This is a genomic window from Pseudomonas sp. RC10-4-2, assembly GCF_050433085.1.
Lineage (GTDB): Bacteria > Pseudomonadota > Gammaproteobacteria > Pseudomonadales > Pseudomonadaceae > Pseudomonas > Pseudomonas aeruginosa.
Genome location: NZ_JBNPXX010000002.1, coordinates 1,396,554 through 1,509,467, shown reverse-complemented (window position 1 = coordinate 1,509,467; position 112,914 = coordinate 1,396,554). Strand labels below are relative to the sequence as shown.

Here is a 112,914-nt window from a genome sequence, read left to right as displayed (position 1 = left end):
GAACTTTCCAGCGGTACCAGCATTATGCTGCCGACCGCTTCGCCGATACCGACGCTGTATCCTTGCGCCGCAATCACGGTCTTGAGTTGACTGGCCATGTCGGCAGCACTGACGAAGGCCGGATCGATACGCAGGCTGTGACGTCCACGCATGAAAGGTTGATCGAGAAGGCGGACGGCTTCGGTGGCCTGGTTGACGATGGAAGACATGCCCTTGAGCATCAAGCCACTCCGCGCACCATCGGCCATCACGCTCAGGCCGGATTTTTCGTAGGCGCTGTTCAACCAGGGAATCACATCCTTGGGGTCGACGCTGTGCAACGCCACGAATTGAAATACCGGCCGATAGGCAATCGGCACGCTAGGCCGTGCTTCGCCACTGATGAGAATGGGCGGCTCGTCCGGGCTGAGCCCTACCTGCTTGACCTGGAAGCGATAGATATCGCCTTGGTGGAGTATCTCCACGCCGTAGTTGACGAGCACCTGGCGCGCGACTTCGTAAACCATCTGTGCAGTCTGCGGCTGTTCCAAACGAACGGTCACGCGATCAGTCTTTTCCTTCAGAGCGCTTTCGATCTCAAACGGCAAACCGAGGATGTTGCCGAATACCTCGTTGATGAATGCGGCAAGCTGTACGTCCTCCACGTTCAGACTGATGTCAGCCTTCTTGTCGTCGAGGATCACCTTGTCCATTCGATCGACTACACCGCCTACGATCGACCGAGGCGATGTGGGCGTGCCACTGAACTCCGTCTTCGGAACAGCCAACGATGCCGGAGCTTTCTTTCCGTCGTCGCTCACCAGGGCTACGCCCTCGGTTGCCTTGGCTTTTTCCGACTTCGCGAGCAATGGTTCGGGAAACTGCAATGGGGAAGTACTGCAACCTGCCAATAGGGCCAGACAGACGACAACGGACAACGGGTGGCGCAAGAAGGCAAAGCTCGGCCTATGGCAAGGGTGCATACAGTTTCCTTTCAAAACCCTGGGTGTTCCCGTCCTGCGAGAACGAGAAGCGGATTCCTTGTTCAGTGATGCTCTCCAGACGCTCGCCGCCAGGCAGAGTGGCGCCCGCCGCAAAACGCCGCAGAGGCCCCTCGGCGCTTTTGGCAACAAGGGCGAAGATGCCGCCCTCATCGCGGACAATGCCGCGTAGCAGCCAATCGACCTTGATTAGCGCCACTCCATCCACGCCCACCGAAACCCGCTTCGATTCAGCTTCGCGCTCCTCGTCCACGGTTCTCCCCCACCACGACATTCCAGCCAACTTGCCGGCAACCGTCGTATCAACCGCAACGGACGGAACTTCCGCCAGAACCCACTTCCGGTCTTCAGGAGTGGGCAAGGCGGAAAGATCGGCACTCGGAGCAAAGACAAGTCCGGCAAAGATGGAAGCGACGAGAAGCAGAAGATTCCAGCGAGCAAAGGCATGAGGCGTCATTGGGTTTGCAAATGGCAGGGTGGAAAGCGATGAGTTGAAGATGCGGGAAGTGTGGCATTTATAGAAAATTGAAAATCCTGAGTTAGAAGTAAGAAAACTCCCAACTTACAAGTCGTAAAACCCAACCATTTCGAGGACTCCATCGCCAGGCATGCAAGGTCCCAACCATTACGGCAGGCGGCCCGGGATGGATAGGCAAGCGGTGCGGTCGGGACAGAGGCGAAAAAAAGCCCGGCGCAAGCGTCGGGCCAAGCCAATCGGACAAGCGTCCCGAGGGATAGAACACAGGAGCGGGTATCTCGGAACGAGCCGATTCTGCATGTCTGGACAAATCCCCCGCTGCCGGGCGAGGCTGATGACCGAGTAGGAATCTTCCTCGCCTGGAGCCAGCCCTTTCCTTTCGCCATTTCTCCACCTCGCCGCGCGACGCCGGGATGACGCGACGCGGTCCAAGGGGCATGATCCACCCATTCGCCACCGGCTTTGCTTCCCGACCCAAGGAGTCCGCGATGTCGTCCGCCCAACTGCTAACCGCGCAACAACTGGCCGCCCGCCTCAGCGAACCCGACCTGCTGGTCCTCGACTGCCGTTTCGCCCTCGAAGACCCGGCCTACGGCGCCCGCGTCTATCAGGAAAACCACATTCCCGGCGCGCATTTCGCCGACCTCGAACGGGATCTTTCCGCTCCCGTGCGCAAGGGCGTGACCGGTCGCCATCCGCTGCCGGATCCCGCCGAGCTAGCGCTCAAGCTACAAGCCTGGGGCCTGCGCCAGGATAGCCAGGTGGTGCTCTACGACGACGGCCCCGGCGCATTCGCCGCCCGCGCCTGGTGGCTGTTGCATTGGCTGGGCAAGCGCGATGGGGTCTACCTCCTCGATGGCGGCCTGGCGGCCTGGAAGGCTGCGGGGCTGGCACTGACCAATGGCGAAAGCAGCCTTCGACCCGGCGATTTCCAGGGCCAGCCCGATGCCTCGCTGCTGATCGACGCCGCCACCCTCCAGGTCCAACTGGGCCAACCCGGACTGGCGCTGCTCGATGCTCGCGCGCAGCCGCGCTTCCGTGGCGAAGTCGAGCCCATAGATCCGGTCGCCGGGCACATTCCCGGTGCCCAGTGCGCCGCCTTCACCGACAACCTTGGCAGCGACGGCCGCTTCCTTCCGCCGGAACAATTGCACCAGCGGTTCTCCGCCCTGTTGCGCGGTCGCCCGGTGGACGAGCTGGTCGCCTACTGCGGCTCCGGCGTCACCGCCTGCCACAACCTGTTCGCCCTGAGCCTCGCCGGCTTCCCGCTTCCGCGCCTCTACGCCGGCTCGTGGAGCGAGTGGATCACCGACCCGCGCCGCCCGGTCGCCACCGGCGACTGACGCCATACGCTCGGACGCGGCTTACGCCGCGTCGGGCAGCTTCCTGAAGTAGTCGAGCAACTCCTTCTGCAACGCCTCGTTGCGGAACAGCCCGAAATGCCCGACTGCCCCCTCGGCCCGTCCCTTGCGACGCAACTCCAGGTGCGCCGCGGCATAGACCTGGTGAAGCTTTTCCGCCGCAGCCCACGGCACGTAGTCGTCGTCCTCGAACAGGAAGCTGGCGACGGGGATGTCCAGCGCCTCGTAACCCTGCCGCTGCAATCCGAAGCGCGGTGCCAGGAGGTAGTCCGGCTGCCGCACCCAGCGCGCCCAGTCGCGCATGAAATGACTCGGCATATCCAGGCTGCCGAGGCCGAAGAAACGACTGGGAAAGCGTCGGAGCAGTCCGGTCAGTAGCGGCACCGCCACGCAGAACAGGCCGAACATCTGCCAGCGTTGCCTGCCTCGCCAGCGCCTCCAGTACGGAAACGAACCGGCGACGAACGCGGCGCCGCTCAATCCGCTGGCCTGACCAGCCAGACCGAGCAACTGCGCGCCGATGCTGTGGCCGACGAAATAGCGCGGTAGCTCCGGCGCGCGCGCTCGGCACCAGGCCAGCGCCGCATCGATGTCCTCGCGTCCCCAGTCGGCCAGGCGATAGCTAGCCACGGCAGGGTCGTCGCCTTCGCTGCCGCGGTAGCTGAACAACAGCACCTCATAGCCGGAAGCCGCGGCCAGGACGGCGAAGCGCTGGTAGAAGGCGCGCCTGACGCCGAGCGCGCAGGCCACCACGATGCTCCCCTGCGCATCGCCGACGGCCGGGAAGTGGTCGCCGGCCAGGCGCACACCGTCACGGCAGGCGATCTCCACTGCGGTACTCATTCGCTCTCTCCTTTGCCGTGCGGGTTCGAGCAGCCGGGACGGACGCAATGCTCGACGGATCGCCAGGCGTGCTAGCATGAACATACCGACGGTATGTAAGAAGGCAGCAGTATGAATGTCAAGAGCAGGCAGCAGGAAAATGCCGAGGCGACCCGCGAGGCGCTGCTGGAAAGCGCCCTCTCCGCCTTCATCGAACATGGCTATGGCGGCGTCTCCATCGACGCCATCGCCCGCGAGGCGCGCGTGACCAAGGGCGCGTTCTACCACCACTTCGGCAGCAAGCAGGAACTGCTCGCCGAATGCTACGAACGCCAGGTACGGACGATCGCCGAGGACCTGGACAGGGTGCCGGCGCATGTCGACAAGTGGGCGGAGGCCGCCGCACTGGCCGAGGCCTTCATCGACAGCGTGATGGCGCGCGGCAAGCGGCAACTGTCGCTGCAGGAGGTGATCACGGTCGTCGGCTGGGAGCGATGGAAACGCATCGACTCGCGCCACACGCTGCGCTACGTCGGGCGCCTGGTGGACGAACTGGCGGCCAGTGGCGAACTCAAGGACTACCGCCGGGAAACCCTGGTCGGCCAGCTCTACGGCTTCCTTACCCAGGCCGCGATGAGTCTTCGCGATGCACGCAACAAGCGGCAAGCGGCCAATGAAGTGAAAGCCATCATCCGCGACTTCCTCTACAGCCTGCGCAGGGGCTGAGAATGCCGCCCAGCACAAGCGAAGCAAGGACGCGCCGGTTTAATTTCCAGCAGGCATATCAGTCGTTCTCTAAAGCTGGAAACAATTTAAAAACAGTCCTTTACAGCCGATTTGTTTCACTACACTTCAAATCAAGCGGCTAAGTCCGCTATCGGCGGGGCCATCGGAATAGAAGCTGCCAAACTGCCCGGCCCCGCCGATCCACCTTGCGCGAGGCCGTCATGGGTATTTCCGCCAACGATCTTTGCCAGCACGTGATACGCCCGACCCTGGACTACCTGTCCTGCCACAGCCCCGCCGCCGAAGCGCTGCTGCTGGGCGCGGCGGCCTGCCAGTCGGCGCTGGGGAGCGCCCTCGACGACCGCCGTGGCCACGGCCTGTACCGGATCGCCAGCGAACGCCACCAGCAGCTCTGGGACCAGTACCTGGCGCTGGACCCGGAGCGCGCCAGCCGGGTCCGCGGCCTGGCCAGCCAGCATGCCTTCCTCGCCGCGCCGCACCTGGAACTGACGGTGAACCTGCGCTACAGCACGGCCATCGCCTGGTCGCTGGTGGAAGCCGCGCGACTGCCACTGCCCGACCAGCACGACCACCTCGCCCAGGCTCGCGTGTGGCGCCAGGTATTCCAGCCGCACGGTCGCCTGCACGAGTTCATCGACGCCTGGCAACGCTGCATCGGCAGCCTCAGCCAGGTCGCCTGACGGCGAATGGAAAAATCCCGCGTCCGAAACAGACCAACCGGTCAGAAAATTTTTTACATACAGACACGAACGGTTGCGCTACCTTCGCTTCACTGGCACCGGAGCCAACCGCTCTGTTCCGCACCCTGCGGAACTTCGGAACACTGGCGCCGGTCTGGGAATCTTGGTAGTTTGCGCGCCGTTATACACAGGAGTTGCTCCAACAATGAAAACAATATGGTTTAAAACCTCTCTCGCACTGACCATTAGCGCTGTCTCCACCTACACCCTCGCCAACGGCATCGCCATCAACGAACAGAGCGCCAGCGGCGCCGGCACCGCCTACGCCGGCCGCGCCTCGTCCGCGCTCGATGCCAGCACCATCTACGGCAACCCGGCCGGCCTGTCCAAGCTGAAACGCACCGAAGTCAGCGGCGGTCTGGCCATCGTCAAGGCCAAGGACGACATCAGCCAGGCCCACAGCACCGCCCAGGGCAGCAACAAGGGCGACTCGGTACCGCTGGCCGCCGTACCGTTCGGCTACTTCTCCACGCCGATCAACGAAGATTTCACTTTCGGCCTGGGCATCTACGTGCCCTACGGCATCATCAACGATTACGAAAACGGCTTCATGGGCAGCTCCCACGGCTCCTATAGCAAGGTGCAGGTGATCACCGTGCAGCCGACCATCGCCTGGAAGATCAACGACAAGGTTTCCGTCGGCTTCGGTCCGACCTTCAACCGCATCGACGGCCAGTTGAAGAACACCCTGGCCACCAATGGCCTGCTCGGCAGCAACGGCGATACCAAGATCAACATCAAGGGCGACGACACCGCCATCGGCTACAACGTCGGCGTGATGGTCGACCTGACCGACGACACCACCTGGGGCCTGACCTACCACTCCAAGGTCAAGTACCACCTGGGCGGCAACACCGAAGTGAAGAACGCTCCGGGTGCCCTGGGCCTGAACGGCAAGTACGATGCCAAGCTGGACATCACCCTGCCGGAATCGGTGGATACCTCCATCACCCACAAGTTCGACGACAAGTGGACGGGCTACCTGGGCGCCGTCTGGACCCGCTGGAGCCGCCTGGAGAAGATCGAGGTGCGCAACAGCGGCGTACCGGCGCTCGGCCAGGCCCTGGGCTTCAACACCATCGGCGAAGACCTGAACTGGCGCGACACCTGGTCCTTCTCGGTAGGTACCTCCTACCAGGCCACCCCGGAGTGGGTGCTGCGCACCGGCTTTGCCTACGAGCCGTCGCCGACCTCCAACGAGGACCGCAACGTGCGCATCCCGGTGGGCGACCGCAAGGTCTTCACCGTCGGTGCCGGCTGGTCGCCGAACCAGGACCTGACCGTCGACGTGGCCTACGCCTACCTGTGGGAAACCACCGCCGGCGTCAACCAGGAAGGCAGCGCCCTGCAGCCGGCCTACAGCGCCAAGTACGACAACAGCGCGCATGGCCTGACCGCCCAGGTCACCTATCGTTTCTGATCGCACGCGCCAACGAAGAAGCCGGGCAATGCCCGGCTTTTTCATGCCTGGCCGACCCTCAGGGCTGGCTGGCGATGGCCTTCTCGATGGCGGCCTGGAGCTGCGGATCGTCCGGGGTAGTCTTGCTGGAGAACTGCGCGACCACCCTGCCCTGGCGATCCACCACGTACTTGTAGAAATTCCAGCGCGGCGCCTGGCCGCTCTGCTCGGCCAACTGGCGGAACAGCGGGATCGCCTCGTCGCCGCGCACGTGCTGCGGCTGGGTCATGGCGAAGGTCACGCCGTAGTTGCCATAGCAGATCTTCGCGGTCTCGGCGGTATCCGCGGCTTCCTGCTTGAAGTCGTCGGAAGGTACCCCGAGCACTTCCAGGCCCTGCCCCTTGTAACGCTGGTAGAGCGCCTCGAGCCCCTTGAACTGCGGGGTGAAGCCACAGTGGCTGGCAGTGTTGACCACCACCAGCGGCTTGCCGGCGTAACGCTGGCAAAGATCGATGCTTTCCTTGGAACGCAGCTTGGTCAACTGGCCCTGCAACAGTTCCGGGCAATCGGCGGCCCAGCCGCTCAGCGGCAGCCCGGCGAGCGCCAGGACGGACAACAGCACGCGAGGTTTCATGGAATGGCTCCTTGGCGACGAATGTCCCAGCTTACCCTTCCCCGCGCCTATCGCCACCTATCAGCATGCGCCCATGCCCAGTTCCAGCAGCGCCAGTCCGCCACGCTGCCAGCCCCACCAGGCGAGTCCCAGCAGCGCCCCGGCGGCGAGCAGCCAGGCCAGCTTCACGCCGCGCCTCCGGCCACCTGCAGGCGCGCCACCGGACGCTCGCGCACCGGCCAGTTGAGCAGCGCCGCGAGCAGGCTTAGCAGGATCGACAACTGCCAGACCAGGTCGTAGCTGCCGGTGCGGTCGTAGACCACCCCGCCCAGCCAGCCGCCGAGGAAGGCGCCCAACTGGTGGAAGAGGAACACAATGCCGCCGAGCATCGACAGGTTGCGCACGCCGAACAGGGTCGCCACGGTGCCGTTGGTCAGGGGCACCGTGGACAGCCACAGCAGCCCCATGGCCACGCCGAAGGCGTAGGCGCTGTAGACGCTCAGAGGCAGCCAGAGGAACAGTACGATCACTACCCCGCGCACCAGGTACAGCGCGGTCAGCAGGCGCGGCTTCGACCAGCGCCCGCCGAGCCAGCCGGCGATGTAGGTGCCGAACACGTTGAACAGCCCGACCAGCGCCAGCACCGTGGTGCCGACCTGCGCCGGCAGGTGCTGGTCGACCAGGTAGGCCGGCAGGTGTACGCCGATGAACACCACCTGGAAGCCGCAGACGAAGAAGCCCAGCGCCAGCAGCCAGAACCCGGAATGCGCGCAGGCCTCGCGCAGCGCTTCGCCGAGGCTCTGTTCATGGCCCTGCGGCGGCAACGGGCGATCCTTCATCAGCCCGGCCAGCGGCACGATCAGCGCCACCAGCAGGCCCAGGGCGAGCAGGGCCGAGGACCAGCCCAGCCAGCCGATCAGGCCGAGGGTACCGGGCAGCATGGCGAACTGGCCGAAGGAGCCGGCCGCGCTGGAGATACCCATCGCCATGCTGCGCTGCTCCGCCGGCACTGCGCGGCCGACGGCGCCGAGGATCACCGAGAACGAGGTGCCGGAAAGGCCCAGGCCGATCAGCAGGCCGGCGCTCAGCGACAGCCCGGTGGCCGACTGCGAGAGTCCCATCAGGACCAGACCGAGGGCGTACAGCAGGCCCCCCACCAGCACCGCCCGCGCCGCGCCGTAGCGGTCGGCGAGCGCCCCGGTGAACGGCTGGGCCAGGCCCCAGACCAGGTTCTGCAAGGCGATGGCGAAGGCGAAGACTTCGCGGCCCCAGCCGAAGTCGGCGCTCATCGGCGCGAGGAACAGGCCGAAGCCATGTCGCACGCCGAGGGACAGGGCGAGGATCAGGGCTCCGGACAGCAGGATCCAGAAGGCGGCACGCGGCATGGGTCGCTCCATCTACGGGTATATACCCGCTTTATCGTGAACGAAGCGCCTCGGCGAGAGGCTTCGTCGGTTGTCAGTCCAGTCGCTCCAGTTCCACCAGCAACGCCGCCAAGGCGCCGCTGCGCTCCTCGCCAAGGCGCCCGGCGAGACGCCGCTGCGCATCTTCCCAGGCCGGCGTTCCGCGCTCCAGGGCATCCAGCCCGGCAGGCGTCAGCTCGACCAGGCGGTTGCGCTGGTCCTCGCCACCGGTCAGGCGCAGCAGGCCGTCGCCTTCCAGCACCCGCAGGTTGCGACCGAGGGTGCTGCGGTCGAGTCCCATGGCTTCGGCGAGTTCGGAAATGCTCGGCCGGTCCAGGCGCCGCAGGTGCCGCAGCAGGGAAAACTGCGCCACCTTGAGGCCGGTATCGGCCAGCGCCTCGTCGTAGAAGCGGGAAACGCTGCGGGCGGCGCGACGCAGTTTGGTACAGAGGCATTGGGTCGGTAGCATGGATGCGTGTATATACCCGTACTTCTCGACGGTCAAGCGGATTGTCCGAACTGCCAACGCCGTCTGTTGCCCCTGCCAAGGCCGGACGCCGGGCGCTGGCCTATAACTCGCGCTGTCAGCGGCGACCGGGAGCACCCGGCGCCCTCCATCCATCGCCGAGGTAGCCATGCCCGTTTACAAAGCCCCGCTGCGCGACACGCGCTTCCTGCTCAACGAAGTCTTCGATTTCCCCGAGCATTACCGCAACCTGGTCAACGGAGCCGAAGCCACGCCGGACATGGTCGATGCGATCCTCGGCGAATGCGCGAAGCTCTGCGAGGAAGTGATCGCCCCGCTCTACCACAGCGGCGACGAGGAAGGCTGCCACCTGGAGAACGGCGAAGTACGGACGCCGAAGGGCTACAAGGAAGCCTACGAGGCCTATGTCGCCGGCGGCTGGCAGGGCCTCTCGCACCCGGTGGAGTACGGTGGCCAGGGCCTGCCGATGAGCCTCGGCGCGCTCAAGCAGGAGATGATGGGCACCGCCAACTGGCCGTTCTCCATGTATCCCGGCCTCTCCCTCGGCGCGATGAACACCCTGATGCAGCACGGCACCGAGGAACAGAAGCAGACCTACCTGGTTCCGCTCACCGAGGGCCGCTGGGGCGGCACCATGTGCCTCACCGAGCCGCAGTGCGGCACCGATCTCGGCCAGGTGAAGACCCGCGCCGAGGCCAACCCCGACGGTAGCTACGCCATCAGCGGGACGAAGATCTTCATCTCTTCCGGCGAACACGACCTGACCGAGAACATCGTCCACATCGTCCTCGCCCGCCTGCCGGACGCACCGAAGGGCACCCGCGGCATTTCCCTGTTCATCGTGCCCAAGTTCCTTCCCGGCGAAGGCGGCGCGCTCGGCCCGCGCAACGGCGTGAGTTGCGGCGCGCTGGAGAAGAAGATGGGGATCAAGGCCTCGGCCACCTGCGTGATGAACTTCGACGGCGCCACCGGCTTCCTCATCGGACCGCCGAACAAGGGCCTGGAATGCATGTTCACCTTCATGAACAGCGCCCGCATCGGCACCGCCATCCAGGGCGTGGCCACCGCCGAGCTGGCCTACCAGGGCGCCCTCGCCTACGCCCGCGAACGCCGCTCCATGCGCGCGCTCTCCGGGACCAAGGAACCCGACCAGGTCGCCGACAGCCTGATGCACCACGGTGACGTGCGGCGCATGCTGCTGACCCAGAAAGCTATCGCCGAAGGCGGCCGGGCGCTGGTCTACCTGGCCACCCAGTACGCCGACCGGATGATCCAGGGCATCCTCAGCAACGACGACGCCGAATACGAACGCTGGGACGACAAGCTCGGCTTCCTCACGCCGATCCTCAAGGGCTGCCTGACCGAACTCGGCCTGGAAAGCGCCAACCTCGGCATGCAGGTGTTCGGCGGCCACGGCTATATCCGCGAACACGGCATGGAGCAGATCGTCCGCGACGCGCGGATCGCCACCCTCTACGAAGGCACCACCGGCATCCAGGCCCTCGACCTGCTCGGCCGCAAGGTCCTGCTGATGACCCAGGGCAAGGCCGTGCGCGACTTCACCAAGAGTGTGGCCCGGTTCGCCGTCGACCTGCTGAAGAACGAACCGCGCATGCGCGGCCGCGCCCTGGTGCTGCTCAAGCTCTGCGCCCAATGGAACCTGCTGACCCTGCGCATTGCCCTCACCGCGCGCAAGCAACGCGATCTGGTGAGCACCGCCAGCCACGACTACCTGATGTTCTCCGGCTACGCCACGCTGGCCTATTCCTGGGCCCTCCAGGAAGCCGCTGCGCGCCGGCGACTGCGCCAGGGCGGCAGCGAGTCGGCGGACTTCTACAAGGCCAAGATCGCCACCAGCGAATTCTACTTCGCCCGCCTGCTTCCGCGCGCCAAGGGCCACGCGGCGGCAATGGCGAAGCCGACGGGTTCGATCATGGACCTGAAGAGCGAGCACTTCGCCTTCGACTGAGGCGACCACCCGCAGCGCGCGCCAGCGGAGCCTCAGCCTCCGCTGGCGCCAGCCGGGTTCAGCAACAACGCACGAACGTCGTCGAGCATCGAGTCCCACTCCTCCTGGCCAATGTCCATCAGGCGGAAGTAGCGCAACATGAAAGCGCCCTCCACCGCCAGGAACGCCAGGCGCGCACGGCGCCCCTCAGGTGCGGACAGGTCCAGGCCTTCCAACCGGCTGCGATACCACTGGTTGCTGCCCTCCAGATGCTCGGGCGTCTGGATCAGCGCCGCCATCAGCGCCGCCGCCTTGCTGCTGGACAGCTCGTCCGAACGCTGGGTCGCCTCGGCATGTGCGCGAACCCGCGTCAGTGGCGTCGGCTGCTTCCCTGCCACCGCTTCGAACAGGCTGTCGTAGGCCTTGCCCCAGCGCTCGAAGATCGCGTCGATCAGCGCATCCTTGGTACCGAAGCAGTACTGCACGCCGCCCTTGGTAATGCCCATTTCCTTCGCCACCGCATCGATGGTCAGGCCGGCCGCGCCTTCGCGGGCGATCACCGCCTCGGCGGCATCGAGCAACTGGTCACGGTCGATCGTTCGTCGGCGTCCCATGGCTACCTCTTGAGTTTAAATCCATACGTATGTATTTATATTTTCACGCGCCCGCCCGTGGCGCGCAATTCCCGTTATCCACGGCGAGCGATGAACCGTTCGCCACAGAGGTTATCCCATGTTCCGGCAGAACCGCTGGCTGGTCCTGGCCATCGTCTCCAGCGCCCTGTTCCTCATCATCATCGACATGACCGTGCTCTACACGGCCCTGCCGCGCCTGACCCACGACCTCGGCGCGACGGCCGCGGAGAAACTCTGGATCGTCAACGCCTATCCGCTGGTGGTCGCCGGCCTGCTGCCCGGCGCCGGCTTGCTCAGCGACCGCCTTGGCCACAAGCGGCTGTTCCTCGCCGGCCTGCCGCTGTTCGGCCTGGCCTCGCTGTGCGCCGCCTTCGCCCCCAGCGCCGCGGCGCTGATCGCCGCCCGCGCCGGGTTGGCGGTGGGCGCGGCACTGATGATGCCGGCGACCCTGTCGATCGTCCGCCATGTCTTCCAGGACGAACGCGAACGCGCCCTGGCCATCGGCATCTGGGCCTCCGTCGCCTCTGCCGGCGCGGCGCTGGGGCCGGTGGTCGGCGGCGTGCTGCTGGAGTTCTTCTGGTGGGGCTCGGTGTTCCTCATCAACGTCCCGGTGGTGGTCGTCGCTTTGTTGCTGGCGCTGCCGGCCATCCCGGCCTGCGGCGGCCAGTCGCGGCGCCCATGGGACGCCCTCGGCTCGCTGCAGGTGATGTTCGGCCTGGTCGGGGTGGTGTATGCGATCAAGGAACTCAGCACACGCGCCCCGGACTTCGGGCTGGCCGTCCTGGCCGCGCTCGGCGGCATGCTCTGCCTGTACCTGTTCGTCCGCCGCCAGCGCCGCGCCCGCGAACCGATGATCGACTTCGCACTGTTCCGCAACCGGCGCTTCGCCCGCGGCGTCGCGGTGGCCCTGGTGGCGACCATGGCGTTGGTCGGCATGGAACTGGTGTTCAGCCAGCACCTGCAACTGGTGCAGGGCCTGACGCCGCTGAAGGCCGGCCTGTTCGTCCTGCCGATCCCGCTGGCCTCGCTGGTGGTCGGGCCGCTGGCCGGCTGGCTGGTGCCGCGCTGGGGCGAGAACCGGGTGATGTGCGCCTCCCTGTTGCTCGGCAGCGCCGGATTGCTCGGCCTGGCCCTGTCCTACCAGTCCGCCACCGGAGCGCAACTGGCCAGCCTGGTGCTGCTCGGCGTCGGCTTCGGCGGCGCGATGACCGCCGCCTCCACCGCGGTGATGCTCAACGTGGACGAACAGAGTTCCGGAATGGCGGCCGCCATCGAAGACGTGTCCTACGAATTGGGCGGGGTGATCGGCGTGACCCTGCTCGGCAGCCTGATGAGTTTCGTCTACGGGATGTCGCTGAGGCTGCCCTCGGCCGAGCTGCCGGCGCGGGTCCGCGACAGCCTCGACGACGCCCTGTTGGTCGCCGAGGGCCTGGCGCCGGAGGTCGCGTCGCGGCTCGTCGAGCTTGCCCGGCAGGCTTTCGACCAGGCCTTCGTCGCCGTGCTACTGGCCGCCGCCGCGCTGCTCTTCCTCAGCGCCATGGCGGTCCTGCGCCAGCCGCGTCCGGCTACAGAGCCAGCGCCACCAGCACCGCACACTCGGTAAGTTCGACCAGCGCGCCGGCGGTGTCCCCGGTGGTGCCGCCGAGGCGCGCGAGGAAACGGCTGCGCAGCCAGGCGAAGAGCATCAGCGTCACCAGCAACGCCAGCAGGCCGGCCAGGCCGAAGGCCAGGGCCAGGCCGAAACTCACCCCCAGCACCCACGGCAGGCTGCGCGCCGGCAGGTGCTCGGCGATGGCCTGGCCGAGGCCGCCGGGGCGCGCGTAGGGCGTGGTCAGGAACAGCAGCGGCAGGCTGCTGCGCGCCAGCCACGGGGCCAGCGGCAACAACCCGGCCTCGCCCTGGCCGAGCAGCGCCGCCAGGGCGGAGAACTTCAACAACAGGACCAGTACCAGGACAACCACCGCCACCGGGCCACTGCGCGGGTCCTTCATGATCGCCAGGGTCCGCTCGCGGTCGCCCAGCCCGCCGACCCAGGCGTCCGCCATGTCGGCCAGGCCGTCCAGGTGCAGCGCGCCGCTCAGCGCCACCCACAGGCTCAGCAGCAAGGCTGCCTGCAACAGCGGCGGCGTACCGTCGAGCGACCGCGCCGCGGCGTACAGCACGACGCCGATCAGCACCCCGACCAGTGGATAGCAGAGCACCGCGCGGCCGAACTGTTCCGGCGTCGGCATCGCCGACAGGCGCACCGGCAGGCGGGTGAGGAACTGCAAGGCGACCAGCAGTGAGCACAAGGCTTCGCGCATGGCTATTCCCCTTCCCGGCACTCGTGCCAGCGATCGTCGCCCTCTCCGGCGCGCAGGCCGAACAGTGCGCCATGACCGACGTCCACCTGCAGCAAGTGCTCGCGCGGCAGGCCACGGGCGCGAGCGAGCAACAGACGGATGACGCCGCCATGGGTCACCAGCAGCACACGACGGCCGGCATGACGCTGGCGCAGGCGTCGCTGGGCGACCAGCACCCGCGCCTCGAACTCGGACAGCGGCTCGCCGCCCGGCGGGGTAAAGGCGTAGGGATCGGCCCAGAAGCGGCCGAGCGCCTCGCTGTGGCCGTCCATCAGGGCGGCCGCCGAGCGCCCCTCCCAAGCGCCGAAATGCAGTTCGCGCAGATCGTTTTCCAGTTCCAGCTCGATCTCCTGGCGCTGCGCCAGTTCCTCGGCGAAGGCGCGGCAACGTTGCAATGGCGAGCTGACCAGCAGGTCCCAGCGTCCGCCTTCCACCGCCGTGCGCATCTGCGCCCAGCCACGCGCGGTCAAGGCGTCGTCGAGGCTGCCGCGGAAACCGCCGCCGGACTCGGTTTCGCCATGCCGCAGGAGGTCCAGGCGCAGGCTCATGCCGGGCGGTCCGAGACCGCCGCTTCGGCGAAGGTCGCCATCCCCGCGTGCAGCGCGCAGGCCTGGCGCAGCAGCGGCACCGCCAGCGCCGCGCCGCTACCCTCGCCCAGGCGCAGGCCGAGGTCGAGCAGCGGTTGCGCCGCCAGGGCTTCGAGCACATGGCGATGGCCCGGCTCGGCACCGCTGTGGGCGAACAGCAGCCAGTCGCGGCAGGCCGGGTTCAGGCGCACCGCGCAGAGCGCCGCGACGCTGCAGATGTAGCCGTCGACCAGGGCGACCATGCCTTTCTGCGCGCAGGCCAGGTAGGCGCCGGCCAGCGCGGCGATCTCCAGGCCACCGAGACGGCGGAGGGTTTCGAAGGGGTCGGCGCGATGGGCGCCGTGCAGGGCCAGGGCACGCTCGATCACCGCGGCCTTGTGCGCCACGCCGCTGGCGTCCAGCCCGGTTCCCGGCCCGACCAGCGCGCTCGCCGGCGCATCCAGCAGCGCGCAGGCCATGGCCGCCGCCGCGGTGGTATTGCCGATGCCCATCTCGCCGCCGATGAACAGCTGGCTGCCGGCCTGCTCGGCGCGGCGCACGCTTTCGCGCCCGGCCTCGAGCGCCAGCAGGCACTGTTCGGCGCCCATCGCCGGGGCCTCGACGAAGTTCGCGGTGCCCGCCGCCAGGCGCAGGTGACGCACGCCGGGCAAGGCTTCCAGGGGGAACGCGGTGCCCAGGTCGACCACCTCCAGGCCGGCGCCGAGTTCGCGCGCCAGCACGCTGATCGCCGCGCCGCCGCGGACGAAGTTGCGCAGCATCTCGCCGGTGACCGCCTGCGGATAGGCCGAGATGCCCTCGGCGACTACCCCGTGGTCGCCGGCGAAGACCGTCACCCAGAGCCTCTCCAGGCTCGGTCGTTCGCGCCCCTGCAACGCCGCCAGGTCGATCGCCACCTGCTCCAGGCGGCCCAGCGAGCCGCGCGGCTTGGTCAACCGGTCCTGGCGTTCGGCCGCGCGCCGGCGCATCTGCGGGTCCGCCTCGCGGCAGGTGTCGCGCCACCATTGCAGACTCATAGCGGTTCTCCTTTCAACGGCATGGGCAGGCCGGCGACGGTGAAGGTCACCCGTTCGCAGCGTTCGGCGATGGCCTGGTGCAGCCAGCCGGCCTCGTCGACGTAGCGCCGGCTGAGTTCGCCCAGCGGCACCACGCCGAGCCCGGTTTCGTTGCTGACCAAGATGATCCGTCCCGGCAGCTCGCCGAGACATTCCAGCAGCGCCTCGCGCTCGCCGTCGAGACGCTGGGGATCGTCGCAGAGCAGCAGGTTGGTCAGCCACAGGGTCAGGCAGTCGACCAGCAGGCAGCGTCCGGCCTCGGCCTCGCTGCGCAGCGTCGCCGCCAGCGCCAGAGGCTCCTCCAGGGTTCGCCAGTGGGCCGGGCGGCGCGCGCGGTGCTCGGCGATGCGCCGGCCCATTTCGCCGTCGCCGGCCTGGGCGGTGGCGATGTAGCTCACCGCCAGCCCGCTCTCGGCGGCCAGGCGCTCGGCCAGGCGGCTCTTGCCGGAACGGGCGCCGCCAAGGATCAGGTCACGCATGGGGTTCTCCGCAGAGGGCGAGCAATCGCCCGGTATCCAGGTGGCGCTCGACCAGGTCGGCGAGCCGCTCGATGTCGCGTTCGCGCAAGGCCTGGTAGTCCACCGCCTGGACCTCGCGCAGGCCGGCCCAGCGCAGCAGCGCCGAACAGGCCGCGGTGGATTCGAACAGGCCGTGCAGGTAGGTGCCCATGACGTTCCCGTCGACGCTGCGGGCACCATCCGCGCGGCCATCGTCGAGCACCACCGCCGGCCGCGCCAGGGCCTCGCCACGGGTGACCCCGGCATGGATCTCGTAGCCCGACAGCGGCGCATCCTCCAGGCTCAGGCGGCCCTGTACGTTGCGCAATTGCTTGTCCGCCTCCAGGGTCGTTTCCAACGCCAGCAGGCCGAGGCCAGCGCTGCTGCCGGCCGCGCCTTCCAGGCCGAGCGGATCGTGCAGGCGCTCGCCGAGCATCTGCAGGCCGCCGCAGATCCCCAGCAGGCGACCGCCGTAGCGCAGGTGACGGAGGATCGCCTCGTCCCAGCCACGCTCGCGCAGCGCCGCGAGGTCGGCGCGCACGCTCTTCGAGCCGGGCAGGACGATCAGGTCCGCCGACGGCAGCGCCTGGCCGGGGCCGACGAAGCTCAACTCGACCTGGGGGTGCAGGCGCAGCGGATCGAAATCGGTGTGGTTGCTGATCCTCGGCAGCACCGGCACCACCACCTTCAGGCGCGGCCCGACCTTGGCCGCCTGGCGCGTGTCGATGGCGTCCTCCGCCTCCAGGTGCAGGTCGCTGACATAGGGCAGCACGCCGAGCACCGGCTTGCCGGTGCGCGCCTCCAGCCAGTCGAGGCCGGGTTGCAGCAGGGCGATGTCGCCGCGGAAGCGATTGATGACGAAGCCCTTGACCCGCTCCCGCTCCGAGTCGGAGAGCAGTTCCAGGGTACCGACCAGGTGGGCGAAGACCCCGCCGCGGTCGATATCGGCGACCAGGATCACCGGGCAATCCACCGCTTCGGCGAAGCCCATGTTGGCGATGTCGTTGGCGCGCAGGTTGATCTCCGCCGGCGAGCCGGCGCCCTCCACCATCACCACCCGGTAGGCGGCGGCGAGCCGCCCATGGGAAGCCAGCACCGCTTCCATCGCCACGCGCTTGTAGTCGTGGTAGGCGGCGGCGTCCATGCTGGTCACCGCGCGGCCATGGATGATCACCTGGGCGCCGATGTCGGTGTTCGGCTTGAGCAGCACCGGGTTCATGTCGGTGTGCGGCGCCAGCCGGCAGGCCTGGGCCTGGACCGCCTGGGCGCGGCCGATCTCGCCGCCGTCGGCGGTGACCGCGCTGTTCAGCGCCATGTTCTGCGGCTTGAACGGCACCACCGCGACGCCGCGCCGGGCCAGCCAGCGGCACAGCGCGGTCACCAGGGTGCTCTTGCCGGCGTCCGAGGTGGTGCCCTGGACCATCAGGGTCCGCCCGCGATCACTCATGAGCAGGCTCCTTGAAGCCGAGCAGCGCGGCATCGAGCCGGGCCCAGGCGGCCTCGTCGGCGGGCAGGCCGAGGCGCAGGCTGGCCGGCTGCTCGAACTGGCGGGTGAGGATGCCGCGCCGCGCCAGGTAGTCGTGCAACGCCGCGCAGCGTGGATCGACCAGGCGCTGGAACAGCGCGCTGCCGCCCGCCGGCGGCCAGCCGTGGCGGCGCAGCAGTTCCTCCAGGCGCTGGCTGGCGGCCAGCAGGCGCTCGCGCTGCTGGCGCTGTTGCTGGCGGTCGCGCAAGGCGCTCTGGGCCACATGGCGCACCGGGCCATTGACCGTCCACGGACCGAGCTGCTCGGCCAGCGCCTGCAACAGCGGCCGTTCGCCGAGGGCGAAGCCGAGCCGCGCACCGGCCAGGCCGAAGAACTTGCCGAACGAGCGCAGCACGATCAATCCGGGTCGGTTGCTACAGGCCGCCAGGCTCGACTGCGGGGTGCAGTCCATGAACGCCTCGTCGACCAGCAGCCAGCCGCCGCGACGTTGCAGGCGGGCATGCCAGGCCAGCAGCTCGGCGGGCTCGAAGACCCGCCCGGTGGGGTTGTTCGGGTTGACCACCAGCAGCACGTCGAGGCTGTCGAGATAGGGCTCGACCTCGGCCTCGCCGATCTCCCGCACCAGGTGCCCGGCCTGGCGCCAGGCGTGGGCGTGCTCGGCATAGCACGGCGACAGGACGCCGACCCGCCCGCCCCGCCGCATCCTCGGCAGGGCCTGGATCGCCGCCTGGCTGCCGGCCAGCGGCAATACCCGTTCGGCGCCGTAGTAGAGGCAGGCGGCGGCTTCCAGGCCGTCGTCGCTCTCCGGCAGGCGGGTCCAGGCCTGCTCGGGGATCGCCGGCAGCGGAAACGGCCAGGGCGCGATGCCGGTGGACAGGTCCAGCCAGTCCGCCAGCGGAATGTCGTAGCGGCGCGCCGCCTCGCGCAACCGCCCTCCGTGTTCAAGCATGCAGCCACCCCATGGCCCAGAGTCCGGCCAGCACCAGCAGCCAGAGCAGCACGCCCTGGCGCACCAGCGCCAGGGCCCGATAGATGTCGCGGCCCTGCGGCTGCGGGCCGCTGCCGAGGAGCGGCCGCTGGTGCAGCTCGCCGTGGTAGATCGCCGCGCCGCCCAGGGAAACCCCCAGCGCACCGGCGCCGGCGGCCATCACCGGGCCGGCGTTGGGGCTGTCCCATTGCGGCGCCTGCTCGCGCCAGCAGCGCAGGGCCTGGCGGGTGTCGCCGAGCAGCGCGTAGGTCAGCGCCACCAGCCGCGCCGGCAGGTAGTTGAGGATGTCGTCGATCTTCGCCGCGGCCCAGCCGAAGCGCTCGAAGCGCGCGTTGCGGTAGCCCCACATCGCGTCCAGGGTATTGCTCAGGCGATACAGCACCACCCCCGGCGCGCCGGCCACGGCGAACCAGAACAGGGCGGCGTAAACCGCGTCGCTGCCGTTCTCCAGTACCGATTCGGTGGCCGCGCGGGCGACCCCGGCCTGGTCCAGTTCGCGGGTATCGCGGCTGACCAGGTAGCCGACACGTCGCCGCGCCTCGTCCAGGTCGCCGGCGCGCAAGGCCAGCGCCACCGGTTCGGCGTGCTCGCCGAGGCTGCGCAGGCCGAGCGCGGCGTACAGCGCCAGGGCCTGGACCAGCCAGCCGAGGTAGGGAAGTTCAGCGAGCGCCCAGGCCAGCAGGGTCAGCGGCAGTACCGCGAGGACCCAGGCGGTCACCCCGTGGCTGCGCCAGCCGACCCCGGGATCGCCCTCGCCGGCCAGGCGCGAGCGGTTGAAACGGCGCTCCAGGCGATCGGCCAGGCGGCCGAAGGCGACCAGCGGGTGCCAGCCCTGCGGCTCGCCGAAGCGCGCATCCAGCGCCACGCCGAGGATACCCAGCAGTGCGCTCATGCTCGCTCGCCCCAACGGTTCTGGTAGACCAGCTCGGCCAGCGGACGCGGTTCGCTCCAACCCTCCAGCGCCAGCATCGGCGCCGGGTAGAACTCCGCCACCGGGCCCAGGCAGAGCACCGCCACCGCCTCGCTGCCGGGCGGCAGGCCGAGCAACTCGCCCAGCGCGGCCGGATCGAACAACGATACCCAGCCCATCCCCAGGCCCTCGGCGCGACTGGCCAGCCAGAGGTTCTGGATCGCGCAGGCGAGCGACGCCAGGTCCATCTGCGGCAGGGTCCGGCGACCGAACACATGGCGTTCGCGGTCGTCCATCAGGGCGGCAACCAGCAGTTCGGCGCAATCCAGCACGCCCTCGACCTTGAGCCGCATGAACTCGTCGGAGCGCTCGCCGAGGGCTTCGGCGGTACGTCCGCGTTCCTCCTCGACCAGCCCGTGGATGGCCCGGCGCAACGCCGGCTCGGTGATACGGATGAAGCGCCAGGGTTGCATCAGGCCGACGCTGGGCGCCTGGTGCGCGGCCTCCAGCAGCCGCGCGAGCAGCTCCGGCGCCACGCTGCCGCCGCTGAAGTGGCGCATGTCGCGGCGCTCGGCGATGGCCCGGTAGACGGCGGCGCGTTCCGTGGCGCTGAAGGCGTGAGAAGAATCGGACATGTCAGTCGGCGTCTCGCGCGGGCGCCAGCAACGCGGCGGCGGCCTGCGGGTTGGAAGGCAGGTAGAAATGGATATAGGAAGCCGTCAGCCGGCCAAGACGGAACACCGCCTCCGCCGTGTTCCGGCCGTTCGGGCAGACGCCACGGGCCAGAGGCTCGACGGCGCAGTCGAGGGTCGAGTGATGGAAGGTATGCCCGCGCAGCCGCCCTTCCGGCAGCTCGACCTCCTGCAAGGCCAGGGCGGTCAGGCGCTTCTGCAGGCGCGCCCGGCCCGGCAGCAGGCCGAGCAGTTCGCCGCGCTCGCCGTCGGCGTCTTCCAGGCAGTCGAGCAGGTAGAGCATGCCGCCGCACTCGGCCAGCAGCGGCTTGCCGGCGGCATGGTGGGCTCGGATCGCCTCGGCCATGGCGCGATTGCCCTGCAGGCGCCCCAGGTGCAGTTCGGGATAGCCGCCCGGCAGGTACAGGCTGTCCACGGCGGGCAGCGCCTGGTCCTGCAGCGGCGAGAAGAACACCAGTTCGGCGCCGAGTTCGCGCAGCAGGTCGAGATTGGCCTGGTAGAGGAAGGCGAACGAGGCGTCGCGGGCCACGCCGATGCGCACGCCTTCCAGGCTGCGTTGCAGCGGCGCCGGAGCGGGCACCTCGAAGGTCACCGGCTCCGGCAGGTCGGTCTCGGCGCTGGCCCGCAAGGCGTCGGCGGCGGCGTCCAGGCGCACATCGAGATCGGCCAGTTCCTCGGCCTGGACCAGGCCCAGGTGGCGGCTCGGCAATTCGAATTCGGCCGAGCGCGGCAGACCGCCGAACCAGCGCATGCCGGGCGGCAGGCAATCGCGCAGGATGTCGCTGTGGCGCTGGCTGCCGACGCGGTTGCCGAGCACTCCGGAAAACGGCAGGTCCGGCTGGAAATGCGCCAGTCCGTAGGCCAGCGCGCCGAAGGTCTGGGCCATCGCCGCGCCGTTGATCACCCCCAGCACCGGCACGCCGAAACGCCGCGCCAGGTCTGCCGCCGAGGGGTTGCCATCGAACAGGCCCATCACCCCTTCGATGAGGATCAGGTCGGCCTCGCCGGCGGCCCGCGCCAGCAGGCGTCGCGCTTCGGCCTCGCCGACCATCCACAGGTCGAGCTGGTAGACCGGCGCGCCGGAGGCGCGAGCGAGAATCATCGGGTCGAGGAAGTCCGGTCCGCACTTGAACACCCGCACCCGTCGCCCCTGGCGCGCATGCAGGCGGGCCAGAGCGGCGGTGACGGTGGTCTTGCCCTGGCCGGAGGCCGGGGCGGCGATCAGCAGGGCCGGACAGCGTGCCTGGGTCATGGGCGAAGCGTCTCCGCGCATGGCGCGGGCATCAGAACTCCACTCCTTTCTGCGCCTTGATCCCGGCCTTGAACGCGTGCTTGACCAGGCTCATCTCGGTCACCGTGTCGGCGGCCTCGACCATCCCCGGCTGCGCGCCGCGACCGGTCACCACCACATGCTGCATGGCCGGGCGCGCCTGGATGTCGGCGAGGACCCTGTCCAGTTCCAGGTAGCCGTGCTTGAGGGCGATGTTCAGTTCGTCCAGCACCACCAGGCCAACGTCCGGGTCGGCCAGCAATTGCGCGGCGACCTTCCAGGCCGCCTCGGCCTTGGCGATGTCGCGCTGGCGGTCCTGGGTCTCCCAGGTGAAGCCCTCGCCCATCACGTGATAGCTGACTTCCTCGGGGAAGCGCCGGAAGAAGGCTTCCTCGCCGGTGCTGGCGGCGCCCTTGATGAACTGCACGACACCGACCTTCATGCCATGGCCCAGGGCCCGCGCGACCATGCCGAAGGCCGAGCTGCTCTTGCCCTTGCCGTTGCCGCTATGCACCAGGAGCACGCCGCGTTCGTCGCGGGCCTGGGCGATCTTCTCGTCGACCACGGCCTTCTTGCGCTCCATCCGCTCGCGGTGGCGCTGGTCCTTCTCGGGGGATTCGTTCATCGTCGATCACTCCTTGCGGCGACGCGGCCGCGCCGTCGCCTCGTTCATTCGAAATACCCGGCCTCACAGAGCCTGGTAGCGCACGCTGAGGTAGACCGCCTGGCCAGGCTGGTTGTAGCCATACGCGGTTTCGTAGTCGGCACCGAACAGGTTGGCGATCCGGCCCTGCAGACGCCATTCGTCGTTCAGCCGGTACTCGCTGCGCAGGTCGAGGGTGGCGTAGCCGCCCAGGCGCACCTTGTTGGCCGGGTCATCATAGCGTCGGCCTTCGGCGTGCACGCTGGCGCCCAGCGAAAGACGCTCGAAGCGCCGGTCCAGTTCCAGGTTGAACATCCGCCGCGCCCGGCGCGGCAGCTCGTTGCCGTCGTTGACGCCGCCGGAACGGTTTTGCGGGTCGAGGAAGGTTGCGTTGGCGTTCCAGTCCCAGCCCAGCCACTGGCTGCCGAGGACCAGTTCGACGCCACGGATGCGCGCTTCGTCGATGTTGTTCGGCTGCCCCCAGGGGCGCCCCGGCGCCGGACGCGGATCGTTGCCGATCAGGTCGTCGACGTTGGTACGGAAGGCATTCACCGCCCAGTGCCCCCAGCCATGCGTACCGCTCAGCCCGACTTCCAGGCTGCGCGAAGTCTCGGCGTCCAGGTCGGGATTGCCGTAGTCGGGGTAGTAGAGTTCGTTGAAGGTCGGCGCCTTGAACGCCGTGCCGTAGCTGACGGTGAAGCGCAGCGCGTCGCTCAGCGCGTAGCCCCAGGCGGCGCTGCCGGTGTCGTGCACGCCGAACTGCTGGTTGTCGTCGCGGCGCAGGCTCAGTTGCCAATCCTGGCGACCGTACTGGCCGAGGTACTGGGCGAACCAGCCTTTGTTCAGCCGCGAGTCGACGCTGAAGGCTTCGCTGCTGCTGATCTCGTCCTTCTGCCAGTCGTAGCCGAGGGTCAGCACATGGCCTTCGGCCAGAGTCAGGTCGTTCTGCCAGGACAGGCTGTCGCGACGGGTATCGAAGCGCGAGTAGAAACGGCCATCCTGATAGGCATCGGCCTTGTCCTCGCTGCGCCCGGCCTGGAGGGTCACCAGCCAGGGATCGAACGGAGTGAAGCGGGCACGGCCGCCGACCAGGTTCTGCTCGCCGTCGGCGTTGGCATTGACACCGGAGTTGCCGAAGACCTGGTCATAGTCGTTGTGCGACTTGGCCCTCAGCAGGGTACCGTCGAGTTCCAGGCCATTGTCGAAGCGATAGCCGCCGCGCAGGTTGCCGGACAGGTTGCGGTAGCCGTCTCGGTCTGGCTCATAGCCCGCAGTACCGGCGCGCTTGGTATTGATCCCCGCCGTATCGAAGCTGCTCACCCCGAGGCTGTACCAGCCGTTGCCGGCGCCGCCGCTGACCCCGGCGCTGCCCTCCAGGGTCTGATGGGTGCCGTAACCGGCGGAGAAGAACGGCTTGGCGCCCTGGCCGTCGCCGCGCCGGGTGAAGATCTGGATCACCCCGCCGATGGCCTCCGAGCCGTACAGGCTGGAACGCGGCCCGCGGACCACCTCGATGCGCTCGATCAGCTCCACCGGCAAGTCCTGGAACGCGGTGAGGCCAGCGCTGGCCGAGCCGACCTTGATGCCGTCGATCAGCACCAGTACATGGTCGGACTCGGTGCCGCGCAGGAACAGCGTGGTGTTCTTGCCGAAACCGCCGTTGTTCGCCAGCGACACGCCGGGTACCTGGCGCAACAGCTCCGGCACGCTGCGCGCCTGGCTGCGCTCGATATCCTCGCGGTCGATGACGCTCACTGCCGCCAGGCTCTGGGAAGCGGTCTGGGCGGTACGGGTGGCGGTCACCACCTGGTCGGCAAGGCTGACCGGTTCGGCCAGGCTCAGGGAAGACGCGCCGCACAGCGCCACGGCTGCCGGGGTCAGGAAAACTCTGTTCATGCTCTGCGCTGCTCCGTCGCTCTCACCCGCGCGACCTGGGTTGAGGCAGACGGAGGACGAAGCGACGGCAGGAGACGTCCGACAGCGCCCTCCGCGATGCCGTGGGTGCGTCAGGCCGGTCTCCGGGCTCGCGAGCGAAGCGCTGGACGCTTCCAGCCGCGCCTTCCCATGCCGGAGCACAGTGGTCATCGAGCGGCTGTCTGATTCGCCTACCGTTGCGGGGGCAGCGCTGGCCTGGTTCCGACGGAACGCACCAGCTTCCCTGTTTCACCCCTTGCGGGGCACCTGTCGCAAGGCGCGCAGCTTAGTGGTTCGGGGCTTGCGCGGTCAATGTGGGCGGCCACCGCAGAACTAGCGCCCGGCTCCGGGGAGCGGGTCCGTGCGCAGCGCCGTCCCGGCCGGAGCATGGCTGCGGCACCACTGCCGCCAGGTGGCCTGCAACTGCACCAGCGCGGCGCCGGCCAGCTCACCGCGTTCGCTGCCGGCCAGCGGGCTGGCGGCCAGGGCCTTGAGCAGGCGCGCGGTCGGCGGGTCGAGGGCGTGTTCACGCTCGGCCCGCGGGCCATCGCCCAGCAGCGCCAGGCGCAGGCGCCGCAGGTAACGGTCGCGGGCCTGCGCCAGGGACGCCGGGACCTCCTCCAGGCACTGCCGCAGGTAGAGCAGCTCATCGCCGAAGTCGAGTCCCATCAGGCCGTCCGACCAGGGCTGGCGGCGCCCCTCCGGCAAACGGTCGTAGCGCTGCGCCAGGCGGATCAGGCGATCCGCGGTGCGCCCGCCGAACCAGGCCTCGGCCTGCGCCGGCGAGCGCAGGGTGAGCCGCGCCAGGTCGCCGAGGGTGGCCTGCAGCATGCGCCGGTAATGGCGTTCGCCCGGCCGCAGGCTGACCAGGTTGAACACCAGCACGGCGAAGGCCACCCCGAGCACCGTCGACAGGGCGTTGTTGAGGAAGTGCGCGAGGTCGTAGCTCATGCTGTTGCTCGGCGCGACGTTCTTCACGAAGAAGATGCAGAACGGCGAGGCGATCCCGGCCAGGCTCGCCCGGTTCACGCACAGCGCGGCGAAGAACAGCGGTACGCCCAGGCCCAGGCAGAGCAGCGGGAAGCCGTCCACGCCGGGCAGGTAGAACAGTGCGACGAAGCCGGCCAGCGGGATCGACAGGAGAATCCCGCGAAGGAAGTTCAGGCCGGCCTGGGCCGGGTTGTCGCGGCTGGCGAAGAGACTCAGCACCACCCCGGTGATCGACACCGCGCCCAACCCGCTCGGCCAGGCGCTGGCCAGCCAGAACGCGGCCACGCAGAGGAACGCCAGGGCGCTGCGCAGGCCGAACAGCACGCCGCGCTCGATGTCCCGGTGCCAGGCGATGGCGCCCGGCGCCTCGCGGGTGGGCGCGCCATAGACCAGCGCCTCGACGCTGCGCCCGGCCGCCCTCGCCTCGCCGAGCAGGCGTTCGAGGCAGACCAGGCACAGGTGCAACTGTCCATGCGCCGCGTCCAGCGCCAGGCGCAAGCGCTGCCGGCAGGCCTCGAACTCGGCCTGGCGGCCCTCGCGCAACAGTGCCTCGAGTTCTTCCAGCCAGGGCTGCAAGGCGTGCGCGCTGGCCGGATCGAGCAGCCTCCGCTCGCGAGCCACCTTGCGCGCCGCGCGCAGCAGGCCGAGCAGGTCGAGGCCAAGCACGCGCAAGGCCTGGGAACGGGCGCGGCCGAGCGCGCCCTCGAACCAGGCATGGTCGCGCTGGGCGTCCGCCGCGGCGATCCGCCCCAGCGCCGCGAGCAGCTCGCCGCGTTCGTCGGCGCCGCGCAGCTCCGCCGCGGCCGCCTGCAAGCCGGCCTCCCAGGCCGCCTTGCCCTGGTTCGCCAACTGGCGTTCCAGGCGCCGCGGCCAGAGCAGCACATTCACCAGCGCCGCGCAGAGGATGCCCAGGCCGATCTCCGAGCAGCGGGCCACCGCCTGGTCGAACACCGTCGCCGGATCGGCGCTGGCCGGCAGGGCGACGATCGCCGCGGTGTAGCCGGCCAGGACGAAACCGTAGGACGCATGGTTGTGCAGCAGCGACGCGCCGGCGGTGCAGAACGCCAGCCAGAGCGCCATCAGCAGGAGGAAGGGCAGCGATGCCTGGCCATAGAGCGCGACCATGCCGATGGACACCAGCGCACCGGCGCAGGTGCCGATCAGGCGGAACATGCCCTTGGCCAGGACCATGCCGCTATAGGGCTGGCTGACCACGAACACCGTCATCAATGCCCATTGCGGCTGCTCCAGCTCCAGGCTGAAGGCCAGGTACAGGGCCAACCCGCCGGCCAGCAGGGCCTTCACCGCGAACTGCAGTTCGTGCAGGCGCGGGCACAGCAGCACCTGCACCAGGTCGGAGGAAAAGAAGGAAGGCTTGGCCATCGCGGACGCCCCGAAATACATGAGCGAGCGAATTATTAGCAAGCTAATTTTCTATTGTCCAGCCTCTCCGCGAACTTTCCGGAAGAGCGTTTCGCCCTGCGAAACATGCGCCACGGAGGCCCACTGAAGCCGACCAACACGCCTGCGCAGAAGGCGCCAACCGGCAGCGGCAGCCGCCGAGCGTTCGTATACAATATCCCGCACGTTCCCAACGCCACGCAGGTTGCCCCGCTTGCCTCTCTCCATGCTCAACGCCCCTAACCTGGGCATCGCTCCTTCGGCCTCCGAGATCATCGCCAAGCACCTGCGCGAAGCGATCATCGCCGGGCATTTCGCCGAGGACGAACCGATCCGCCAGGACGACATCGCGCAACTCTTCAATGTCAGCAAGATTCCCGTCCGCGAGGCCCTCAAGCGCCTGGAAGCGGAAGGCCTGGTGCTGTTCCAGCGCAACAAGGGCGCGGTGGTGACGCGTATTTCCGAACCGGAACTGGCGCAGATGTTCGAAGTGCGGGTGCTGCTCGAGGCGCAGGCGATCCGCCTGGCGGTGCCGAACATGGACGAGACCACCTTCGCCCGCGCCGAGGCGATCTGCGCCGACTTCGTCGGCGAAGACAACGTCGGCCGCTGGGCCGAACTCAACTGGCAACTGCACGCCTGCCTCTACGAACCGGCGCAGCGGCCGTTCCTGGTCAACCTGATCCGCTCCATCCACGACAAGCTGGAACGTTACCTGCGCATGCAGATGAGCCTGTCCGAAGGCAAGCAGCGCGCCGACCAGGAACACCGCGAGATCGTCGCCGCCTGTCGCGCCGGCGATGCCGAACGGGCCGCGGCACTGATCGAGGCACATATCGTCGGGGTCTGCCGGACCCTCTACGAACACCTGCCGAACCGCCCGGCCAGCACCTGAGCCGGGCCATCCCGGCTATGCCGCTTTCGTCACTCGCCTGAGCGAAAACCCTCAAGCGCCCCGCCCCGCCGAAACGCCACCCTGTGGCGCATACCCCGGCACAGGCGAGGGCCACCATGCAACGCATCCGCATCATCGATTCGCATACCGGCGGCGAGCCCACCCGCCTGGTCATCGGCGGCTTTCCCGATCTCGGCCAGGGCGACATGGCTGAGCGCCGGCGCCTGCTCGGCGAGCGCCACGACGCCTGGCGCGCCGCCTGCATCCTCGAGCCGCGCGGCAGCGACGTACTGGTCGGCGCCCTGCTCTGCGCACCGGTCGATCCCGAAGCCTGTGCCGGAGTGATCTTCTTCAACAACAGTGGCTACCTCGGCATGTGCGGCCACGGCACCATCGGCCTGGTCGCCTCGCTGGCACACCTCGGGCGGATCGGTCCCGGCGTGCACCGCATCGAGACACCGGTCGGCGAGGTCGAGGCGACCCTCCACGAGGACGGCTCGGTCAGCGTGCGCAACGTGCCGGCCTACCGCTACCGTCGCCAGGTCAGCGTCGAAGTGCCCGGCATCGGCCGGGTCAGCGGCGACATCGCCTGGGGCGGCAACTGGTTCTTCCTGGTCGCCGGACACGGCCAGCGCATCGCCGGCGACAACCTCGACGCCCTCACCGCCTACACCGTCGCCGTCCAGCAGGCGCTGGAAGACCAGGGCATCCGCGGCGAGGACGGCGGCGCCATCGATCACATCGAACTGTTCGCCGACGATCCCCACGCCGACAGCCGCAACTTCGTGCTCTGTCCCGGCAAGGCCTACGACCGCTCGCCCTGCGGCACCGGCACCAGCGCCAAGCTGGCCTGCCTGGCCGCCGACGGCAAGCTGCTGCCCGGCCAGCCCTGGCGCCAGGCGAGCGTGATCGGCAGCCAGTTCGAGGGGCGTTACGAATGGCTCGACGGCCAGCCCGGCGGGCGTATCGTGCCGACCATCCGCGGCCGCGCCCACGTCAGCGCGGAAGCCACCCTGCTGCTGGCGGACGACGATCCGTTCGCCTGGGGCATCCGCCGGTGAACGCCGAGGTCATCGTGGTCGGCGCCGGCATCGTCGGCAGCGCCTGCGCCCATGAACTGGCGCGTCGCGGCCTCGACGTACTGGTGCTGGACAGCCGCCGCGGCGGTGCCACCGCGGTGGGCATGGGGCACCTGGTGGCGATGGACGACAACCCGGCCGAACTGGCCCTCAGCGACTACTCGATCCAGGCCTGGCGCACCTGGGCGGCGGATCTGCCGGAAGACTGCGCGTACCGCAATTGCGGCACCCTCTGGCTGGCCGCCGACGCCGCCGAACTCGCCGAAGCCGAGCGCAAGCGCCAGGCCCTGCTGGCCGCCGGCGTCGCCTGCGAGATGCTCGACGCCGCGCGCCTGCGTGACTTGGAACCGGTCTTGCGGCCAGGCCTCGCCGGCGCCCTGAAGGTGCCGGGCGACGGCATCCTCTACGCGCCCAACGCGGCGCGCTGGCTGCTCGAACGAGCCGGCCCGCGCCTGCGTCGATTGCACGCCGAAGTCAGCGAAGTGGACGGCAGCCGCCTGCGCCTGGCCGACGGCCGCTGGCTGAGCGCCGAGGCACTGGTGCTGGCCAACGGCATCCATGCCGGCGAGCTGTGCGCGGAGCTGCCGATCCGCCCGAAGAAAGGCCACCTGCTGATCACCGACCGCTATCCCGGCACCCTCCGCCATCAACTGGTGGAACTCGGCTATGTCAGCAGCGCCCACGCCAGCAGCGGTACCTCGGTAGCCTTCAACGCCCAGCCGCGCCCCACCGGGCAGGTCTTCCTCGGCTCCTCGCGGCAGTTCGACACGCTCGACCCGCAGGTGGAAGGCCCGGTGCTGGCGCGCATGCTGCGGCGTGCCCTGGACTACCTGCCGGGGCTCGCCGGCCTCAATGCGATCCGCGCCTGGACCGGCTTCCGCGCCGCCACTCCGGACGGCCTGCCGCTGCTTGGCGAGCACCCGGCGCAGCCGGGCCTGTGGCTGGCGGTCGGCCACGAGGGCCTGGGCGTGACCACCGCGCCGGGCAGCGCGCGCCTGCTCGCCGCCCAGTTGTTCGGCGAAACGCCGCCGCTGGATGCCACGCCTTATCTGCCGCAACGCTTCCTCTCCAGCTCCGGGAGTGCCCGGCCATGATCGAACTGTTCATCGACCGGCGTCCGCTGCGGGTCGCCGTCGGTACCAGCGTGGCGGCCGCCCTCGCCCTCGGCGGCGACGGCTGCTCCCGCAGCGCGGTCGGCGGCGGGCGGCGCGCGCCGTTCTGCGGCATGGGCGCGTGCCAGGAATGCCGGGTATTGATCGACGGTCGGCGACGCCTGGCCTGCCAGACCGTCTGCCAATCCGGCATGCGCGTGGAGACCCAGGCATGAGCGCCGACTACGACCTGCTGATCGTCGGTGCCGGCCCCGCCGGCCTGGCCGCAGCGCTGGCCGCCGCGCCGAGCGGCGCGCGCATCGCCCTGGTCGACGACAACCCGGCCGCCGGCGGACAGATCTGGCGCGACGGCCCGCGTGCCAGCCTGCCGCCGCGTGCCCATCAGATGCGCCAACGCCTGGCCGGGCAGGCCAATGTCGAGCACTTCCCGGCGACCCGGGTGGTCGCCTGCGGTCCCGGCAGGCGCCTGTTGCTGGAAGACCCGCAACGTGGCTGGCAGGTCGGCTACCGACGCCTGGTCCTCTGCACCGGCGCCCGCGAACTGCTGCTGCCTTTTCCCGGCTGGACCCTCCCCGGCGTCACCGGCGCCGGCGGCCTGCAGGCGTTGGCCAAGGGCGGCCTGCCACTGGCCGGCCAGCGCCTGGTGGTGGCTGGCTCCGGCCCGCTGCTGCTGGCCAGCGCCGCCAGCGCCAGCCAGTGCGGGGCGCGCCTGCTGCGCGTCGCCGAACAGGCGCCGGCGAGAACCCTGGCCGCCTTCGCCGTACGCCTCCCGCGCTGGCCCGGTAAGCTGTGGCAGGCCGCCGGCCTGTTCGCCCGTAGCTACCGCGCCGACAGCTACGTGCTCGCCGCCCTCGGCGAGGAGCGCCTGGAAGCCGTGCGCCTGCGCGAAGGCGGTCGGGTCCGCGAGATCGCCTGCGAACGCCTGGCCTGCGGCTTCGGCCTGGTGCCCAACGTGCAACTCGGCCAGGCCCTCGGCTATCGCCTCGACGGCCCGGCGCTCGCCGTCGACGAATGGCAGGCCGGCAGCCTGCCCGACCACTACGCCGCCGGCGAATGCACCGGCTTCGGCGGCAGCGAACTGGCCCTGGTGGAAGGCACCATCGCCGGCCATGCCGCCGTCGACGAGCGCGACGCGGCTCGCCGCCTGTGGCCACGACGGCGACGCTGGCAGGGCTTCGCCGACACCCTGGCGCGACACTTCGCCCTGCGTGCCGAACTGCGTCAACTGGCGGAGGCGGATACCCTGGTCTGCCGTTGCGAAGACGTCCCCTTGGCCGCGCTGGCCGGGCATGCCGGCTGGACCGAGGCCAAGCTGCACAGCCGTTGCGGCATGGGCGCCTGCCAGGGGCGGATATGCGGCAGCGCCGCGCAATTCCTGTTCGGCTGGACGCCTCCGGCGCCGCGTCCGCCGTTCAGCCCGGCGCGCCTGGAGACCCTGGCCTGCTGGCAGGGCGACGCCGGCTAGCGACGCTCGGCGCGATACAGCCAGCCGAGGCCGGCCAGCGACAGCAGCAGGCCACCCAGCAGCATGGGTGTCAGCGGCTCGGCGAACATCCAGTGCGCCCATAGCAGGGTCAGCGCCGGGCTCAGGTACAGCGCCGCGCTGCCACCCTGTGCGGAAAGATGGCGCAGGCCCAGCCAGTACAGGCCGTAGCCGCCGAAGGTGGGCAGCAGCACCAGCCAGGCGAGCCCGAACAGGAATCCGCCGGACAGCGGCGGCCGCAGGCTACCCTCCGCCAGCGCCAGGCCGGCGAACGCCGGCAGCGCGGCGCCGATCTGCACGAACAGCACCACGGCCAGCGATCCCGGCGCATCGTCCCAGCGCTTCTGCAACAGGGTGGCCAGGGCCAGCGCCAGCATGCCCAGCAGCGGCAGGCCGTAGGCCCAGCCCGGCGCCCGCCCCAGCGCCAGCGCCGCATGCCCGGCCCAGAGCACCCCGGCGACGCCCAGGGCGATCCCCGGCCACTGCCCCGGCCGCGTTCGCTGCCCCGGCAGGACCAGCGCCAGCAAGGCCACCAGCAGCGGCAACAGGTCGGCCATCAGCGCCGCCACGCCCGGCGAGACGCCGAGTTCGATGGCCTTGGCGATCGGCGCGATGTAGCCCGCGTAGGCCAACGCCCCGATCAGCGCCTGGCGCCGCCACTGGCGCGCCGACAACCGGCGCAACCCGGCCCAGGCGAAGGGCAGCAGCAGCGCCAGGCAAACGGCGAAGCGCCAGAAGCTGGTGAGGAACACCGGCGCCTGTTCCATGGCATAGCGGTAGCCGACGAAGCCGGAACTCCAGGCCAGTACCATGCCCAGTTGCACGGCCAGCAGGCGGGTCGCCCCGGGCATCGCTCGCGGGGTGCAGGTGGTCGCGCGCATCGCTCGCCTCCGTCGGTCAGGTTCGAGTCGAGGCTAGGCGGCCTCCGCCGCTACTATCAAACGAAACTATCTGCACCAGTCATGCAGGAAATCGGAACCATGAGCGCCAACCTGGATATCGAGCTGCTGCGTACCTTCCATGCCATCCTGCGCTTCGGCCGCTTTCTCGCCGCGGCCAGCCACCTCAACCGCAGCCCCTCGGCGGTGAGCACCCACGTCCGGCGCCTGGAGGAACTGGCCGGCGGCCGGCTGTTCGAGCGCGACAACCAGTCGGTGCGGCTGACCCCGCTGGGGCAGCGGTTCCAGCGCCAGACCGCCGAGCTGCTGGAGACCCACGACCGCGTGCTCGCCGGGTTGCGCAGACGGGAAGAGCCGCTGCGGGTGCGCTTCGGCATTTCCGAGGAATACGCCGGCAAGCTGCTCGGCCGCCTCCTGCCACGCCTCGGCGCGGAACTGCCGGCGCTGGAGCTGGAGGTGCTCACCGACGCCAGCGGCAGGCTGGCCGGACGCCTGCGGCGCGGCCAGCTGGACCTCGCCCTGCTGGTGCAAGCGCAAGACGAAACCCCGTACGACGGGCACTCCCGCGAGATCGGCGGCACCCAGCCGGTGTGGGTCGCCGGCCACGGCCTGCGGATCGATCCGCAACGCCCGCTGCCGCTGGCCCTGCACGGCCAGGGTTGTCCCTATCGGCAGGCGCTGCTGGAAGCCCTCGGCGCGACGGGCCGGCGCTGGCGCACGGTGGTCAGCAGTCCCGGCGCGGCGGCGCTGGAAGCGGCCATCGAAGGCGGCCTGGCGATCGGCGTGATCGACCGTGCGCGGGTCGGCCCGACGATGCGCGTGCTGGGGCCGGCGGAGGGCTTCGCCGAACTGCCCGCCCACCGCATTCGCCTGGCCTTCGCCCCGGGAGAGCGGCCGCCGGCGCTGGAGCGCCTCGGCGAACTGATCGCCGAGGAGTTCCGGCTCTGAGCCGCTACAGCGCCGGGCGCTAGACCCGCAGGCGGTGGCCGTCTGTCAGTTTCCGGCAGCAGTCGCTCACTGCGCGGCGATGCTTTCCCGTTCACGCCACTCGCGCAGCAACGCCTGGCGCCGGCGCCGCCCTCGATGTGCGCGCCCTGCTGTCGCAGGATGGCGATATCGCGGTAGAGGGTGCGCAGGCTGATCCCCAGTTCGCCGGCGAGCACATGCCCGGCCACCGGGTAACGGTGCCGGCGCAGAATCTGCAGCAGGTCGAGCAGGCGCTGGCTACGGGACAGGGCGCCGACTCACAGTTGCTCCAGGCAGTCGCGGGCGTGGTCGTCGAGGGGGACGAAGACCAGCAGGCGATCGCCGTTCTTCGGCGCCGACCACCAGTTGGTCTGCTGCAGTTCGAATTCGCCGCAGCGCGCATGACGGAAGCGCTTGAGCTGGTTTTCGATACCCATCACCTCGTTGCGCCGCCAGATCTCGCGGAACTCCGCCGAAGCCTCCAGGCAACGCTGCAACTGCCGCTCCCACAGCGGATCGCCCATGCGCTCGACCATTGCCGCGCGGAAGAAGCCGACCATCCGCGGCAACGCCTCCTCGCGGTTGGCCATGCAGTAGCGCCAGCGCTCGTGGGTCAGCGCCAGGTAGATGCAGTTGCGGTCTTCCTCGGGGATCTCCGCCAGGTCGATGCCCACCAGCCGGCAATAGGCGCGGTTGTAGCCGCGGATGTCGAAACGGGCGTTCTGCACCATGGCCGGCAACGGGTCGAGGGCATCGAGGATGGCCTGGGTGGCGGCCGAGGGCTTCTCGCAGACCGCCCGCCGCGCCGAGGTCGGCGCGGCCAGCCCGGCGAGGTTGAACAGGTGGTGGGTTTCCGTCTCGTTGCACAGCAGGGCGCGGGCGATGGCTCCGATCACCTGCTCCGAAGCGCGTACCGCGCGGCCCTGCTCCAGCCAGGTGTACCAGGTCACGCCGACCCCGGCGAGCTGCGCCACCTCCTCGCGACGCAGGCCCGGCGTGCGTCGGCGGCCGAGGCGGGAAATGCCGACCCGCTGCGGCTCGATGCTTTCCCGCCGGCGGCGCAGGAAGGCCCCCAGCTGTTCGGCGCGGGACGGCTGCGCGGGGCTTTCCGCAGAGTGGCTGGCAGGGGCGTCGAGTGGCATGGCGAAGTCCTCCGAAGGGCAGACGGGTAGCGCCAATACCAGGATAAGCAAGAACTGGTACCGGGTTAGCCAGAAGTGCATGCTGCCAGCCCACTCCCCTCCGCACAAGGACTCCGCCCATGCCCAGCACCGTCTCGTCGTCGCGGCTCGGCCTCGCCGGGCTCTGCATCCTGCTGGCGGGGCAACTGTTGCCGATGATCGATTTCTCCATCGTCAACGTCGCCCTCGACGCCCTCGCCCATTCCCTCGGCGCCAGCGAAACCGAACTGGAACTGATCGTCGCCGTCTACGGCGTGGCCTTCGCCGTGTGCCTGGCGATGGGCGGCCGGCTTGGCGACAACTACGGCCGTCGCCGCCTGTTCGATCTCGGCGTCGCCCTGTTCGCCGTCGCCTCGTTGCTTTGCGGGCTGGCCGGTTCGGTCTGGCTGCTGCTGGTGGCGCGCGCCCTGCAGGGCGTCGGCGCGGCGCTGATCGTGCCGCAGATTCTCGCCACCCTGCATGTCAGCCTCAGCGGCCACGCGCATTCCCGCGCGCTGGCCGCCTACGGCGCCATCGGCGGCCTGGCCTTCGTCGTCGGCCAGGTGCTCGGCGGCTTCCTGGTCTCCGCCGACATCGGCGGCCTCGGCTGGCGCAGCGTGTTCCTGATCAACCTGCCGATCTGCCTCGGCATTCTCCTTTGCAGCCGCCGCTGGGTACCGGAGACCCGCGCCGAGCATGCCGCCCGCGTCGACGCGCCGGGCACCCTGCTGCTCGCCGCGCTGATCCTCTGCCTGCTGCTGCCGCTGGCTCTCGGCCCATCGCTGCACTGGTCCTGGCCCTGCGCCCTGCTGTTGGCGGCGGCGGTGCCGCTGCTGGCCTGGCTGTGGCGCACCGAGTTGCGCCAGGAACGCCGCCAGGCCTGGCCGTTGCTGCCGCCGTCGCTGCTGCGCCTGCCGAGCATCCGCTTCGGCCTGTTGCTGGCGATCCTGTTCTTCGCCTGCTGGAGCGGCTTCATGTTCGCCCTCGCCCTGGCCCTGCAGGCCGGCGCCGGTCTCTCGCCGGTACAGGCCGGCAATGCCTTCATCGCCCTCGGCGCCTCCTACTTCGTCTCGGCGCTGCTCACCGCCCGGGTGGCGGCGCGGATCGGCCCGGTACGCCTGCTGCTGCTCGGCTGCGTCATCCAGATGTGCGGCCTGCTCGGCCTGATGCTGACCCTGCAACGGGTCTGGCCGCAGCCGGGCATCCTCAACCTGGCGCCGGCGACCCTGGTGATCGGCTTCGGCCAGGCGTTCATCGTCAGCAGCTTCTTCCGCATCGGCCTCTCGGAGGTGCCGGCCGCCCAGGCCGGCGCCGGCAGCGCCATGCTCGCCACCGTCCAGCAGGCCTCCCTCGGCCTCGGCTCGGCGCTGCTCGGCGCGGTGTTCGCGCACAGGCTGGAGCGCCATGGCGACTACCTGGAAGCGACGCAGACGACCCTGGCCGTCGAGTTCGTCCTGATGACGCTGCTGCTCGGCGCCACCTGCCTCTTCTACCTGCGCCGCGTGCGCACGGTGCCATTGCGCTGCGACTCGCCGGGCAACTGAGGCGCGCGGCCGGGCCCTGTTCCCGGCCGCCGGCGCCCCGTATGCTGGCGCGGTCCCCCAGCCAGGCCTTCGCCCCGATGCACGACCTGCTCGCCGCCCCGCCCCCCGCCGACCTCGCCAGCCTGCTGGCCAGCCTGCGCCAGGTCGAGGCGCTGCTCGACGCCATGCCCGGCGTGGTGTTCTTCGTCAAGGACGAGCGCGCCCGCTACGTCCTGGTCAACCGCACCCTGGCACGCCGCTGCGGCGTGAAGGACAAGGCCGAACTGCTCGGCCGCAGCGCCGACGAGGTCTTCCCTTCCAGCCTCGGTCCGCTCTATGCCGAGCAGGATCGGCGCGTGCTGCGCGGCGGCGCGACGCTGGAGAACCAGTTGGAGCTGCACCTCTATCCCGGTCGCCAGCCGGGCTGGTGCCTGACCCACAAGCAGGCGCTGCGCGATGCCAACGGGGCGATCATCGGCATGGCCGGCATCTCCCACGACCTGCCGGCGGCGCAGTCGGCGCACCCGGCCTACGGCCGGCTGGCGGCGGTGGATGCGCATATCCGCGAGCACTACGACCAGCCGCTCAGCCTCGCCGATCTCACTGCCATCGCCGGGCTCTCGGTGGCGCAACTGGAACGTCACTGCAAGCGCATCTTCCAGCTCACCCCACGGCAGATGATCCACAAGGCGCGGCTCGGCGCCGCCTCGCAACTGCTCGCCGGCGACGCGCCGATCACCGAGATCGCCCTGCGCTGCGGCTACACCGACCACAGCGCCTTCAGCCGCCAGTTCAAGGCGCTCACCGGACTCTCGCCGAGCCAGTACCGCGAGACCCATCGCCAGCCCCGAAAAGCGTAACGCCTCGCCCCGCCACGGGGCGGCGGTAGCAATCCTGCTCCATTTTGTAACACCGCCGGCCGCGCCCGAGCGGGGCGCAGTCCGGCGCGGCCTGGCACAGCGACGCGCCAGCCAAAGCGGTCGCGCTCCAGCGAAAGGTTTTTTATCGCCGTCGGACGAGGTTCTGGCACAGCCATTGCTCACTTAAAATATCGTATACGAAATCACAAATACGGGATTTGCCGCCCTCCCACTCAACCGCATCGCCAGAGGCCCCCATGAATACCAAGAAGACCCTTGCCCTAGCCCTCACCGCTGCCCTGGGCTGTTCCCTCGCCGGTCTCGCCCAGGCCGACAAGCTCGACGACATCATCGAGTCCGGCAAGCTGCGCTGCGCCGTCACCCTGGACTTTCCGCCGATGGGCTCGCGCGATGCACAGAACAACCCGGTGGGCTTCGACGTCGATTACTGCAACGACCTGGCGAAGGCCCTGGACGTCAAGGCGGAGATCGTCGAGACGCCCTTTCCCGACCGCATCCCGGCGCTGGTGTCGGGTCGCGCCGACGTGATCGTCGCATCCACCTCGGACACCCTGGAGCGGGCCAAGACCATCGGCATGAGCATCCCCTACTTCGCCTTCGTCAAGGTGGTACTGACCCGCGAGGACACCGGCATCGCCAGCTACGAGGACCTCAAGGGCCGCCCGGTCGGCGGCACCGCCGGCACCTTCGAGGCGCTGGCCCTGGAGAAGGACAGCAAGGCCTGGGGCGACGCCAAGGGCAGCTTCCGCGCCTACCAGTCCGAGGCCGACACCGCCCTGGCGATCAGCCAGGGGCATATCGACGCCACGGTCGTCTCTTCCACCGTCGCCGCCTCGTGGATCAAGTCGGGCAAGTACAAGGGCCTGAAGATCGCCGGCGACGCGCCCTATGACATCGACTACGTGGCCCTCGGCGCCAAGCGCAACGAATACGGCCTGCTCAACTACCTGAACCTGTTCATCAACCAGCAGGTGCGCACCGGCCGCTACGCCGAGCTGGCGCAGAAATGGGTCGGCGGCACGGCGCCGGAGCTGACCACCAGCGCGGTCTACCGCTGAAGCCGAGGGCGCGGTCCGCCGCCGGGCCGCGCCGTTTCCCCCCGTCCTGGATGCGCCGATGAAGCACGCACATCTCATCGTTCCCCGTACCCTGGTCGCCGGCAGCGCGTCCGGCGAACTGCTGTACGCCCCGACCGGCCTGAGCTTCTGGGGCGGCGTCGACCCGCGCAGCGCGGAAGTGATCGACCGTCACCACCCGCTCAGCGGCCGCCATCTACACGGCAGGCTGCTGGCGATTCCCGGTGGGCGCGGCTCCTGTACCGGCAGCAGCGTACTGCTGGAACTGATCCTCGGCGGACGTGCGCCGGCGGCGATCCTCCTGCGCGAACCGGACGAAATCCTCGCCCTCGGCGCGATCGTCGCCGAGGAACTGTTCGGCCGCTCGCTACCCATCGCCTGTCTCGGCGAGCGCTTCGACGAACTCGCCGCCTATCCCTGGGCGCGCCTGGCCGACGGACGCCTGGAACTCCACCGCGATGCCCCGCCGCCGCTGGAGGCCCGACCCGCCGAAGGGCTGGCGACCGATGCCGGCCCGCGACTGGACGCCTTCGACCAGGCCCTGCTCGCCGGCGAACACGGCGAAGCCGCACGCCTGGCGATGCGCATCGTCCTGCGCATGGCGGCGTTGCAGGGCGCGCAACGGCTGATCGACATCCAGCGCGCGCACATCGACGCTTGCATCTACACCGGCCCGGCCGGCCTGCGCTTCGCCGAGACCCTGCGCGACCTCGGTGCCCGGGTGCGGGTACCGACCACCCTCAACGCCATCTCCGTGGACCAGCGCCGTTGGCGCGAACAGGGCGTACCCGCCGCCCTCGGCGAGCCAGCCGTGGCCCTGGCCCTGGCCTATCTCGACATGGGCGCGCAGCCCAGCTTCACCTGCGCGCCCTACCTGCTCGACGACAGCGCGCGGGCCGGCGAACAGATCGTCTGGGCCGAGTCCAACGCGGTGCTCTTCGCCAACAGCGTGCTCGGCGCACGCACCAACAAGTACGCCGACTTCATGGATATCTGCTGCGCCCTCACCGGTCGCGCGCCGCTGGCCGGCTGTCACCTCGACGAGCAGCGCCAGGCGCGGGTACTGATCGAAGTGGAAGACCTCGGCAGCGTCGACGATGCCTTCTACCCGACCCTCGGCTACCTCTGCGGCCTGCTCTGCGACGGACAGATCCCGGCGATCGACGGCCTGCGGCAGCGGCAGCCGGACCACGACGCGCTCAAGGCCTTCGGCGCGGCGCTGGGCACCAGTTCCTCGGTGCCGATGTTCCACGTCATCGGCGTCACCCCGGAAGCCCCTGACCTGGCCAGCGCCTTCGGCGGCCGCGCGCCGCGGCGGACCCTGCGGGTCGGACGCGAGCGCCTGCGCGACGCCTGGCGCGAGCTGGACAGCGCCGGCGAGACGCGGATCGACCTGGTGGCGCTGGGCAACCCGCACTTCTCCGCCAGCGAATTCGCCCAGCTCGCCGCGCTCTGCCACGGCCGCCGCAGACACCCGGAGGTAGCGCTGGTGATCACCAGCAGCCGGCAGGTCGTCGCCCAGGCCGAAGCGGCCGGGCACCTGGCGACGCTGCAGGCGTTCGGCGCGCGGCTGGTCACCGACACCTGCTGGTGCATGCTCGACGAACCGCTGGTGCCGCCGGGCGCGCGCACCCTGATGACCAACTCCGCCAAGTATGCCCACTACGCCCCCGGACTGGTCGGCCGCCAGGTGCGCTTCGCCGGCCTCGCCGGCTGCGTCGAGGCCGCCGTCGGCGGGCGGGCCCCCGCCGGGCTGCCCGCCTGGTTGAGCGAGGACTGCTGATGTTCGACTACACCTTCCACTGGCGCTCGGCGTTCAACGCCCTGCCGGAGATGCTCGCCGGCAGCCTGGTGACGCTCCAGGTCACCGCGCTGTCGATGCTCTTCGGCATCCTCATCGCCCTGCTCCTGGCCTTCGCCCGGCTCGGCGGCAACCGCCCGCTGCGCGCCGCCGCCGGAGCCTGGATCTCCATCGCGCGGAATACCCCGGCGCTGTTCCAGATCTACATCCTCTACTTCGGCCTGGGCTCCTTCGGCCTGCACGTCAGTTCCTGGTTCGCCCTGCTCGCCGGGGTCACCTTCAACAACGCCGGCTACCTCGCCGAGACCTTCCGCGGCGGCCTCCAGGCGGTGCCCGAGACCCAGTTGCGGGCGGCCCGCTCGCTGGGCATGAGCGCGCCGCAGGCCTATCGCCTGGTGGTGATCCCGCAGCTGCTGCGGGTGGTGTTCTACCCGCTGACCAACCAGTTGGTCTGGGCCATGCTGATGACCTCCCTCGGCGTGGTGGTGGGCCTGACCGACGACCTCACCGGCGTCACCCAGGCACTCAACGTCAAGACCTTCCGCACCTTCGAATACTTCGCCCTGGCCGCCGTCCTCTACTTCGCCATGGCCAAGCTGCTGGTGCTGGCCGCCCGCCTGCTGGGCTGGCGCCTGTTCCGTTACTGAGGGGAATGCCGTGTTCACCACCAGCCTCACCGCCAACGACCTGCTGTTCCTCCTGCAAGGCGCCTGGACCACCCTCGCCATCACCGCCATGGCGATGCTGATCGGCACCCTGCTGGGCGTCGTCTTCGGCCTGCTCCGCGCCCTGCTGCCACGCGCCAGCCTGCCACTGGCGGCGCTGCTCGACGTATTCCGCAGCGTGCCGCTGCTGATCCAGTTCGTCCTGCTCAATTCCTTCAAGAGCATCCTCGGCCTCGACTGGAGCGCCTTCGCCGTGGCCTGCCTGGTGCTCGGCGTGTACGCCGCCGCCTACTGCACCGAGGTGGTCCGCGGCGGCGTCCTCTCGGTGCCGCCGAGCGTGCGCCGGGCCGCGCGTTCGCTGGGCCTGAGCTACCGCCAGGACCTGTTCCACATCGTCCTGCCGATGGCCGCCCGGGTGGCCTTCCCCGGCTGGGTCAACCTGACCCTGTCGGTGATGAAGGACACCTCGCTGGTGCTCTGGATCGGCATCGTCGAACTGCTGCGCGCCTCGCAGACCATCGTCACGCGCATCCAGGAACCGCTCTTCGTGCTCTGCATCGCGGGGCTCGTCTATTACCTCATGAGCTGGGTGGTCGCGCGACTCAGCGCCCGGCTGGAACGGAGATGGCAGCAATGATCGAGATCAGCGACGTGCACAAGGCCTACGGCCAGTTCGAGGTGGTCAAGGGTGTCGACCTGAGGGTGGACAAGGGCGAGGTGCTGTCGATCATCGGCGGCTCCGGTTCCGGCAAGTCGACCCTGCTGATGTGCATCAACGGCCTGGAGCCGATCCAGCGCGGCAGCATCCGCGTCGACGGCATCGACGTGCATGCCCGCGGTACCGACCTCAACCGCCTGCGGCGGAAGATCGGCATCGTCTTCCAGCAGTGGAACGCCTTCCCCCACCTGACCGTGCTGGAAAACGTCATGCTCGCGCCGCGCAAGGTGCTCGGCAAGAGCCGCGCCGAAGCCGAGGCGATGGCGCTGAAGCAACTCACCCACGTCGGTCTCGGCGACAAGCTCAAGGTCTTCCCCCAGCGCCTTTCCGGCGGCCAGCAACAGCGCATGGCGATCGCCCGGGCGCTGGCGATGTCGCCGGACTACATGCTGTTCGACGAAGCCACCTCGGCGCTCGACCCGCAGTTGGTCGGCGAGGTGCTGGACACCATGCGCCTGCTCGCCGAGGAAGGCATGACCATGGTCCTGGTCACCCACGAGATCCGCTTCGCCCGCGACGTGTCCGACCGGGTGGCGTTCTTCCGCAATGGCCTGGTCCACGAGATCGGCACCCCCGACCAGGTGATCGGCAACCCGCAGCGGCCGGAGACGGTGGAATTCCTCCGCTCGGTGCTCTGAGCCCGCCCCCGCACAGGAGATAGCCATGCGTTCGCAGCGGATCGTCCACATCGTCAGTTGCCATGCCGAAGGCGAGGTCGGCGACGTGATCGTCGGCGGCGTCGCCGCACCGCCCGGCGCCACCCTCTGGGAACAGTCGCGCTGGATCGCCAGAGACCAGGACCTGCGCAACTTCGTCCTCAACGAACCGCGCGGCGGAGTGTTCCGCCACGCCAATCTGCTGGTGCCGGCCAAGGACCCGCGCGCGCAGATGGGCTGGATCATCATGGAGCCGGCCGACACCCCGCCGATGTCCGGTTCCAATTCGCTGTGCGTGGCCACCGTACTGCTCGACAGCGGCATCCTGCCGATGCGCGAACCGCTGACCCGGCTGCTGCTGGAAGCGCCGGGCGGGCTGATCGAGGCCCGCGCGGAATGCCGCGACGGCAAGGCCGAGCGGGTGGAAATCCGCAACGTGCCGTCGTTCGCCGACCGCCTCGACGCCTGGATCGAAGTCGAGGGCCTCGGCTCGCTACAGGTCGACACCGCCTACGGCGGCGACAGCTTCGTCATCGCCGACGCCCGGCGCCTGGGCTTCGCCCTGCGCGCCGACGAGGCCGCCGAACTGGTCGCCACCGGCTTGAAGATCACCCACGCGGCCAACGAACAACTGGGCTTCCGCCACCCGACCAACCCGGACTGGGACCATCTGTCCTTCTGCCAGCTGGCCGCGCCGCCGGAGCGCCGCGACGGTGTCCTCGGCGCGAGCAACGCGGTGGTCATCCGCCCCGGCAAGATCGACCGCTCGCCCTGCGGCACCGGCTGCTCGGCGCGGATGGCGGTGCTCCAGGCGAAAGGCCAGCTGCGGGTCGGCGAACGCTTCGTCGGGCGCTCCATCATCGGTTCGGAATTCCACTGCCACATCGAGTCGCTGACCGAACTCGGCGGCCGTCCGGCGATCCTCCCGTGCCTGTCCGGGCGGGCCTGGATCACCGGCATCCACCAGTACCTGCTCGACCCGGACGATCCCTGGCCGCAAGGCTATCGGCTGTCCGACACCTGGCCCGGCGGCCACTGCTGACCACCCCGCCCGACCGCAGGCAGCGGCCGGGCGGAAACCGATCCGGCGCGTACCGGATCGCCCACGACGGCGAACGCTGCCGTCGCCCTGTGACTCGGACCGCAGCGGTCCGATTGAATTCGTATACGAAATACGAACAAAGGAGAAACCATGAGCAAGCACGTCAACTGGAGCGGCGTATTCCCCGCGGTCACCACCCAATTCAACGCCGATTTCTCGGTGAACCTGGAGGAAACCCACACGGTCATCTCCAACCTGGTGCGCGACGGCGTGTCCGGGCTGGTGGTATGCGGCAGCGTCGGCGAGAACACCTCGCTGACCATCGAGGAGAAGATGGCCGTCACCGAGGTCGCCAAGGATGCCTCCGGCGGCCGCGTGCCGGTGATCTGCGGGATCGCCGAGTTCACCAGCGCCGGCGCGGCGAAGGTGGCCAAGGCGGTGGAGCGGGTCGGCGTCGACGGCATCATGGTGATGCCGGCGCTGGTCTATTCCTCCAAGCCGCACGAGACCGCCGAGCATTTCCGCAGCGTGGCCAGCGGCACCGACCTGCCGGTGATGGTCTACAACAACCCGCCGATCTACCGGAACGACGTCACCCCGGACATCCTGGTTTCCCTGGCCGACTGCGAGAACATCGTCTGCTTCAAGGACAGCTCCGGCGACACCCGCCGCTTCATCGACGTACGCAACCAGGTGGGCGAGCGCTTCATCCTCTTCGCCGGGCTCGACGACGTGGTCCTGGAAAGCGTGGCGGTGGGTGCCCAGGGCTGGATCTCGGGAATGTCCAACGTGTTCCCGAAGGAAGGCGAGACCATCTTTCGCCTGGCCAGGGCCGGGCGCTTCGCCGAGGCGATGCCGATCTACGAGTGGCTGATGCCGATCCTCCATCTCGACGCCCGTCCCGACCTGGTGCAGTGCATCAAGCTCTGCGAGCAACTCGCCGGTCGCGGCAGCGCCCTCACCCGTCCACCGCGCCTGGCCCTGCGCGGCGCCGATCGCGAGCACGTCGAGCGGATCATGGCCAAGGCCCTGGCCAGCCGGCCGGCGCTGCCGGACGTCGGCTTGTAGCCGACGCCGCGCCCTCGCCGCCTCGCTCCCCGGGGAGCGGCCGGCGAGGGCCAGCGGCAGAGCATTCCGTCCACCGTCCCCAGGGAGGCCCCATGCCCAGCATCCTCGGTCACAACTACGTCGGCGGCGCTCGCAGCGCCGCCGGCAACCTCATCCTGCGCAGCCTCGACGCCGACAGCGGCGAAGCGCTGCCCTACGCCTTCGTCCAGGCCACCGAGGCGGAGGTCGACGCCGCCGCCCGCGCCGCCGAACGCGCCTATCCACACTACCGGCAACTGTCCGCCACGCGCCGCGCCGGATTCCTCGAGGCGATCGCCTCGCGCCTCGACGCCCTGGGCGACGACTTCGTCGCCCTGGTCCGTCGCGAGACCGCGCTGCCCGCCGCACGTATCGAGGGCGAACGGACACGTACCGCCAACCAGTTGCGGCTGTTCGCCGAAGTCCTGCGGCGTGGCGACTTCCACGGCGCGCGCATCAATCGCGGACAACCCGGGCGTACCCCGCCGCGCCCCGACCTGCGCCAGTGGCGAATCGGTCTCGGCCCGGTGGCGGTGTTCGGTGCCAGCAACTTCTCGCTGGCCTTTTCCACCGCCGGCGGCGACAGCGCCGCCGCCCTGGCCGCCGGCTGTCCGGTGGTGGTCAAGGCCCACGGCGGACACATGGCCACAGCCGAATGCGTGGCCGACGCGATCCTCCAGGCGGCGGCCGACAGCGGCATGCCGGACGGGGTATTCAACATGGTCTACGGCAGCGGCGTCGGCGAGGCGCTGGTGCGCCATCCGGCCATCCGCGCGGTCGGCTTCACCGGTTCGCTCAAGGGCGGGCGCGCACTGTGCGACCTGGCAGCGGCGCGGCCGCAGCCGATCCCGGTGTTCGCCGAGATGAGCAGCATCAATCCGCTGGTGGTGCTCCCCGAAGCCCTGCGCCGGCGCGGCCGGCAGGTGGCGGAGGAGCTGGCCGCCTCGGTGACGCTCGGCTGCGGCCAGTTCTGCACCAAGCCGGGCCTGGTGCTTGGCCTGCGCTCCCCCGGCTTCGACGCCTTCGTCGCGGCCCTGGGCGAGGCACTGGCCGCCAGGCCGGCACAGAGCATGCTCAACGCCGGCACCTTGCGCAGCTATGTCGAAGGACTGCAACGCCTGGAGCGCCACCCCGGCATCCGGCACCTGGCCGGCGCGCCACAGGAAGGGCGGCAGGCCCATCCGCAGTTGTTCAAGGCCGACGTGGGCCTGTTGCTGGAAGGCGACGAACTGCTCCAGGAAGAGGTGTTCGGCCCGGCCACCGTGGTCGTCGAGGCGGCCGACGAGGAACAGCTTGCCCGCGCGCTGGACAACCTGCACGGCCAGTTGTCGGCGACCCTGATCGGCGAAGCGGACGACCTCGCGGCGTTCGCCGGGCTGGTCCCGCTGCTCGAACGCAAGGCCGGGCGCCTGCTATTCAACGGCTATCCGACCGGCGTCGAGGTGTGCGACGCCATGGTCCACGGCGGCCCCTACCCGGCCACCTCCGACGCTCGCGGCACCTCGGTGGGAACCCTGGCCATCGAGCGTTTCCTGCGCCCGCTGTGCTACCAGGACTACCCCGACAGCCTGCTCCCGGACGCCCTGAAGAACGCCAACCCGCTGGGCCTGCTGCGCCTGGTCGATGGCCGGAGCACGCGCGAGGCGCTGGATTGAGCACGCCTGGGAGCCTGGATGGCGGATAGCGCCGTTGGCGCTATCCGCTCTACGCAGTCGTCCTCGTTGCGCCACGCTGTCCGGTCGGCCCCTCGCCTTGCGCTCACTCCAGCAACGCCAGCAGCTCCCGGTGCAACGCCTCGGGAATCGTCACACCGTCCCTGGCGCTGCGTTCGCGCGCTTCGAAGCGTCGCTGCGAGGGCAAGCGCGCGCCCTGTTCGACGATGCCTTCGAACAGCGTCTCGGCGCGCGCCAGGTGCTCCTCCGCCGAGGCGCCGAGCATGCGCCGCGGATCGATGGCGATCAGCAGTTCGCCACCGTAGGGAGAAGAACGGCTGCCCTCGTCGTAGGCCAGCGACTCGGCACTGGTCAGGTCGCCGATCAGCGGACCGGCGAGCAGTTCGACCATCGCCGCCAGGGCCGAGCCCTTGTGCCCGCCGAAAGTGAGCATGGCGCCTCGCAACGCGGCGCTGGCATCGGTGGTCGGCTCGCCCTGCTCGTCCACCCCCCAGCCCAGCGGGATCGGCTTGCCGGCGCGTTCGTGCAACTGGATCTCGCCACGCGCCACGGCGCTGGTGGCGAAGTCGAAGACGAACGGCGGGCCGTCCGGACGCGGCCAGCCAAAGGCGATCGGGTTGGTGCCGAAGATCGGCTTGCGTCCGCCCGCCGGCGCCACCCAGGCATGACTCGGCGTGGTCGCCAGGGCCACCAGGCCCGCCTCGGTGAGTGCCTCGACCTCAACCCATAGCGCGGAGAAATGCACACAGCGGTTCACCGCCATCGCCGCGATACCCTGGCTGCGGGCCTTCTCCAGCAGATGCGGCAGCCCCAGCCGGAATGCGCACTGGGAGAACCCGCCATGGGCGTCGACCCGCAGCAGGCCGGGAGCGATGTCGTGCAGTTCCGGCTCGGCGTCGGCGGATACCTTGCCAGCCTTCAGGGTGGCGATGCAGCCGAGCAACCGCCAGATACCGTGGGACGCGCATTCGTCACGCTCCCCCGCCACCAGGGTATCGGCCACCGCCTGTACATGGGCTTCGCTGAAAGCGTGCCGGCGCAGGATGCGCACGGCCAGCTCACGGACCTCGTCCAGCGTCATTCGGATCACGGGCTTCTCCTTGTTCGACCAATCCCTAGGGTGGCCTGCCGCGACAGCCTTCTCTTGACCTCAATCGACCCGGAGCATGCCGAAAACGGCACAACCGGCTCGAGCACATCGAAAACTTACAGAAAATTCCTAGCAATCATGTAAGGCAATTCCAAATAGCCCCGCAGACCATCAAGAAACCCTTCCGCGCCCCGCTACAGGACCAAGCACCTTCCCACAGCCCGGTCGGAGACCACCCCATGCTTCTTCGTCGTATCGCCATCACCCCACGCGCCGTCATCGGCTTCGCCATCCTCGCCTCGCTGCTGGTGGCGCTCGGCCTCTTCGCGCACAACCGCATGGGTTCGCTGAACCGCGCCGCCAAGGATATCGGCGAGGTCTGGCTGCCCAGCGTCGAAGCCTCGGCCCAGCTCAGCGGCCTGATGAGCGAACTGCGCCTCGGCGAGATGAACCACGTGCTGCTGCACGACGCCACGCGCATGCGCCAGCAGGAACAACGGATGGACGAGGTCATCGCTACCCTCGCCAGGGTGGAAAGGGAATACCGCCCCTTGCTGGTCCTGGACGAGGAGCGCGCGTTGCTCGACCAGTTCGTCCAGCGCCAGCAGGAGTACCTCGAAGGACACGCCGCCCTGCTCGCGCTGTCCCGTGACAACCGTACCGACGAAGCCAGCGTGCTGATGGGCGGGGCCCAGTTGCAGCGCTACGAGCAGGTGCAGCGGACCCTGAAGCAACTCATCGCCCTCGACCGCGAGGCCGCCCGCGCCTCCACCGCCGAAGCCGCCGATGTCTACTCCCGGGCCTCCACCGCGATCCTCGCGGTGCTGCTGGTGGCCCTGGCGGCCAGCGTGACGATCGCCTGGCTGCTGACCCGCAGCATCGTCGTGCCGATCCGCCAGGCGGTGTCCTGCGCCGACCGCATCGCGGCCCGCGACCTGACCGGCGCGATCGCCAGCGACGGCGACGACGAGCCGGCGCAACTGATGAAGGCCATGCGCAGCATGCAGGCCAGCCTGCACGACACCATCGAGCAGATCGGCGATTCCGCCGCGCTGCTGGCCGCCGCTGCCGAGCAACTGAACGCGGTGACCGAGGAAGGCAACCGGTCGCTGGCCCGGCAGAACGATGAGATCGAGATGGCCGCCACCGCGGTCAACGAAATGAGCGCGGCGGTCGAGGAGGTCGCGCGCAACGCCAGCTCCACCGCCGAGGCCTCCAGTCTCTCGGAACGGGCCGCCGGCAACGGCCGCGCACGGGTCGGACAGACCGTCCGCTCGATCCGCCAGATGAACGCCGAGATCGGCCAGACCGCGCGCCTGGTGGAAGGCCTGGCCAGCCAGGCGCAGGACATCGGCAAGGTGCTCGACGTGATCCGCGCCATCGCCGAGCAGACCAACCTCCTCGCCCTCAATGCCGCCATCGAGGCCGCCCGCGCCGGCGAGCAGGGCCGCGGATTCGCGGTGGTCGCCGACGAAGTGCGCGCCCTCGCCCACCGCACCCAGCAATCGACCCATGAGATCGAAGGCATGATCGCCAGCGTCCGCGAGGGCACCGACACCGCGGTGTCCGCGATGCGCGAGAACGACCAGCGCGCCCGGCAGATGCTCGACGAGGCCGAGGCCGCCGACCACGCCTTGGGCGAGATCGCCGAGCACGCCACGCGGATCAACGAGCGCACCCTGGTGATCGCCAGCGCTGCCGAAGAGCAGGCCCACGTCGCCCGCGAGGTCGACCGCAACCTGGTGAACATCCGCGACGTTGCCGTGCAGACCACCCAGGGCGCCGAGCAGACCCGCGGCGCCAGCCACGAGCTGTCGCGCCTGGCCAACGACCTCAAGGGCATGATCGGTCGCTTCGTGGTCTGACCCGCAGGCGAGCTAGGGCGTCGCGCGGCGCAGCACCAACTGCCCGCCGTCGCCCTTCTGCACCCGGTAGTCGCCCTCGCCCTGGCGACCGAGGAGCATCAGGGTCAGGCCGCCGCGTTCGAGCAGCGCGATCCCGGCCGGGGTAGGCCTCCAGGCGCGCGGCTCGCTGGGCAGCCAGCGCGTGAGGCAGGCGGTATCGCCGCCCAGGTCGTAGCCACTGGCTTCCGCCACTTCGCTGTCGCGCAGCTCCAGGTGGCAGATCGCGGGCGCCTCGTCCTGCTGCAGGGTCCATTGCCCGGCGAGATCGGAAGCGCTGAGAAGAATCAGACTGCTGGCCATACTGATACCTGTGCTGAAAAAACCGCAGAGCAAGCAAACCATCCTGGAGAGCTTCGCGCTTGCCGACATCGAGAGATCTCCTTCAAGCCTGGAACATCGGATAACACGGCGAACGCCGCCCGCCATCCTCGCTTCGAACGCCAGCGCGCGCCAGGCGCCGCGGGCCTCCGTTCGTCCGCCAGGCCGCCGGCCCACGGGCGCGCCACAGTTCACAACTTCGCTCCTGTGGAAGACACCTATCAATTCGAACAGTGCCCGGCCGGCCGAAGGGCCGCGGTTCGTACCGCCGCACCGAACCGCGCCCGCTTCAGCGCGTCAGACGACGATGTCGGCCTGGGTCGCCTGGCCGATCAGATTGATCGCGAAATCGGCATGGGCGTCCCCGCTGAAGTCGATCGCCAGGCTGCCGGCCTTGCTCGCCGCGTCGTAGGACAGGATCGCCTGGCCGGCCTTGCCGGCGAAGGCGTCGACGTATTGCAGCACCAGCCCGCCGTTGACGAAGGCATCCAGCCCGGACAGGTCGATCTTGTCCTGGCCGCTGACGAAGTCGCGCAGGGTATCCGGCGCCGCCGCGGAGGACTCGGCGATATCGCCGTAGACGAAGGTGTCGGCCCCCGCGCCGCCCCACAACTGGTCCGCGCCGAGGCCGCCGTAGAGGATGTCGTTGCCGGCGCCGCCCTTGAGCACGTTGGCCACGTCGTTGCCGATCAACAGGTCGCTACCCGAGCCGCCGATGGCGTTTTCCACGGTGACCCCGGCAGCGATCGACACATTGCCCTTCAACCCGCCGACATCGGACAGCGCCTTCTCGTTGAGGTTGATCTTCTGGTTCTGGCTGAAGCCGGAGAAGTCCAGGGTGTCGTTGCCGCCGGCGTCCCACACCGAGAACACCAGCTTGGAACTGGACGAGGTGGCGCTGTAGAAGTCGCGCTCGGTGTTGGAGTTGAAGCCGTACACCGTGTCGCCGGTGCGGGTGGTCAGGTTGGCCCCGTAGAGCTTCTGGATCGCCGCGATGTCGTCCAGCAGCGGTGCCGAGGAATAGGCGCCCTTGAAGTCCTGGCCGGTGTTCTGCTCTTCCCAGTAGCTCATCACCGAATAGGCGCGGGTGTCCTCGGCGTAGGTAGCGTCGGCGTAGGTGGGATCGCCCTCGCCGGCGTTGTAGTCGCCGGGGTGGCTCAGGCCCAGGGTATGGCCGATCTCGTGGGTCAGGGTCTGGCGTCCGTAGTTGCCGTTGGCCGGATTGACGTTGGCGCTGTAGCTGCTGTTGATCAGGTACCAGGATTGCCCCTTGAGCGCATCCGGTACATCCGGCAGGAAGGCGAACGCCGCACCGCCGACACTACTGCTGAAGTTGCCGAAGGTCAGGTCGCCCTGATCGCCCTGGCCGGCGTCGACGAAGTGGATATTGGTGACGTCCGACCAGGATTGCAGCGACAACTTGGCCTGGGCCTGCTGCTGCGCGGAAAAGGCGCTGAACTTGCCCAGCGAGTAGATATCGCTGACATACTTCCACGGCGTATTGAAGAAGTCGTTCGGTTTGGTCAGGAACGAATAGGACAGGGTCAGCACCGAGTCGCCCGGCGCTTTCTGCCAAGACGCCTGTTCGCGGAGGATCTGCTCCGCCGCTTGGTCGACGGTATAGGACGGATGGCCATTGACCAATTCGTCCCCGCCCCGCGCATAGGCATGCAGGAAGTTGTCTACCTGGGTATACGCATCGCTACGACCTTTCAATGCAAGAGAATTGCTGGACATTGTCATATCCCTTTAAGTTGTAAAGGAAATAACTCGGATACAATTATCGGATGGATAATTGCAGTTATCGGCCAGATCAGGCCGAAGTCCAAACTGACACAGCTCATTTTCCAATGTCCACAGGTTTCATGAAAAAAATTAAGCTGCACTTAAAGCATATGCACGAACGAATTCCGCACATATGAAATCATGCAGGAAAGATAAACTACCGAAGACACTGGAATATTATAAAAACCGTTTCATATAAATAGCGCCTTATTGAAAAAACAATTCCATGCGTATTGTTCGACCTCTGTCGACCCGCCCGGGACATCGACTTCACGCCAGGCGAACAATTGCCTGCACGTCCTTCGCGGTCTCAATTGAGCGCGCCCCGGTTTTCCTCCGTATCGGTCTTCGACAGGGTGTGCAGCGGCGCCGGGCAATCCGTCGTCGCGCAGTCGCGGCGGCGCGCCGGCGTCTCGCCGGAAACGAAGTTCGCCGCCACCAGTTCCAGGTCGGCTTCGTCCAGCACCCCGGCGTAGAAACGCAGGCGTGCCCAGGCCGTGAGGTAGTCGTACTTGGCCTTGGACAGCTCGTTCATCGCGCTGTACAGCGCCTGCTCGGCGTTCAGCAGGTCGAGGTTGACCCGCACCCCGGCGGCGATGCTCTTGCGCGTGGCCATCACCAGCGTCCGCGCCGAATCCACGGTCATCTCGTAGGCGCGGATCTTCGCCGCGCTGCTGCTGCTCTGGTTGTACATCTTGCGCACCTGGTTGAGGGTCTCGCGGACCTTGTCGTCCAGGTCGTAATGGCTCTTCTCCATGCGATGCGTGGCCTGGCGCGTCGCCGCCAGGGTCTCGCCGCCGGAGAACAGCGGAACGCTCAACTGGATGCCGACGCTGTCGGTCTCGTAGCGCTGGTTGTAGGTGTTCTCCGAACCGGACTTGGACTTGCCGGTGCTGGCGTACAGGCCCAGGCGCGGCAGGAAGTCGGCGCGGTTCTGCTCGACCTCGTAGCGGGCCACGTCCACCGCGTGGCGCAGCGAGGCCAGCTCGGGATTCTCGGCCAGCGCCAGGTCGCGCCAGGCGGTGTAGCTGGCGGGGCTCAGCGGGCGCACCTGGAAGCGTTCGCCGAGCGGCGCCAGGTCGGCGATCTCCAGCGGCGCCCCGACCAGCCGCTCCAGCTCGCGCAGGGCGGCATCCTGGCTGTCCCGCGCCTCGATTTCCTGGGCCTGGGCCAGGTTGAAGCGGGCCTGGGTCTCCAGGGTGTCGGTGCGGGTGCCGTTGCCGCGCTCGAACTGGCGCTGGTTGAGCTGGAACTGCTCGCGGTAGGAGCGTTTCTGCGCCCGCGCCAGTTCGATCTGGTCCTGGGCCAGCAGCGCGCCGGTATAGGCTTCCAGGACCCGGACCAGCAGTTCCTGGCTCTGGCTGCGGAAGCGCTCGTCGGACAGCAGCGCCTGGGCCACGCCCTTGCGGTAGCGGCTGAAGGCCTCGTAGTCGAACAACGGCTGTTGCAGGCTGAGGGTGGAGACGTAGCTGTCGTAGTCGCGGTCTTCCTTGAAATCGCCGCGGGTGGTGGTCTGGGTCACATCGGACCAGCTGCGCCCACGGTTGTAGCTGTACACCAGGCGCGGCAGCAGCGCCGCGCGGCCGAGCGCACGGTATTGCCTGCCGGCCTCGTGCTCCTGGATCGCGGCCTGGAACTGCGGGTCGTTCTCCAGGGCCAGGTGATAGCCGTCCAGCAGGCCGAGGGCGAAGGCGTCCTCGCGCAGCAGCAACAGGAAGGCGCCGAACAGCCAGGTCATCAGGCGGCGCATGGTCATCGGTCAGTTCTCCGCCAGCGCCACGTGGGCGCGGTCGAACAGGGGCTTGAACAGGTAATTGAGCAGCGAGCGCTCGCCGGTGCGGACGAACACCTGCACCGCCATCCCCGGGCGGATCTGCAGGCCCTTCAGCTTGCCCATCGCGGCCGCGTCGACCTGGGCGCGCAGCGCGTAGTAGGGCTGCTTGTTCTGCTCGTCGAGCAGGCGGTCGGCGCTGACCATGGTCACCTCGCCGGTGACCCGCGGGGTCTTGCTCTGGTTGAAGGCGGTGAACAGCATCTCCACCGGCAGCCCGCTGTGGATCCGGTCGACCAGGTTCACCGCGAGCTGGCCCTCCACTTCCAGGCTGTCGCTGTTGGGCACGATGTACATCAGCAATTCGCCGGGGCCGATCACCCCGCCATCGGTGAACACCTTCAAGCCGGCCACGTAGCCGCTGACCGGCGCGCGGATCTCGGCGTGGCGCAGTTCGTAGCGCGCCGAGGACAGCTCCTCCCAGAGCGTCCGCGCATTGACCTGGGTTTCCGCCAGTTGTCCGTTGACTTCCTTGCGGTACTCCTCCTCGCGTTGGGCGATGCGCATCTGCGCCTCGGCGATGCTCTGGCGGATCTGCCCGAAGCGACCGCTGCTCTCCGATAGCCGGGCGTTCACCTCGGCCAGTTGGCGCTCCTGTTCGAGCAACTGGTTGCGCGGCATGTAGCCTTCCTCGGCGAGGTCGCGCGCACCGCTCAACTGGCTGTTCAACAGGCGTTGTTGCAGGCGCTGGTTGCCCTCGGTCTGGCGCAACCCTTCGAGCTGGGCGCGCAGCCCCTCGATGTTCGCCCGCAATGCGGAGAGTTCGTTGGCCAGCGCGGTCTGGCGGCTGTGCAGCAACTGCCGCTGCAACTCCAGGCGCTCGCCGAGGGTCGGCAGCGGGGCCTGCTCGGCCAGCCCCGCGGGCATCTCCAGGGTCCGCCGGCCGTCGTATTCGGCCTGCAGGCGCGCCTGGTTGAGCCGCGCGTTGGCGTACCGGTTGAGCAGCGAATCGACGTTGGCCCGGGCCTGGGTCGGTTCCATGCGGATCAGCGGCTCGCCCGCCTCCACATGCTGGCCGTCGCGCACCAGGATGTGCTTGACCACCCCGCCCAGCGGATGCTGCACCGACTTGCGCTGGCCGGAGATGATCACCGTGGCCGGCACCGCCACGCCCTGGTCGAGCGGCGCGAAGGCGGCCCAGAGCAGCGCGCCGCCGAAGCCGAACAGGACCAGCAGCCAGCCCAGTCGCGCATAGGCGTTCTCGTCGCGTTTCACCGTGCGGGTCATTCCACACCTCCCTGGCGCGGCGCGGCCACCACCTGCGGCGCGCCGTAGCCGGCCACCCGGTAGTCCGCGCGCTGCTGCGACGCCGACGCGGCGCGCTGGTTGTTCAAGGCGGCGAGCACCTGGTCGCGCTCGCCGTAGAGGTGCAACTGGCCGGCGTTCAGCGCCAGCAGGCGGTCGGCGCAACCCAGCACGCCGGCCCGGTGGGTGATCAGCAGCACCGTGCAGCTACGCGCCTTGAGCGCCTGGATCGCCGCCAGCAGCGCCTGCTCGCCGCTGTCGTCGAGGTTCGAGTTGGGTTCGTCGAGCACCACCAGGGTCGGCGCGCCGTACAGCGCCCGGGCCAGGGCGATGCGCTGGCGCTGGCCGCCGGAAAGCCCGGCGCCGCCGACGCCGAGCACGGTGTCGTAGCCCTGCGGCAGGCGCAGGACCAGTTCATGGACCCCGGCCAGGCGCGCCGCCTCCACCACCTTGTCGGCCTGCACCTCGCCGAAGCGGGCGATGTTTTCCGCCACCGTGCCGGCGAACAGTTCGATGTCCTGCGGCAGGTAGCCGATGCGCGGGCCGAGGGTCTCGCGCTCGTACTGGCGGATCTCGGCGCCGTCCAGGCGCACGCTGCCGTGCAGGGTCGGCCAGATGCCCAGCACTACCCGCGCCAGGCTCGACTTGCCGGAGCCGGACGGACCGATCACGCCGACCACCGAGCCGGCCGGGATCGCCAGGGTCAGACCACGCAGGGTGCGCGCCTCGCTGCCGGGCGGCGCCGCGTCCAGCGATTCCAGCAGCAGGTGGCCACGCGGCTCGGGCAATTCCATGCGCCGCTCGCGGGCGGGGAATTCGTCGAGCAGGCCGCTCAGCCGGCGATAGGCATCGCGCGCTGCGCCCCACTGCTTCCACACGCCGATCAGTTGGTCGATGGGCCCCAGCGCACGGCCCATCAGGATCGAGCCGGCGATCATCATCCCCGGGGTGATGCGTCCCTCCACCGCCAGCCAGGCGCCGAGGCCGAGCACCAGGGATTGCAGGGCGATGCGCAGGTATTTGCTCAGCGCGTTGATCCGCGCCGCGCGCTCGCTGGCCAGGCTCTGCTGGTCGAGGAACGCCTGGTGCAGCCGTTCCCAGCGCCCGCGCATGCTGCCGAGCATGCCCATCGCCTCGATCACCTCGGCGTTGCGCAGGTTGTTGCTGGCCAGTTGGCCGGACTTGATCGACAACTCGCCGGCCTTGGCCAGCGGCGCACGGGTGGCGCGTTCGTTGAACCAGGCGAGGGCCATCAGGGCCAGCGCGCCGACCAGCGAGAGCAGGCCGAGCCAGGGGTCGAAGAGGAAGATCACCAGCAGGTAGACCGGGAACCAGGGTGCGTCGAAGAAGGCGAACAGCGCCTGGCCGGTGATGAACTGGCGCAGGGTGGTCAGGTCGTGCAGCGCCTGGCTGGCCTCCTGGCCGCCGGCGCGCAGGTTGCGTTCGAAGGTGGCGGCGTAGATCCGCCCGTGCAACTGGCCGTCGAAGCGTTCGCTGACCCGCACCAGGACGAAGCTGCGCAGCGCCTCCAGCGCGCCCATGAAGACGAACACGCCAAGCGCCATCAGGGTCAGCATCAACAGGGTGACTTCGTTGGCCGAGGACAGCACGCGGTCGTACACCTGCAGCATGTACAGCGAGGGCACCAGCATCAGCAGGTTGATCACCCCGGAGAACGCCGCCACGCTGCGCAATGCGCCGCGGCTGGCCGCCAGGGCCTGTTTGATTTCGTTGGTAACGCTGGAACCGAGCCTTGCCATCGAGCGCGCTCACTTCTGCCACGACTGCCGCTGGAATCCCGAATGAGCCCGGATGGCACCTCCCTGTGCCGGGCGTTCCCTCGCCGTCAGGCGGCCAGGGCCTGATGCTCCGGCGCCGGGTCGGCGCCGATCAGCTGGATTGTCGGCGGCGCCGCTTCGCCGCCGTGGCCGAGCAGCGCCGCGAGCACCTTGCCGGCCCCGTCCAGTGCGCTGTGCGCGGTATCCCCGGCGATACCGGCGACGATCGACAGGTCATTGTCGAGGTCATGCACCAGCTCGATCTGGCCCTTCGGCCCGACCCCGGCGACATCGACACCGGCAATCGTTTGCGCATACAGCTTGCTGTCGAAGTGCAGGTCCAGCGTCGGCAGCGAGACACCGATGTCCTTGACCACCGGCACGTAGCCGAGGATGCCGCCGACGATGGGCAGGTCCTTGAGGGTCACCTCGTTCCAGCTCAGCAGCTTGACCTCGTTGTAGCTACCCAGCTCCAGGGTGCCGCCGAGATTGGCCACGCCGAGGTTGTAGCTGGGTCCGGCGATACCGTAGAACTTGGCGCTGAAGCCTTCCTTGTCGACCGAGCCGACCACTCCCAGGCCGCCGAGGTTGAGCGGCGCCAGCACCGGCACCAGCGGCGCGGTGATCGGATTCAGCGCCAGGGCTGCGGTGACCAGCGGAGTCAGCGGCGTCTCGCCGCCAAAGGTCAGGCCTTGCTCGGTGAGGGAGACGTTGATCGGCAGCGGGCCGAGGATGCCGCGGCTATCGGGAATCACGCCCTGGTCGTGATTGCCGCCGAGCAGCGAGCCGATCACATTGACCCCGAGCAGGCCGTCGCTATTGCCGAGGCTTAGCGAGCCACCCTGGTAGGCGGCGTGGTAGAGATCGTTGGCGGCCTTCAGGCTGTCGCTGCCGAATTCCCAGGCATGGCCGACGGTGGCACCGACGCCCTGCCCCAGGTCACCGACCAGCTTCAGGTAATCCTCCGGCTCGACGCGCCCGTGCAACAAGTCGTCGGCGATCGCCAGCGAGTTGCCGGCCAGCCCGCCCAGCGTGCCGACCGCGGAGCCTACGGTGTCGAGGGCGTCGCCGGCGATCTCGCCGAGCGTGCCGGCCACCGCGCCGACCGTACCCTCCAGCGCCTGCTCCACGCTGGCAACGGCGTCATGCACCGATGTAAGCGCTTCGTGCACCTGCTGCTCCACGGCGTCGACGGTGGAGCCCACCAATGTCCTGGCCACGTCCGCCACCGCCGTGACGGCGGTGGCGGCCACCTGCGTCGCACGCTCGTAGACCTGGCCGAACAGGTTCGCGGCTGCATTGAATAATCCCATCTTCTGTTCCTCGATTGAGTTGTCTCGGTTATCGCGTTTCCGGCGCAGGTCGCTGTTTACCGACCGAACCGGTCACGCGGTTAAGCGCAGTCAGTGAGTTCCGCGAGAAAACGGAACGCGGGTACCTGAAAGTTCATCAGGCCTGGCGACAACTTGTTTTTATTGGAAGACAGGAGCCCCCCGAGGGCGAAACCCATTTAATCCCGAGCAGCCCGCAACAGAGCGCTCTCCACCGCTTCGCCTGTTAAGTAGGACTAACATGGGAAAGGCAAATTTGTACCACCACTTAAATCAGTTCAATACTTTGGTTGGGCATACCGACCTGTCAGTTCTGCCAGGTGGATTTCCAAGCCCCTGATTCCTAAACGGATTATTGACGCTTTTAATTAATATCGAATGACGGACGGTCGCCCCGGTACGAACTCTGACGAAAATCAGAAATGAAGAAAGGGTTATATCCTTATGCACCAAAGTGCCGAGCCGCCCTCGCGGCGTGCCCAACTAGCGTGCAACTTCGGCAGCGCCCTCTTCGAAGAAGCGAATGACACTTTTGCGTGGCTCATAAGGAATACTCTTATTACGTGAAGCGCATCACAAAATATTGAATCGAACAGTCCAGGCGGATTGTTTTCTCCTGGTAAACGATGATTAACGGCGCGCTCCAAGGCCGGGTTATTTCAATGAATCGCTTCAGCCAACGCCTTGCCTGCCGATAGCCTCTGCCGTCACCCGTTCCCGCCCTTGCTCCCCGCCTTGCCTGCCCCTATCCTGCGCCCGTCACGGCCAAATCCGTGACCGGGTTTGACAGCCCGAAGAGACGGCGCGATGCGCCGAGCGGTGCATGCGAAAGCAGCGAATGCTTTTGCAGGCATCGGCTCGACCGCAGTTTTCCAACTGCGGGCCTTCATGGCGGATCGCGTGGGGAGACCCTCGTGGTCTGCCGGTTCCGTTTCCCGGTCTGTCAACCCTGCGCGATCCTGCCTCCATCGATTGACAGCGAAGGCGGCAGGTCATGTGACTCTCAGAAACGGAGTACCCAGCATGACGAAGGATGAAAAGGAAAAGACCCACGTCGACGCAATCATCGAACGCTACAAGGACCTGATGGTCGAGATTCCCCCCGCCGACCGGCAACCCGGTCTCTCCCTGCTCTGGCCGGTTCCCGCCCAGCCCGCCATCGACAAGGGCGTCCGCCAGGCCGAGAACTGGCTTGCCGACCAGATCGAAGGCCAGCTCTGGACCGCCTTCGCCTTCGGCCGCGACAGCCTGCCCACACCGATGCAGAAGACCGCCTTCGAAGTGGCCTTCCTGACGCGCCTGCAGCAGCGCCTGGTAGCCGCTCGACGTTCCGGTTGACCCGACCATGGCGAATGACGCCGGTGGCGTCGTTCGCCCCGACGTCAGGTCTCCATCGCGGTCTCGGGCACCGCGTACGAAATCGTCGCCAGGCTCCGCCTCGCGGTAACGGTCGAGCGCCCCCGTGCGCCATCCCGCCCAGCCGGATTGAACGCAAGCGCACCCACCGCCCTCCTATATTCCATACGACCCACCACCTCAACCGGAACCGAGCAAGACTCCGCAGACATGGCACAGCCTTTCACCATCGAACCGGACCCGAACACCCTTGACCATCCACCGGCCTTCCTGGCCAACGGAGGAGCGGTCGGGAAACTGTTGCTCAGCCTCGACGCGGCCAGTTCGCCCCTCGGCCCGCCGGACGCCTGGTCGGCGAGCCTGAAGACAACGATGGCCACGCTGCTGCCGGCCAAGGCGCAGATCGTGCTGTTCTGGGGCGCGGAATTCGTCGCCCTGTACAACGATGCCTACGCGCCGAGCATCGGCGACAAGCATCCGCGCGCCCTCGGCCGGCCGGCGATAGAGAACTGGCGGGAGCTGTGGGATGACCTCGAACCGCTGCTGCGCGGGGTGTACGAGACCGGTGAAACCTTCGCGGCAAAGGATCGGCCCTTCTACATCGAACGCCATGGACGCGGCGAGACGGTCTATTTCGACGTGTCCTATTCGGCGGTGCGGGAAACCGACGGTTCCGTCGGCGGCGTGCTGTGCATCGTCACCGAGACCACCGAGCGGGTGCGTTTCGAACGCCGCCAGGCGTTCCTCCTGGAACTGGGCCAGACCCTGCCGTCCCTGGCCGATCCCCTGGAGATCGAAGCCACCGCCCTGCGCCGGCTCGGCGAGGAGCTGGGCGCGTCGCGGATATTCTTCGGCGAGGACAACGGCGACGGCATGACCTTCCAGGTTCATCGCGACTATCTCCACGACGGCCGCTCGGCGGTCGGTCGGCATCGCTACCTGTCGTTCGGCGCCACCCTGTCCGGCGAACTGCATGCCGGACGCAGCGTGGCGCGGGAAGACCTCGCCGGGGAGCGCGGCATGAGTCTCGACGAGGCGGCGAGCCGCGCGCGCCTGGGGCTGGGCGCCACGCTGCACGTCCCGGTGCTGCGCCACGGCCGGCTGGAGGCGCTGCTGGCGATCCACTTCGCCCATCCGCAGGCGCTCGGCGAAGATCCGCGCCGCCTGGCGGAGGAAGCCGCCAAGCTGGCCTGGACCTCGCTCACCCATGCCCGCGCGGAGCTGGCGCTGCGCACCAGTTCCGCGCAACTGGCGGCGATGTTCGACCAGGCCAGCGCGGGCATCGCGGTATGCGACCGGAACTGGCGCTTCACCCGGGTCAACGATCGCTACTGCGAGATCGCCGGCCGTTCGCGCGAGACCCTGCTCGGCCTGCGCATGCAGGACATCCTCGCCCCCGCCGACTTCGCCCTCCCCGCGGCGCCAGGCGGAGCGACCGGCGCGGCGTTCGAGATGAGCGGCCGCTACGTTCGCCCCGACGGCGATACGGTGTGGGTGCAGAACCAGGTCACGCCGCTGGTGGACGAGCAGCATGCCGCCAGCGGCCTGCTCTGCGTGTGCATGGACATCAGCGCGCGGGTACGCGCCGAGAACGAGCTGCGCGAACTCAACGAAAGCCTGGAAGAACGTGTCGCGACCATGCTCGCCCAGCGCGAAAGCGCCCTGGCGCAGCTTCACGAGGCACGCAAGATGGAGATGGTCGGCCAGTTGACCGGCGGCATCGCCCATGACTTCAACAACCTGCTGACGCCGATCATGGCCTCGCTGGAACTGATCCGCCGGCGGCTCGACGACGCCCGCTCCACCGACCTCATCGACGGAGCGCTACAGTCCGCCGAACGGGCGCGGAACCTCGTCGGTCGCCTGCTCACCTTCGCCCGCCGGCAAACCCTCAAGCCGCAGGCGGTGGCCCTGCGCGAGCTGGTCGAAGGCATGCACGACCTGATCGAGCGCTCGCTCGGCCCGACCATCGAGGTCCGCATCGAGATCCCGGAACGCCTGCCGGCGGTGGTGGTGGATCCGCACCAGTTCGAACTGGCCATCCTCAACCTCGCGGTGAACGCCCGCGACGCCATGGGCGAAGGCGGCCGCCTGGAAATAGGCGCGCGGACCGACCTGGTGATCGACGGCGCAGTGGACGGTCTCGGCGCCGGCCGCTACGTGTGCCTGGAAGTCGCCGACAACGGCGGAGGCATGCCCGCCGAGGTGCTGGCCCGCTGCATGGAGCCGTTCTTTTCCACCAAGGGCGTGGGCAAGGGCACCGGCCTTGGCCTGTCGATGGTCCAGGGCCTGGTCGCCCAGTCCGGCGGCGGCCTGGGCATCCACTCGGAGATCGGCAAGGGGACCCGGGTGAGCATCTGGCTGCCGATCACCGCGGAGCAGACGCAATCCACCGCAGAAAGCTGCCCGGACGCACCGGAAGCGTTGCGGCCGACCCACGTGCTGCTGGTCGACGACGACAGGATGGTGCGCTACACCACCGCGCTGCTGCTCGGCGATCTCGGCTACCAGGTCAGCGAGGCGGCGTCGGCGGAGGAAGCCCTGGGCGAGGTCGAGCGCGGCCTGGCGCCCGACCTGCTGGTCACCGACCATCTCATGGCCGACAAGACCGGCGTGCAGCTTGCCGAGGAACTGCGCCAGCGCTTCCCGCAATTGCCGGTGCTGGTCATCACCGGCTACGCCAACCTCAGGCCCGAGCAACTCAACGGCTTCGAGGTGTTGACCAAGCCGTTCCGCCACAACGAACTCGCCGAACGCCTCGCCCGGCTGCTGGAAGCCTCGCCGTGAGGCCCCGGGCCGGCGGAACGCCTCAGCGCACGCGCTCGCGGCTCTTCACCGCCAGGTCCAGGGCTTTCTGCATGTCCAGCCGCGCCGAGCGGCCGACGTCGCGGTGGTCCAGGCGGTAGCCGCGCTCCGAGGGCAGGATCGGTGCGGTGAGGTCCTCGGCATCGGCCGGCTCGAAATCGTAGTCGCCGCCGATGGTCATGGCGCTGCGCCGGAGCAGCATGCGGATCTCCTCGGGTCGCAGCCGCGGGTTGAGGGAAAGCATGGCGGCGACCGTGCCGGCGACCATCGGCGTGGCATAGGAGGTGCCGCAGTGCACCTCGCCCCGCGCGTCCCGCTCCAGGGTCGAGGCATGGGTACAGGCGGCGGCGGTGACATCCACCCGCATGTCGACGTTCGAGGTGCTGCGCTTGACCGCGTAGGCCGGGTCGTCCACCGCCAGGCCTTGGCGCTCGCTGCGCTGGTGGCCGCCCACCACCAGCAACTGCTCGGTGACGAAGGAGGACGGCAGGCGGTATTCGTCGGTACCGGAGTAGGACGAGCCGTTGCCGGCGGAGTTGACCACCAGCACGTCCGGATGCTCCTTGCGCAGCCAGAGGAAGAACTCCTCGAGCAACTCCTCGTAGCCGCTCATGGCAATCCCCGAGCGCACCAGCGAATCCACCTCGTCGCCATCGACGTCGCGAGCGCCGACGCGGTGGATGCCCCAGCTCCAGTTGAGCACCCGCACGCCATCCTCCACCAGGTTCACCGAGGCGGCGACGTTGGCCGTGATGCCAGCATCCGAATTGCGCTCGACGATCACTTCGAAACCCTGGCTGGCGCGGTCCAGCCCACGCAGGAAGCCACTGTTGCCGCCCTGGTCCCAGCGCGCGGCGAGGATGCCGGCGACCGTCGAACCGTGGTTGTCGGGACGTTCGGCATCGCGCGCGTAGAGGCAGGTACGCGGTGCGGGCGCCTTGCAGGGGCCGAGGTAGTCGGCGAAGTCGGGAGCGTCGAAGTCGACGTCGCGCTCGATCACCCCGATGCGCACCGGGCGGGTCTCCAGCGGCGCCTGGCGGGCGCGGACCCGACGCTGGTAATAGTTCACCGCGTCCATGAAACGATTGGCCGCCCACTCGTCGGAGTCGCTGTCCGGCTTGTCCACGGGCCGGCGCGCCGCCTCGGTTTCCTCGCCCTTCTCCGGCGCGGACTCCTCCACCACCACGGCGTCCACGCTGGTCTCGCTGCCGATGCGGAGGACCAGCGCGTCGCGCTGGACGAGGTCGCGCGCCGGCAGGCGCAACTGGTAGAGGTTCAACGGCGGGATCGCGCCGACCACCCGCGCGCCATATTTATCGGCCAGGCGTTCGGCCTCCCGGCGACCGTCGTGGTTCTCCTCGATCAACAGGCTGACCAGGTCGACGTAGGTGGTCAGGCCATCCATGTTCTTCGCCACCTCGTCGGGACCGGCGGCGAGCACATGGCTGCCGTTCAGGGTCAGCCATACCGGATTGCTGCTGCGCCCGCCCTGCTCCAGCCAAAGCGGACCGCTGGCGTGGCCACGGCGGTCCAGGCGGAGCCGCAGGCCGTCGCCCTCGCGCCGCAGGGCGGTGGCCGGCAGTTCGCGGCCGTCCAGCAACAGGCGCGGCAGGCCGGCACCCAGGCCGCGCACGCGCAGGCACCACTCCTGCCGCTCGCTGGCCAGGAGATCGCCGCAGCGCTCCAGGCGCTCCAGGCGCAGGGGTGTTTCGGCGGCGACCAAAGGACTGCCCAGGGACGCGAAAAGGATGGCGAAAACGGCACGGCGCAGCGGCATGGACTCAGCTTCCGGAACGGGGACCTGTTGTTCCGACCGCCTGGCGAAACGCTTCGTTCAGGTTGAAGGCGGGCGCAGGCTAGCCCGCCAGTTGCTCCAGCGCTCGCCGGGTGACGCCATCGATATAGCCCGGCTCGCCATAGATGCGCGCCAGCAGGATGGCGCCTTCGAAATCGGCCACCAGTTGCCGGCCGCGCTCCAGCGCCTGCGCCTCGTCGAAGGCCGGGCGGTAGAGCTGGGCGAAGGCTTGCGCCCAGTCGTCGAGGAAACTGCGGATCGGCGCCATCAGCTCGCTGCAACCATAGCTGGCGTCGACCGCGACCACGCCCATCAGGCAGCCGATGCTGTCGTCCTGGAACAACCGGGCGGCCTTGCGGCCGAGTTTTTCCAGGCGCTCGCGGGGCGTCAGCAGCGGGTCGTAGGCGATGCTGAAGAGCGTCTCGGCGAGCCGCTGGTGGGTCCATTCGAGAACGTCGCGGAGCAAGGCTTCCTTGTTCGGGTAGTGGTGGTAGAACGAGGCCTTGGTCAAGCCGCAGGCGCTGGACAGCATTTCCATGGTGGTGCCGTGGTAGCCGTAGCGACGGAAGGTGCCGGCGCAGCGCTGGAGAAGCTCGTCGCGGGAGATTTTCAACGGACGCACGGAAGGTTCCTGCTCTCGATCAAAGGCGTTGATTCTATGCCATAAGCCTTGGCGCCTCAATTTGACGGTTACCGAATGTTTGTTTAGTTTTTAAAAACCGAATGTTCGGTAGGTAACTAGAAGAAGTTTCCGCTCCACCAACCCAAGCACAGGAGAGAGGCATCATGAGCGAAGCCAACAGCGGCCCGGGCCGCGTCACCCGAGAGCAGCGCGGTCATCTGTTTCTCATCGGCCTGGACCGCGCGGGCAAGCGCAACGCCTTCGACAGCGCAATGCTGGCGGACCTGGCGCTGGCCATGGGTGAATACGAGCGCAGCGAGGAATCCCGCTGTGCCGTGCTCTTCGCCCATGGCGAGCACTTCACCGCCGGGCTCGACCTGATGGAACTGGCACCGAAGCTCGCCGCCAGCGGTTTCCGCTATCCGGACGGCGGCGTCGATCCCTGGGGCGTGGTCCAGCCGCGTCGGAGCAAGCCGCTGGTGGTCGCGGTGCAAGGCACCTGCTGGACCGCCGGGATAGAGCTAATGCTCAATGCCGACATCGCGGTGGCCGCGCGCGGCACGCGCTTCGCCCATCTGGAGGTGCTACGCGGCATCCCGCCGCTGGGCGGATCCACCGTGCGCTTCCCGCGCGCGGCGGGCTGGACCGACGCCATGCGCTACATCCTCACCGGCGATGAGTTCGATGCCGACGAAGCCCTGCGCATGCGCCTGCTCACCGAGGTGGTGGAACCCGGCGAGGAACTGGCACGGGCCCTCGAATACGCCGAGCGGATCGCCCGGGCCGCGCCGCTGGCGGTGCGCGCCGCGCTGCAATCGGCGTTCCAGGGGCGCGACGAGGGGGACGATGCGGCGCTGTCGCGGGTCAACGAGTCGCTGGCCGCGTTGATCGGCAGCGAGGACGTCCGCGAGGGCGTGCTGGCGATGGTGCAAAAGCGCGCGCCGGCGTTCAAAGGCCGCTAGCTCCCCTGCGGGTCGACCCCCGGTCGCTCCGCTCCATCTCTCCTGCGGAAACCGACATGACTTCGTTGACTCAACATTCCGCAGCGCCGGTGCGGATGGAACGCCTGGCCCTGCCCGCGACCGACGGCTATCCGCTGTCCGCCTACCGCTACCACGCGCCGGGCCACGCCCATGGCAACCTGCTGGTGGCCGGCGCGACGGGCGTCGCCCAGCGCTTCTACCGGCGTTTCGCCGAACACGCCGCGCGCCAGGGCTTCGACGTACTCACCCTGGACTATCGCGGCATCGGCGAATCCGCGCCGGCAAGCCTGAAGGGCTTCGCCATGTCCTACCTGGACTGGGCCTACCGGGACCTCGCCGCCGCCGTCGAGCTGCTCGGCCGGGAGGAGCGGCCGCTGTACTGGATCGGCCACTCCTTCGGCGGCCACGCCATCGGCCTGCTGCCCGACCATGGGCGGCTCGCCGCCTGCTACAGCTTCGGCAGCGGCGCCGGCTGGAGCGGCTGGATGTCGCGCCGCGAAGCGCTCAAGGTGCGCCTGCTGTGGACCCTGGTGCTGCCGCCGCTGGTGGCCTGGAAAGGCTACATGGCCTGGAGCCTGCTGGGCATGGGCGACGACCTGCCGCTGGGGGTCTACCGCGACTGGAAGCGCTGGTGCCGCCATCCCCGCTACTATTTCGACGACCCGGCGATGCGCCACCTCCACCAGCGCTACGCCGCAGTGCGCACGCCCTGTCTGTTCGCCACCGCCCTGGACGATCCCTGGGCACCGCCGCGCTCGCGGGACGCCTTCGTCGAGGCCTACCGCAACGCACCGCTGGAAACCCTCGACCTGCGACCCGACGGTGGACCGCTCGGACACATGGGCTACTTCCGCGCCGGTGCAGAGGCGCTGTGGGACGACGCTCTGCGCTGGCTGAGATGGCATCCGGAGAACGCCTGAAAGACCAGCGAGAGCGCGCCATGCACCCGTTGCCGTTGTCCCTTCGCCTGTTCGCCGTCGCATTCTGGCTGGGCGTGGTCGCCGTGGAGTTCCTTCTCGAACGCAGCCGCGCCGAAAGCCGCGACCGGGGTTTCGCCGGGAGACCGCCACCAAGGGCAACAGCTTTGCCGGGGTGAACCGCTACTCCCGGCAGATCGCCCGCATCTCCCTGCTGGCCATCCCGGCCGGGCTGCTGGCCCTGGGCTGCGGCCCGTACCTGATGCGACAACGCTGAAAAATCCGCCGACTGTCCATTTCGCGACGATGACTGGCGCTTTTGCCGGCGCAGGCCGCCCGCGCCTGCCTTACCGTTCCCCGCTCTTTCAGACACGGGAGCAGGGCAATGCCGCTTGCCAGTCATCTGCGTTGCGTGGCGCTGGCGCTGGGGATCTCCACCGCGCTGGGCTGCGCGAACCGCAACCAACCCGCGCCACGCGCGGAAAGCCTCGACCCTGGCCTGTCGAGGGTGGCGGGAACCCGCGGCGACGCGCTGCCCGCCCAGTGGTGGACGCTCTATCAGGACCCTGGGCTGAACCGCCTGGTGGCCGCCGCGCTGCGCCACAACCGCGACCTGGCGGCGGCCGATGCCCATGCCCGCGCGCTCCTCGGCCATCTGCGCGGCGCACAGGGCGAACGCTGGCCACGGACCGAGGTCGGCTATGGCTACCAGTATGGGCGCGACGGCGACGACCAGACCCTCGCCGAAGCCACCGACGAGGACGTACGCAGCCAGTGGAAACACACCGTCCGCCTCGACCTGTCCTACCAGTTGGACCTGTGGGGCGAAGTCCGCGCCCGCATCGCCGCGGCGAAGGCGGATGCCGAAGCGGCGCAAGCGGCGCGCGACCTGCTCAGGGTCAGCGTGGCCAGCCAGACCACCCTCGCCTACGTCCGCGCCTGCGCCCTGGCGCGACGGGCAGAGGTACAACGCCGATCGGTCGGCCTGCTCGACGCGAGCCTGGCGCTGAGCGAACGCCAGCTCGCCGCCGGCCTTTCCAGCGAGCTGCAGCGACGCCGGCTGCTGGCCTTGCGCGAGCGGACCCGCGCCGCGCTGCCGATGCTCGAGGCGCGGCGGCGCGCGGCACTCTACGAACTGGCGCTGCTCAGCGGGCGCTCGCCGCGCCAGTTGGACGCTCCTGCCGCGACCTGCGCCGGCATACCGCAACTGCGCCGTGCCCTGCCCACCGGCGACGGCTGGAGCCTGCTGGCGCGCCGCCCGGACGTCCGCGCGGCCGAGCGCCGGCTCGCCGCCGCCGACGCCCGGCGCGCGCTGGCCGAAGCCGAGCTGTACCCGCGCATCAGCTTCGCCGTCGGCGCCGAAACCTCCGCAGTGACCCTCGCCGGCCTCGGCGGCAGCGGCGCGCTGGCCTACGCGGCCGGCCCGCTGCTGAGCTGGCGCTTCCCCAACCGGGAAAGCGCGCGAGGCCGCCTGGACAGCGCAGCGGCAGAGCGCGACGCCGCCCTGGCGCGCTTCGACGGAGCGGTGCTCGGCGCCCTGCGCGAGGTCGAGCGTGCCCTGGCGCTGTATGCCGGCGAGCGCCAGCGGCGTGCCGACCTCCAGCGTGCCCTCGACGAGCAGCGCCACGCCTACCGGTTGGCGCGCAGCAACTATCGCGCCGGCGCCCTCGATGCCCTCGAGCTGCTCGACAGCCAACGCAGCCTGGTCGCCGACCGGGCGCGCCTGGTCGACGCCGAGATGCGCGTCGCCGAGCGCCAGGTCGAACTGTTCCGGGCTCTCGGCGGCGGCTGGCAAGCCGCTCCCAGCCCCTCCCACCAGGAAAACGGACAATGAACCAGGCAATCAGGGAACCCATCGAACACACCACTGGCGAAACCATGCCAGCAGCCACGCGCCGGCGCCGAACCTGGCTGCTGAGCGGCCTCGCCGGCGCCATCGCGCTCGCCGCCCTGCTGGCCTGGTGGTGGAGCAGCGGACGCTTCCTGGAGGGCACCGACGATGCCTATGTACGCGCCGACTGGGTGGCGGTCAGCGCGCAGGTCTCCGGCTACGTCGCCGAGGTGCTGGTGGCCGACGACGCCGACGTCCAGGCCGGCGACCTGCTGCTGCGCCTGGACCCGCGCGACTTCCGCCAGCGCCTGCGCGCCGCCGAGGCCCGCGAAGCGGCGGCGCAGGCGGCGCTGGAAGCCCAGCGCGCGAAGCTGGAGACCCTCGATCGGCAACTGCTGGAGCAGGCGCAGACGATCAGCCGCGCCCGCGCCGATGGCGAAGCGGCGCGAGCCGAATGGCGCCGCGCCGAGACCGACTGGCGACGCTACCGGCAATTGGCCGACGAGCATGCCACCAGTCGCCAGCGCCTGGAGAACGCCGACGCGGCGCACCAGCGAGCGCGGGCGGCGGCGCGGCGGGCAAGCGCCGAGGAAGGCCGCCAGCGCGCCGCCAAGGACGTACTGAAGAGCCGGCGACGCGAGGCGGAGGCGGCGCTCGCCCAGCGCCAGGCGGAGCTGCAGGAAGCCGCGGCGGCGCGCGAACTGGCGCGCCACGCCCTGGACGATACCGAAATCCGCGCCCCATTCGCCGGCCGCGTCGGCCAGCGCAAGGTGCGCCTGCGCCAGTACGTCACGCCGGGGCTGCCGCTGCTGGCGGTGGTGCCGCTGGAGCAGGCCTACGTGGTGGCCAACTACAAGGAGACCCAGCTCGAACGCATCCGTCCCGGGCAACCGGTAGAGCTGGAGGTGGACACGTTCGGCCGCCGCTGGCGCGGCCGCGTCGACAGCGTGGCGCCGGCCTCCGGCGCGGTATTCGCGCTGCTGCCGCCGGACAACGCCACCGGCAACTTCACCAAGATCGTCCAGCGCTTCCCGGTGCGTATCCGCCTGGACGCCGACGCCGCCGAGCGGGGCCGGCTGCTTCCGGGGATGTCGGTGATCGCCACCGTGGACACTCGCGAACCGGACGGAGCCTCCGCCGATGAGCGCTGACGACAAGGTATCGCTGCGTGCCTGGGTCGCCGTCACCGGCGGCCTGTTCGGCTGCTTCATGGCCGGCATGAACGTGCACGTCACCAGCGCGGCGCTGCCGGAGATAGAAGGCGCGCTGGGAGCCACCTTCGAGGAGGGCTCGTGGATCTCCACCGCCTATCTGGTCGCGGAAATCAGTATGATCCCGCTTACCGCCTGGCTGGTGGAAGTGTTCTCCTTGCGCCGGGTGATGCTCCTCGGCTCGCTGGTGTTCCTGCTCAGTTCGCTGAGCTGCGCGCTGGCGCCGAACCTGTCGACGCTGATCCTGATCCGGGTGATCCAGGGGGCTTCGGGGGCGGTGCTGATCCCGCTGTCGATGCAACTGATCCTCACCGAGCTGCCGTCCAGCCGGATACCCCTCGGCATGGCGCTGTTCAGCCTTTCCAACAGTGTGGCCCAGGCCGCCGGCCCGTCGATCGGCGGCTGGCTGGCGGATGCCTATTCCTGGCGCTGGATCTTTCTCCTGCAACTGTTGCCGGGGATCGCCCTGCTGGCCGCGGTGGCCTGGTCGATCCGCCCCCGCGACGGCGACCGCGAACGCCTGCGCCAGGCCGACTGGCTCGGCATCGGCGCGATGGTCGCCGGCCTCGGCGCGCTGCAGATCGTGCTGGAGGAAGGTGGCCGCCGCGACTGGTTCGAGTCCGGCTTCATCCGCACCTTCGCCGTCCTCGCCGTGCTCGCCCTGCTGCTCTTCGTACAGCGCCAACTGTGGGGCGCGCGGCCGTTCATCAACCTGCGCCTGCTGGGCAGCTACAACTTCGGCGTGTCCAGCCTGGCGATGGCGGTGTTCGGCGCGGCGACCTTCGGCCTGGTGTTCCTGGTGCCCAACTACCTGTCCCAGTTGCAGGGTTTCAACGCCCGGCAGATCGGCGACAGCCTGATCCTCTACGGCCTCGTGCAACTGCTCCTGGCGCCGCTGCTGCCGCGCCTGATGCGCTGGCTGAACCCCAAGCTGCTGGTGGCCGGCGGCTTCGCGATCATGGCCCTGGGCTGCTGGATGGGCGCGCACCTGAACGCCGACGCGGGACGCAACGTGATCATCCCCTCCATCGTCGTGCGCGGCATCGGCCAGCCGCTGATCATGGTCGCGCTCTCGGTACTGGCGGTGAAGGGCCTGGACAAGGCCCAGGCCGGCTCGGCCTCGGCGCTGATCTCGATGCTGCGCAACCTCGGCGGCGCGATCGGCACCGCGCTGCTGACGCAACTGGTCTCGCTGCGCGAGCGCTTCCACTCCGAGCGGATCGGCGAGACCCTGACGATCTTCGACGGCGCCCTGCAGCAGCGCCTGGGCGGTGGCCAGGTGCGGATACAACTGCCGGAGCAGCAGCAGGCGCTGGCCCTGCTCGACCACGGGGTGCGCCAGCAGGCCTACCTGATGGCCTACTCCGACGCCTTCTACCTTTCCTGCGTGGCGCTCCTGGCCTGCGCCCTGGCCTCGCTGATGCTGCGCCAGAAAGACTGAACTCAGTCGCCCTCGGCCACTCCGTAGGCGGCGCCGCGGCCGAAATAGAGGCTCGGCGAAACGCCCAGGGTCCGGCGAAACATGGCGCTGAAGGCGCTCTGGCTGTCGTAGCCGAGGTCCAGTGCGACCTCGAGGATCGAGTGCCCTGCCGCCAGCGCATCGAGGCTGGCGAGCAGGCGCATGCGCCGCAGCCACTGGACGAAGCTGAGACCGGTTTCGCGCTGGAAGGCGCGGGTCAGGGTCCGCGGGCTGACGCCCAGGCGACGCGCGGCATCGCCCAGGCTCCAGTCGGCGGCCGGCTCGGCGCGCAGGCTGCGGCACAGCGCCGCCAGTCGCGGATCGACCGGCTGTGGCACGTGCAGGGCGAGGATCGGCAGCACCCGCAGTTCATCGAGGATCAGCTCCATCACCCGCTCGTCGCGGCCGCCCGGCGGGTAGTCCGGGGCGATCCGCATCGCCGCGACGATCAATTGCCGCAGCAACGGCGGCACGTCCACCACCCGGCAGTCCCGCGGTAGGTCGTGGCGCGCTTGCGGGGCGATGAACAAGGTGCGCATGCGCACCTGGCCGGCGAAACGCAGGGCATGCTCGATACCGGCCGGCAACCAGACACCGCGTCCCGGCGGCACCACCCAGGTGCCCTCGGCGGTGCCGACCGTGACCACCCCGCTGAGCGCATGGATCAATTGCGCGCGCGAATGCCGGTGCAGCTCGACGCGCTCGCCGTGGAGATAATCCTGGGCATAGGCGAAGACCGGACGGGTGGAAGGCAGGTCGATCAGCATCGGGCGGGCCTTGGCGGGCAGTGGGGGCGCTGTCTTTTTACCAGCCGCGCCATGCTAACGACCAGTCCCGGCGAAGCACGCCGGCGCTCGCCGCGACGCGGCGAGCGCGCTACCCTGGCCGCCCCGGCGTGGCGCGACTGCCTGGCGTATCCGCCGCGCCATCCCTCCCCAAGCACAGGAGCGAAACCAGCATGGCCTCTTACGCGGAACTGTTCGATATCGGAGAAGACTTCGCCGCCTTCGTCGGCCATGGCCTGGCCACGGAACAGGGCGCGGTCGCGCGGTTCCGGCAGAAGCTGGAAAGCAACGGGCTGCCGAGCGCGCTGACGGAACGCCTGCAACGCATCGAACGGCGCTATCGCCTGCTGGTCGCCGGGGAAATGTGGTGCCCGGACTGCCAGATCAACCTGGCCGCGCTGGACTTCGCGCAGCGCCTGCAACCGAACATCGAGCTGGCAATCATTTCCAAGGGCCGCGCCGAGGACGACCTGCGCCAGCGCCTGGCGCTGGAGCGAATCGCGATTCCGCTGGTACTGGTGCTGGACGAGGAGTTCAACCTGCTCGGACGCTTCGTCGAACGGCCGCAGGCGGTGCTCGACGGCGGTCCGCAGGCGCTTGCGGCGTACAAGGCGGGCGACTACCTGGAGCACGCCATCGGCGACGTCCTGGCGATCATCGAAGGCGCGGCGCGCTGAGACAGCGCCTTCGCCCGCTTCTCAGTGCCGCGAACAGCCCGCGCCAAGGCCTCGGTACTGCAAGCGATGTAGGCGTCCGGCGCTGTCGCGGTAGAGCATCACCAGCGGCACCACGCCACAGGTGGCCGGCACCGGCGTGACGGAAAGCACCCGCTCGATGTCCAGCGGCATGCCGTAGTCGTAGCGCTCGATCGGCGGCAACTCTTTCCCGTCGTCGTCCGCCGCCTGGACCTGGGACCAGCAGGACAGCAGCAAGGCCAGCAAGAACGAGGTTTTCATGAGGTCTTTTCTCCATGCTGCGCCCCGTCGGACGAGACGCTTTGCGAATAGGCCCGGAGCAACCAGGCGAGGTCGGTGAGGATCGCGGCCAGGCGCCACTCGCCGGCGGCCGCCAGGCGGGCGCCGGCACGGCGTGCGTGCCGCGCGGCGAGCGGCGGATCGCGATGGCGGACGGCGATGGCTCGCAGTGCGCGCTCGATCCACCGCGCCTCCGCGGCGGCCGGGTCGAGCCCGGCCAGGGCGCGCCACAGGCGCCGCGACTCGCGGCCGAGTTGCAGGGATACGAAGCCCAGGCGCAGGGCCAGCGCGCTGCGCGGATGTTCCATGCCATGCAGCGCGCCCAACTGGGCGATGCGATGCTGCTGGCGGGCCTGCCAGGCATGCGCGTCGAAACCGGCGCGACGACGCAGCAAGGCGAGGGTCTCGCGGCGCAGATGGTCGAGCAGCGACGCCGAATGCCGTTCCAGGTCCTTCGGCAGCAGGCGGTAGACCAGCAGGCTGATGCAGAGCGCCAGCACCCAGGCGCAGGACTGGTTGGCGAAGTCGCCGAAATCGAAGCGGGCGAGATTGCCGGTGGCGACCAGGGTGTTGAAGGCGATCAGGTAGGCGATTCCCTGCAACGCCCGCCTGGGCACTGTGGTGGCCTGGATACCGAACGACCAGAAGAAGGCGAGGCACAGCAGCAGCAATGGAAAACCGTTGATCAGCGGTAGCAGAAGGAATTTGCAGAGCAATGCGGCAGGTATCGCGTAGAGCGTGCCGCGAATGAAATTGCGCGTGCCCTCGGCGGGAAAGGGCGAGGCTGCCAGCAGCGTGCAGTAGGGGCCGAGCACCGCCAGCAGGGTCGGCCCCTGGTCCCACCCGCTGAGGAACCACAGGGCGCCGCCGACCAGCATCGCCAGCCAGGCTCGCGCGCCGTTGCGCAAGGCCTCGCGGTAATGTCGATGAAAAGCCGCTGGGCGGACGTCGGCGCGGGCCCGGCCGTCGAGCCGGGCGAACCCCCGCAGGGCGGCCTGCAGGTCATCCAGTTGCTCGTCGAGACGCTCCATGAACAGCCCTTCGCGACAGGCATCCGCTTGGTCTGTCGGAAGTCCGCGCCGAATCGCCGCCAGGCGACCGCGCAAGCTCGCGAGCCGTCGCGCGGCGCCGGCGAAGTCGAGCTCGCCGCGCTCCAGTTGGCCGCCCAGCAGGCACAGGTCGTCGGCCATCGGCAGCGCCAGTCCACGCTCCGCCAAGCGCCGGGCCCAATGCGTCTCGCCGGCGAAGCGGAACTCCATCAGCGTGGAAAACAGCGCCGCCAGGCCACCGCGGATCGCCGGGAGCGCAGCGCTCAGCGCCCGCGACTCGGCGCGACCGACACCCAGCAGGTCGTCTACCGCGTAGACCTCGCCGGCCAGCGTCCGGCGACGGCGCTCCAGTTCCCCGTCAGCCGCACCGGCATGCCGCGCAGCGACCAGCGCCAGCGTCGCCGCGCAGAGCGAGACGAGACGCTGGCGCACCCGCCCGGACACGGTCCTGCGGCTGAAGAGCACGGTCACCAGGCTCAGGCAGCAGACCCCGACGATTACCGCCGAGGCGCGGGTGACGATGTGCTCGAAGGCCGCCTCGGGCTCGACCATGGCCGATCCCAGCGCCAGGCACACGGTGTAGCCGGCGACCACCGCGGCGGTGGCGTAGAAGTGCCGGACCAGGCTCATGACGCCGACGCAGAGACCCAGCCAGAAACCCAGGGCGACGACGAACAGCAGCATCTTCTGGGCGAACAGCGCGGTCAGGACGAAGGCAGCGAGCGTGCCGACCAGGGTACCCACGGCGCGCCACCAGCCCTTGCCGACCACCGCTCCCTGCACCGGATTGATCAGCAACAGCACAGTGGACGCGGCGGAAAACGGCGAATCCAGTTGCAGGTAGAGCCCCAGGCCGAGCGCCAGAGCGGCAGCGCCGATGCTGCGCAGCACGTAGCCCAGGCTGTCGGTCCGCCAGGGCAACGGCAACGCCGCGTACCAATCGCGCCCGCCGGACGCCGACGCCGCCATCAAAGGTACTCCTGCAACCAGCGGGTCAGCCGCCAGTGCCGCGCGGTCCCCGCCTGCAGCACCTCGACACTGCCGGTCATGCCGGCGGCAAGCACCACGCCCGCCGGTACCCGGTCGAGTTCGATGCGCACCGGCACGCGCTGCGCCAGGCGTATCCAGCTGAAGTTCGGGCTGACCTGCGGCAGGCCGCTGTCGGCACGGCTTTCGTTGAGGTCGGCGACACCGCGACCGATGCTCGCGACATGGCCGTCGAGCAGCGGATCGAACCCCATCAGCTTGATCGTCGCCGGCGCGCCGACCTGTACATTGCGCAGCTTGGTTTCCTCGAAATAGCCGGTGACCCAGAAGCTTCGCCGATCGACGATGAAGATGTTGGTCCGGCCCGCCGCCGCGTAATCGCCGGGCTGCACGCGCAACTGCGTCACATAGCCGTCCACCGGCGAGCGCAACTCGCTGCGCCGCAGGTCCAGCCGCGCCTGGTCGAGCGCCGCCCCGGCGGCCTCGGCGCGGGCGCGGGCGATACGCAGGGCGCGTCCGGCGTTGGCGACCTCCTCGCGCGAAACCGCGCCGGCCAACTGCATGCGTCGGCGCCATTGCTCGTCACGTTGGCGCAGGGTTTCCCGCGCCTGCTCCAGCTCCGCCTCGCGCTGGCGCACGGCCAGGCGATAGCTGCGCGGATCGATGCGGTACAGCGGATCGCCGCGGGCCACCCGCTGGTTATCTGCGACGAACACCGCCTCGACGCTGCCGGAGACTTCCGGCGCGATGCGGATCACCTGCGCGCTGACCCGCCCGTCGCGGGTCCAGGGCGCCAGCACGTAGGCTTGCCACAACTGCAACGCCAGGCACAGGGCGAGCAGGCCGCAGGCGAAGGTCGCAGCCACCTTGGAAAGACGAACGATGGACATGGGGACCTCGGCTCAGAACTTCAGCACCAGCACGGACAGCACGATGAACGACAGGAAGAAACGCAGCAGGCCGGGATGCCAGGCGCATTCCAGCCAGCGCCAGGCGAGGCGCTCCAGCAGCAGGTAGAGCGGCATCGCCAGGCACAGGTAGAGGAACAATGGCGGCACGTAGAGGCCGGAAACGGAGACTTCGCTCAGCATGCAGGGCACCAGGGTATCGAGGGCGCGGAGCGGTCGGCCGCTCCTGTCGGGTTGAGGAGCACAGGCTACGGGTCGTGGCGATTTGCAAATATCGACTACTCAGCCAGAAAATAATCGAATTCGGACAACCACAGGACCTGCCGTGAGCCGTGAACCGCAGACCTACCTCGCCCAACGCTTCGATCCCGACGCGCTCGGCCAGCCGGCCCTGGCCCTGCAGCTGGAGGCCCGGCACAACGACACCGAAGTGCCGGTGCACCGGCATCGCAAGGGCCAGCTGGTGGTGGCCTGCCGCGGCGGCATCACCTGCACGGTGCCCGATGGCCTGTGGATGGTGCCGGCCGGTTTCGGTGTGTGGATTCCCGGCGGCATCGCCCATAGCAACCGGGTCACCGCCAACGGCAAGGTCTGCTTCCTCTTCGTCGAGCCGGGGGCGGCACGCCTGCCGAGCGACTGCTGCACCCTGGCCCTGTCGCCGCTGGTCCTCGAACTGATCCTGCACCTGAGCGCGCAACCGCAGGACTATCCGCACGACGGCCCGCTCGCACGTCTCGCCGGGGTGCTGCTGGAACTCCTGGAACAGGCGCCGACCGAACAGCTCTACCTGCCGCTGCCGGACAACCGCGGCCTGCGCCGCATCGCCGACGAACTGACCCGCGCCCCCGGCGACCGCGCCAGCATGGCCGAATGGGCCAGGCGAGTGGCGATGAGCGAGCGGTCCCTGGCGCGGATGGTGCGCCGGGAGACCGGCATGACCTTCGGCCAGTGGCGCCAGCAATTGCAGATCATCATCGCCCTGCAGCAACTGTCCGCCGGCGTTTCGGTGCAACGCACCGCCGAGATCCTCGGCTACGAGTCGGTCAGCTCGTTCATCGGCATGTTCCGCAAGGCGCTCGGCAGCCCCCCGGCCCGCTACGTGCGCGACAGCATGCGGCGGCCAGCCGACTGAACGAAGGTCGACGGAAAGGTCTTGCAGTTCGTCAGCTGTTCTCCCCCGAGGCTGGCACTCGAAGACACTTCTGGGAATAATGCCGCCCTTTTTTCTCCAGGAGGATCAGATGGTTACGCACTTCTTGAGCGAATCCGGCCAGGCAGCCTGCGGGCGCGGCGACAGCAACGTGAACGGCTCGAGCGACGTCGGCCAGGTCAGTTGCAAGACCTGCCGGCGCACCAACGCCTTCGCCCAGGCCCAGGAAAACGCCGCTCCGGCCAGTGCCCCTGTCACCCCCACCGCCGCTGCGCCAGTGATCGACAAGGCCGCGCCGCGGCCGAAAGCCGAGGCCAGGCTCGCCGCCGCGCAGCGCCAGGACCGCGATGCCGCCCGCAAGGCCTGGCAGGCGCGTCTCAACGAATTGTCCGGGAAGAACCGCATGCCGCGCTCGCGGCGCCGCGCGCAAGCCTATCTCTGAGCGGTAGCGGTACTTCGCGGCGGATGTCCGCACGCGGTCATATCCGTCCTGCCCAGCACAACCGCGCGTCCCCTCATCAGGCCAGGCCCTGCGCCTCCGCCAGGGCCAGGCCGTCGAGGGCGCCGGCGAGCATCTCCGGCAGATGGCGCGGCTCGTCGGCCAGCTCGGCCAGCTCCGACAACCGATGCGCCGCCGTCAGCAAGGCGATCCGCCGACGCTCCAGGCGCCGACCGCTGAAGCGCTCGTAGGCGGCGACGATGCGCTCGGTGAGGTCGGCATCGATGAACGCGGAATAGATGAATTCCTGGTGCAGCGGACCGATGCCCGCGTCGGCGAAGTCGTACACACCGTTCAGCCGCCCGGCCTCGCTATCGAATGCCATGTTCCAGCCATGGCCGTCGAAGAAGCCGAAGATCGAACCCAGCGGATCGGCAGGCAGCTTGGCATATTCCCGCACCAAGCGTTCCGCGCGTTCGCGCCAGGCCGCAGGCAGCAGCGGCAAGGCGCGCCTGCGCATCGCCGCAGGCGACTCCCAGGGACGCACCGGCAAGGCTCCAACCGCCCGCATGCGCGCCGGTGGCAGTCGATGCAGCTCGGCGTAGAAGCGCCCCAACGCATCGCCGACCGCCTGCCGTGCGGGTTCGTCCAGGCGCCGGTAGTCCTCGCCCAGGAGGTAACCGCCAGGCAGTTTCTCGTGGCGGGAAAACAGCGGCGGTCCCGCAAACACCTGCGGCGCCGGCACCGGCAGGCTCACCGCCGGACGCACCAGGCGTAGCACGGCGGCCTCGCGCAGCAGCGCCGCCTCGGCCTCCGCGCCGCGCGGAAACTTGAACACCCAGCGCCCTCCGACCTCCACCGCCGTGGAATGCCAGCCCGAGGCCAGGATGGCGAAAGTGGCGTCCGCCAGCTCCGGACAGGCCGCCACTATCGCCCGGCGATATTCCTCCAGGGCACGCGGTTCCTTCACCGACGACTCCGCGCGACCATCGCCACGATCGCCTCGTACAGTTCCCGCCGCGCCTCTTCCGGGGCGATCTCTTCGGTGGCGGCCGCGTGCGACAGCGCTTCGGCGGCGCCGATCATTGCGCGCAGAGCGGCGACGGTCAGCCGTCCGCCGCCGGCGAAGGGCTCCAGCACGGCGCGGCACTTGTCCATGAAGAGAACCTCGTAGTCGCGCTTGATCCGCTCCAGCTCCGGCGAGCTGGCGAGGGCCGCGACCACCCCGGGAATCTCCCGGCCTTGTTGCATCACGCAGTCGACATAGGCGCGGGCGATGACGTCGGCGCGCCCCTCCAGGGTCGCCTCGCTCGCTTCCAGGGCAGCCTCCATCAGCGCCGTCTGGCGCAGGTCGTAATCCTGGTAGAGCGCCGCCAGCAGGCGGGCGCGGGTGCCGAAGTGGTCATAGACCACCGGCTTGGTCACCCCGGCCTGCTCGGCCAGGCGTCCGAGGGTCAGCGCCTCGGTACCTTCTTCGCGGACCAGCCGCCAGGCCACCTCGAGCAACTGGCGCTGGCGCTCGTCGCGGGACAGGCGGCGGCGTGGCGACGGGTCGTCTGGGAAGTGCGTTGACATAGATAACCTACTAAAAGTAACTTACTAAAGGTAACCTACGGAAAGTAGGTTTTACCCAGACTATCGACTTGCCCCCCCTTCCCGCAATTCCCGGAGGAATTCGCCCATGCATGCCCTGATCGTCGTCGCCCATCACCATCCTCGCTCTCTCACCCACGCCCTCGCCGCGCGCATCGCCGAAGGCGTGGTCCGTGCCGGCCATTCCGCGGAAACCGCCGATCTGGCGGCGGAAGGCTTCGAGCCGCGCTTCGGCCTGGCCGACCACGCCGTGCATCGAGGCCAGGCGTCGCCTCCCGCCGACGTCCTCGCCGAGCAGGCGCGCATCGATCGCGCCGATACCCTGGTGCTGGTCTACCCGATCTACTGGTGGTCGATGCCGGCCCTGCTCAAGGGCTGGATCGATCGCGTGTTCTCCAATGGCTGGGCCTTCGACTACAGCATCGGCGGCGACCTGCGGAAAAAGCTGCAGCGCCTGCGCGTGGTGCTGGTCGGTGTCGGCGGCGCCGATGCCGGCACCTTCGAGCGGCACGGCTACGCCGGGGCGATGCGCACCCAGATCGACCATGGCATCTTCGATTACTGCGGCGCACGGGTGGTCCGTTCCGAACTGTTGCTGGAGTCGGAGAGCGCCGATCCGATCCGGCATCTGGACCAGGCCCTGCACATCGGCAGCCAGCTCTTCGCCGCACGCGGCGCGCAGGGGGCCGCCCAGGCGCAGCCGCTGGAGGCCTGACCCCAGGTCATTCGGCCAGGTGCATGGCGAAACCGGCCCGCTGCGGGGCAAGTTCGTCGCGCAGGGTCAGCGCCGGGATCAGGTAGTCGCCGCCGTTCTGCCGGCGGAACGGGATCGGCGCAGTGCGCTGCAGGTCATCGAGGCGCCGGCCCAACTGCTCGCTCAGCGCGGCGAAACGCTCCGCGTCGATCCGGCCGCTGCGATAGACGACGAACGGCGGCAATACCTCGAAGCCGGGGTAATGCAGGATGCCGTGATGGATGGGGAACAGCAGGTCGTCCATCGGTCCGTTGATACCGCGCGCGGCGTAGTGCGACTCCCAGCCGCCGGCGGTGACTACCAGCATCGCCCGCTTGCCCTGCATCCGGCCCTCGCCGTAGCGGTCGCCCCAGTGGCTGTCGGAATGTTCGCCGACCCCGTAGGCGAAGCCGCAGGCATAGACGCGATCGATCCAACCCTTGAGGATCGCCGGCATGCTGAACCACCAGAGCGGGAATTGCAGGATCAGCGTATCGGCCCAGCGCAGCTTGTCCTGCTCACCGGCGATGTCGACGCTCTGCCAACCGTTCTCGAAGGCGCGCAGGGAAGTTGCGGAAGGATCGAAGCGTTCGCTGGCCTCGCGCTCGAGGCTGTCGCCGGCATCGAGCACGGCCTTCCAGCCCATCGCGTAGAGGTCCGAAACCTGCACCGCATGGCCGGCCGCCTCGAGGCGGGCGACCGCGAAGTCCTTGAGCGCACCGTTGAGGGACCGCGGCTCGGGATGGGCATAGACGATGAGTACGTTCATGGCGGGTCTCCGGCAAAAGGTGGGCGCAGGATCGGCCATCGCCGGATATAGTTGAAATGAATATCCGAAATTCCAGGTATATGGATGATTAATCTCCGGCGACTGGACCTGAACCTGCTGGTGACCCTCGACGTGCTGCTCACCGAACACAATGTGACGCGCGCGGCGGAACGCCTGAATTTTTCCCAACCCTCGGTGAGCGTGCACCTGGCCAAGCTGCGGGCGATCTTCGACGATCCCTTGCTGCTTCCCGGCCCGCGCGGGATGCGCCCGACGGCGCGGGCGGAGGAGCTGCGCGAGCCGTTACGCCTGGCCCTGGAAGCCCTGGAGCAGGCGGTGGCGCCGGCCGCGCCGTTCGATCCGACGCAGTCACGGCATACCTGGCGCGTCGCCGCCACCGACTACGCCGAGTCGGCGATCCTCCTGCCGATCCTCGCCAGTCTTCGCCGCCAGGCGCCGGGCAGCCGCCTGGCGGTGCTGGAGCTGGCGCCGACGCGAATCGTCAGGCAGGCGGAACGCGGCGAGATCGACCTGGCCTTCCACACCCTCGAAGAAGCGCCGCCGGGACTGCGCTGTCGCCGGCTGTTCAGCGAGCGCTATGTGCTGGCCGGGCGCGCCGGGCATCCGGGGCTGCGTCGGCGACCGACGCTGAAGCAGTTCTGCCGCCTCGAGCAGGCGATCGTCTCGCCCGACGGCGGCGGCTTCCTAGGTCCCACCGACCAGGCGCTCGCCGAACTCGGCGCGGAACGCCGGGTGGCGTTGTCGGTGCCGCACTTCCTGTTCCTCCGCGCGGTGCTGGAAAGCACCGACCTGGTGGCGCTGCTGCCGTCGCGACTGGTACGCGAGCGCGACAGGTTGCGGGTGGTCGAGGCGCCCCTGGAGGTGCCCGGCTACGACCTGGCCATGCTCTGGCACGAGCGCTCGCACCGCGATCCGGCCCATCGCTGGCTGCGCGAACTCATCGCCGCCTCGGTGTAACGCGGCGATACGCTTCGGTCGTCGCCGCGGTTTGACGCACCGTCGCGCTTTGCCCAAGCTAGCGGGCTTCGATCCACCACCAGGAAGTCCTTGGCGTGAAGTTTCCGTTCCATCCCTGGCGCCGCCTGCTGCTCTGCGCGCTCCCTTTCGCCGCCCTGCTGACGGCATGCGACGACGGCAAGAAAGAGCCCCCGCCCAAACCCGCCGAAGTCACCACCTACAACAGCGTGCCCTGGGACGCCCTGCCGGCCACCAGCGACGCCGACCTGCTCGCCGGCTTCAATGCCTGGCGCTCGGCCTGCGCGCGGCTGTCCAAGGACCCGGTATGGGGCGAGCCCTGTGCGAGCGCCACGACGGTCGCCGCCGATCCGACGGCGGTGCGCGCGTTCCTCCAGGAGCGGATGCAGGTCTATAGCCTGCGTTCCTCCAGCAACGGCGACCAGGGCCTGATCACCGGCTACTACGAACCGGTCTACCACGGCAGCCTGAGCCAGGGCGAAAAAACCCCGGTGCCGGTCTACGGCGTACCGGACGACCTGGTGGTGGTCGCGCTGGAAAGCGTCTACCCGGAACTCAAGGGCAAGCGCCTGCGCGGACGCCTGGAAGGCCGGGTGCTGAAACCCTACGACGACGCCGCGACGATCCGCGACAACGGCTCCAGCGCGCCGGTGCTCGCCTGGCTGGGCGACCCGATGGACCTGCAGTTCCTGCAGATCCAGGGTTCCGGGCGCATCCAGCTGGAAGACGGCCGGCAACTGCGGATCGGCTACGGCGACCAGAATGGCCACCCGTACAAGCCGGTCGGCCGCTGGCTGGTCGAGCAGGGCCTGGTGCCGAAGGAAGAGATCAGCATGAAGCGCATCCGCGACTGGGCCGAGGCCAATCCGCAGCGGGTCTCCGAACTGCTGGCGAGCAATCCCAGCTTCGTGTTCTTCAGCCTGCGCCCGGACAGCGACGAAGGTCCGCGCGGCTCGCTGAACGTACCGCTGACCGACGGCTACAGCGTGGCCATCGACCGCAAGGTGATTCCGCTGGGCAGCCTGATGTGGCTGTCCACCACCCGCCCTGACGACGGCAGCGCGGTGGTCCGTCCGGTGGCGGCCCAGGATACCGGCGGGGCCATCGTCGGCGAGGTCCGCGCCGATCTGTTCTGGGGCACCGGCGACGCCGCCGGCGAACTCGCCGGACACATGAAGCAGCCGGGCCGGCTCTGGCTGCTATGGCCCAAGGGCGCGCCGCTGCCCGCCTCCTGAAAACCTCCGGCCGGTGCCTACGCACCCGGCCGGGACGGCTGGCCAACGCAACGCCAGCGAGCGCCCGACACCGCAGACCAACATCGACGGCGCCGGGCGCGCTTGCGGCAGCAACCATTCAAACGATGAATGACGCCGCAGAATCCTCTGTGATGATCGCCGCGCCAGCCGGACCTCCCGCGCCTCGCCGCAGCGGCCAGGCCCCCCGACACCACTTGTCCGTGCTACCCCCGGCAGGCGTAGCCGCGGCCGCCTGCCTCGGCAAAAAGCCATCAGCCGGCACGCTTCGACGCCCCTCATGGCGCCCTTTCGCCAACTACCAATTCTCATAGTTGTGAGGGGAAATTTGTATCTTATTTTAAATACCCACGAAACATATAAAAACACACACAGCGAAACACTTCGGAAAACCAACGCAAGGTGGAAGTGCAATGCGTGACCGTGAATCCATTCTCATCGCTTTTCTCTCTTTCCTGACGATAAGACTGCATGGCAGCAGTTGACTGCCCTTGAGTCGACGGCACTCCGTATTTCCATAACGGTTTTTCCGGGCAAGGCGCCTCGACGCTTGCCGCTCGCGTGAGCGAGCCGGTGGGCGGCGGACGACTGGCAGAGCCCGGGAAGACTCGGTGGCCGTCTTCGCGAAAAACCAAAAATCCTTAATTTAGCCGAAGAAGCCGGCAGATGGACTCATTTTTTCGAAAAAAGGCGATTGCCAGAATGTCCCAGAACTCCCTGCTCGACCTGTACGCGCACCCGACGGTGGTGGCCCGCTTCAGCGAAATGGCAGCGCTTCATCCCCATCGCAAAGCCATCAGGGACCGTTTCGGAAGTGTCGACTATCGGCAACTCCTGCATAGCGCCCAACAACTTTCAGACTATCTTCTCGAGCATTATCCGCAGCCGGGAGTTTGTCTTGGAGTGTACGGCGAATATTCTCGGGAAAGCATTACCTGCCTGCTCGCCATACTGTTATCCGGCCATCACTACTTATATATAGACCTGAAACAACCGGCGGCCTGGAATGCAGAGTTGTGCCGGCAGGTCGACTGCCGCCTGATCCTCGACTGCTCGACCACGCCGACGCCCGCCAACGGTCTTCCCTGCGTCCCGGTCAGGCACCTGCCTGCCGCTCCAGCCTCGGTCGCCCGGCCATGCTTCGCGGCGGACCAGATCGCCTACATCAACTTCTCCTCGGGCACCACCGGCCGCCCGAAAGCCATCGCCTGCACCCACGCCGGCATTACCCGCCTGTGCCTGGGCCAGTCGTTCCTCGCGTTCGCTCCGCAGATGCGCTTCCTGGTGAACTCGCCGCTGTCCTTCGATGCGGCGACCCTGGAGATCTGGGGTGCGCTGCTCAACGGCGGCTGCTGCGTGCTGAACGACCTCGGCCCCCTCGACCCGGGCGTGCTGCGCCAGTTGATCGGCGAGCGCGGAGCCGACAGCGCCTGGCTCACCGCCTCGCTGTTCAACACCCTGGTGGACCTCGACCCGGACTGTCTCGGCGGCCTTCGCCAGTTGCTCACCGGCGGCGACATCCTCTCGGTGCCGCACGTGCGCCGGGCGCTGCTGCGGCATCCGCGACTGCACTTGGTGAATGGCTACGGACCGACGGAGAACACCACCTTCACCTGCTGCCATGTCGTCACCGACGACGACCTCGAGGAAGACGACATCCCCATCGGCAAGGCCATCGCCGGCACCGCGGTGCTCCTGCTCGACGAGCACGGACAGGAGATCGCCGAGCCCGACCGGGCCGGGGAGATCGTCGCCTTCGGCGCCGGCCTGGCGCAGGGTTATCGGAACGATGCGGCGCGCACCCGCGCCAGCTTCGTCGAGTTGCCCTATCGCGGCCGCCTCCTGCGTGCCTACCGTACCGGCGACCGCGCTCGCTACGACGAGCAGGGCCGGCTGCGCTTCATCGGCCGCGGCGATGGCCAGGTCAAGCTGAACGGCTATCGCCTCGACCTCCCCGCCCTGGAACAGCGCTTCCGCCGCCAGCCAGGCATCCTCGACTGCGCCCTGCTGGTCCGCGAGCGCAACGGCATCAAGCAACTGCTCTGCGCCTGGACGGGAAAAGCCGACGCCAGCCCGCAGGCCCTGCTCCGCCAACTGCCCACCTGGCAGCGCCCGCATGCCTGCGTCCGGGTCGAGGCCTTGCCCTTGACGGCGCACGGCAAGCTGGACCGCGCCGCCCTGCTGCGCCGCCTGGAAGAACCGCTGGAGCGCTGCGCCAGCGCGCTCGATCCCGACCAACGCGGCTGCGCGCAGCTGTGGAGCGAATTGCTGGGTTGCGAGGTCGGCGCCGCCGACCAGGATTTCTTCCTCTGCGGCGGCAACTCGTTGCTCGCCCTGCAACTGGTCGCCCTCTGTCAATCGGCGGGTGCGGGAGCAAACCTGGGACTCGCCGACTTGCAGGCAAACTCGCGCCTCGACCAGTTCAGCCGTCTCCTGCGCAGCCACGGCTTGGCGCCGGAGCGTCTGCTGGAACGGGCGGCGACGCCGGAGCAGCCGCTGGTGCTGTCGAGGAGCGCGGCATGAACGTCGGTCTCTCCGCGGAGGTGCGCTACCACTGGTTCCGCGAGCACCTGGTGGTGGTCGGCGATTGGCACCGCCTGTCCCCCTCCGAGCGCGACCGCCTGCGGCACCAACCGATGCCGGATGAGGCCGCGCAGTCCTTGCGCGTCGACCTGTCGCCCTGGTCCTGCGGGATGGTCTTCAGCGAGCTGCTCGGCGCCGACCTGACCCGCTTCGGCCTCTGCTACCTGGCTCCGGCCGAGGTGCCGGCATCCGACCTGACGCGCCTGGGACGGCGCCTGCGCGAAGAGTTCCCGTTGCTCGACAGCCAGGTGGACAGCGGCGCGGAAGGTTTCGAACTGGTCGTCCACGGGCGGCCCGAGGAGAGCCCGGCGCTGGAAGTCGGCCCCTTCGCCGACGAAAACGCGCTCATCGCAGCGCTGCTGCAACGCCCGCATTCCCTGTTCGAGCGCGGCCTGCTGCGACTGTTCCACGGGCGCTGCGGAGGACGTGCGCGCTGGGGCGTCTGGCTGCATCACCTGGTCGCCGACGCCGACTTCGCCAGCGTGCTGCTGGCCCGCCTGGCCGTGCTCAACGCCGACCCCACGACCGAAGCGGCGGCCCCCGAGTTCGGCTTCCTCCAGCAGCAATGGCGCCTGGAGCGCCAGCTGCGCGAGCGCAGGACCAGGCTGGAAGACTACTGGAGCGAGCGCGGCGAGGCGTTCCGCGAACTGGCGAGCCTGCCCTGGGCGGAGCGCGCCAGCCATTGCGAGGATTTCCGCTTGGCCGCCACGCCAGGAGGCGGCGAAGCCGCCCTGCTGACCCGGCTCGCCTGCGCCCTGGCTCTCGCCCTGGCCAGCCAGGGCGCCACCGGCAAGGTCCTGGCGCTGACCCCGGTCAGCCTGCGCAGTCGCCGAGGCACGGCGGTTTCCGGTTGCTGGCTGAACCTGGTGCCGCTGTTGCTGGACGCCGCGACCGCCGAGGACACCTTCGAACGACACAGGCTCGAGGCCTTCGAGCACAGCCTGCTGCCGGCGGAGGCCATCGCCGAACGGGCCGGGCTGCGCTATGCCGACGCCCAGGTGATGATCAATGTCATCGACCAGCCATTCCGCAGCGCCGGGTTCATCCACCGGCCGACACTGAAGAGCCGCCTGCCGCTGACCCTGACCCTGGTCCGGCGCGACGACGGCGGCTGGGACGCCAGCCTGGCCAGCCGCTTCGGCCGCGAACGGACCCTGGCGCTGGCGGCGGCCATGGCCGAGGCGCTACGCCCATGCTGATCCTGCTGCCTGACTTCATCGGCCACCCGAGCTGCTTCCGCGGGCTGCTGGCACGCCTCGGCGCAACGGCCTGCCGGCTGGTCGACTACCACCGGCTGGATGCCTACGCCAGCATCGAAGCCCTCGCCAGCCAGGTACTCGACGGCCTGGCGGAAGAACCGGACTGGCTGATCGGCTATTCCTTCGGCGGCCTGGTCGGCTACGAGATGGCCCGCCAGTTGCGGGCCAGCCGCCTGCTGATGATCGACAGCCACCTGCCCTGGCCGGCCCTGCGGCGAATGCCGCCGAGCGAGCAATACCAGCGCTGGCTGAGCGCCGAGATGCGCGAATGGATCGCCCTGATGAGCGAGCTTGGCGAACTGCGCGAAGAGGTCCTGCTGCGCAATGTCGAGCTGTTCGGCCGCTGGCAGCCCCGCCATCGCCTCGCCCGCGCCAGCTGGGTGCGCTGCCGGGACGACGCCGGCCGCGACCCGGCCGCCGAACGCTGGTGCGACCTGATCGAGCGGCTCGACACCTTCCCCTGCGAGCGTCCGCACCACCTGGCCCTGCAGGACCCGGCGGTGATCGATTTCATCGTCCACACCGTCAGCAAGGAGTCCGTCCAATGAAACACTATCGGCAGGTGGTATCCCCGCAATTGCGCCAACAGGCGCTGGACTGGATCCTCGCCGCGGCGCAGCGGCCGGACCCGGCGCTGGAACCGGAATTCGACATCGCCGACGACGAGCGCCGCGAGGCGAAGAAGGTGCGCAACCTGCACCGCCACGACCCGCTCTTCTGGGACGACTGGTTCGCCCGCTCCGGGCTCGACGCGCTGGTCCGCGACCATCTGCGCAAGCCGCGCCTGCTGCGCCACGCGGCGTTCATCAAGCGCCACGCCGACGAGTCCTACATCCCGCTGCACCAGGACATCGCGCTATGGGAGAAGCGCTACGAAAGCGCGCAGACCTTCTGGGTCGCCCTGACCCCGTCGCGGAACGACAACGGTGGGATGTTCTATTACCCCGACGACCGCACGATCTTCCCCCACGAGTTCGACCTCGCCTACCCGATGTTCAAGTGCATCGACCTCCAGGCCAACGGCATTTCCCGCGAGCAACTGGTGGATGCCGAGCTGGACGCCGGCGACGTCCTGGTCTGGCCCGCCCGCACCGCACATGGCAGCCACAACAACCGCAGCGGCGAGCTGCGCATCGGCATGCCGATCGTCTTCGTCGAGGACGACGAATTCCACCAACTGAATCGAGAGGACAGCATGAAAACCTGGATCGCTTCCAACCTGAAAAGCGTGTTCCCGGACGAGGCAATCACCGAGGACAACCTCGACCACTATCTTCCGCAGCTGTGCGACTACTCGCTGAAGATGGTCACCTTCCTCGCCCGTTTCTCCCGCCAGTTCGGTCATGCGCCGAAGATCCACGACTTCATCAGGGAGCCGCGGCTGGCGACGCTGTCGGCCTCGGACGCGGGAGCGAGACGATGATCCGGGTCATCGACTGCACCCTGCGCGAGGGGTGCCAGGCCCGCCAGTGCAGCTTCGACAGCGCGCAGTCGGTCCAGCTGGCGAGGGAAATCGCGGCGCTGGGGGTGGATATGATCGAGTGCGGCCACCCGCGGATTTCCGCGGACGAACGCGAGCGGGTACGCGCCGTGGTGGCGGCGGTTTCCACGCCGGTGCTGGCCCACGCCCGGGCGCGCCGGGAGGATATCGACGCGGTGCTGGAAACCGGTGCGCAGTGGGTCGGGCTGTTCGCCTCGATCAACGCGATCTCGCTGGAAACCAAGTTCAAGGGCATGAGCCGCGAGGAGGTGCTCGAACTGTTCCACGACGCGATCCGCTACGCCCGCGAACGCGGCCTGCGGGTCCGGGCCACGGTGGAAGACGCCGCGCGCACCTCGGTCAGCGACCTGGTCAGCATGATCGCCACCGCGCGCGACGCCGGCGCCGATCGCATCTGCTTCGCCGACAGCGTCGGCATCCTGCTGCCGGACGAGACCTTCGACGTGCTCTCGCTGCTGCGCCACGAGTTCCCCGACGTGGTCTTCGAGTACCACGTGCACAACGACCGCGGCCTGGCCCTGGGCAATACCCTGGCGGCGATCCAGGCCGGGGTCCAGTGGCACTCGGCGAGCTGCAACGGGATCGGCGAACGCGCCGGGATCACCGACACCTTCCAGTTGCTGACCCTGCTGCACACCAAGTTCGCCGCCGACCGCTTCAACCTGAAGAACGTCCTCGCGGTCTCCGAGCTGGTCGAGGCGCACAGCCGGATCAAGCGTTCACCGATGCACCCGGTGGTCGGCGAGAACGCCTTCGTCCATGTCGCCCGCCTGCACCAGCTGGCCATGCAGGAAAACCAGGACGCCTACAGCGCCTTCGATCCGGAACTGATCAACGGCCGCGTCTCGCTGCAACGCTACACGCCGATGCACCGCCAATCCCTGTTCCTCACGCCTTTCGAGAAGTCCGCCAGCGAACTGAAGTACCACCGCCACGGCCCCGGCAAGCGCTTCGTCATGCTCGACCGGCGCCTGCTCGACGGCTCGCCGTTCTACTTCATCGCCCGCCAGTTCCACGACGTCGGCGACGGCGGGCCGGGCCACGTCGACAGCCACGTACACAACTGCGACTCGGTGTTCCTGTTCCTCGGCAGCGACGAGGACTACCGCGGCCTGGAGGTGGAAGTCCTGCTCGGCGGCCAACTGCGCCGTTTGCAGAGCCCGGCCAGCGTGTTCATCCCCGCCGGCGTCGAGCACAGCTACCGCTACCTCGGCGGCAGCGGCACCTACATCAATTTCGTCCACAAGGGCGATTACCACGAGAGCCTACTGGAGATTACCCAATGAAGCAGTTCGACAAGCACGCAGACGCCTACAACGTGGTCCGCGGCAAGATCGCCTATCCGGATTCGCTCTACCGCAACCTCGCCGAACGCGCCCCGGCACGCGAAGCGGCGCTGGACATCGGCTGCGGCAACGGCGTCTCGACCGTCCGCCTGCAACCCTGGTTCCGCTACGTGGAAGGCAGCGACCTGGGCGAGGCGCTGATCGCCAAGGCCCGCGAGAACTACCCGGAGATCCGCTTCAGCGTGTCGCCGGCGGAAACCTTCGCGCCGCAACGCCGCTTCGACCTGGTCACCAGCGCCACCTCCTTCTACTGGATGGACCGCAAGCAGGTGCTGACGCGCATGGCCGACTGGCTGACCCCCGGCGGGCTGTTCTGCGCCTACAAGTACGACTTCCCGATCGCCTACGGGCCGCTGCGCGACTTCATCGAGCACGAACTGGTGAACAAGTGGGCCAAACACCGTGATCCGCGCCTGACCCGCTATGACGACACCCTGGAGATCATGGGCAGTTGCCCGCACCTGCGCGACTGCCGCCGCGAAGTGTTCGCCAACATCATCTTCCTCAGCCCGGAGGAGGTCGCGCTGTTCTTCCTCTCCACCAGCTACGTGACCCGCTACATCGAGCAGGAAGGCGGCGAAGACTACGCCGACCGCTTCATCGCCGCGGTGCGCGAGATCGAGAGCGCGCCGCAGGTGGCGGTGAACTTCGACATCCACGCCTTCACCGCGCTGAATCGCTGAGGAGCCGGCATGAGCAGCCTCCCCGTACCCGTATCGCTCGACAGCACCCTCCGCCATCTCGGCAGCGCCGACCCGCGGCGGCCGTTCCTGATCGACGCCCGCGAGCCGGAGCGACCGCTGGAATACACCTGGGGCGACGCCGACCGCCAGGTCGATGCCCTCGCCGAGCAGATCGCCGCGCATGCCTGCCGCAGTGTCGGCGTGCTGCTCGACAACAGCTACCGCAACCTCTGCCTGATCTATGCGGTCATGCGCGCGGGCAAGCATCTGGTGCTGATCGATCCCGAGTGGGGGGAGGCCGCGAAGCAGGCCATCGTCGACGAGATGCGCCTGGACGCGCTGGCCAGCGAACATCCGCTCGAGGGCGCGCTGGCCGGGCTGCGCCTGGCGCTGGACTTCGAGCGCAGCGCGACGCGCCGGCTCGACCGCGCCGCGCACAGCCACATGATCCTGTTCACCTCGGGCACCACCGGCCAGCCGAAAGGCATCGAACTCAGCCAGCAGGCCATGCTCCATGCCTACCGCATCGGCCGCGACTGCCTGGGCATCGGCGAGCACACGCGCTCCGGTTGCTTCTACCGGATCAGCGGCCTGGGCATCCTCGGCATCAATTTCCTCTTCCCGCTGCTGTACGGCGGCAGCGCGGTGCTCCTGCCGCTGCACTGCTGGGCCGACAGCGAAGGCTTCTGGGAATGCGTGGAACGCTTCGGCATCAGTTTCCTCTACCTGGTGCCGCCGGTGGTCAACCACATGGTCAAGGAAGGCTCCCCGCCGCCGCGCCGCTTGCCGTTGCAGCGCCTGCTCTGCGTCGCCGGCTCGGCGCGCCTGGACGCCGACCTGCAGGCGGCCTTCCAGCGCGACTACGCGGCGCTGGCGAACATCTACGGCCTCAGCGAGTGCGGCTTCGCCTTCCTCTTCGGCAAGCGTCGCGGCGATGCGTTCGACAACTCGGTGGGACCTGCCGTCGGCCTGGAACTCAAGCTGACCGACCCCGACGGCCGCCCGCTGGAGGGCAGCGGCGAACGCGGGCGCCTGTGGGTGCGCACGCCGAGCCTGTTCTCCGGCTACGTCAACCGCCCCGACCTGACCGCCCAGGTGCTCGAGGACGGCTGGCTGAACACCCAGGACCTAGCCTACTTCGACGAGGACCGCTGCGTGCACGTCCTCGGCCGTTGCGACGGCACCATCAACAAGGGCGGCAACCTGTTCCACCTGAATGAATGCGAAAGGGCGCTCAACGGCCTGGACGAGGTGATCGACGTCTGCTGCCTGAAGGTCGACTGCCCGCTCTATGGCGAAGACTATGTCGCCGTGATCCACACCGCGCCGCAGGTCGAGTTCGCCTTCCTGCCCTGGCTCCAGCAGCAGCTCGGCACCCTCCGCGCGCCACAGCGCGTGGTGCTGTCGCACCAGGCCCTGCCGCTGAACGGCGCCGGCAAGCACGACCGCCGTGCGCTCGCCGCCCTGCTGCAACGGGAAGCCTCGTGATGTGCGGCATCCTCGGTTACGTCGGCACCGGTTTCAGTGTCTCGCGCTTCGCCGGAGCGCTACGCCTGCTGGCCCATCGCGGCCCGTTCGGCGAGGGCATCGCGGCCCTGCCGAACGGCGCCATCGGCATGACCCGCCTGCCGATGTCCGGCGCCGCGGCGGTACCGCTGCCGCCGCAGGAGGGTCAGCGGCGGGTCGCCTACAACGGCGAGGTCTACCAGGCCGGCTGCGAAATCCATGGCGAGATCCGCCTGCTGCTCGACGGCTTGCAGCGCGGGGTACTGCCGGACGGCATGTACGCCCTCGCCAGCTGGGACCCGCAGACCCGGCAATTGACCCTGCTGCGCGACGAGTTCGGCATCAAGCCGCTGTACTACAGCTACCAGCCCGAGCGCGGCCTGCTGGCCTTCGCCTCCGAGCCGCGGGCGCTGCTGCACCTGCTCGGCGGCGCCCGCGCCGACGCCGAGGCGATCGCCCAGGTGGTCGCCGCCGGCGTGCCGCTGGAAGGCCAGACCCTGTTCCAGCAGGTCCGTCTGCTGCTGCCCGGCGAGGTGTTGCGCTTCGATCTCTCCCAGGAGCGTCCGCGCCTCTGCCAGCGCCAGCGGCTGGCCACCGCCCCGGCCAGCGAGGTGGACAGCCTCGACGAGCAGCTCGGCGAAACCCTCGAACGCTGCCGCCAGACCTTCCGCCCCTGCGCCCTGCTGGTCAGCGGCGGGGTCGATTCCAACCTGCTCGGCAGCTACCTGGACCCGCAGTTGCAACGCTTTCACCTGTGCCTGGAAGGCGACGAGGAAAGCCTGCTGCCACACCCTCGGCTGCAACGCTTCGAGCTGCGCCAGGAAGCCTTCATGCCGCTGCTGCGTCGCGCGGTCGGCAACTTCGGCGGGGCGACACGGATGTCCAGCCTGCTGATGTACCAGCGCCTGGCCGACGGTATCGGCGAGCAGGGCTATCACTGCGTGCTTCTCGGCGAAGGCGCCGACGAACTGTTCTGGGGCTACCCGCGCCATCTCGAACTCTGGCGCCGGCGCGACACACCGGAACCGCGGCGCTTTGCCGCCGCCTGGTTCGGCGAGTACCGGCGCAAGGCCGCGCTGCTGGCGGAACCGGCGGGCCGACGGGTCGCCGAGCGGATCGAGGAACTCGCCCACGAGGCCCTCGGCCAGGGCCTCGAGGCGGCGATCGGCCAGTTCGACCTGCACTACTCGCTGGAGCCGCTGCTGCGCCGCGCCGACCATCTGCTGATGTCGCGCACCATCGAAGCGCGCACCCCCTACCTGCATGGCGCCCTGGCGCAGCGCGCCGGGCGCCTCCAGCGGATCGTCGGCGACACCGCCAAGGCACCGCTGGTGGCGCTCCTGGAGCAGCGCGAGAAACGCTGGCAGGCGCAGCCGAAACGGCATTTCCGCCTGCCGTTCGAACGTTGGCCGCAGGCCCTCGGGGAAATGCGCCGGCACCTCGCCGAACGCCTGCCGGCGCTCCACGACCTCGGCCTGGAAGGCCTGGATGCACCGAGCGTCGCGGCGCTGCCCGGCGACCAGTTGTTCACCCTCACCACCCTGTCGCTCTGGCAGCAGGAATACGGAGCCTCGCTATGACAACCATCCATCGTCGCCCCGCGCCCTGGCGGGGCAACGCGGTGTTCTGCGCTTCGGCCGCTTTCGCCGCCGGCCTGGAAACGCTGTTCGCGCGCCTGCTGGAGCGGCGTCCCGCGGATAGCGCGGAGGCTCTCCTGCGCCAGCGCCTGCATCACGAACTGGAGCATGGAAGCGGCGTGCTGCTGCACGATTCCGCGCTGCTGCGCGGACTCGCCGAGGACGAATTCCAGCGGGTGTTCCGCGCATTCTGCCAATGGCTGGGACGCACCGTGGCGATCAACCGCAACGGCGAGTACCTCAAGGAAGTGCGCGACCTCGGCCTGCGCGACGCCCGCGACGCGCCGCAGCGCGGCCACCTGACCAGCCAGGAACTGGCCTTCCACTCCGATCGCGCCGACCTCACGGTGCTCGCCTGCTGGTCGCCGGCACGCCGGGGCGGCGCCTTCCGCATCCGTTCCTCGGCCGACGTCCTCGCCACCCTGGAAGCCGCCAATCCGGCCTGGCTGCCCCTGCTCGGCCAGCCGATCCCCCACGACCTGCGCGACGAAGGCGACGCCGACTACGCGCTGGTGCCGCTGCTCACGGAAACCCCGCGGACCTTCGTCTTGCGCTATATCCGCAAGTTCAACGAATCGGTGACGCGCCACGGGCTAAGCCTCGCCCCGCAGGTGCGAAGCATGCTCGACGGCCTGGACGAGGCGATCGAACGCGCCGACGGCTATGCCGAACTGGACTTCAGCAAGGGCATGCTGGTGCTGGTGAACAACCACACCACCCTGCACGCGCGCACCGAGTTCAGCGACGACGAGCGGCAGCGCCGCTGCCTGCTGCGCTGCTGGCTGAGCAGCGAGTTCACCCGCGAACTGCCGGAAAGCTTCCTGCCGCTGTTCCACCAGGTAGCCGCCGGCAGCCTGCGCGGCGGCATCCGTCCCCTCGCCCAGGAGCCCCGCCCGTGAGCGACAACACCTTCAGCGTGCAACGCTTCCGCGCCCTGCCGACGGAAATCCACGTGATGCTCGTCGGTACGCTGCTGACCCGCGGCGCCTACTTCATGGTCTGGCCGTTCCTGGCATTGCTGCTGTGGCGCGAGTTCCGGCTGTCCGCCAGCGCCATCGGCCTGCTGCTGGCGCTGGCGACCGTCTGCGGCGCGCTCAGCGGCATCTACACCGGCTGGCTGTCGGACCGTTTCGGGCGCAAGCGCCTGATCTTCTTCGGCACCAGCCTCAGCGGGCTTTCCTTCGTGTTGCTGGGCTTCAGCGGCCAGCCGCTGTCCTACGGACTGGCGATCTCCGGGGTGAGCATCGGCTGCGCCCTGCTCGAATCCAGTTGCAAGGCGCTGATCGGCGACCGCGTCGAGGATCGCCGCTCGCGGGAACTGGCGCTCTACTGCCGGTACTTCCTGATCAACCTCGGCGCCGCCCTCGGCCCGCTGATCGGCCTGACTCTCGGCGTCGCCGCCCAGGCCGGCACCTTCCTGGTCACCGCGCTGGTCTACTTCTGCTACGGTCTGCTGCTCTGGCGCCTGCTGCACCACCTCGAACTTAAGCGGCGCAGCCTTGCCCCGCGATCCTCGACGGGGTTCCTCGAAGCCTGCCTGAGCATGGCCCGGCATCGCGCCTTCACCCTGCTGTTGCTGTGCAACATGCTGGCCGCGCTGATCTACGCCACCTTCGATTCGACCCTCGTGCAGTACCTAACCCGCAGCGGTCTGCCCGACGTGGTCAACAGCATCGCCCTGCTGGTGACCATCAACGCGCTGACCATAGTGGTCGCCCAGTTTCCCCTCCTTCGCCTGCTGGAAAACACCGGCACCGGCGGCCGCCTGATGCTCGGCATGCTGCTCATGCTCCTGGCCCAGCTAGGCTTCGCCTGGACCCCGGTGACCCTGTTCGCCGGCCTGGCGCTGGCCACGGTGGTGCTCAGCCTCGGCGAACTGATCGTGTTCCCGACCTTCAGCGTGGAGGTCGACCAACTGACCCCCGACGACTTGCGCGGCAGCTATTTCGGCGCGGCCAATCTCTACAGCCTCGGCACCGCGCTGGCACCGCTGTACGGCGGGATCATGCTCGACCATGCCGGCAGCCAGGCGCTGTACCTCGGCCTGGCCGCGCTGTGCGGGGTGATCATGCTGCTGCAGGTCGGCGCGGTCGGCCTGCGCCAGGCCGAGCGGGCCGGCGGATGAGCGGCGCGCTGCTGGTCTCGGGATTTTTCCTGCGCCGCTCCGCCTGGTCCGTGGAAGGCGCCGGCTGGCGAAGCTGCGACCATCTGCGCGACGCGCCCGGATGCGACCTGGCGCATTGGCTGGACCAGGCCGCCGCCACGCTGGCCGGCGAGGAGCGGGTGATACTCTGCGGCCACAGCTTCGGCGGCTACCTGGCGCAATGCCTGGCGGCCCGCCTGGGCGAGCGCGCCGCGCACCTGTACCTGTTCAGCGCGCTGGTCAGCGAGGGCGGCGGCGCGCTGGAAAGCTACCAGGACAGCGGCCAGGACAATCTCCTCGGGCTATGCCGCCTCGACCCGCTCGGAGGGCGGGTCCGCCTGGAAGACCGCGCCGGCTTCCTCGAACTGCTCGGCGCCGAGGTGCCGACCAGCGCCAGCGAGCCAGCGCAATTGCTGATCGACCCGCCGCGGCAGGTTCGTCCAGCCTGCCCGGTCACCTACGTTGTGGCGGCCGCCGACCGGCTCAGCCCGCCGCCGCTGCAACGTACCTTCGCCCACCGCCTGGACGCGCGAGTGCGGGAATACCCGGGCGGGCACCTCGCCGCACTGGCGGACCCGCGCTTCCTTCGCGCCCTTATCGAATCTAATAATTAGATAGATAAAGCCGAAAATACGCGCTTTTTTATCACAATGATCTGACGGATGATGACCCCATCAACCGCCCGCCCCCCTCGCGCAAACGAGCGGCGACGGGCCCAATGGAGATCCGATCATGATCGAACGTCGTCCCTTCGACCGTCTGGGCCATGCCAACCACGGCTGGCTGAACGCGCGTCATCATTTTTCCTTCGCCGACTACTATGACCCGGAGCGCGAGGACTGGGGCCGCCTGCGGGTCTGGAACGATGACGAGATCGCCGCCGGCAGCGGCTTCCCGCCGCACCCGCACCGCGACATGGAGATCATTACCTATGTCCGCGAAGGCGCGATCACCCACCAGGACAGCCTGGGCAACAAGGGCCGCACCGAGGCCGGCGACGTGCAGGTGATGAGCGCCGGTACCGGCATCGTCCATTCGGAGTACAACCTGGAAGCCGAGACCACCCGGATCTTCCAGATCTGGATCATCCCGGACCGCCGCGGCGACCAACCGCGCTGGGGCTCCAAACCGTTCCCGAAGGCCGAGCGCGACGGTCGTTTCGTCACTCTCGCCAGCGGCGACGAGCAGGACAGCGAAGCGCTGCACATCCGCGCCGACGCCGAGGTCGCCGCGGTGACCCTGAAGGCCGGCCAGAGCGCCGAGTACGCCCTGGAAAACGGTCGCCGCGCCTACCTGGTGCCGGCCACCGGCAGCATCGAGGTCAACGGCGTGCGCGCCGAGGCCCGCGATGGCCTGGCGGTACGCGACGAACCGACCCTGAAGGTCACCGCCCTGGAAGACAGCGAAGTGCTGCTGGTGGAAGTGGCCTGACCCGACAGCCCCTCGCCCCCACGGGCGAGGGGCTGCTTTCGTTACGCCCCAGCCTCTCTCGACGCAGCGGCGTTATCCGCCGCAACGCCTCCGGCCCTGCCGACTTGGTTCTTCCCAGCTTCACGCTTCGCGCTCACACTACCCGCAGAAGAATTCGAGAGGCTCCGCCATGCGTGAACTGCAACCCCTGCTGGAGAACCACGGGCTGCTCCTGCTGTTCCTCAACGTGCTCTGCGAGCAGGCCGGGCTGCCGATTCCCGCCTACCCGGCGCTGATCGTCGCCGGCGCGCTGGCCATGCAGGGCGTCGGCGCGCCGCTGGGCGTGGTCCTGCTGGTGGTGGTGCTCGCCTGCCTGCTGGCGGACGTCGCCTGGTACCTGGCCGGACGCCGCTACGGCGGCTTCCTCCTGCGCAGCATCTGCAAGGTCTCGCTGTCCCAGGACAGTTGCATCCGTCAGAGCCAGAACATGTACCTGCGGGTCGGTCCGAGGGCGCTGCTGATGTCGAAGTTCCTGCCCGGCGCCAGTGCGTTGTCCACCACCCTGGCCGGCATGACCCGCACCCACCTGCGCCGCTTCCTCGCCTACGACGCCGCCGGCTCGGCACTCTGGGCCGGTTCCGCGCTGCTACTGGGGGTGATCTTCAGCGATGCGGTAGACCACCTGCTGGCCCTGCTCAGCGACTACGCGGCCATCGGCGCGCTGCTGATCGCCGGCGCCTTCGCCGCCTTCATCGCCTGGAAGCTCTGGCAGCGCCAGCGCCTGCTGTCGCGCAGCCGGCGGATTCCGCGAATCAGCGTGGAGGAACTGGAAAACCTTCGCGAACAGGGGCAATTGCCGGTGATCCTCGATGTCCGCGCCCATCACGAAGACGAGCCGAGCGGCATTCCGGGAGCCATCCCGGTGGAGCTGAACGTGTCGCTGAAGGACCTCCCCGGCGACCTCAGGGACGCCAGCATCGTCATCTATTGCGCCTGTCCCCACGAACTTTCCGCCGCGATGCTCGCCCAGCGCCTCAACGCCTCCGGCTTCACCCGCACCTGGGCGCTGGCCGGCGGCCTGGACGCCTGGCGCAAGGCCTACGGGCAGGTCGTGGCGAACGCCTGAGCGACGCCCACCGGGTTCAGCCCAGGGCCTGCACCGCCGCGCCGCCGGCTTGTCGCTGCGGCGCCGGCGAGGAGAACACCAGGTAGCCGTCCTCGACCTTGCCGTAGCGCAGCAGCGCCAGGTCGAGGACGTAGTTCTGGTAAAGCTTCCAGGGCATCCGGTCGCCCTGCTTGGGCATGCGCTCGGCGGCGCGCTGGATGTAGCCGGAGTCGAGGTTGAGGAAGGGCTCCTCGCGCACGTCGCCGGTGCTGTCGCGGGCGGTCACCTGGCGCATGCCGGTGGCATCCATGTGATTGATCAGGCGGCAGAAGTATTCGCTGGAGAGGTCCGCCTTGAGCGTCCAACTGGCGTTGGTATAGCCGACCACCGCCGCCAGGTTCGGCAGGTCGCGCAGCATGATGCCGCGATAGCCCATGCTCTGGTTGACCTGGAACGGCTTGCCGTCGACCGCCAGCTCGGCGCCGCCGAACATCACCAGGTCGAGGCCGGTGGCGGTGACGATGATGTCCGCCTCCAGCACCTCGCCGGTCTTCAGACGAATGCCCCGCTCGACGAAGCGGTCGATGTGCTCGGTGACCACCGACGCCTTGCCCTTGCGCAGCACCTTGAACAGGTCGCCGTCCGGCACCGCGCAGACCCGCTCGTCCCACGGCTTGTAGCGCGGGCTGAAGTGACGCATGTCGAAGCGTTTGCCCAGTTGCAGGCTGGCCAGCTTGAGCAGGGCCTTGCGGACCAGGCCGGGGAAGGTCCTGGCGAGCATGAAGAAGACCATCTGCATGGCCACGTTGCGCGCCCGCGCCTGGCGGTAGATCCAGGTTTCCGGAAGGAAGCGGCGGAGGAAATTGGAGATCGCGTCCTTCTGCGGCAGGGTGATCACGTAGGATGGCGAGCGCTGCAGCATGGTGACGTGGGCGGCCTTGTCGGTCAGCGACGGCACCAGGGTCACGGCGGTCGCGCCGCTACCGATCACCACCACCTTCTTGCCGCTGTAGTCGAGGTCCTCGGGCCACAGCTGCGGATGGACGACCTGCCCGGCGAAGTCCTCGCGGCCGACGAATTCCGGGGTATAGCCGGCCTCGTAGCGGTAGTAGCCGGTGCACATCAGCAGGAACTGCGCGGTCATGCGCAGCGGCTCGGGCTCGTCGCCGCGCTGCACGTCGAGGTTCCAGCGCGCATTGGCGGAATCCCAGTCGGCCCTGAGCACCCGGTGGCGGTAGCGGATCTTCCGGTCGATGCCGTTCTCCCGTGCGGTCTCCTCGATGTAGCGGCGGATCGACGGACCGTCGGCGATGGCCTTGGGATCGCTCCATGGCTTGAAGTTGTAGCCGAGGGTGAACATGTCCGAGTCGGAACGGATGCCGGGGTAGCGGAACAGGTCCCAGGTACCGCCCATCGCCGCGCGCCCTTCGAGCAGGGCGAAGCTCTTGCCGGGGCAATGCTTCATCAGGTGGTAGGCGGCGCCGACGCCGGACAATCCGGCGCCGACGATGAGTACGTCCAGGTGTTCGACAGGCATAAGGTTCCTCGATCGGCGGAAGCGTCCAGCCGTCTGCTGGGCTGATGCCCTCCACCCTACAGAGGGGATGCCGCGCGGGTATCCCAACCTTCGTACTGCGATATCCGCAAAGTATGGACCCAGGCGTGGGAATCACCCATGCCGGCGTACCGGCATGGGTCGGGCGCTAGGAGGCGCGGGAAGGTTTCTCCGGGGTCTCCGCCGCTACCGCGCCACGGTCTTCCAACTGGTCGGTCTGGAACAGCGTCTCCAGCTCGACCCGCGCCTCGCGAGCGCTTTTGATCAGCGCGTCGCGGTCGTTGTAGAACAGGTGCTGGGAGGCCAGGACCTCTTCGTCGTGCCGGCGGAAACGACGGATCCGCGCGTCCGCCTGTTCCTCGCTCAGACCCAGGCCGCAGAGCACCATGCGGCTCATCTCCAGGCTGGAGAAGAAGGTCTCGCGCACCGGCTCGACCCCGGCGTCGAGCAACAGGTGGACGTGCTGGCGGTTACGCGCGCGAGCGATGATCTTCAGGTGCGGATACAGCTTGCGCACGCGCTTGGCCGTCTCGATGTTGGTCTCCGGGTCATCGGTGGCGATGACGAAGAACTCGGCCTTCTCTACCTGGGCCGCGCGAAGGATCTCCGGGCGCATCGGGTCGCCGTAGAAGATCGGGATCGCGCCGAGGGTACGGGTCAGCTCGATGGTCTCCACCGAGGTGTCCAGGGCGATGAACGGCACGCGCTGGGCGCGCAGCACGCGAGCGACGATCTGGCCCATGCGGCCGACCCCGGCGATCACCACGCGCGGGGTGTCGTCGTTGTCGATGCGTTCCATTTCCGGCGGCGGCTTCGTCGCCTCCGGCTCCTTCGCCAGCAGGCGCGCGAGGCCGAGTACCAGCAACGGGGTCAGGGCCATCGACAGGGTGATGGAAAGCACCAGCAGGTTGTGCAGGTCGTTCTGGAACAGGCCCTGGTCGCGGGCCATCTTGAACACGACGAAGGCGAACTCGCCGCCGGCCGCCAGGACCACGCCCAGGCGCAGCGCCGAGGCCTTGTCGAGGCCGCCGGAAATGCGTCCGACGAAGTACAGCACCGGCGCCTTCAGGGCGATCAGCAGCACGGTCAGGCCGAGCACCATCCACGGCGACTTGAGCAGCAGGCTGATGTCCGCGCTCATCCCCACGCTGATGAAGAACAGGCCGAGCAACAGGCCCTTGAACGGCTCGATCTGCGCCTCCAGTTCGTGGCGGTACTCCGAGTCGGCCAGCAGCAGGCCGGCGAGGAAGGCACCGAGGGCCATGGACACGCCGGCCAGCTCCATCAGCAGCGCGGTGCCCATCACCACCAGCAGCGCGGTGGCGGTGGACATGTCCTGCAGCTTGGTCTGGGCGACGATGCGGAACACCGGGCGCAGCAGGTAGCGGCCACCGACCACCACCGCGGCGATGCTGCCGACCACCTTGAGGGTCTGGGTCAGTTCGCTGCCGCCGGCGTCGCTGTGCGCACCGCTGAGCAGCGGGATCATGGCGATCAGCGGGATCGCCGCGATGTCCTGGAACAGCAGGATGGCGAAGGCCAGGCGGCCATGGGGCTGGGTCAGTTCCTTGCGCTCGGCGAGGATCTGCAGGCCGAAGGCGGTGGACGACAGCGCCAGGCCCAGGCCGAGCACCACCGCGCTGTTCACCGGCTGGTCGAAGCCGACCAGGGCCACAGTGCCGATCACCAGGCCGGTCAGCAGCACCTGCAGCAGGCCGACGCCGAACACCGACTTGCGCATCACCCACAGGCGCCGCGGCGACAGCTCCAGGCCAATGATGAACAGCAGCAATACCACGCCCATCTCGGAGATCTGCGCGACGCTTTCCGGGTTGTCCACCAGGCCCAGCACGCTGGGACCGATCAGCACGCCGGCCAGCAGGTAGCCGAGCACCGCGCCCAGTTGCAGGCGCTTGGCCAGCGGCACCATGAACACCGCCGCGATCAGGAAGACCACGCCGGACTGGAGAAAACTGCTTCCGTGTTCCACGCTCAACTCCCGCTGGCGGCGCTGGCGCCGAACCGGTCGCGGATGGTGGCGATGGTCTCCACATCCATGGCGATATAGGCCTGCTTGACGAAGGCGTCGTAGGGTAGTTCGTCGCCCAGCGGCTGCAGGTAGCGGGTGCAGTAGGCGAAACGCACGAACAGCGAGCCGGGTTCCGGCTCCTCGATGGTCATGTCGAGGCTGCCGCCGGCCACCTCGGCGCTCGGCTTGATACTGTAGTGGGCACTGTCCGGCGCCTTCAGCACGACTTCGTCCTCGACCACCAGACCCGGCAGGTACAGGCGCCGGTGCAGGCGGTCGCCGTCATCGACGAGGATCTCGAAACGCTCCAGGCCGACGACGAAATACTGTGGCTCGCGCGCACGGCAGACCAGGCCTTCCCAGAGTTGCAGCCGGTCGAGGACCGGCAGGTCGACAAGTGTCCGGTCGTTGACCTGGACCAGGTGTTCGAATTGCATGTGGCTCACTTCCTGTTCGGTGCATGCGATAGGCGAGTTCTGACCGGCGATGGGTGCAGAAAGTTTTCCCGCTGCCGGCGAATCGCCAGGCCGCAGGTCCACAACGATCGCCGACAGGCATTCGAGGACGCCGCCGGGGCACCCGGCGGCACATCGACCTCACTCGTCGTCGATCTTCCAGGGAATCGGCGGAGCGCTCAAGCGCGGCCCTTCCAGGGCGTCGAGCCGGCCGAAGCGGGCATCCCCCTCCTCCCAGGCCTTCTGCGCCCGGGCGATCTCGCCCTTGCTGTGGCCGACGAAGTTCCACCACATGAAGATCTCCGCACCGAACGGTGCGCCACCCAGCAACAGCACCCGCGCGCCAGGGTCGAGTTGCAGTTGCAGGCCGTCGCGGCCGTCGCCCAGGTAGGCCAGTTCGTTCACCGCGAAATGCTCGCCGCCCACTTCCAACCCGCCTTCCAGCGGCAGCAGGCCGTACTCGAAGTGCGGGTCGAGCGTCAGTTGCAGGGTCGAGGCGTCGTGGCAGGCCAGGTCGGCACCGAGCAGCGGCGAGTAGAGCCGGCACGGCGCCTGTCGCCCGGCCAGCGCACCGGCCAGCAGGGTGAAGGTGACCCCCTGCTCCTGCCAGCGCGGCAGGTCGGGATGATGATCGAAGGCCGGGGCGATGTCGCGCTGCTCGTAGGGCAGCGCGATCCACAACTGCGCGGCGTGGGCGTGGCGCTCGTCGGGCAGCGACTCCTCGGTGTGGGCGATGCCATGACCGGCGGTCATCAGGTTGACCTGGCCGGGGCGGATCACCTGGACGTTGCCCAGGCTGTCGCGGTGCAACGCCTCGCCCTGGATCATCCAGGTAAAGGTCTGCAGGCCGATGTGCGGGTGCGGGCCCACGGCCAGTCCGCCGCCAGGTTCGAATTCGGCGGGACCGGCATGGTCGAGGAAGCACCAGGCACCGATCATCCGACGCTGGCGCGACGGCATCAGCCGACTGACGGTGATCCCGCCGCCGATTTCCGCGGCACGCGCGGTGACCCGTTGCAGCAGGTGTTCGCGGCGCTCCGGACAGTCCCGCGAGGAGGACAGGTCGCAACGCTCTTCGGTATTGCTCATGTTCAGGCTCTCCGGTGACGAGGCATTCAACCGCGCAGGCGGCGCACCCATAGCTGCAGGGCCTGCAACTGCTGCTGGATCAGCTCGCGCGCCTTGTCGTCGAGCAACCGGCCCTGGGCGTCGAAGGCGTTCTGCGCGCTGGAGATCATCACTTCCGGCTTGTTCAGCGGATGAACGTCGAGGAACACCAGCGTCTGGCGCAAGTGATACTGCGCCCGCGCGGTGCCGAAACGCCCGGCACTGGCACCGAGGATCGCCGCCGGCTTGCCGGAGAACGGCTGCTCCGGCGGCCGCGAGGCCCAGTCGATGGCATTCTTCAGCACCCCGGCCATCGAATAGTTGTATTCCGGGGTGGCGAACAGCAGCGCGTCCGCCGCGCGGATCTGCTCGCGGAAGCGTTCCACCGCGGGCGGGAAGCCGAGGGCGTAGACGTCCTCGTTGTACAGCGGGATGCCGGAGATGTCCGCCAGCTCGATGCTCATGCCCGGCGGGACCAGGCCAATCGCCTCCTGCAGCGCCGCGCTGTTGTAGGAGCCGCTGCGCAGGCTGCCGGAAATGCCCAATACCTTGATGTCGTCGCTCATGCCGTGCTCCTCGTTGTGCGTGCGGGTTCAGTCGCGTAGCTGGCTGCTGACGCTGACCTCTCCGGAGAGTACACGATGGATCGGGCAGGCATTGGCGATCTCCAGCAGACGCTGGCGCTGCTCGGCGTCGAGATCGCCGGCCAGGCGGATGTCGCGGCGGATATGGGTGAAGGGCTCCGGCTTGGTGCGTTCCTCGACGATGTTCAGTTGCACGTCGATACCCTCCAGCGGCCACTCCTTGCGCTGCGCGTACATCGCCACGGTGATCGCCGTGCAGGCGCCCAGCGCCGAGAGCAGGATCTCGTGCGGCGAGGGACCGCTGTCGGCACCGCCGAGGGCGGCCGGCACGTCGCTCAGCCACTGGTGGCTGTCGTCGCCGAGGGTCACGCGATAAGGGGTGGTGCCGAGGGAAGCGTTGACGACCTGGGTAGCCATGGGGTTTCTCCTGTGCATGGGGGGGGCGTGCCGGAACCTCGGGTTCCGGCGAAGCGGCGTTCCGATGAAAACACCTGGACGGAAAACGACACAAGGCACCCGATGGTCGGAGTGCCTTGTGTCCGGGACAGCGGCGAAGCCGGCTTACTTCTTCGTGCCGAAGCTCTGGATCAGGTTGGCGTACGCCGGCAGGTGGCCGCCGAGGATGGCACCGAAGCCTTCGATGTCGTTGCGCCAGTCGCGGTGCAGTTCGCAGCCGACGCTGAACCAGTTCATCAGTTGCGCGCCGGCGGCGGTCATGCGCGCCCAGGCGGCGTCGCGCACCACCGGGTTGAAGGTGCCGGAGGCGTCGGTGACGACGAATACGTCAAACCCCTCCTCCAGCGCCGAGAGGGTCGGGAAGGCTACGCAGACATCGGTCACCACGCCGGCGATGATCAGTTGCTTCTTGCCGGTGGCCTTGACCGCCTTGACGAAGTCCTCGTTGTCCCAGGCGTTGATGTTGCCGGGGCGGGCGATGTACGGGGCCTGCGGAAACATTTCCTTGAGTTCCGGCACCAGCGGGCCGTTGGGGCCATCCTCGAAGCTGGTGGTGAGGATGGTCGGCAGGTTGAAGAACCTGGCGATGTCGGCCAATGCCAGGACGTTGTTCTTGAACTCGTCCGGGCTGAAATCGCGGACCAGGGAGAGCAGGCCTGCCTGGTGGTCGACGAACAGCACCGCCGCATCGTTCTTGTCGAGTCGCTTGTAGGTGAAGGACATGGTGTTTCTCCGGTCTCGGGCGGCGTCCGTCGCCGCGCGGTGTGAAACGAAGCGCCTCCTGGGAGGCAAGCATGGGCGGTCTCGGGAGCGCACGCCGCCCATCAAGAGTAGTGACAGCGACAGCGATTTACCGCCCGGTAAAATGCGAAAACGGTGTTCTCGATACGAGAACAATGCCATTCCCCGGGCGCGCTACGCTTGCCCTGCCATTGTCTTTCCCGCACGTCGACGCGCGCATCCCCTTACCAGGAGTTCTCCCGCATGCGACAGTCTGCCTCCCGATTGTTTCGAGATTCGCCATGAGCCTGCGCCTTGAAGACATACAGGCCTTCCTCAACGTGGTCGAGCTGGGCAGCATCAGCGCCGCCGCCGAACGCATGAGCCTGTCCAAGTCCGTGATCAGCAAACGCGTCAGCGACCTGGAGCGCCACCTCGGCGTGCGCCTGCTCTACCGCTCGACGCGCAACGTCGAGCCGACCGAGGCCGGCGGCTTCTTCTACAAGTCGGCCAAGGCCTCGCTGCAGGACCTGAACAACGCCGCGGAAAGCGTGGCCCTGCGCGAGAACGACCTGTGCGGGGAATTGCGGGTGATGGCGCCGATGAGCTTCGGCACGCTCTGGCTGGGGCCGCTGGTGATGGAATTCATGGCGCGCAACCCGCGCCTGGAAGTGGTCCTGCAACTGGACGACCGGATCGTCGACTTCGAGAAGGAAGGCTACGACCTGGCGATCCGCATCACCCGCCTGCAGGACAGCTCGCTGATCGCCCGCCAACTGGGCACCAGCCGCCGGGTAGTGTGTTGCAGCCCGGAATACCTGGAACGGCACGGCCCGCTGCAACGCATCGAAGACATCCTCTGCCATCCCTGCATCGGCTACAGCCACAACACCCCGTCGCAGCTATGGAGCTTCGAGCCGCGGGTGGCCGGCGAGCCGGCGCGGATGATCACCCCGCGCGGACGCTTCAACACCAACAACGGCCAGACCATGCGCGACGCCGCGGTGCGTGGCCTGGGCCTGGCGATGCTGCCGCTGTTCATCGCCGCCGAGGACCTGGCCGCCGGCCGGCTGGTCGAGGCCCTGCCGCAGGAGCGGCCGCTGGACGACCTGATCTACGCCATGTATTCGCGAGCGGCAACCCTCTCGCCGAAGGTGAAGCTGTTCGTCCAGTTTCTCCAGCAGGCCCTGGGCAGCCCGCCGTGGGGCGTGCGCTGAGCCTCGCTCAGCGCTTGCGACAGACGCTCAGCCCGTCGCCGATCGGCAGCAGCGAGTAGTCCACCCGCGCGTCGTTCTTCAGCGCCAGGTTGAGCTGCTGGATGCCGCGGGTATCCGCACTCTTCGGCTGCGCTTCGAGCACCCGGCCGCTCCACAGCACGTTGTCGAAAAGCACCAGCCCACCCTGGCGCACCAGCGCCAGCGCGGCCTCCAGGTATTCGGGGTAGTTGGCCTTGTCGGCGTCGATGAAGGCCAGGTCGAATTGCCCGGCCAGGCCTTCGTCGAGCAACGCACGCAGGGTTTCCAGGGCGGGCCCGAGGCGTAGCTCGATGCGCTCCTCGACAGCGGCTTCGCGCCAGTAGCGGCGCGCAGTCAGGTGGTAGTCGCCGGGCAGGTCGCAACAGGTAAGACGCCCCTGCTCGCCAAGGGCGGTAGCCATGCACAGGGCGCTGTAGCCGGTGAAGGTGCCGACCTCCAGCGCCCGCCGCGCGCCGATCAGGGTCAGCAGCAAGGCGATGAACTGGCCCTGCTCGGGGGCGATCTGCCAGCGTGCGTTGGGCAGCTTCGCGGTTTCCTCGCGCAGGCGGGTCATCAGCGGGGTTTCCCGCAGCGAAACGTCCAGCAGGTAGCGATAGAGGTTGTCGTCGAGATTGAGGGTGCGGGTGGTCATGATGGCCCCGGACCTCCCCGCCTCAGGGCACCCGCGCCAACGGCGACGGCGCGACCAGCACGCGCTTGGCGTCCAGGTACGCGCGTTGCCAGTAGCTGTTCTGCAGGCTGTCCAGGCGCACCGTGCCGCCGGTGCGCGGCGCATGCACGAAACGACCCTCGCCGACGTAGATGCCGGCATGGCTCACGGTGCGACCACCGGAGGTGGCGAAGAACACCAGGTCGCCGGTCTGCAGGGCCTGCACCGGCACGCTGGGCGCGCGCATGGAAATCATCTCGCGGGTCGAGCGCGGCAGCTTGATGCCGGTCATGTCGCGGTAGACGAAGTTGATCAGGCCGCTGCAATCGAAGCCCGAATCGGGCGTGTTGCCGCCCCAGCGGTAGGGCGTGCCGACCAGGCCGAGGGCACGGAACAGCACATCGTCGGCGGCGGGCGAGAAATTCGTCGCCGGACGGAATACGACCTGTTTGGCGGGCGCGGGGGGCGGCGCTTTGCTGGCGCAGGCGGTAAGCAGCGCAGCAAAGGCGAGGATCGAGAATCGGGCCAGTGCATGCATAGTGGAAGCCTTCCTGGTGAGGAATGCTTCCACTTTGCTACGACAAGGAGTTAAACGCAATACTTAAAGTAAAACTTTAAGTTTAGCGCTTGCTCGTCAGGGCATCCTTGTAGCCGGGTTCGAGCACCCGCTTGGCTTCCATGTAGCTCAGGCTCCAGTAGCTGGAGTCCAGGCTGTCCACCCGCACCCCGCCGCCGCGACGGCTGGCGGAATGGATGAACTGGCCATCACCGATGTAGATGCCGGCGTGGCTGACGCGGCCACGGCCACGGTTGTTGAAGAACAGCAGGTCGCCGGGCTGCAACTCGTCCTTGGAGACCAGCGGTACGTCCATATCGATGAGTTCGCGGGTGGAGCGCGGCAGCTTGATGCCGGCCTCCTCGCGGAACAGGTAGCCGACGAAGCCGCTGCAATCGAAGCCTTTCGCCGTCGTACCGCCAAAACGGTACGGCGTACCGATCAGTTCGAAAGCGCGCTCGAGGATGCTGGACGCCAGCGCAGGCGTACCAGCCGATGAATTGTCCGCCCCTTCGTCCTCAACATCCTGCCAAGCGATCGCGTCGCGTTCGACGTCGATGCTGCTCTTGGCTGCGGTCGGCTCTTTGGCGACCTGCGGCTCCGGCGAATGGCTGGCGCAAGCGGCCAGCAGCAGAACGAAACTCATGGGCACGAGGGGTGCTAAGCGTTTAAGCATGGGCACGACCGTGTCTCATTAGTTTTACTAGCGGGCTAATTTGCCTTCTCGATCAATCCTATGCAAGTTTTTTATCGATAAATGTGACTTACCACCTGCGGCATGATGTCTAAGGCTCGTCCTGTCATTTTCACATCGACCCGCTCGCTGAGCTCGGTCACGCCAGGATTCACCTCCGCGGTGAAGCCTCCCGCCTGCTGCGTGCGCAGCACCGGTTCGACGATATAGGGGAAGCTCGCGGTGGTTCCCACCACCAGCACCGCATCGAAGCCTTTGCGCAATTCGCGGTACAGGGTATCGATCGCCTCTTCCGGCAACATTTCCTCGAACAGCACCACCGGCGGCCGCAGCACCCCACCGCAAGCGGCGCAGCGCGGCGGCAACTGGCCGTGCAGATGCTCCTCCAGGCCGCCGCTCTCGGCACCGCAGGACTGGCAGTAGAGCGGCGCCAGTTCGCCATGGATCTCGATCAGCCGCTCGGCCGGCGAGCCGGCCTGGCGATGGAAGCCGTCGATGTTCTGGGTCAGCACCCAGCATTCCGGCTTGTGCTTCTGCAACTCGGCGATGGCTTCGTGGCCGGCGTTGGGTCGGGCCGCCAGGCAAGCCTTGCCAAGTTCCGCGAGGTACTTCCAGCACAGCGCCGGATCGCGCCGCAGCATCGGTCCGGAAAGTGCCGCCTCGATCGGCAGGCCCTCTTCCGTGCGACCGTTGTAGAGACCGCCGAGGCCGCGATAGGTGGGCATACCGGAGTCCGCGGAGAGGCCGGCGCCGGTGATGACCAGGATGCGTTCGGCGCGCCGCAGGGCCTGGGCGACGGTGGCGATCGGGCTGTGGCTGTCCATGGTTGGCTCCTGTCAGGCTGGCGGATCGAGGGAAGCCGGCAAGCCGAGCCGGCGCATGCGCCCGAGCAGGGTCGTGCGCGGAATCCGCAACCGGGCGGCGGCCCGGGAGAGATTGCCGCGCGCCTGGCGCAAGGCGTCTTCTATCAGGTTGCGCTCCTGTTGCGCCAGCGCCTCGCGCAGGCCTCCGACCGCCGCGCTGTTCATCGAGAGCGCGGCCTCGCCGCCCACGGCCTCGGCGCCGTCGTCGGCGAACGCCACCTCATCCAGCAGTGCGCCGCCCTCCCCGTGCAGCAACAGGCTGCGCCGGATCACGTTTTCCAGTTGCCGGACGTTGCCCGGCCAGTCGCAGGCCAGCAACTGCGCCAGCGCCCGCTCGCCAAGAGCGGTGACACGCGGGTTGAGGCTGCGCGCATCGCGACGGACGAACGCCCGTGCCAGCAGTTCCACATCGCCGGGGCGCTCGCGCAGCGGCGGGATGCACAGGCTGCCCACGTCCAGACGGTAGTACAGGTCCTCGCGCAGGCGTCCCTCGGCGATCGCCTGGCGCGGCGGCTGGTTGCTCGCCGCGATCAGGCGCACATCGGCCCGCTGCGGGCTCAGGCTGCCCAGAGGCAGGTAGCTGCCGTCCTGCAGGACCCGCAGCAGCTTGCTCTGCATGGCCATCGGCATGGAATTGATCTCGTCGAGGAACAAGCTGCCGCCCTGCGCCAGGGCGAACATGCCCTTGCGGTTCTCGGCGCCGGTGAAAGCGCCGCGGGTGGTGCCGAACAGGGTACTTTCCAGCAGCGTCTCGGGAATCGCTGCGCAGTTCAGGCTGATCATCGGACCGCTGCGTCGCGGGCTCAGGGCATGGGCGCGACGGGCGAACAGTTCCTTGCCGGTGCCGGTCTCGCCATGGATCAGCAGCGGCAGGTCGGTGGCGGCGAAAACGTCCAGACGCTGCAACTGCCGCAGCAGGCTCGGCGCCACGCTCAGGATGTTCGGGCAATCCGCCAGGCCTGCGGCCTCTTCGGTCTCGGCGACGACTTCGCCGAGCTCCATCGCGCCGAGCAGGCAACCGTCGCGCCCGCGCAGCGGGATCGCCCGGTGGCGATACTGCAACAGCTCGCCGCCGGCCCCCACGTAGGCCTGCAGCGTATCGATCGACGGCCGCCCTTCGGCCAGGCAACGCAACAGCGTGCTTTGCTCGGCCGCCAGCCAGGGAGCGCTCTGCAACAGGTGCATACCCAACGCCCGCTGCGGGTCGAGACCATCGAGCAGGCCGCTGGCACGGTTGTAGTAGACGAAGCGACCGGAGGGGTCGACCACCGTGACCGGTTGCCGCAGGCCGTCGAAAATCGGCGCCAGGCAGTCCACCAACCAGGCCAGTTCACCGCTTCGCGTGGAAATCGTCGGCTCCTCGACAAGCGCCATGCTCTCCCCCTCGGTTTCCCGGATGTCGAAATCTCGTCAGTTGACCCATCTTCGACGCAGCGCGACCGAGCATCCTTGGCGTGGATCAACCAAGCCCTCGGAAAACCAGGAAAATCCTCCGATTTATCAAGGATTTCCAAGGCAATTCCCGGGCGTTGGCTGGCGCGTGGCTTGCAACGACCTCGTCGTCCCCACACGAGGAAAATCGTCATGTTCAAGCACATCATCGCTCGCACGCCCGCCCGCAGCCTGGTCGACGGCCTGACCTCCAGCCACCTCGGCAAGCCGGACTACGCCAAGGCCCTGGAGCAGCACAACGCCTACATCCGCGCCTTGCAGACCTGCGACGTGGACATCACCCTGCTGCCGCCGGACGAACGCTTCCCCGACTCGGTGTTCGTCGAGGACCCGGTGCTCTGCACCTCGCGCTGCGCCATCATCACCCGCCCCGGCGCCGAATCGCGGCGCGGCGAGACCGAGATCATCGAGGAAACCGTGCAGCGCTTCTATCCGGGCAAGGTCGAGCGCATCGAGGCACCCGGCACGGTGGAAGCCGGCGACATCATGATGGTCGGCGACCACTTCTACATCGGCGAATCGGCCCGCACCAACGCCGAGGGCGCCCGGCAGATGATCGCGATCCTGGAGAAACATGGCCTCAGCGGCTCGGTGGTGCGCCTGGAAAAGGTCCTGCACCTGAAGACCGGGCTCGCCTACCTGGAACACAACAACCTGCTGGCCGCCGGCGAGTTCGTCAGCAAGCCGGAGTTCCAGGACTTCAACATCATCGAGATCCCCGAAGAGGAGTCCTACGCCGCCAACTGCATCTGGGTCAACGAAAGGGTGATCATGCCCGCCGGCTATCCCCGGACCCGCGAGAAGATCGCCCGCCTCGGCTACCGGGTGATCGAGGTGGACACCTCCGAATATCGCAAGATCGACGGCGGCGTCAGTTGCATGTCGCTGCGCTTCTGAACCATGCCGCGGCGGACCGACCCGCCGCCTCCCGCCGTCGCACCCCGGCGCAGGCTCCGCCTGCGCCGGGCGCGACATACCGGATGCAGTTTCGGAGGTGCCACATGGCCGATTCGGACAAGGGAAAACTGGGGCTGCCGGCGCTGACCGCGCTGGTGGTGGGCGGCATCATCGGCAGCGGCATCTTCAGCCTGCCGCAGAACATGGCCGAAGGCGCAGGCGCCGGCGCGATCCTGATCGCCTGGGCGATCACCTTCGTCGGCATGCTGACCCTGACGCGGATATTCCAGTGGCTGTCGACCACCCGCCCCGAACTGGACGACGGCGTCTACGGCTACGCCCGCGAAGGCTTCGGCGAATACCTGGGGTTCAATGCCGCCTGGGGCTACTGGATTTCCGCCTGGGTCGGCAACGCCGGCTACCTGGTGGTGCTGTTCAGCGCCCTCGGCTCGTTCGGCGCGCTGGCCTTCTTCGGCGACGGAACCACCTGGCCGGCGCTGCTCGGCGAATTGACGGTGCTCTGGCTGATGCATGCCTTCGTCCTCCACGGCGTGCACAACGCGGCGATCACCAACGCCATCGTGACCCTCGCCAAGGTGGTGCCGATCGCCCTGTTCATCCTCTGCGTAGCCCTGGCCTTCCGCATCGAGACCTTTCACCTGGACTTCTGGGGCAGCCCGGCCCTGGGCAGTGTCACCCGCCAGGTGGAAACCACCATGCTCTACACCGTCTGGGTATTCCTCGGCATCGAGAGCGCCACGGTCTATGCCAGCCACGCACGGCACGCGGCCGATGTCAGCCGCGCAACCCTGCTCGGCTTCGTGGTCACCCTGCTGTTGCTGGTCTGCGTCTCGGTGCTGTCGCTGGGCGTGGTGCCGCAGCACGAACTGGCGCAGATGAAGAACCCCTCGATGGCCCAGGTGATGGCCGCGGCGGTGGGCCCCTGGGGCGCCACGCTGATCAACGTCGGGCTGATCGTCTCGGTCGGCGGCGCGCTGCTGGCCTGGACCATGCTCGCGGTGGAAATGCTCTACCTGGCCAGCCGTGGCCCAACGCACACCGCGCCGGCACTGTTCGGCCGCACCAATGCGGTGGAAACCCCGGCGCCGGCACTGTGGCTGACCAGCACGCTGATCTCTGCGCTGCTGCTGGTGGCCTTCCTCAACGCCTCGGGCTACAACGCGCTGATCCAGTTGGCCACCTCGATGGCGCTGATCCCCTACCTGCTCTGCGCCGGCTTCTGCCTGAAGCTGGTGGCGCGCCGCCCGCACTCGGGCGCGATGCTGGCGCTGGCGCTGTTGGGGACGCTCTACGGGGTCTGGCTGATCTACGCCGCCGGGCTGAAATACCTGCTGCTGTCGATGATCCTCTACGCGCCAGGCCTGGGCTTCTTCCTGCATGCCCGTCGCCAGCGCGGCCTGCCGGCGTTCGGCAATCGCGCCGAAGGCAGCGTCGCGGCGCTGGTGCTGGTCCTCGCGCTGGCGGCGCTATGGATGATCGGCAGCGGTCGGCTGACCCTCTAGCTCAATGATTGACCGTATGTGCCAGCATCACCGACAGCTGGCACAGCGGCCGGCCGCTCTCCTCGCGCCACTGGTTGAAGGCGGCCTGCACGGCAGCCAGGTCCTTGAGGCTGGTGGGCGGTTTGTCGATGATCTCCTGGGCCTTCAGCGCGGCGACCATGTCGTCGCTGGGAATGAAGGTGTCCTTGCCGGCCATCCGCAGGAAACGCGGCGCCGACAAGCCGCCGAGCTGGTTGCCGCGCTTGCTCAGCAGCTTCCACAGGCCGACGATGTCGGTTTCCGGCCAATCCGCGAGGAAGTTGCCGAAGCTGCCATGCTCGCGGGCCAGGTCGAGCACCATCTGCGCATTGCGCGGCACGCTCTTGAGCTTGCCCAGGTGGCGGATCAGGCGGGCGTCCTGCATCAGCCGCTCGAGATGCTCGGCGCTCATGAGCACGACCTTCTGCGGATCGAAGCCGAAGAACACTTCCTCGAAGGCCGGCCACTTGGCGTCCACCAGGCTGTGCTTGAGGCCGGCGCGGAAGATCCGCAGGCTGATCAGCGACAGGTAGCGGTCGTCACCCACCGCGCGCAGCTCGGCGGCGCTCTTCGGCTGCGGCAGGCGCGCTTCCAGCGCCTCCCTGGAGCCGAAGCGGTTCAGGCAGTATTCGTACATCCAGGCGTAGTCGCGCATCGGGAATCCTTGCAGACCGGAGAGAAGAACTGACTCGCGGCGCGGCTCAGAGGTTCATCACGTCGAGGAAGCGCGGCGTGGCGTTCTCGTCGATGCGCAGGTTGGCGAAGTCGAACAGGTTGCGGTCGGCCAGTTGCGACGGCACCACGTTCTGCAGGGCGCGGAACATGATCTCGGTACGCCCCGGCGATTTGCGTTCCCATTCCAGCAGCATTTCCTTGACCACCTGGCGCTGCAGGTTCTCCTGCGAACCGCAGAGGTTGCAGGGGATGATCGGGAACTCCTTGAGCTGGGAATAGGCCTCGATGTCCTTCTCGCTGCAATAGGCCAGCGGCCGGATCACCACGTTGCGCCCGTCGTCGGCCAGCAGCTTCGGCGGCATGGCCTTCAGGGTGCCGCCGTAGAACATGTTGAGGAAGAAGGTCTCGAGGATGTCGTCGCGATGGTGACCGAGGGCCATCTTGGTCGCGCCGATCTCGTCGGCGAAGGTGTACAGCGTGCCACGGCGCAGGCGCGAGCACAGCGAGCAGGTGGTCTTGCCTTCCGGGATCTTCTCCTTGACCACCGAGTAGGTGTCCTTCTCGACGATGTGGTACTCGACGCCGATCGACTTCAGGTACTCCGGCAGGACATGCTCGGGAAAACCGGGCTGCTTCTGGTCCATGTTCACCGCGACGATCTCGAAGCGGATCGGCGCGACCTTCTGCAGGTAGAGCAGGATGTCGAGCATGGTGTAGCTGTCCTTGCCGCCGGACAGGCAGACCATGACCTTGTCGCCATCCTCGATCATGTTGAAGTCGGTGATGGCCTCGCCGGCCAGGCGGCGCAGGCGCTTCTGCAGTTTGTTCTGATTGACCGAAAGGGTGCCCATGGTGCTCTGGAATCCGGGTGTTCGAGGAGAAAAGCTGGCTATTTTACGCACAAAGCGCCGCCGACCCCAGCCCCTCCCGACGCCCGATGCTAGTCTTGCCTCATGACTCCCGACCTCGACCACCGCCTCGACCTCGCCGGGCAGATCCTCTGCCTGCTGCGCGAGCATCCCGAGGGGCTTTCCGAATACCAGTTGATCCAGCTGCTGAAGGCCCGCCATTCGACGCATATCCCCCATCGCGAACTGGCCGACAAGCTGGTGCTGTTCCGCACCCATTTCCTCCTGTTCAACGCGCTCTACCACCTGCGCGACCACCTCTGGGCCGAGCGCGAGGCGCACCTGGAGATCAGCCCGCTGAGCCTGCGCCTGCATCCTTACGTGGATGGCACGCAGGCGCTGGAACA

Annotated in this window: 105 protein-coding genes, 1 pseudogene and 1 riboswitch (2 of these 107 running past the window's edge); of the genes and pseudogenes, 53 read left to right on the top strand and 53 right to left on the bottom strand. The window is 68.6% G+C overall.

Annotation, left to right across the window (positions count from 1 at the left end; translation table 11 throughout):
• On the bottom strand, positions 1-962 hold the start of the coding sequence (locus FHW81_RS15135) for a type II secretion system protein GspD (RefSeq protein ID WP_106120580.1). It extends 1,318 nt beyond the left edge of the window; 962 of the gene's 2,280 nt are visible here — the first part of the coding sequence; the start codon lies at positions 960-962; its stop codon lies off the left edge, out of view.
• A complete protein-coding gene (locus FHW81_RS15130; protein ID WP_019416290.1) occupies positions 946-1,437 on the bottom strand; it encodes a hypothetical protein in 492 nt (163 codons plus the stop codon). The genes FHW81_RS15135 and FHW81_RS15130 overlap by 17 nt, the downstream gene beginning before the upstream one ends.
• A gap of 509 nt (positions 1,438-1,946) precedes the next feature.
• Between FHW81_RS15130 and FHW81_RS15125 the strand changes: the two genes are divergently transcribed.
• A complete protein-coding gene (locus FHW81_RS15125) occupies positions 1,947-2,801 on the top strand; it encodes a sulfurtransferase (protein WP_003082647.1) in 855 nt (284 codons plus the stop codon).
• Positions 2,802-2,822: 21 nt separating this feature from the next.
• On the opposite strand, the gene FHW81_RS15120 is transcribed toward FHW81_RS15125, so the two are convergent.
• Complete coding sequence (locus tag FHW81_RS15120) at positions 2,823-3,662, bottom strand: alpha/beta hydrolase family protein (protein WP_003116035.1); 840 nt, start codon at positions 3,660-3,662, stop codon at positions 2,823-2,825.
• 111 nt (positions 3,663-3,773) lie between these two features.
• Between FHW81_RS15120 and FHW81_RS15115 the strand changes: the two genes are divergently transcribed.
• From FHW81_RS15115 to FHW81_RS15105, 3 genes are all read left to right on the top strand, one after another.
• Positions 3,774-4,367, top strand: a complete 594-nt coding sequence (locus FHW81_RS15115; RefSeq protein ID WP_003082643.1) for a TetR family transcriptional regulator — start codon at positions 3,774-3,776, stop codon at positions 4,365-4,367.
• 221 nt (positions 4,368-4,588) lie between these two features.
• Positions 4,589-5,068 carry a hypothetical protein gene (locus FHW81_RS15110; RefSeq protein WP_003082640.1) on the top strand — a complete coding sequence of 160 codons (480 nt, stop codon included), beginning with the start codon at positions 4,589-4,591 and terminating at the stop codon, positions 5,066-5,068.
• A gap of 205 nt (positions 5,069-5,273) precedes the next feature.
• Positions 5,274-6,548 (top strand): outer membrane protein transport protein, encoded by a 1,275-nt coding sequence (locus tag FHW81_RS15105; RefSeq protein ID WP_003082638.1) that lies wholly within the window; start codon positions 5,274-5,276, stop codon positions 6,546-6,548.
• 58 nt (positions 6,549-6,606) lie between these two features.
• Here FHW81_RS15105 and FHW81_RS15100 read toward each other — a convergent pair whose 3' ends face one another.
• The 3 genes from FHW81_RS15100 to FHW81_RS15090 form a co-directional block, all read right to left on the bottom strand.
• Positions 6,607-7,161 carry a glutathione peroxidase gene (locus tag FHW81_RS15100; protein ID WP_003082631.1) on the bottom strand — a complete coding sequence of 185 codons (555 nt, stop codon included), beginning with the start codon at positions 7,159-7,161 and terminating at the stop codon, positions 6,607-6,609.
• 164 nt (positions 7,162-7,325) lie between these two features.
• Complete coding sequence (locus FHW81_RS15095) at positions 7,326-8,525, bottom strand: MFS transporter (RefSeq protein WP_003449467.1); 1,200 nt, start codon at positions 8,523-8,525, stop codon at positions 7,326-7,328.
• 73 nt (positions 8,526-8,598) lie between these two features.
• Positions 8,599-9,048, bottom strand: a complete 450-nt coding sequence (locus FHW81_RS15090; protein ID WP_003145315.1) for a MarR family winged helix-turn-helix transcriptional regulator — start codon at positions 9,046-9,048, stop codon at positions 8,599-8,601.
• Positions 9,049-9,178: 130 nt separating this feature from the next.
• On the opposite strand from FHW81_RS15090, the gene FHW81_RS15085 reads away from it, so the two are divergent.
• Positions 9,179-10,999 (top strand): acyl-CoA dehydrogenase C-terminal domain-containing protein, encoded by a 1,821-nt coding sequence (locus FHW81_RS15085; protein ID WP_003158257.1) that lies wholly within the window; start codon positions 9,179-9,181, stop codon positions 10,997-10,999.
• A gap of 32 nt (positions 11,000-11,031) precedes the next feature.
• Here FHW81_RS15085 and FHW81_RS15080 read toward each other — a convergent pair whose 3' ends face one another.
• Positions 11,032-11,592 carry a TetR/AcrR family transcriptional regulator gene (locus tag FHW81_RS15080; RefSeq protein WP_003158256.1) on the bottom strand — a complete coding sequence of 187 codons (561 nt, stop codon included), beginning with the start codon at positions 11,590-11,592 and terminating at the stop codon, positions 11,032-11,034.
• Between the two features lie 118 nt (positions 11,593-11,710).
• Between FHW81_RS15080 and FHW81_RS15075 the strand changes: the two genes are divergently transcribed.
• Positions 11,711-13,216 carry an MFS transporter gene (locus FHW81_RS15075; RefSeq protein WP_003109280.1) on the top strand — a complete coding sequence of 502 codons (1,506 nt, stop codon included), beginning with the start codon at positions 11,711-11,713 and terminating at the stop codon, positions 13,214-13,216.
• Here FHW81_RS15075 and FHW81_RS15070 read toward each other — a convergent pair.
• The 12 genes from FHW81_RS15070 to FHW81_RS15015 form a co-directional block, all read right to left on the bottom strand.
• Positions 13,179-13,916, bottom strand: coding sequence for an adenosylcobinamide-GDP ribazoletransferase (locus tag FHW81_RS15070; RefSeq protein WP_016253684.1), 738 nt, complete (start codon positions 13,914-13,916; stop codon positions 13,179-13,181). The genes FHW81_RS15075 and FHW81_RS15070 overlap by 38 nt on opposite strands.
• A 2-nt stretch (positions 13,917-13,918) precedes the next feature.
• Positions 13,919-14,503 (bottom strand): alpha-ribazole phosphatase family protein, encoded by a 585-nt coding sequence (gene cobC / locus FHW81_RS15065; RefSeq protein ID WP_023090716.1) that lies wholly within the window; start codon positions 14,501-14,503, stop codon positions 13,919-13,921.
• Positions 14,500-15,555: a nicotinate-nucleotide--dimethylbenzimidazole phosphoribosyltransferase gene (gene cobT / locus FHW81_RS15060; RefSeq protein ID WP_003158253.1), complete on the bottom strand. Its 1,056-nt coding sequence runs from the start codon at positions 15,553-15,555 to the stop codon at positions 14,500-14,502. Before cobT ends, cobC begins: the two co-directional genes overlap by 4 nt.
• Positions 15,552-16,073 (bottom strand): bifunctional adenosylcobinamide kinase/adenosylcobinamide-phosphate guanylyltransferase, encoded by a 522-nt coding sequence (gene cobU / locus FHW81_RS15055; protein WP_003082599.1) that lies wholly within the window; start codon positions 16,071-16,073, stop codon positions 15,552-15,554. Before cobU ends, cobT begins: the two co-directional genes overlap by 4 nt.
• Positions 16,066-17,538, bottom strand: coding sequence for a cobyric acid synthase (locus tag FHW81_RS15050; RefSeq protein ID WP_003112353.1), 1,473 nt, complete (start codon positions 17,536-17,538; stop codon positions 16,066-16,068). The genes cobU and FHW81_RS15050 overlap by 8 nt, the downstream gene beginning before the upstream one ends.
• Entirely contained in the window at positions 17,531-18,526 is a 996-nt protein-coding gene (cobD, locus tag FHW81_RS15045) for a threonine-phosphate decarboxylase CobD (protein WP_003123098.1), read from the bottom strand. Before cobD ends, FHW81_RS15050 begins: the two co-directional genes overlap by 8 nt.
• A complete protein-coding gene (cbiB, locus tag FHW81_RS15040; RefSeq protein WP_003159856.1) occupies positions 18,519-19,457 on the bottom strand; it encodes an adenosylcobinamide-phosphate synthase CbiB in 939 nt (312 codons plus the stop codon). The genes cobD and cbiB overlap by 8 nt, the downstream gene beginning before the upstream one ends.
• Positions 19,454-20,110 carry a 5,6-dimethylbenzimidazole synthase gene (bluB, locus tag FHW81_RS15035; protein WP_003082592.1) on the bottom strand — a complete coding sequence of 219 codons (657 nt, stop codon included), beginning with the start codon at positions 20,108-20,110 and terminating at the stop codon, positions 19,454-19,456. Before bluB ends, cbiB begins: the two co-directional genes overlap by 4 nt.
• A gap of 1 nt (position 20,111) precedes the next feature.
• Positions 20,112-21,419, bottom strand: coding sequence for a cobyrinate a,c-diamide synthase (locus tag FHW81_RS15030; protein ID WP_003159855.1), 1,308 nt, complete (start codon positions 21,417-21,419; stop codon positions 20,112-20,114).
• A 31-nt stretch (positions 21,420-21,450) separates the two neighbouring features.
• Positions 21,451-22,062 carry a cob(I)yrinic acid a,c-diamide adenosyltransferase gene (cobO, locus tag FHW81_RS15025; RefSeq protein ID WP_003082589.1) on the bottom strand — a complete coding sequence of 204 codons (612 nt, stop codon included), beginning with the start codon at positions 22,060-22,062 and terminating at the stop codon, positions 21,451-21,453.
• A 63-nt stretch (positions 22,063-22,125) separates the two neighbouring features.
• Positions 22,126-23,976, bottom strand: a complete 1,851-nt coding sequence (btuB, locus tag FHW81_RS15020; RefSeq protein ID WP_023118329.1) for a TonB-dependent vitamin B12 receptor — start codon at positions 23,974-23,976, stop codon at positions 22,126-22,128.
• A gap of 96 nt (positions 23,977-24,072) precedes the next feature.
• A riboswitch (cobalamin riboswitch) is annotated at positions 24,073-24,280 on the bottom strand.
• 47 nt (positions 24,281-24,327) lie between these two features.
• Complete coding sequence (locus FHW81_RS15015) at positions 24,328-26,367, bottom strand: FUSC family protein (protein ID WP_024928677.1); 2,040 nt, start codon at positions 26,365-26,367, stop codon at positions 24,328-24,330.
• Between the two features lie 244 nt (positions 26,368-26,611).
• Here FHW81_RS15015 and FHW81_RS15010 point away from each other — a divergent pair, with 244 nt between their 5' ends.
• The 5 genes from FHW81_RS15010 (at position 26,612) to FHW81_RS14990 (ending at position 30,936) form a co-directional block, all read left to right on the top strand.
• Positions 26,612-27,280 (top strand): GntR family transcriptional regulator, encoded by a 669-nt coding sequence (locus FHW81_RS15010; RefSeq protein WP_003086767.1) that lies wholly within the window; start codon positions 26,612-26,614, stop codon positions 27,278-27,280.
• Positions 27,281-27,396: 116 nt separating this feature from the next.
• The gene (locus tag FHW81_RS15005; protein ID WP_003082577.1) at positions 27,397-28,341 is read left to right on the top strand and encodes a 4-hydroxyproline epimerase; all 945 of its coding nucleotides are present in this window, start codon (positions 27,397-27,399) and stop codon (positions 28,339-28,341) included.
• Positions 28,338-29,453: a D-hydroxyproline dehydrogenase subunit beta LhpB gene (gene lhpB / locus FHW81_RS15000; protein ID WP_003120522.1), complete on the top strand. Its 1,116-nt coding sequence runs from the start codon at positions 28,338-28,340 to the stop codon at positions 29,451-29,453. Before FHW81_RS15005 ends, lhpB begins: the two co-directional genes overlap by 4 nt.
• The gene (locus FHW81_RS14995; protein ID WP_003114956.1) at positions 29,450-29,686 is read left to right on the top strand and encodes a (2Fe-2S)-binding protein; all 237 of its coding nucleotides are present in this window, start codon (positions 29,450-29,452) and stop codon (positions 29,684-29,686) included. The genes lhpB and FHW81_RS14995 overlap by 4 nt, the downstream gene beginning before the upstream one ends.
• On the top strand, positions 29,683-30,936 hold the full coding sequence (locus FHW81_RS14990) for an NAD(P)/FAD-dependent oxidoreductase (protein ID WP_009876112.1): 1,254 nt from the start codon (positions 29,683-29,685) through the stop codon (positions 30,934-30,936). Before FHW81_RS14995 ends, FHW81_RS14990 begins: the two co-directional genes overlap by 4 nt.
• On the opposite strand, the gene FHW81_RS14985 is transcribed toward FHW81_RS14990, so the two are convergent.
• Positions 30,933-31,835, bottom strand: a complete 903-nt coding sequence (locus FHW81_RS14985; protein WP_003114958.1) for a DMT family transporter — start codon at positions 31,833-31,835, stop codon at positions 30,933-30,935. The genes FHW81_RS14990 and FHW81_RS14985 overlap by 4 nt on opposite strands.
• A 99-nt stretch (positions 31,836-31,934) precedes the next feature.
• Between FHW81_RS14985 and FHW81_RS14980 the strand changes: the two genes are divergently transcribed.
• Positions 31,935-32,801: a LysR family transcriptional regulator gene (locus FHW81_RS14980; protein ID WP_003082572.1), complete on the top strand. Its 867-nt coding sequence runs from the start codon at positions 31,935-31,937 to the stop codon at positions 32,799-32,801.
• 137 nt (positions 32,802-32,938) lie between these two features.
• On the opposite strand, the pseudogene FHW81_RS14975 reads toward FHW81_RS14980, so the two are convergent.
• A pseudogene (locus FHW81_RS14975) lies at positions 32,939-33,061 on the bottom strand (helix-turn-helix domain-containing protein); the annotation flags it as partial.
• A gap of 36 nt (positions 33,062-33,097) precedes the next feature.
• Positions 33,098-34,042, bottom strand: a complete 945-nt coding sequence (locus tag FHW81_RS14970) for a helix-turn-helix transcriptional regulator (protein ID WP_023835661.1) — start codon at positions 34,040-34,042, stop codon at positions 33,098-33,100.
• A 38-nt stretch (positions 34,043-34,080) separates the two neighbouring features.
• Between FHW81_RS14970 and FHW81_RS14965 the strand changes: the two genes are divergently transcribed.
• From FHW81_RS14965 to FHW81_RS14920, 10 genes are all read left to right on the top strand, one after another.
• Positions 34,081-35,523 (top strand): MFS transporter, encoded by a 1,443-nt coding sequence (locus FHW81_RS14965; protein WP_004348763.1) that lies wholly within the window; start codon positions 34,081-34,083, stop codon positions 35,521-35,523.
• Between the two features lie 41 nt (positions 35,524-35,564).
• Positions 35,565-36,362, top strand: a complete 798-nt coding sequence (locus tag FHW81_RS14960; protein ID WP_003159850.1) for an AraC family transcriptional regulator — start codon at positions 35,565-35,567, stop codon at positions 36,360-36,362.
• 257 nt (positions 36,363-36,619) lie between these two features.
• On the top strand, positions 36,620-37,441 hold the full coding sequence (locus FHW81_RS14955) for a transporter substrate-binding domain-containing protein (protein WP_003082561.1): 822 nt from the start codon (positions 36,620-36,622) through the stop codon (positions 37,439-37,441).
• 58 nt (positions 37,442-37,499) lie between these two features.
• The gene (locus FHW81_RS14950) at positions 37,500-39,242 is read left to right on the top strand and encodes an aconitase family protein (protein WP_034054629.1); all 1,743 of its coding nucleotides are present in this window, start codon (positions 37,500-37,502) and stop codon (positions 39,240-39,242) included.
• On the top strand, positions 39,242-39,907 hold the full coding sequence (locus tag FHW81_RS14945) for an amino acid ABC transporter permease (RefSeq protein ID WP_003082559.1): 666 nt from the start codon (positions 39,242-39,244) through the stop codon (positions 39,905-39,907). Before FHW81_RS14950 ends, FHW81_RS14945 begins: the two co-directional genes overlap by 1 nt.
• A gap of 10 nt (positions 39,908-39,917) precedes the next feature.
• On the top strand, positions 39,918-40,562 hold the full coding sequence (locus tag FHW81_RS14940) for an amino acid ABC transporter permease (protein ID WP_429479258.1): 645 nt from the start codon (positions 39,918-39,920) through the stop codon (positions 40,560-40,562).
• Positions 40,559-41,281 carry an amino acid ABC transporter ATP-binding protein gene (locus FHW81_RS14935; RefSeq protein WP_003082555.1) on the top strand — a complete coding sequence of 241 codons (723 nt, stop codon included), beginning with the start codon at positions 40,559-40,561 and terminating at the stop codon, positions 41,279-41,281. The genes FHW81_RS14940 and FHW81_RS14935 overlap by 4 nt, the downstream gene beginning before the upstream one ends.
• Before the next feature lie 25 nt (positions 41,282-41,306).
• Entirely contained in the window at positions 41,307-42,341 is a 1,035-nt protein-coding gene (locus FHW81_RS14930; protein WP_003082552.1) for a trans-3-hydroxy-L-proline dehydratase, read from the top strand.
• A gap of 150 nt (positions 42,342-42,491) precedes the next feature.
• Positions 42,492-43,409, top strand: a complete 918-nt coding sequence (locus FHW81_RS14925; protein ID WP_003105052.1) for a dihydrodipicolinate synthase family protein — start codon at positions 42,492-42,494, stop codon at positions 43,407-43,409.
• A 92-nt stretch (positions 43,410-43,501) separates the two neighbouring features.
• Entirely contained in the window at positions 43,502-45,082 is a 1,581-nt protein-coding gene (locus tag FHW81_RS14920) for an aldehyde dehydrogenase (NADP(+)) (RefSeq protein ID WP_171893891.1), read from the top strand.
• A gap of 103 nt (positions 45,083-45,185) precedes the next feature.
• Here the strand turns inward: FHW81_RS14920 and lhpD are convergent, their stop codons facing one another.
• Positions 45,186-46,190, bottom strand: coding sequence for a bifunctional delta(1)-pyrroline-2-carboxylate/delta(1)-piperideine-2-carboxylate reductase (gene lhpD / locus FHW81_RS14915; RefSeq protein WP_003082545.1), 1,005 nt, complete (start codon positions 46,188-46,190; stop codon positions 45,186-45,188).
• Between the two features lie 239 nt (positions 46,191-46,429).
• Here lhpD and FHW81_RS14910 point away from each other — a divergent pair, with 239 nt between their 5' ends.
• Positions 46,430-48,055: a methyl-accepting chemotaxis protein gene (locus FHW81_RS14910; RefSeq protein WP_171893892.1), complete on the top strand. Its 1,626-nt coding sequence runs from the start codon at positions 46,430-46,432 to the stop codon at positions 48,053-48,055.
• Positions 48,056-48,067: 12 nt separating this feature from the next.
• Here the strand turns inward: FHW81_RS14910 and aprI are convergent, their stop codons facing one another.
• The 6 genes from aprI to aprX all read right to left on the bottom strand — a co-directional run bounded on the left by aprI (position 48,068) and on the right by aprX (position 56,364).
• Entirely contained in the window at positions 48,068-48,463 is a 396-nt protein-coding gene (gene aprI / locus FHW81_RS14905) for an alkaline proteinase inhibitor AprI (protein WP_003082543.1), read from the bottom strand.
• A 246-nt stretch (positions 48,464-48,709) separates the two neighbouring features.
• Positions 48,710-50,149 (bottom strand): serralysin family metalloprotease AprA, encoded by a 1,440-nt coding sequence (aprA, locus tag FHW81_RS14900; protein ID WP_003082542.1) that lies wholly within the window; start codon positions 50,147-50,149, stop codon positions 48,710-48,712.
• Positions 50,150-50,507: 358 nt separating this feature from the next.
• A complete protein-coding gene (gene aprF / locus FHW81_RS14895; RefSeq protein WP_012614361.1) occupies positions 50,508-51,953 on the bottom strand; it encodes an alkaline protease secretion protein AprF in 1,446 nt (481 codons plus the stop codon).
• Between the two features lie 3 nt (positions 51,954-51,956).
• A complete protein-coding gene (gene aprE / locus FHW81_RS14890; RefSeq protein ID WP_003082540.1) occupies positions 51,957-53,255 on the bottom strand; it encodes an alkaline protease secretion protein AprE in 1,299 nt (432 codons plus the stop codon).
• Positions 53,252-55,033 carry an alkaline protease secretion ATP-binding protein AprD gene (gene aprD, locus FHW81_RS14885; RefSeq protein ID WP_171893893.1) on the bottom strand — a complete coding sequence of 594 codons (1,782 nt, stop codon included), beginning with the start codon at positions 55,031-55,033 and terminating at the stop codon, positions 53,252-53,254. The genes aprE and aprD overlap by 4 nt, the downstream gene beginning before the upstream one ends.
• Before the next feature lie 86 nt (positions 55,034-55,119).
• A complete protein-coding gene (gene aprX, locus FHW81_RS14880; RefSeq protein ID WP_003122213.1) occupies positions 55,120-56,364 on the bottom strand; it encodes a type I secretion system-dependent protein AprX in 1,245 nt (414 codons plus the stop codon).
• A gap of 1,041 nt (positions 56,365-57,405) precedes the next feature.
• Here aprX and FHW81_RS14875 point away from each other — a divergent pair.
• The gene (locus tag FHW81_RS14875) at positions 57,406-57,720 is read left to right on the top strand and encodes a LasR-specific antiactivator QslA (protein ID WP_003086723.1); all 315 of its coding nucleotides are present in this window, start codon (positions 57,406-57,408) and stop codon (positions 57,718-57,720) included.
• 228 nt (positions 57,721-57,948) lie between these two features.
• Positions 57,949-60,525: a PAS domain-containing protein gene (locus tag FHW81_RS14870; protein ID WP_025270930.1), complete on the top strand. Its 2,577-nt coding sequence runs from the start codon at positions 57,949-57,951 to the stop codon at positions 60,523-60,525.
• 22 nt (positions 60,526-60,547) lie between these two features.
• On the opposite strand, the gene FHW81_RS14865 is transcribed toward FHW81_RS14870, so the two are convergent.
• Positions 60,548-62,320 (bottom strand): S8/S53 family peptidase, encoded by a 1,773-nt coding sequence (locus tag FHW81_RS14865; protein WP_003086721.1) that lies wholly within the window; start codon positions 62,318-62,320, stop codon positions 60,548-60,550.
• Positions 62,321-62,399: 79 nt separating this feature from the next.
• Complete coding sequence (locus FHW81_RS14860; protein WP_033940034.1) at positions 62,400-62,960, bottom strand: TetR/AcrR family transcriptional regulator; 561 nt, start codon at positions 62,958-62,960, stop codon at positions 62,400-62,402.
• 164 nt (positions 62,961-63,124) lie between these two features.
• On the opposite strand from FHW81_RS14860, the gene FHW81_RS14855 reads away from it, so the two are divergent.
• The 5 genes from FHW81_RS14855 (at position 63,125) to FHW81_RS14835 (ending at position 69,343) form a co-directional block, all read left to right on the top strand.
• Entirely contained in the window at positions 63,125-63,922 is a 798-nt protein-coding gene (locus tag FHW81_RS14855; protein ID WP_003086719.1) for a crotonase/enoyl-CoA hydratase family protein, read from the top strand.
• A gap of 56 nt (positions 63,923-63,978) precedes the next feature.
• Entirely contained in the window at positions 63,979-64,863 is an 885-nt protein-coding gene (locus FHW81_RS14850; RefSeq protein ID WP_031756314.1) for an alpha/beta hydrolase family protein, read from the top strand.
• 382 nt (positions 64,864-65,245) lie between these two features.
• Positions 65,246-66,694 (top strand): efflux transporter outer membrane subunit, encoded by a 1,449-nt coding sequence (locus FHW81_RS14845; RefSeq protein ID WP_023103333.1) that lies wholly within the window; start codon positions 65,246-65,248, stop codon positions 66,692-66,694.
• Complete coding sequence (locus FHW81_RS14840) at positions 66,691-67,842, top strand: HlyD family secretion protein (protein WP_023096883.1); 1,152 nt, start codon at positions 66,691-66,693, stop codon at positions 67,840-67,842. Before FHW81_RS14845 ends, FHW81_RS14840 begins: the two co-directional genes overlap by 4 nt.
• Entirely contained in the window at positions 67,832-69,343 is a 1,512-nt protein-coding gene (locus FHW81_RS14835) for an MDR family MFS transporter (protein WP_003082523.1), read from the top strand. The genes FHW81_RS14840 and FHW81_RS14835 overlap by 11 nt, the downstream gene beginning before the upstream one ends.
• Before the next feature lie 2 nt (positions 69,344-69,345).
• On the opposite strand, the gene FHW81_RS14830 is transcribed toward FHW81_RS14835, so the two are convergent.
• A complete protein-coding gene (locus FHW81_RS14830; RefSeq protein ID WP_003082522.1) occupies positions 69,346-70,128 on the bottom strand; it encodes an AraC family transcriptional regulator in 783 nt (260 codons plus the stop codon).
• 191 nt (positions 70,129-70,319) lie between these two features.
• Between FHW81_RS14830 and FHW81_RS14825 the strand changes: the two genes are divergently transcribed.
• Positions 70,320-70,823, top strand: a complete 504-nt coding sequence (locus tag FHW81_RS14825) for a thioredoxin family protein (RefSeq protein WP_003107482.1) — start codon at positions 70,320-70,322, stop codon at positions 70,821-70,823.
• A gap of 21 nt (positions 70,824-70,844) precedes the next feature.
• On the opposite strand, the gene FHW81_RS14820 is transcribed toward FHW81_RS14825, so the two are convergent.
• Genes FHW81_RS14820 through FHW81_RS14805 form a run of 4 tightly spaced genes read right to left on the bottom strand, consistent with a single transcriptional unit; the run spans position 70,845 to position 74,256 of the window.
• Positions 70,845-71,102, bottom strand: a complete 258-nt coding sequence (locus tag FHW81_RS14820) for a DUF2790 domain-containing protein (RefSeq protein WP_003107483.1) — start codon at positions 71,100-71,102, stop codon at positions 70,845-70,847.
• Positions 71,099-73,138, bottom strand: a complete 2,040-nt coding sequence (locus FHW81_RS14815; protein WP_030046516.1) for an FUSC family protein — start codon at positions 73,136-73,138, stop codon at positions 71,099-71,101. Before FHW81_RS14815 ends, FHW81_RS14820 begins: the two co-directional genes overlap by 4 nt.
• Positions 73,138-74,046: an efflux RND transporter periplasmic adaptor subunit gene (locus FHW81_RS14810; protein ID WP_003112442.1), complete on the bottom strand. Its 909-nt coding sequence runs from the start codon at positions 74,044-74,046 to the stop codon at positions 73,138-73,140. Before FHW81_RS14810 ends, FHW81_RS14815 begins: the two co-directional genes overlap by 1 nt.
• A gap of 12 nt (positions 74,047-74,058) precedes the next feature.
• Positions 74,059-74,256, bottom strand: coding sequence for a DUF1656 domain-containing protein (locus FHW81_RS14805; protein ID WP_003082517.1), 198 nt, complete (start codon positions 74,254-74,256; stop codon positions 74,059-74,061).
• A 133-nt stretch (positions 74,257-74,389) separates the two neighbouring features.
• On the opposite strand from FHW81_RS14805, the gene FHW81_RS14800 reads away from it, so the two are divergent.
• Positions 74,390-75,196, top strand: coding sequence for an AraC family transcriptional regulator (locus tag FHW81_RS14800; RefSeq protein WP_003082516.1), 807 nt, complete (start codon positions 74,390-74,392; stop codon positions 75,194-75,196).
• 109 nt (positions 75,197-75,305) lie between these two features.
• Entirely contained in the window at positions 75,306-75,656 is a 351-nt protein-coding gene (locus tag FHW81_RS14795; RefSeq protein ID WP_003082515.1) for a hypothetical protein, read from the top strand.
• A gap of 76 nt (positions 75,657-75,732) precedes the next feature.
• Here FHW81_RS14795 and FHW81_RS14790 read toward each other — a convergent pair whose 3' ends face one another.
• The gene (locus FHW81_RS14790; protein ID WP_003120541.1) at positions 75,733-76,581 is read right to left on the bottom strand and encodes an aminoglycoside phosphotransferase family protein; all 849 of its coding nucleotides are present in this window, start codon (positions 76,579-76,581) and stop codon (positions 75,733-75,735) included.
• 38 nt (positions 76,582-76,619) lie between these two features.
• Positions 76,620-77,228, bottom strand: coding sequence for a TetR/AcrR family transcriptional regulator (locus FHW81_RS14785; RefSeq protein ID WP_016851869.1), 609 nt, complete (start codon positions 77,226-77,228; stop codon positions 76,620-76,622).
• Positions 77,229-77,334: 106 nt separating this feature from the next.
• On the opposite strand from FHW81_RS14785, the gene FHW81_RS14780 reads away from it, so the two are divergent.
• Positions 77,335-77,961 (top strand): NAD(P)H-dependent oxidoreductase, encoded by a 627-nt coding sequence (locus tag FHW81_RS14780; RefSeq protein WP_003082512.1) that lies wholly within the window; start codon positions 77,335-77,337, stop codon positions 77,959-77,961.
• Between the two features lie 7 nt (positions 77,962-77,968).
• Here FHW81_RS14780 and FHW81_RS14775 read toward each other — a convergent pair whose 3' ends face one another.
• The gene (locus tag FHW81_RS14775; protein WP_003162621.1) at positions 77,969-78,748 is read right to left on the bottom strand and encodes an NAD(P)H-dependent oxidoreductase; all 780 of its coding nucleotides are present in this window, start codon (positions 78,746-78,748) and stop codon (positions 77,969-77,971) included.
• Positions 78,749-78,832: 84 nt separating this feature from the next.
• Here FHW81_RS14775 and FHW81_RS14770 point away from each other — a divergent pair, with 84 nt between their 5' ends.
• From FHW81_RS14770 to FHW81_RS14700, 15 genes are all read left to right on the top strand, one after another.
• Positions 78,833-79,726 carry a LysR family transcriptional regulator gene (locus tag FHW81_RS14770; RefSeq protein ID WP_003116363.1) on the top strand — a complete coding sequence of 298 codons (894 nt, stop codon included), beginning with the start codon at positions 78,833-78,835 and terminating at the stop codon, positions 79,724-79,726.
• A gap of 95 nt (positions 79,727-79,821) precedes the next feature.
• The gene (mltA, locus tag FHW81_RS14765; RefSeq protein WP_016561665.1) at positions 79,822-80,979 is read left to right on the top strand and encodes a murein transglycosylase A; all 1,158 of its coding nucleotides are present in this window, start codon (positions 79,822-79,824) and stop codon (positions 80,977-80,979) included.
• Between the two features lie 720 nt (positions 80,980-81,699).
• Entirely contained in the window at positions 81,700-83,520 is a 1,821-nt protein-coding gene (locus FHW81_RS14760) for a non-ribosomal peptide synthetase (protein ID WP_023082597.1), read from the top strand.
• Entirely contained in the window at positions 83,517-84,779 is a 1,263-nt protein-coding gene (locus tag FHW81_RS14755) for a hypothetical protein (protein WP_012614370.1), read from the top strand. Before FHW81_RS14760 ends, FHW81_RS14755 begins: the two co-directional genes overlap by 4 nt.
• The gene (locus FHW81_RS14750) at positions 84,773-85,387 is read left to right on the top strand and encodes an alpha/beta fold hydrolase (protein ID WP_096246575.1); all 615 of its coding nucleotides are present in this window, start codon (positions 84,773-84,775) and stop codon (positions 85,385-85,387) included. Before FHW81_RS14755 ends, FHW81_RS14750 begins: the two co-directional genes overlap by 7 nt.
• Positions 85,384-86,262 carry a phytanoyl-CoA dioxygenase family protein gene (locus tag FHW81_RS14745; RefSeq protein ID WP_003120545.1) on the top strand — a complete coding sequence of 293 codons (879 nt, stop codon included), beginning with the start codon at positions 85,384-85,386 and terminating at the stop codon, positions 86,260-86,262. The genes FHW81_RS14750 and FHW81_RS14745 overlap by 4 nt, the downstream gene beginning before the upstream one ends.
• Positions 86,259-87,626, top strand: a complete 1,368-nt coding sequence (locus FHW81_RS14740) for a 2-isopropylmalate synthase (protein ID WP_003082506.1) — start codon at positions 86,259-86,261, stop codon at positions 87,624-87,626. Before FHW81_RS14745 ends, FHW81_RS14740 begins: the two co-directional genes overlap by 4 nt.
• A complete protein-coding gene (locus tag FHW81_RS14735; protein ID WP_003112447.1) occupies positions 87,623-88,369 on the top strand; it encodes a class I SAM-dependent methyltransferase in 747 nt (248 codons plus the stop codon). The genes FHW81_RS14740 and FHW81_RS14735 overlap by 4 nt, the downstream gene beginning before the upstream one ends.
• Positions 88,370-88,378: 9 nt before the next feature.
• Complete coding sequence (locus FHW81_RS14730; RefSeq protein ID WP_003159809.1) at positions 88,379-89,857, top strand: ANL family adenylate-forming protein; 1,479 nt, start codon at positions 88,379-88,381, stop codon at positions 89,855-89,857.
• On the top strand, positions 89,857-91,455 hold the full coding sequence (locus tag FHW81_RS14725) for an asparagine synthetase B family protein (protein ID WP_003112449.1): 1,599 nt from the start codon (positions 89,857-89,859) through the stop codon (positions 91,453-91,455). Before FHW81_RS14730 ends, FHW81_RS14725 begins: the two co-directional genes overlap by 1 nt.
• Entirely contained in the window at positions 91,452-92,411 is a 960-nt protein-coding gene (locus FHW81_RS14720) for a clavaminate synthase family protein (protein ID WP_003082503.1), read from the top strand. The genes FHW81_RS14725 and FHW81_RS14720 overlap by 4 nt, the downstream gene beginning before the upstream one ends.
• Positions 92,408-93,637 (top strand): MDR family MFS transporter, encoded by a 1,230-nt coding sequence (locus FHW81_RS14715; protein WP_003082502.1) that lies wholly within the window; start codon positions 92,408-92,410, stop codon positions 93,635-93,637. Before FHW81_RS14720 ends, FHW81_RS14715 begins: the two co-directional genes overlap by 4 nt.
• Positions 93,634-94,269 carry an alpha/beta fold hydrolase gene (locus FHW81_RS14710; protein ID WP_023089985.1) on the top strand — a complete coding sequence of 212 codons (636 nt, stop codon included), beginning with the start codon at positions 93,634-93,636 and terminating at the stop codon, positions 94,267-94,269. The genes FHW81_RS14715 and FHW81_RS14710 overlap by 4 nt, the downstream gene beginning before the upstream one ends.
• 118 nt (positions 94,270-94,387) lie before the next feature.
• Positions 94,388-95,086, top strand: a complete 699-nt coding sequence (locus FHW81_RS14705; protein WP_003086661.1) for a pirin family protein — start codon at positions 94,388-94,390, stop codon at positions 95,084-95,086.
• A gap of 169 nt (positions 95,087-95,255) precedes the next feature.
• The gene (locus FHW81_RS14700; RefSeq protein ID WP_003112452.1) at positions 95,256-96,191 is read left to right on the top strand and encodes a DedA family protein/thiosulfate sulfurtransferase GlpE; all 936 of its coding nucleotides are present in this window, start codon (positions 95,256-95,258) and stop codon (positions 96,189-96,191) included.
• A gap of 16 nt (positions 96,192-96,207) precedes the next feature.
• Here FHW81_RS14700 and FHW81_RS14695 read toward each other — a convergent pair whose 3' ends face one another.
• From FHW81_RS14695 to ycaC, 7 genes are all read right to left on the bottom strand, one after another.
• Positions 96,208-97,707 carry a flavin-containing monooxygenase gene (locus FHW81_RS14695; RefSeq protein ID WP_003082495.1) on the bottom strand — a complete coding sequence of 500 codons (1,500 nt, stop codon included), beginning with the start codon at positions 97,705-97,707 and terminating at the stop codon, positions 96,208-96,210.
• 166 nt (positions 97,708-97,873) lie between these two features.
• Complete coding sequence (gene kefB, locus FHW81_RS14690) at positions 97,874-99,715, bottom strand: glutathione-regulated potassium-efflux system protein KefB (RefSeq protein ID WP_003112454.1); 1,842 nt, start codon at positions 99,713-99,715, stop codon at positions 97,874-97,876.
• Between the two features lie 2 nt (positions 99,716-99,717).
• Positions 99,718-100,191 carry an SRPBCC family protein gene (locus FHW81_RS14685; RefSeq protein ID WP_003082488.1) on the bottom strand — a complete coding sequence of 158 codons (474 nt, stop codon included), beginning with the start codon at positions 100,189-100,191 and terminating at the stop codon, positions 99,718-99,720.
• A gap of 159 nt (positions 100,192-100,350) precedes the next feature.
• Positions 100,351-101,298 carry a pirin family protein gene (locus FHW81_RS14680; RefSeq protein ID WP_429479218.1) on the bottom strand — a complete coding sequence of 316 codons (948 nt, stop codon included), beginning with the start codon at positions 101,296-101,298 and terminating at the stop codon, positions 100,351-100,353.
• A 26-nt stretch (positions 101,299-101,324) separates the two neighbouring features.
• On the bottom strand, positions 101,325-101,882 hold the full coding sequence (locus tag FHW81_RS14675) for an NAD(P)H-dependent FMN reductase (RefSeq protein WP_003082483.1): 558 nt from the start codon (positions 101,880-101,882) through the stop codon (positions 101,325-101,327).
• A gap of 27 nt (positions 101,883-101,909) precedes the next feature.
• Positions 101,910-102,317 carry an OsmC family protein gene (locus tag FHW81_RS14670; RefSeq protein WP_003082478.1) on the bottom strand — a complete coding sequence of 136 codons (408 nt, stop codon included), beginning with the start codon at positions 102,315-102,317 and terminating at the stop codon, positions 101,910-101,912.
• A gap of 144 nt (positions 102,318-102,461) precedes the next feature.
• Positions 102,462-103,079: an isochorismate family cysteine hydrolase YcaC gene (gene ycaC / locus FHW81_RS14665; RefSeq protein WP_003082476.1), complete on the bottom strand. Its 618-nt coding sequence runs from the start codon at positions 103,077-103,079 to the stop codon at positions 102,462-102,464.
• Between the two features lie 299 nt (positions 103,080-103,378).
• Here ycaC and FHW81_RS14660 point away from each other — a divergent pair, with 299 nt between their 5' ends.
• On the top strand, positions 103,379-104,293 hold the full coding sequence (locus FHW81_RS14660) for a LysR family transcriptional regulator (RefSeq protein ID WP_003082475.1): 915 nt from the start codon (positions 103,379-103,381) through the stop codon (positions 104,291-104,293).
• A gap of 7 nt (positions 104,294-104,300) precedes the next feature.
• Here FHW81_RS14660 and FHW81_RS14655 read toward each other — a convergent pair whose 3' ends face one another.
• The 5 genes from FHW81_RS14655 to ddaR form a co-directional block, all read right to left on the bottom strand.
• Positions 104,301-104,963, bottom strand: a complete 663-nt coding sequence (locus FHW81_RS14655; RefSeq protein ID WP_003086626.1) for an O-methyltransferase — start codon at positions 104,961-104,963, stop codon at positions 104,301-104,303.
• 22 nt (positions 104,964-104,985) lie between these two features.
• The gene (locus tag FHW81_RS14650) at positions 104,986-105,519 is read right to left on the bottom strand and encodes a C40 family peptidase (RefSeq protein ID WP_003082473.1); all 534 of its coding nucleotides are present in this window, start codon (positions 105,517-105,519) and stop codon (positions 104,986-104,988) included.
• A gap of 82 nt (positions 105,520-105,601) precedes the next feature.
• Positions 105,602-106,219 (bottom strand): C40 family peptidase, encoded by a 618-nt coding sequence (locus FHW81_RS14645; RefSeq protein WP_003082470.1) that lies wholly within the window; start codon positions 106,217-106,219, stop codon positions 105,602-105,604.
• 65 nt (positions 106,220-106,284) lie between these two features.
• Positions 106,285-107,055 carry an NAD-dependent deacylase gene (locus FHW81_RS14640; RefSeq protein ID WP_003162633.1) on the bottom strand — a complete coding sequence of 257 codons (771 nt, stop codon included), beginning with the start codon at positions 107,053-107,055 and terminating at the stop codon, positions 106,285-106,287.
• A 12-nt stretch (positions 107,056-107,067) separates the two neighbouring features.
• Positions 107,068-108,468, bottom strand: coding sequence for a transcriptional regulator DdaR (ddaR, locus tag FHW81_RS14635; protein WP_003112458.1), 1,401 nt, complete (start codon positions 108,466-108,468; stop codon positions 107,068-107,070).
• 210 nt (positions 108,469-108,678) lie between these two features.
• On the opposite strand from ddaR, the gene ddaH reads away from it, so the two are divergent.
• On the top strand, positions 108,679-109,443 hold the full coding sequence (ddaH, locus tag FHW81_RS14630; RefSeq protein ID WP_003086612.1) for a dimethylargininase: 765 nt from the start codon (positions 108,679-108,681) through the stop codon (positions 109,441-109,443).
• A 104-nt stretch (positions 109,444-109,547) separates the two neighbouring features.
• On the top strand, positions 109,548-110,966 hold the full coding sequence (locus tag FHW81_RS14625; RefSeq protein ID WP_003112459.1) for a basic amino acid/polyamine antiporter: 1,419 nt from the start codon (positions 109,548-109,550) through the stop codon (positions 110,964-110,966).
• 1 nt (position 110,967) lies between these two features.
• Here the strand turns inward: FHW81_RS14625 and FHW81_RS14620 are convergent, their stop codons facing one another.
• Both FHW81_RS14620 and ttcA read right to left on the bottom strand, forming a co-directional pair.
• The gene (locus FHW81_RS14620) at positions 110,968-111,639 is read right to left on the bottom strand and encodes a DNA-3-methyladenine glycosylase I (RefSeq protein ID WP_003082464.1); all 672 of its coding nucleotides are present in this window, start codon (positions 111,637-111,639) and stop codon (positions 110,968-110,970) included.
• Positions 111,640-111,685: 46 nt separating this feature from the next.
• A complete protein-coding gene (gene ttcA / locus FHW81_RS14615) occupies positions 111,686-112,510 on the bottom strand; it encodes a tRNA 2-thiocytidine(32) synthetase TtcA (RefSeq protein ID WP_003082462.1) in 825 nt (274 codons plus the stop codon).
• Between the two features lie 102 nt (positions 112,511-112,612).
• Here ttcA and FHW81_RS14610 point away from each other — a divergent pair, with 102 nt between their 5' ends.
• Positions 112,613-112,914 carry the 5' portion of a DNA-J related domain-containing protein gene (locus FHW81_RS14610; protein ID WP_003082458.1) on the top strand. Its footprint extends 292 nt past the window's final position, so the window shows 302 of its 594 coding nt (coding positions 1-302); it begins with the start codon at positions 112,613-112,615; the stop codon falls past the right edge of the window.

Coding starts and splice junctions, on each gene's coding strand:
- FHW81_RS15130 (WP_019416290.1), bottom strand. CDS start 1,437: ATGACGCCTCATGCCTTTGCTCGCTGGAATCTTCTGCTTCTCGTCGCT.
- FHW81_RS15125 (WP_003082647.1), top strand. CDS start 1,947: ATGTCGTCCGCCCAACTGCTAACCGCGCAACAACTGGCCGCCCGCCTC.
- FHW81_RS15120 (WP_003116035.1), bottom strand. CDS start 3,662: ATGAGTACCGCAGTGGAGATCGCCTGCCGTGACGGTGTGCGCCTGGCC.
- FHW81_RS15115 (WP_003082643.1), top strand. CDS start 3,774: ATGAATGTCAAGAGCAGGCAGCAGGAAAATGCCGAGGCGACCCGCGAG.
- FHW81_RS15110 (WP_003082640.1), top strand. CDS start 4,589: ATGGGTATTTCCGCCAACGATCTTTGCCAGCACGTGATACGCCCGACC.
- FHW81_RS15105 (WP_003082638.1), top strand. CDS start 5,274: ATGAAAACAATATGGTTTAAAACCTCTCTCGCACTGACCATTAGCGCT.
- FHW81_RS15100 (WP_003082631.1), bottom strand. CDS start 7,161: ATGAAACCTCGCGTGCTGTTGTCCGTCCTGGCGCTCGCCGGGCTGCCG.
- FHW81_RS15095 (WP_003449467.1), bottom strand. CDS start 8,525: ATGCCGCGTGCCGCCTTCTGGATCCTGCTGTCCGGAGCCCTGATCCTC.
- FHW81_RS15085 (WP_003158257.1), top strand. CDS start 9,179: ATGCCCGTTTACAAAGCCCCGCTGCGCGACACGCGCTTCCTGCTCAAC.
- FHW81_RS15080 (WP_003158256.1), bottom strand. CDS start 11,592: ATGGGACGCCGACGAACGATCGACCGTGACCAGTTGCTCGATGCCGCC.
- FHW81_RS15075 (WP_003109280.1), top strand. CDS start 11,711: ATGTTCCGGCAGAACCGCTGGCTGGTCCTGGCCATCGTCTCCAGCGCC.
- FHW81_RS15070 (WP_016253684.1), bottom strand. CDS start 13,916: ATGCGCGAAGCCTTGTGCTCACTGCTGGTCGCCTTGCAGTTCCTCACC.
- cobC (WP_023090716.1), bottom strand. CDS start 14,503: ATGAGCCTGCGCCTGGACCTCCTGCGGCATGGCGAAACCGAGTCCGGC.
- cobT (WP_003158253.1), bottom strand. CDS start 15,555: ATGAGTCTGCAATGGTGGCGCGACACCTGCCGCGAGGCGGACCCGCAG.
- cobU (WP_003082599.1), bottom strand. CDS start 16,073: ATGCGTGACCTGATCCTTGGCGGCGCCCGTTCCGGCAAGAGCCGCCTG.
- FHW81_RS15050 (WP_003112353.1), bottom strand. CDS start 17,538: ATGAGTGATCGCGGGCGGACCCTGATGGTCCAGGGCACCACCTCGGAC.
- cobD (WP_003123098.1), bottom strand. CDS start 18,526: ATGCTTGAACACGGAGGGCGGTTGCGCGAGGCGGCGCGCCGCTACGAC.
- cbiB (WP_003159856.1), bottom strand. CDS start 19,457: ATGAGCGCACTGCTGGGTATCCTCGGCGTGGCGCTGGATGCGCGCTTC.
- bluB (WP_003082592.1), bottom strand. CDS start 20,110: ATGTCCGATTCTTCTCACGCCTTCAGCGCCACGGAACGCGCCGCCGTC.
- FHW81_RS15030 (WP_003159855.1), bottom strand. CDS start 21,419: ATGACCCAGGCACGCTGTCCGGCCCTGCTGATCGCCGCCCCGGCCTCC.
- cobO (WP_003082589.1), bottom strand. CDS start 22,062: ATGAACGAATCCCCCGAGAAGGACCAGCGCCACCGCGAGCGGATGGAG.
- btuB (WP_023118329.1), bottom strand. CDS start 23,976: ATGAACAGAGTTTTCCTGACCCCGGCAGCCGTGGCGCTGTGCGGCGCG.
- FHW81_RS15015 (WP_024928677.1), bottom strand. CDS start 26,367: ATGGCCAAGCCTTCCTTCTTTTCCTCCGACCTGGTGCAGGTGCTGCTG.
- FHW81_RS15010 (WP_003086767.1), top strand. CDS start 26,612: ATGCTCAACGCCCCTAACCTGGGCATCGCTCCTTCGGCCTCCGAGATC.
- FHW81_RS15005 (WP_003082577.1), top strand. CDS start 27,397: ATGCAACGCATCCGCATCATCGATTCGCATACCGGCGGCGAGCCCACC.
- FHW81_RS14995 (WP_003114956.1), top strand. CDS start 29,450: ATGATCGAACTGTTCATCGACCGGCGTCCGCTGCGGGTCGCCGTCGGT.
- FHW81_RS14990 (WP_009876112.1), top strand. CDS start 29,683: ATGAGCGCCGACTACGACCTGCTGATCGTCGGTGCCGGCCCCGCCGGC.
- FHW81_RS14985 (WP_003114958.1), bottom strand. CDS start 31,835: ATGCGCGCGACCACCTGCACCCCGCGAGCGATGCCCGGGGCGACCCGC.
- FHW81_RS14980 (WP_003082572.1), top strand. CDS start 31,935: ATGAGCGCCAACCTGGATATCGAGCTGCTGCGTACCTTCCATGCCATC.
- FHW81_RS14970 (WP_023835661.1), bottom strand. CDS start 34,042: ATGCACTTCTGGCTAACCCGGTACCAGTTCTTGCTTATCCTGGTATTG.
- FHW81_RS14965 (WP_004348763.1), top strand. CDS start 34,081: ATGCCCAGCACCGTCTCGTCGTCGCGGCTCGGCCTCGCCGGGCTCTGC.
- FHW81_RS14960 (WP_003159850.1), top strand. CDS start 35,565: ATGCTGGCGCGGTCCCCCAGCCAGGCCTTCGCCCCGATGCACGACCTG.
- FHW81_RS14955 (WP_003082561.1), top strand. CDS start 36,620: ATGAATACCAAGAAGACCCTTGCCCTAGCCCTCACCGCTGCCCTGGGC.
- FHW81_RS14950 (WP_034054629.1), top strand. CDS start 37,500: ATGAAGCACGCACATCTCATCGTTCCCCGTACCCTGGTCGCCGGCAGC.
- FHW81_RS14945 (WP_003082559.1), top strand. CDS start 39,242: ATGTTCGACTACACCTTCCACTGGCGCTCGGCGTTCAACGCCCTGCCG.
- FHW81_RS14935 (WP_003082555.1), top strand. CDS start 40,559: ATGATCGAGATCAGCGACGTGCACAAGGCCTACGGCCAGTTCGAGGTG.
- FHW81_RS14930 (WP_003082552.1), top strand. CDS start 41,307: ATGCGTTCGCAGCGGATCGTCCACATCGTCAGTTGCCATGCCGAAGGC.
- FHW81_RS14925 (WP_003105052.1), top strand. CDS start 42,492: ATGAGCAAGCACGTCAACTGGAGCGGCGTATTCCCCGCGGTCACCACC.
- FHW81_RS14920 (WP_171893891.1), top strand. CDS start 43,502: ATGCCCAGCATCCTCGGTCACAACTACGTCGGCGGCGCTCGCAGCGCC.
- FHW81_RS14910 (WP_171893892.1), top strand. CDS start 46,430: ATGCTTCTTCGTCGTATCGCCATCACCCCACGCGCCGTCATCGGCTTC.
- aprI (WP_003082543.1), bottom strand. CDS start 48,463: ATGTCGGCAAGCGCGAAGCTCTCCAGGATGGTTTGCTTGCTCTGCGGT.
- aprA (WP_003082542.1), bottom strand. CDS start 50,149: ATGTCCAGCAATTCTCTTGCATTGAAAGGTCGTAGCGATGCGTATACC.
- aprF (WP_012614361.1), bottom strand. CDS start 51,953: ATGACCATGCGCCGCCTGATGACCTGGCTGTTCGGCGCCTTCCTGTTG.
- aprE (WP_003082540.1), bottom strand. CDS start 53,255: ATGACCCGCACGGTGAAACGCGACGAGAACGCCTATGCGCGACTGGGC.
- aprD (WP_171893893.1), bottom strand. CDS start 55,033: ATGGCAAGGCTCGGTTCCAGCGTTACCAACGAAATCAAACAGGCCCTG.
- aprX (WP_003122213.1), bottom strand. CDS start 56,364: ATGGGATTATTCAATGCAGCCGCGAACCTGTTCGGCCAGGTCTACGAG.
- FHW81_RS14875 (WP_003086723.1), top strand. CDS start 57,406: ATGACGAAGGATGAAAAGGAAAAGACCCACGTCGACGCAATCATCGAA.
- FHW81_RS14870 (WP_025270930.1), top strand. CDS start 57,949: ATGGCACAGCCTTTCACCATCGAACCGGACCCGAACACCCTTGACCAT.
- FHW81_RS14865 (WP_003086721.1), bottom strand. CDS start 62,320: ATGCCGCTGCGCCGTGCCGTTTTCGCCATCCTTTTCGCGTCCCTGGGC.
- FHW81_RS14855 (WP_003086719.1), top strand. CDS start 63,125: ATGAGCGAAGCCAACAGCGGCCCGGGCCGCGTCACCCGAGAGCAGCGC.
- FHW81_RS14850 (WP_031756314.1), top strand. CDS start 63,979: ATGACTTCGTTGACTCAACATTCCGCAGCGCCGGTGCGGATGGAACGC.
- FHW81_RS14845 (WP_023103333.1), top strand. CDS start 65,246: ATGCCGCTTGCCAGTCATCTGCGTTGCGTGGCGCTGGCGCTGGGGATC.
- FHW81_RS14840 (WP_023096883.1), top strand. CDS start 66,691: ATGAACCAGGCAATCAGGGAACCCATCGAACACACCACTGGCGAAACC.
- FHW81_RS14835 (WP_003082523.1), top strand. CDS start 67,832: ATGAGCGCTGACGACAAGGTATCGCTGCGTGCCTGGGTCGCCGTCACC.
- FHW81_RS14830 (WP_003082522.1), bottom strand. CDS start 70,128: ATGCTGATCGACCTGCCTTCCACCCGTCCGGTCTTCGCCTATGCCCAG.
- FHW81_RS14825 (WP_003107482.1), top strand. CDS start 70,320: ATGGCCTCTTACGCGGAACTGTTCGATATCGGAGAAGACTTCGCCGCC.
- FHW81_RS14820 (WP_003107483.1), bottom strand. CDS start 71,102: ATGAAAACCTCGTTCTTGCTGGCCTTGCTGCTGTCCTGCTGGTCCCAG.
- FHW81_RS14815 (WP_030046516.1), bottom strand. CDS start 73,138: ATGGCGGCGTCGGCGTCCGGCGGGCGCGATTGGTACGCGGCGTTGCCG.
- FHW81_RS14810 (WP_003112442.1), bottom strand. CDS start 74,046: ATGTCCATCGTTCGTCTTTCCAAGGTGGCTGCGACCTTCGCCTGCGGC.
- FHW81_RS14795 (WP_003082515.1), top strand. CDS start 75,306: ATGGTTACGCACTTCTTGAGCGAATCCGGCCAGGCAGCCTGCGGGCGC.
- FHW81_RS14785 (WP_016851869.1), bottom strand. CDS start 77,228: ATGTCAACGCACTTCCCAGACGACCCGTCGCCACGCCGCCGCCTGTCC.
- FHW81_RS14780 (WP_003082512.1), top strand. CDS start 77,335: ATGCATGCCCTGATCGTCGTCGCCCATCACCATCCTCGCTCTCTCACC.
- FHW81_RS14775 (WP_003162621.1), bottom strand. CDS start 78,748: ATGAACGTACTCATCGTCTATGCCCATCCCGAGCCGCGGTCCCTCAAC.
- FHW81_RS14770 (WP_003116363.1), top strand. CDS start 78,833: ATGATTAATCTCCGGCGACTGGACCTGAACCTGCTGGTGACCCTCGAC.
- FHW81_RS14760 (WP_023082597.1), top strand. CDS start 81,700: ATGTCCCAGAACTCCCTGCTCGACCTGTACGCGCACCCGACGGTGGTG.
- FHW81_RS14755 (WP_012614370.1), top strand. CDS start 83,517: ATGAACGTCGGTCTCTCCGCGGAGGTGCGCTACCACTGGTTCCGCGAG.
- FHW81_RS14750 (WP_096246575.1), top strand. CDS start 84,773: ATGCTGATCCTGCTGCCTGACTTCATCGGCCACCCGAGCTGCTTCCGC.
- FHW81_RS14745 (WP_003120545.1), top strand. CDS start 85,384: ATGAAACACTATCGGCAGGTGGTATCCCCGCAATTGCGCCAACAGGCG.
- FHW81_RS14740 (WP_003082506.1), top strand. CDS start 86,259: ATGATCCGGGTCATCGACTGCACCCTGCGCGAGGGGTGCCAGGCCCGC.
- FHW81_RS14735 (WP_003112447.1), top strand. CDS start 87,623: ATGAAGCAGTTCGACAAGCACGCAGACGCCTACAACGTGGTCCGCGGC.
- FHW81_RS14730 (WP_003159809.1), top strand. CDS start 88,379: ATGAGCAGCCTCCCCGTACCCGTATCGCTCGACAGCACCCTCCGCCAT.
- FHW81_RS14725 (WP_003112449.1), top strand. CDS start 89,857: ATGTGCGGCATCCTCGGTTACGTCGGCACCGGTTTCAGTGTCTCGCGC.
- FHW81_RS14720 (WP_003082503.1), top strand. CDS start 91,452: ATGACAACCATCCATCGTCGCCCCGCGCCCTGGCGGGGCAACGCGGTG.
- FHW81_RS14710 (WP_023089985.1), top strand. CDS start 93,634: ATGAGCGGCGCGCTGCTGGTCTCGGGATTTTTCCTGCGCCGCTCCGCC.
- FHW81_RS14705 (WP_003086661.1), top strand. CDS start 94,388: ATGATCGAACGTCGTCCCTTCGACCGTCTGGGCCATGCCAACCACGGC.
- FHW81_RS14700 (WP_003112452.1), top strand. CDS start 95,256: ATGCGTGAACTGCAACCCCTGCTGGAGAACCACGGGCTGCTCCTGCTG.
- FHW81_RS14695 (WP_003082495.1), bottom strand. CDS start 97,707: ATGCCTGTCGAACACCTGGACGTACTCATCGTCGGCGCCGGATTGTCC.
- FHW81_RS14685 (WP_003082488.1), bottom strand. CDS start 100,191: ATGCAATTCGAACACCTGGTCCAGGTCAACGACCGGACACTTGTCGAC.
- FHW81_RS14680 (WP_429479218.1), bottom strand. CDS start 101,298: ATGAGCAATACCGAAGAGCGTTGCGACCTGTCCTCCTCGCGGGACTGT.
- FHW81_RS14675 (WP_003082483.1), bottom strand. CDS start 101,882: ATGAGCGACGACATCAAGGTATTGGGCATTTCCGGCAGCCTGCGCAGC.
- FHW81_RS14670 (WP_003082478.1), bottom strand. CDS start 102,317: ATGGCTACCCAGGTCGTCAACGCTTCCCTCGGCACCACCCCTTATCGC.
- ycaC (WP_003082476.1), bottom strand. CDS start 103,079: ATGTCCTTCACCTACAAGCGACTCGACAAGAACGATGCGGCGGTGCTG.
- FHW81_RS14660 (WP_003082475.1), top strand. CDS start 103,379: ATGAGCCTGCGCCTTGAAGACATACAGGCCTTCCTCAACGTGGTCGAG.
- FHW81_RS14655 (WP_003086626.1), bottom strand. CDS start 104,963: ATGACCACCCGCACCCTCAATCTCGACGACAACCTCTATCGCTACCTG.
- FHW81_RS14650 (WP_003082473.1), bottom strand. CDS start 105,519: ATGCATGCACTGGCCCGATTCTCGATCCTCGCCTTTGCTGCGCTGCTT.
- FHW81_RS14640 (WP_003162633.1), bottom strand. CDS start 107,055: ATGGACAGCCACAGCCCGATCGCCACCGTCGCCCAGGCCCTGCGGCGC.
- ddaR (WP_003112458.1), bottom strand. CDS start 108,468: ATGGCGCTTGTCGAGGAGCCGACGATTTCCACGCGAAGCGGTGAACTG.
- ddaH (WP_003086612.1), top strand. CDS start 108,679: ATGTTCAAGCACATCATCGCTCGCACGCCCGCCCGCAGCCTGGTCGAC.
- FHW81_RS14625 (WP_003112459.1), top strand. CDS start 109,548: ATGGCCGATTCGGACAAGGGAAAACTGGGGCTGCCGGCGCTGACCGCG.
- FHW81_RS14620 (WP_003082464.1), bottom strand. CDS start 111,639: ATGCGCGACTACGCCTGGATGTACGAATACTGCCTGAACCGCTTCGGC.
- ttcA (WP_003082462.1), bottom strand. CDS start 112,510: ATGGGCACCCTTTCGGTCAATCAGAACAAACTGCAGAAGCGCCTGCGC.